Consider the following 110461-nt stretch of genomic DNA (forward strand, 5'->3'; position numbering starts at 1 on the left):
AAACGGACGGTCGTGGTCACGGGCGCCAGCGCCGGCGTCGGCCGGGCGGTCGCCTGCGAGTTCGCCCGGCATGGATGGAACGTCGGCCTGATCGCCCGCGGCGAGGCCGGCCTGCACGGGACGATCGAGGACGTGGTGCGGGCCGGCGGACGCCCGATGGCGTTCGCGGCCGACGTCGCCGACGCGGACGCGGTGAGCCAGGCGGCCGCCGAGGTCGTCGCGGCGTTCGGCGGCATCGACGTCTGGGTCAACAACGCGATGGTGACGGTCTACGCGCCCGTCCAGCAGACCTCCGCCGAGGAGTTCCGTCGCGTCACCGAGGTGACCTATCTCGGCCAGGTCCACGGCACGCTCGCCGCGCTCGAGCACATGGTGCCCAAGGATTCCGGCACCATCGTCCATATCGGCTCGGCCCTGGCCTACCGCTCGATCCCCCTGCAGGCGACCTATTGCGCGGCCAAGGCGGCGGTGCGCGGTTTCGTCGACTCGCTGCGCAGCGAATTGCTGCACGACGGCAGCAAGGTACGGCTGACGATGGTGCAGCTGCCTGCGGTGAACACGCCGCAATTCGATTGGGCCCGCTCGGTGCTGCCGCGCAAGCTCGAGCCGGTGCCGCCGATCTACCAGCCCGAGGCGATCGCCCGCCACGTCTACGCGGCCGCGCAGGCGGCGCCCCGCGAGCTTTGGATCGGGACGTCGGCCTGGAAGGCGATCGTCGGCAACATGGTGATCCCGGGTTGGATCGACGGGTATCTCGCCCGTCACGGATATCGCGGGGAGATGACCAGCGTGCGCGCCAACAAGCACCGAGCCGACAACCTCTACGAGCCGGTGGACACCGATCCCGGCGCCCATGGCCGTTTCGACGACCGCGCCGTCGGCCACGTCGCCGCCGTCGACCCGAAATGGCTGAAGCTCGGGCTTGCCGCGGCGCTGGGCCTCGTCGCGGGGACGACGCTGTTCGCGACGGAAGCGCAGGGACGGCACGATGCGCGCCGGCAGTCGGCCGGTCGCCGGCTCGCCCGTCGCGACTGACGGGTCAGGCGCTCGCGTGCCACTCCCTCAGGCCCGCGAGCGTCACCACCCCGTCCGCCCACGCGAACCCGAAGACGTGCCGGTGCGGATGCCCCGGCTCGCCGAGATCCGACACCGCCGAGAACGCGCCGTCGAGGCGGTGGGTCTCGGTGTAGCGGCTGCGGGTCGCCAGCACCGGCAGGCCGGCATCGAGCGCCGAGCGGATGCCGGCGGCGGAATCCTCGAACGCGATCGCCTCCGACGGCGCGATGCCGAGGCGTTGCACCGCGAGATCGAAGATGTCGGAGGCCGGCTTCTTGCGGGCGGCCTCGTCGCCCGAGGCGATCACGTCGAAGGGGCGGTCGCCGGCCGGAAAGTTGACGGCAAGGAGCGTGTCCACGTTGGCGCGGGTGGTGGTCGTCGCGATCGCGAGCCGGACGTCGCCCGCCCGCGCCTCGGCGATCAGCCTCGCGACGCCGGGGCGGAGCGCGAGCGCGCCCTCCGCGACGAGGCCGCCGTAGATCGCGGTCTTGCGGGTGTGGATCTCCGGCATGCGCGCACGCAGGTCCGCGGCATCGCCGTGGCGGGTCGCGACGTAGTGGGTGAGCCGCTCCTTCCCGCCCATCACCGTCAGCAGGTCGGCGTAGCACGCCGGGTCCCAGTGCCAGGGCAGGCCGAGCTCGGAGAAGGCGTGATTGAAGGCCTGGCGATGCAGGTCCTCGGTCTCGGCCAGCGTCCCGTCGACGTCGAAGATCAGCGCCTTCAGCATGAGGTCGCCATCAGCATCGGATCGCCCGGCCGCTCGCCGCCTCGGCGCCGGCGCGGATCGCGGCGATCCGCTCGGCGTAGCGGTCGGGGCCGTCCTTGAACACCGCGTTGCCGGCGACGAACACGTTGGCGCCGGCGGCCGTCGCACGGCCGACCGTCTCGGCGTCGACGCCGCCGTCGACCTGGATATCGATGGCGCGGCCCGCGATCATCGCCTTCACCCGCGCCACCGTCTCCAGCGCGCTTCCGAGGAAGCTCTGGCCGCCGAAGCCCGGGTTCACCGTCATCACCAGCACCATGTCGGCGAGGTCGAGCAGCGGCTCGACCATCGCGGCGGGCGTTCCCGGGTTGAGCGCGATGCCGGTGCGCTTGCCCAAGCTCCGGATGGTCTGGAGCGAGCGATGGCTGTGCGGCCCGGCCTCGACGTGGACGGTGATGCCGTCGGCGCCGGCGTCTGCGAAGGCCGCGAGGTAGGGGTCGGCCGGCGCGATCATCAGGTGCACGTCGAAGAACTTCATCGTGTGCGGGCGCAAGGCCTTCACCACCGGGGGCCCGAAGGTGATGTTGGGCACGAAATGCCCGTCCATCACGTCGAGATGGATCCAGTCGGCGCCGGCCGCGTCCACGGCGCGGGTCTCCTCCGCCAGCCGTGCGAAGTCGGCCGACAGGATCGAGGGGGCGATGATGGCCTTTGGCATGCGGCAGGTTCCGAGACGCGCGGGGCCGACACGCCCTCGCGCGGGCTGATGAGGGGTGGGGAAGCCCGGCCAAAACAGCCGGACTTTTTGCCCGCGACGACCCGTGCGGTCAGGCGAGCCGGCGCTTGCGCTCGACGAGTTGCATGATGATCGGCGTGAGGATGAGCTGCATCGCGAGGTCGAGCTTGCCGCCGGGGATGACGATCGAGTTGGCCCGGCTCATGAAGCTGCCCTCGAGCATCGAGCGCAGGTACGAGAAGTCGATGCCCTTGGGGTCCTTGAAGCGGATCACCACCATCGATTCGTCGGCCGTCGGGATCCAGCGGGCGATGAACGGGTTCGAGGTGTCGACCGTGGGCACCCGCTGGAAGTTGATGTCGGTCCAGGAGAATTGCGGGCAGATGGTCTGCACGTAATCCGGCATCCGCCGCAGGATCACGTCGGTGACCGCATCGGTCGAATAGCCCCGGAACGACCGGTCCCGGTGCAGCTTCTGGATCCATTCGAGGTTGATCACCGGCACGACGCCGATCTTCAGGTCGGGGTAGCGCGCGAGGTCTAGGGTCTGGTCGACGACGCACCCGTGCAGGCCCTCGTAGAACAGCAGGTCGGAGCCGGGCGCGAAATCCTCCCACTCGGTGAAGCTGCCCTGCGGCCGCCCGTAGCGTGCGGCGTCCTCGACGTCGTGGACGTAGTGCCGGGTCCGGCCCCGCCCGGACTCGCCGTAGGTGCGGAACACCTCCTCAAGCTCCGGCAGGAGGTTGGCGCGCGGCGCGAAGTGCGACAGCGTCGGCTCCGCCGCCATCATCGCGTGCATCGTCTCGCGGTCGAAGGCATGGAAGCCGTCGCCCTCGATGTAGACCGCCGACACGTCCTCGCGCCGGAAGATCTGCTCGAAGGTGTTGCGCACCGAGGTCGTGCCGGCCCCCGAGGAACCGGTGACCGAGATGATCGGATGCCGCGCCGACATGCTGCTACCGGGCGTGTCCCGAGGTCACGAGCGCATCAGCCCGCGCTGCCCGAACAGGGGGGAGCGCCCGGCGGCGTGGTTGCGCCCGTCGTAGTACTTGGCGACGCTGGCGACCTCCTCGACCGAGCCGAAGACCAGCGGCACGCGCTCGTGGATGCCGGCGGCGGCGATGTCGAGGATGCGGCGTTCGCCGTCGGTGGCGCCGGCGCCGGCCTGCTCCATCAGCATGGCGATCGGGGCGGCCTCGTAGAGCAGGCGCAGGCGTCCTTGCGCGTAGCCCTTGCGCCCGTCGCCGGGGTACAGGAACACGCCGCCGCGCATCAGCACGCGCTGCGCGTCGGCCACCAGCGAGCCGAGCCAGCGCATGTTGTAGTCCTTGTCGTGCGGGCCCTCGGCGCCGCGCAGGCAATCCTCGATGTAGGCCTTGATCGGGCCGTCCCAGTGCCGGGCGTTCGAGGCGTTGATCGCGTATTCCTTGGCGGCCGCCGGCACTTCGAGCGCGGCATGGGTCAGGCGGAAGGCGCGCTCGGCACGGTCGAGCACGTAGACCTGGGTGCCGTGGCCCAGCGTCAGGATCAGCGCCGTGGCCGGCCCGTAGGTGACGAAGCCGGCCGCCGTCTGCGCCGTGCCGGGCGTGGTGAAGGAGGCGATCGGGTCGCCTTCGGCGGTCACGGCCGGGCGGATGCCGAAGATGGTGCCCACCGCCATGTTCACGCCGATGTTCGACGAGCCGTCGAGCGGGTCGATCGCGACCGCGAGCGGCGCCCCGGCGTTGAGGTGCATCACGCCCTCGGCCTCCTCGGAGGCGACCTCGGCGACGGGCGCGCCCTGGAGGGCTTCCGTGACGCGCTGGTGGGCGATCACGTCGAGCGCCTTCTGCACGTCGCCGTCGCTGTTGTGCTCGCCGGCCGCCGCGAGGTCGCCCCCGAGCGCTCCGCGCCCGATGACCTCGCTGATGTCGATGGAGGCCGCCGCGATCGCGGCGATCACGGCGGCGGTGTCGGCCAAGTGCGGCTCCGCCGCGACAGCCTCGGCGAGGCATGCATCGAGCCGCGATCCGAGTGCCGGTGAACCTGTCGACATCCGCTTGCCTTTCCGCCCGAGATCCTGCCGCGCCGTCATGCGTGCGACGGCGCCTGCCGCACGCCTTACCTGCCCGAAAGCCGGCAGGATACCGCACGCGGGCCGCCCTTCACCAGGGACCGACGCCGCCTGTGGGCAAGAAATCTAAAACTTCTTGCGGCCGATTACAAAAAAACTAAAAACAGCGCATGCGCAACCTGTCCCTCAAGCAACTTCAGGCCGTCGCGGCGGTGGCACGTCTCGGCACCATGACGCGGGCCGCCCAGGAGCTCAACGTCACCTCGGCCGCCCTCTATGCCCGCATCCGCCAGCTGGAGGAGGAGGCGGGCCTGCTGCTGTTCGACCGGACACCGACCGGGTTGAAGCCGACCGATGCGGGCCGCGAGATGCTCTGGGCGATCGACAGCATCAACACCGTGCTGGAGACCTGCGCCGACAAGCTCCGCATCCTCAAGGGCGGCGCCGGCGGCCGGGTGACGCTCGGCGTGGTGTCGACCGCGAAGTACTTCGCGCCGCAGGTGATCGCCGGCTTCGTGAAGGCGCATGCCGGCGTCGAGATCAACCTGTCGGTGCGCAACCGCGGCAACACGGTCGAGGCGCTGCGCAACTACGAGATCGACTTCGCGATCATGGGCCGGCCGCCGCGCGACTTCGCGATCGAGGCCGAGATCTTCGGGCCGCACCCCCTGGTGTTGATCGCCGATCCCAACCACCCCCTGGCGGGCCGCCGCGGGCTGACCAAGGCCGACATCGCCGAGGAAGCCTACCTCGTGCGCGAGGACGGATCGGGCACCCGCACGGTGTTCGAGGAATTCATGAACGGGATCATCATCAAGCGGGCGAAGCTCGGGATCGATTCCGGCTCGAACGAGACCATCAAACAGGCGGTGATGGCCGGGCTCGGGATCGCGCTGCTCTCCGCGCACACGGTCTCCGCCGAGGTCGAGGCCGGCCGTCTGGTTCTGCTCGACGTCCAGGGCCTGCCGATCCGGCGCGACTGGTACGCGGTCCGCCGGGCCGACAAGGTCCTGGGTCCGGCGGCCGCCGCGTTCTGGGAGTACTTGATGCAGGACGGCGCCCGCTGGTTGCCGGGGGTCGAGGTGCTCGGCCAGGAGACGGTCGCCGCGATCGCCGCCGGGGGCAGGGCGTGAGCGCCGGCCTCGTCGTCGTCGGGGGCGGGCAGGCGGGGTTCCAGGTCGCCGCGTCGCTGCGCGAGGCCGGGTTCGCCGATCCCGTCACCATCGTTGGCGACGAGCCGGGCCTGCCGTATCAGCGGCCCCCGTTGTCGAAGGCCTATCTCGCCGGCAAGACCGACGCCGCGGGGCTGCACCTTCGCCCCGACGCCTTCTTCGCCGAGCACCGCATCGCGGTCCGTTCGCAGACCCGGGCCGTCGCGATCGACCGGGCGGCCAGGACGCTGCGGCTCGGCGACGGGACCGTCCTCCCGTACGATCACCTCGTTCTCGCCACCGGCGCGCGCAACCGCCCGCTGCCGGTGACCGGCGCCGACCTTGCCGGCGTGCGCCAGCTGCGCGACCTCGCCGACGCGGACGCCCTGCGCGCGGCCTTGGAAATCGCGCGGCGGATCGTCGTGGTCGGCGCCGGCTTCATCGGCCTCGAGTTCGCGGCCGTCGCCGCCGCGCGCGGCCTCGACGTGACGGTGATCGAGGCCGCCGACCGCCCGATGGCGCGGGCGGTCTCGACCGAGACCGGGGCCTTCTTCCGCGGCGCGCACGAGGGGCTCGGCGTCCGCTTCGCCTTCGGTTCCGGCGTCGCATCGATCGCGGGGGAGGGCGGCCGCGCCGGCGCCGTCCGCCTGTCGGACGATCGCGAGCTGCCTGCCGACCTCGTCGTGGTCGGGATCGGCGTGCTGCCGAACCAGGAGCTCGCGGCCGAGGCCGGCCTGTCCGTCGCGGACGGCATCCGGGTCGACGCGTTTCTCGCCACCGACGACCCGGCGATCTCGGCGATCGGCGACTGTACGCGCCATCCCAGCGCCTTCGCGACGGGATTGTCCGCGGACGGCACCGTGCGGATCGAATCGGTGCAGAACGCGATCGACCAGGGGCGGTGCCTCGCGGCCCGCCTCGCCGGCCGGCCGGCAGCCTACGCGGCGCTGCCGTGGTTCTGGAGCGACCAGGGTCGCTACAAGCTGCAGATCGCCGGCCTCTCGGGGCCGTCGGACCTGTCGGTCCGGCGGGGTGGCGGCGAGGCGTTCTCGGTGTTCCGCTACCGCGGCGCGCGCTTGGTCGCGGTCGAGTCGATCAACCGCGCGGGCGACCACATGATGGCCCGTCGCATCCTCGGCGCCGGACGGACGCCGACGCCGGAGCAGGCCGCCGACCCCGCCTTCGACCTCAAGGCGTTCGCGGTGGCGTGAAACGCATCGACCCCGCACGGCCGGGGCCGAACGGGGTCGATGGTCGTCGGATGGGGTGAGGCCCGACCCGCCCGGGCCGGGCGATCGCCCTCAGGAGATCAGGTCGAGCTTCGCGGCTTCGAGGCCGTTGCTGCGGACCGATTCCGGCAGCGCGAGGAAGTCGCGGTAGCCGGCCTCGCGCGCCATCGCGTCGAGGGCAGTCGCCTCGTCGTCGGCCGAGCCGGTCCACAGCACGATGCCGTTCTTGGTCTGACGAATCTGGAAGATGCTCATGGGAGCCCCGTCGCATGGGATGTTGAAAGCTTAACGTCCTTAATGCGGCGCGGTTGCAGGTATTCGGTCGCCTATTTCCAGGCCGTCGTCTACGCTCCCCGGGGCGTCGGCGCGTGCCTTCAAAACGCCGGGCTGCGGTGCGACAGGGCAGGCTCAGGCGAGCCCATGGACGCCAGCGAGACCACTGCCGTGATGCGATCCTTCGTTGCCGCCCTGCGTGTCGCCGGCCTCGCGGCGGCCTTCTGCGCGGGCGCATCGTCCGTCGGCGCGGTCGAAACGGCGGCGGTGCCCGAGCCGCAATCCATCGCGCCGGCGATCAGCGTCGTGCCGGCCCAGATGCGGGAGATCGTCGAGCGGGCGGTCATCACCGGGACGCTGGTGCCGCGCGACGAGATCCTGGTGTCGCCGGAGATCGAGGGCTTCCGCATCATCGAGCTGCTGGCGGAGGAGGGCGACCGGGTCGCCGCCGGCCAGGTGCTCGCGAAACTCTCCACCGAGATGATCGCGACCCAGGAAGCCGCGAACGCGGCGGCGGTCGCCCGGGCCGAAGCCGCGATCGTGCAGGCCAAGAGCCAGATCGTGCAGTCGGAGGCGGCCCAGACCGAGGCGCGGCTGTCGTTGGAGCGCGCCCAGGCCCTGATCAAGACCGGGAACGCCACCGCCGCGATCCTCGAGCAGCGCGTCTCCGCGGCGCAGGGCGCGGACGGCAGGCTCGCCTCTGCCCGCGGCGGCCTGCAGGCCTCAGAGGCCGATCTCGCCACCGCCAAGGCCTCGGGTGCCGAGATCGCGCTCAAGCGCGCCCGCGCCGCGATCCGCGCGCCGGAAGCCGGGATCGTCAATCGCCGCACCGCCCGCGTCGGCGGAACCGCGACCGCGGCCGGCGAGCCGCTGTTCCGCCTGATCGCGCGCGGCGAGATCGAGCTGGAAGGCGAGGTGCCGGAGACCTGGCTGCCGCGGATCAAGATCGGCGATCCGGCCCAGCTCGACCTGGAGGACGGGCGCAAGATCGTCGGCAAGGTCCGCCGGGTCTACCCGGAGGTCGACCGCACCACGCGGCTGGGCAAGGTCCGCATCGCGCTCGGCGACGATCCCGCGCTCCGCATCGGCGCCTTCGGCCGCGGCACCGTCGAGGTGGCGCGGCGAACCGGCGTCGCGGTTCCGGTCTCCAGCCTCCTGTTCGCGGCCGACGGCAACGCCGGGGTCCTCGTGGTGAAGGACGAGCGGGTCGAGGCGCGCAAGGTCGTGCCCGGCCTCTCCGCCGCGGGGTTCTCCGAGGTTCGCAGCGGGCTTGCCGCCGGCGAAATCGTCGTCGCGCGCGCCGGAAGCTTCCTGCGCGACGGCGACCGGGTGCGGCCCGTGCCGCCGGAGACCCTGACGCCGCTCGCCGACGCGACCGCGCGCTAGGGGCGACGTCATGCGCCTCAACATCTCCGCCTGGTCGATCCGCCGGCCGCTGCCGTCGATCGTCCTGTTCCACGTCCTGATGCTGCTGGGCTTCGTCAGCTTCCGCTCCCTGCCGATCACGCGCTTTCCCAACATCGACATCCCGATCGTCTCGGTGACGATCACCCAGTCGGGCGCGGCGCCCTCCGAGCTTCAGACCCAGGTCACGAAGTGGGTCGAGGATTCGGTGGCGGGCGTGAAGGGCGTCAAGCACATCCTCTCGACCATCACCGAGGGCTCGTCGGTCACCACCATCGAGTTCCGGCTCGAGGTGAACACCGATCGGGCCGTCAACGACGTGAAGGATGCGGTCTCGAAGATCCGCCTGAACCTGCCGCGGACCATCGACGAGCCGATCATCAACCGCGTCGAGATCGCCGGCCTGCCGATCATGGTCTACGGCGCGTCCGCGCCCGCGATGACGCCGGAGGACCTGTCGTGGTTCGTCGACGACGTGGTCGCCCGGTCGATCCAGGGCGTGCGCGGCGTCGGCGGCGTCGAGCGCCTCGGCGGCGTCGCCCGCGAGGTCCGCGTCACCTTGAAGCCCGACCGGCTGCTCGCGCTCGGCATCACCGCGGCCGACGTCAACCGGCAGCTGCGCCTGACTTCGGCCGACATGGCCGGCGGACGCGGCGAGGTCGGCGGCCAGGAGCAGTCGATCCGCACGCTCGCGGCCTCGGCGACCCTCGACACGCTCGGCGCCACATCGATCGTCGTCTCCGGCAACCGCAAGGTGCGGCTCGACGAGCTCGCGACGCTCACCGACACCGCCGAGGAGCCGCGCACCTTCGCCCGCTTCAACGGCGAGCCGGTGGTCGCCTTCGCGATCTCGCGCTCGGCCGGCGCCAGCGACGCCGAGGTCTCGGTCGGCGTGGCCGACCGGATCGCGTCGCTGCACGCCGCCAACCCGGGCGTGCGCTTCGACCTGATCGACACCTCCGTCACCAACACGGTCGGCAACTACCATTCCGCGATGCTCGGGCTGCTGGAGGGCTCGGCGCTGGCGGTGATCGTCGTGCTGCTGTTCCTGAAGGACTGGCGCGCGACGCTGATCGCGGCGGTGGCGCTGCCGCTCTCGGTGCTGCCGACCTTCTGGGTGATGAGCACGCTCGGCTTCTCGCTGAACGCCGTCAGCCTGCTCGCGATCACGCTGGTGACCGGCATCCTGGTCGACGACGCCATCGTCGAGATCGAGAACATCGTCCGCCACATGCGGATGGGGAAGACGCCCTATCGCGCGGCCCTCGAGGCGGCCGACGAGATCGGCCTCGCGGTCATCGCCATCACCGCGACGATCATCGCGATCTTCGCCCCCGTCTCGTTCATGGGCGGCATCGCCGGGCGGTACTTCAAGCAGTTCGGACTGACGATCGCGGCCGCCGTGTTCATGTCGCTGCTGGTCGCGCGCCTGATCACGCCGCTGCTCGCCGCCTACTTCCTGCGCGACCACGGGCCGGAGGACACGCGCGAAGGCGTCGTGATGCGCGGCTACACCCGCCTCGTGGCGTGGTCGGTGCGGCACAAGTTCGTGACGCTGGTGGCGGGGCTGGCCTGCTTTGCCGCCTCCATCCTATCCACCGGCCTGCTGCCGTCCGGCTTCCTGCCGGCCGAGGACGCGGCCCGCACGCTGTTCGTGGTCGAGCTGCCGCCCGGCGCCAAGCTCGCCGAGACCACGCGCGTCACCGACGCGCTGGTGGACAAGATCCGGACGCTGCCCGAGGTCCGCAGCGTGTTCGTCGACGGCGGCCGGCAATTGCCGGGGAAGAAGGAGGTGCGGCTCGCCTCGCTGACCATCAACCTGACGCCGAAGAACACGCGACACCGCACGCAGAAGGAGGTCGACGTCGCCGTCGGCGCGATCCTGCAGCAGCAGCCCGACATCCGGTTCTGGGCTTTGCGCGAGGGCGGCCAGCGCGATCTCGCGCTCATCATCGCCGGCCCCGACAAGGCGGTGGTCGCCGACGTGTCGCAGCGCCTCCAGCGCGAGGCGGCTCAGGTGCCCCACCTCGTCAACGTGATCTCGACCGCGCCGCTCGACCGCACCGAGATCCGCATCCGCCCCAAGGCCGGGGTGGCGGCCGATCTCGGCGTCTCCACCGACCTGATCGCCGAGACGGTGCGCGTCGGGACCATCGGCGACATCGGCGCCAACCTCGCCAAGTTCAACGCGCGCGACCGTCAGGTGCCGATCCGGGTGCAGCTGCCCGAGACCCTGCGCGGCGACTTCGCCCAGCTCGAGACCCTCAAGGTCCCGGTCAAGGGCGGCGCCGCGGTGCCGCTCTCGACGGTGGCCGACCTGTCTCTCGGGCAGGGCCCGACCGCGATCGACCGCTACGACCGGGCGATCCGCGTGGCGCTGGAAGGCGACATGCAGGGCTCGGACGCCCTCGGCTCGCTAATCGACCAGGTCATGCACCTGCCGACCGCCCAGGCCCTGCCGCCGGGCGTGACCATCAGCCAGACCGGCGACGCCGAGGTGATGGGCGAGGTGTTCTCCGGCTTCGCCCTCGCCATGGGCGCGGGGCTGATGATGGTGTTCGGCGTGCTGATCCTGCTGTTCGGCTCGTTCCTGCAGCCGATGACGATCCTGTTCTCGCTGCCGCTGTCGATCGGCGGCGCGATCCTCGGGTTGCTGGTGTTCCACAAGCCGATCTCGATGCCCGTCGTCATCGGCATCCTGATGCTGATGGGCGTGGTCACGAAGAACGCGATCATGCTCGTCGATTTCGCCGTCGAGGAGATGGGGCGCGGCGTCGACTGCGCCACCGCGATCATCGATGCCGGCCGCAAGCGCGCGCGGCCGATCGTGATGACCACGATCGCCATGGCCGCCGGCATGGTGCCCTCCGCGATGGCGCTCGGCATCGGCGGCGAGTTCCGGGCCCCGATGGCGATCGCGGTGATCGGCGGCCTCATCGTCTCCACCGGCCTGTCGCTGGTCTTCGTGCCGGCGATCTTCGTGCTGATGGACGACCTGTCCCGCCTGATCGTCCGCCTGTTCTCCCGCTTCGTCGGCGCGCGCGACGACCCGGAGGAGGCGGGGCGCGCGCCTTCCGGCCATCCCGCCAACGATGGGCGGGGCTACCCGGCGCCGCCTCGGGTTGCCGCGGAGTAGGGGACGCTTCGGCGCACGTGCATCTTCGATCGGGACGCGGACATCGCGTTCGGGCGGTCGATCCGAGCGCTTCGCGGTTCCGTCATCCCGCGATGAGAGCCCCGTCGCTCGCTGCGCAAGCGCCGCAAGCGCCTTCGGCCCATGATCCACCACCGCGTTGCCGACCACGGCGGAGATGGAGAGCAGGGCGGGCAAGGCCGGCGCGCGATCGTGCCGCCATCGTCGAACACCGCGCCTCGCGTGCGCCCTATGGGCATGTCGTGCCATCGCCCTCGTGCGGCAAGCGCGCACAAAGGCACTGCCCTCGTCCGCCCGCGTCCCTACATAGGGAGCGAGACAGGATCGGCCGTTTCGCGCGTCGATCGTCACGAGGCGCGTCGCCCCTTCGGAGCGCGCGCGACATCAGCCAGGAGCAGGCCGCATGACCGAGACAGCAGGCTCGCCGAAGAAGGGCCGCAAGCCGGCGGATCCCGGCACCCATCACGAGCCGCCGACGCAGCCCCCGCGCGAGGCGGCGGTGGAGGCGCTGATGCGGCTGGCGGCCGAGCAGCCCTGGAACGACATTGAGGTCGGCGACATCGCCCGCGAGGCGGGTCTGAGCTTGGCGGAGCTGCGCGACCTGTTCCCGTCGAAGGGCGCGATTCTCGCCGGCCTCGCCCGGATCATCGACCGTAAGGTGCTCGAGGAGGACGGTGCCGACCTCGCCGAGGAGCCGACCCGCGAGCGGCTGTTCGACGTGCTGATGCGCCGGCTCGACGCGATGACGCCGTACAAGCCGGCCTTGCGGCGCATCTCGTTCGCGCTGCGCGGCGACGTGCTGTCGATGTTGGCCCTGAACGGCGTGGCCCTGAACTCCCACCGTTACATGCTGGCCGCGGCCGGGATCGACACCGAGGGCCCGCTCGGCCGGCTCAAGCTCCAGGGCGTCGTCATCGCCTTCGCCCGCGTGGTCGAGACCTGGCTGCTGGACGACGATCCGTCTCTCGCCCGGACCATGGCCCGCCTCGACAAGGAGATCCGCAGCGGCGAGCGCTTCATGGAACGCGCCGAGGACGCCCGCCGGCTCGTCGCGCCGTTCCGCGCGCTCGGACGGTCGCTGCTCGATCGCCGGTCCCGGTCGCGCACGCCGGACGTGGAGGACGGCGAGCCGGCGCCGAGCCTCTGACGCGCTGGCGCTCGCCATCGGGCCGGCCATCCGCGTCGAGGCGAGCGCCGCGATCACACCGGGCGATCGAACGCCCGCACATGCGGAATCCCGATTGACGCCACCGATGCCACCCCCTAAACGAGCCTTCGTCGGCGCCGAGCGCCCGGCGAGCCCAGGTGGCGGAATTGGTAGACGCGCTGGTTTCAGGTACCAGTCTTGCAAGAGGTGAAGGTTCGAGTCCTTTCCTGGGCACCAATGCCTAAATAAGCTTCTGTTTTCACTGAGCTTTTAGGTTCGCATCCCGCACCGGGTCGATAGGTGCGGGAATTCTCCGGGCTTCTCTGGCGAGCTTCGCCCGGCTCGCGGTCCTCGTGTAGACCGCACTCTCACGGCTCCCATCGGTCCACCCGAACAGCGCGTTGAGCTGAGCTTCGCTAGCTCCATCCTCAGCCACGCGGCGCGCGCCGGCCTTTCGCAGACCATGGGCGGATCCAGGGCACTTGGCTGCGCGGCATGCTTTGCCGAACCATGTCCCGAACGATTCCTTCGTGAACGGGCGCCCACGCTCGGTGGCGATGAAGGTGAGTTCTCCGGTCGGCGCTGCGGCGATTGAGGCTGCGAGCGCTGGCATGATCGGGGCGATCACGACCATGCCCGTCTTCTCGGTTCGGATTGTGAACTCGCCATTGCGGACATGGGGCCGGCCGAGTCGCACCGCATCGCCGCGCCTGAGGCCGGTGTAGAGCAATAGGTCGAACGCAAGGCGCTGCCGCGATCCGGTGGGCCATTTCGCCTCAAACCGAGCGACTTCTTCTTCGGTCCAAGCGTGAAATCCGACGTCGTCGTTGGATCCGACCAAGAGCTTGATGCCTATCGTCGGATCGATCTTCACGTGGTTGGCGGCAACGGCCCATTGGAACAGGCCACGCATCGCCTTGATGAAATTGTTCGCTGCGTGCGGCTTGTCGCGCCGGCGGTCGCGGGCTTCCAACAGGTTGGCGTGGTCGAGGTGCTTGATCGCCTCATTGCCAACGGCCTGCTCGACGATTCGATAGACGGTGTGTCGCTGCTTCCGGGTTGCGGCCGCGAGATCAGACCAGTCTCCGGTGGAGAGGTACTTCGCGATCAGCCACGACACGGTCCCGGCGACGGGGCCTGTCTGCTTCACCGGCTTGCCTTCCACGGCCAAGCGATAGTCGCGCCAGAACTCCTTTGTATCGTAGGCCTCGTGCATCCGCGTGCGCGGGCCCTGACCAACGCGAACGTACCAGACGACCCGGCCATGCCGAGTTTCTTCACGGACGAGGTGTGGCGGGCGAGGGCGCGGCATGTCGGCGGTCATATGACCAGCCTTTTGCGGGTTTCGGCAACTTCGTTCTCTGGCGCCTCTACGACCGCGGCGGCCGCGACGGTCTCGACCGAGACACCGTCAGAGCGCACGATGATTCGCATGACGGGCAGGCCAGCCGCTTGCGCAGCTCTGATCGCCCGAGCAATGTCGGCCTGCGTGACGTTGGCTGGACGCCTACCCATCAGCATCCTCCCGTCCCCGAGCGGGCGGAGGGGAGGGGTCGCCTCCTGCGGCCTGGGCCGGAATGGTGGGAAGCTCGCACCAAAGCTGAGGCCTCTGGTCCAGTCCCCAGCAAACCGTTGACCGCCACCACTCGCCATCGGCCGGGACGACTTCGGGCTCCTTCGCGCCGCGTCGAGCGATGATGATCGGTCGGCCATCGCTTGGCGCAGTGGATATGGGTTGCCAGTTCGCCTCCGCCTCGGACCGATCCGTACCGGTGGATCGGGCAGAAGCGAGTTCGGCCGAAAGCCGCGCCACCTCATCGGCGAGCCGATCGCGGTCGGCGGTGGCGGCGAGAAGCGCTTCGCAAGCGTCACCATAGTGCAGGGCGAACAAGCGATGTCCGTAGGCTTCGCCCATCAGGTCGCGGCACGCCTCGCCGTACATGCGAGCCAAGTCGATCAGATCGGCTTCGGCCTTCATGCCTCTCGCTTCGGACTGCCAGAAATCGCGTGATCCACGCTTCTCCGCCTCCTCCGCGCGGGCCTCGGCGGCGGTGATGCGGTCGAGGAGGGGAGCGAGGTGCCGGGCGGTTATGAGGTCGGCCTGCTCAGACGGGAGCATTCCGGCGACCCTCGTCGCTTCGACGGTGAGCGTCACGGCTTCGACGAGCGTAAGCCTATCCATGTTCTTGACCCCCTCTCAGACGGCGCGTTGGGGTGTGACAACTCCGCCCGCTGAAGCAGGCGGCTTCTCGGTCAAGCTGTGCGGCATTCCGCTGGCTTAGCGACCGAAGGCCGTGTCCCGGCCCGAATGCCCGCTGATGCACGATCATCGCAGCCGCAACGTCTCGATCCAGAACCGCGCCGCACTCGCAGGCGTGGGTTCGGGTTCTGAGCGTCTTGGCTTTGATCATCCCGCACAAGGGGCAGGTTTGAGAGGTGCCGCGAGGATCGACCAGGACAACGGACCCATTGGCGCTTTCAGCCTTATAGGTCGTGAACTGAACGAGTTGGCTCCACGCGGCGTCGTGAACGGACCGGGCGAGCATCCCACGCTTGAGCCCGGCCATGTTGAGGTCTTCGAAGGCAATCGTACCGTAGCGGCTCACGAGGGATCGCGAGAGCTTGTGCGCAAAATCGCGGCGCTGGTTCGCGATTTTGGCCGAGCCCGCAGCGAGACGGACCTTAGCCTTCAGGCGGCGCTTTGAGCCGATCTTACAGCGGGCAAGCGCCCTCTGACGGCGACGTTGCGCCGCCTGGCCCTTACGGGCGAACCGCGGGGCCTCAACGGTGTCGCCATCGCTCGTGGCGATGAGCGCGTTCAAGCCGAGGTCGATACCGACCGAGCCCGTACCGCAAGTTTCTGCGAACTCGGTCTTGACAGACAAAATCACGAACCACTTGCCGTTCTGGCGCGTGAGGATCGCAGTTCCGAGTTTTGCTCCCGGAGGCAAGTCGCGGTGCCAACGCACCTTGATCCCGCCCGGCACGCCGACAACGCCGACCCGACGGTCTTTCTTAAGGGTGAAGCCGTCGCCAACACGGAACGTCGCGGCGTGATAGCGGGCCGAGGCGCGGAAACGCGGGAATCCGTGGCCGCGCTTGAAAAACGCGGTGTAAGTTTGATCCAGCCGTCGTAGCACTTGCACTGCAGCCGTGAACGACCACCGACCAATACCGCTAGGGTCGTCCATGCGGCAGGCTTTGATCTCGTTAGATTGCGCCGCAAAATGCAGACTAATGCCCCGGCGCCGATAAGCCTCAATGCGCTGCTGAAGCGCGGCATTATATAGATCGCAGAAGTCCCGCAGCATTTCGTCAAACATCATCGCCTGCGAGCGACTGGGGCGAAGCCTGTATTTATAGCTGCGGTTTTGCATCGTGTGAGTATCGGGCTCGCTCATGCTCAGTTCCCTCCTTTGGCCGGAGAGGGGGTCGGGCGGGCGGCGGGGAGCTTGAACCAGCGCGTCGGTTCGTAGATGTCCTGATCCCAGTCGCGCCAAGCCTCCAAGCCATTGTGCTTGTAGAACTTGAGCATCACCGGGCCGTCGTACTCAGGCGCCAAGCAGGGCACTTCGGTTCCATCCTTCGGCGCCGTCTCGATCGGCTGCCAGCCCGCATCACCCTCGCCAACGGGCCGGGCGGCGAGGATGGCTTCTTCCAGAGCCTTGAGCTTAACCTTGACCGAAGCGGCCATGACGCCTGCGCAAGAACCATCAGCCGCAACCCGACCGAACAGGTAGTCGGCGTCGGCCTGCAACTCGTGTAGCGGCACCCGTATGTCATCGGGTAGATCCCGTCCCGGATTGACCTGGGCGGCGGGCGCGAGGGCGGCTTCGTCAACGACAGGCTCAATCGTCGGCTCGGCGTTGTGGGCGTTGCGATCGTACCCCTTGGCGCAGCCAAGGTCTGGACATGCGCCCGGTTCTTCGCATGTCGGGCACTGCTCCGCCGATACGGCTGGCGCTACGTATTCAAAACTCGCGTTGCTGATGCTGCCCGTGTGGACATCGCCGGTCTGCTTCGCCGATGCGGCCGGCGCTGGGGAGGCGGGTCGGGTGGCCTCCAGTTCTTCCACGCGTTCGCTGATCTGCGCCAGCATCGTCGCCACGTCTGGACAGTGACGCTCGGGAGCCGGCGAGCATCGATACTCGCCATCCAGGCCAACGCGCAGCGCAGCGTCCGAGACACCGGCCTCGTAGCCATCGCGCTTGCCGATCTCGTAGCTCTCGTTCGCCTCCTTCTCGGCAGCTTCGGCCGTGACATACCCACCCGGATCGCCCGCGGCTCCGGCCGGGGTGCGGGACGAGAGGGCGGCTTCGGCCTCCAGATAAGCAAGCCGCTTCTCAAGGCCCCGGATATGGTCGCGCGCGGCAGTCAGCAGGTAGGGGCTGCTGGGGACACGCTTCGGGAAATAGTCTTTCGGTCCAAGTTCGCGAAGCATGTCTTTGAAAGCGTTGGCCGCATGCGTGAGGATGTTGTTGGCGTGCATATCGCGGTGCTCGTAGTTCTTCTCACCCGTCCCAGACGCCTCCCGAGCACCTTCCCAATAGCTCTCGCCGAGATCGTCTAGAGCGCCGATGATCCGCATCATGTGATCGCACTCGGGCACAGTGAGCTTGGCCCACGTCGTCATGTCGGGCAGCCCCACCGTCCCGCCATCGGCAGGCGGGGCCGCAGGTGCGGCGGCGAGGGTGCGGAGAGCGGCGTGGGCGAGTAGTCCGAACTCGTTGAGGACGAGCACCTTGTAGTGCTTTCCATTATCCTCAACGATGACATCCTCGGACTGAACCCGCTCCCTGAGCAACCAAGTTCTGTCGCGCGCGACGATCTTTTCGAGCAGGGCACGCACCTCCTCCGGCACTGCGGGTGCGCGCGGGGCGGGGGAGGCCGCGAGGGCGGCGTCAAGGGCATATTGCGCGTCGGTATGCACTGTCGGCTGCTCATGCCCGCACCGTTCGCAATTGATGAAACCGGTGCGCAGGTACAGAGCCGCCATTTCGGCCGCCTCCCGCAGCGTCGTCACGTCCCCGGCCTCGGCCGTCTGGGTCTGGGTCTGGGCAGTCACAGCAGGCCTCCGTTCATAAGGCGAGTAAGCCAAGCACAAATAAGCGCGACGAAGAGTAGAATAGCTATCGCGCTCAATCCGGTAAGGATGTCATTTTCAGAAGGCTTTCTCACAACTTGCGTAAATCCATATATCGCAAGAGCTAGGAGGAAGATCGATGCGCCGTACCCAATAACGGATATTATTATAGACCCTATCATGGCGTCAGACCTCCAAACCCTGCTCGGCGATTGCGCAGAGGAAATCGCAGGCCGGCACGATGGCGTCGGTTGTTGGAAAGCCGGCAGGGATCTCGTCTATGAAGACGCGCTCGCCGTGGAGCTTCGCGAGCCTGACGCCGAGGTCGCGCGCCTGGGCGGCCGTCGCATCGAACTCGGCCGGGAAGTGCTCGCGGAACAGCGACCAGTAGCCGGGGGCCTGGGCCTTCACGCAGCCGGTCCTGAGGCAGTTCGCGTTCGGGAAGCCCATCGCGTAGGTGCGAGGCAGCGCTAGTGGCCTGACCGGCTGGCTTTGGACCGGGCTGATTGAGAGGATCAGCCAGGACCAAAGGAGTTGGACATGCGGCGAGGCCAGAAGACGAACGCGGAGCAGGTCGTGCTCAAGCTGCGTCAGATTGAGGTGCAGACGGCCCAGGGCAAGAGTTTGGCCCTTGCATGCAGGGAGGCGGAGATCTCCGAGCAGAGTTACTACCGCTGGCGCAAGGAGTACGGCGGCCTTCAGGTCGATCAAGCCAGGAAGATGAAGGATCTGGAGCGCGAGAACGCTCGTCTGCGCCGGCTCGTCGCCGACCTTTCTCTAGAGAAGCAGGTGCTGGCGGACGTCGCCTCGGGAAACTTGTAGCCCCCGAGCGACGCAGGCAGGCGGTGAACGGCATCCGCGAGAAGTACGGCCTCTCGGAACGTCACGCCTGCCGGATCGTCGGTCAGCACCGCGGCACGCAACGCTACGTGCCTACCGTGCTGGCCGACGAGGATGCACTGACCCAGGCCATGATCGCCCTGGCGTCCGAGTACGGACGCTACGGCTACCGCCGAGTCACCGCGCTGCTACAGGCAGCCGGCTGGCAGGTAGGCAAAGACCGGGTTCAGCGCATCTGGCGTCGCGAGGGGCTGAAGGTCCCCAGCCGACATAGACCCCGCAGCCGCTTGTGGCTGAACGACGGCTCCTGCGTGCGGCTACGACCGCTTCATCGCAATCACGTCTGGAGCTTCGACTTCGTGCAAGCCCAGACGCACGATGGGCGCTCTCTGCGCATCCTAACGCTGATTGACGAGCACAGCCGTGCCTGCCTCGCGCTGAAGGTGGCGCGGCGCATCAACAGCGTCGGCGTGATCGAGGCGCTGGCCGACGCGATGTGCCTGCACGGCATCCCGGAGCACATTCGCTGCGACAATGGCCCAGAGATGATCTCCAAGGCGTTGCGCAAATGGGTCGCCAAAGCTGGCTCACAGATCCAGTACATCGCGCCAGGATCCCCGTGGGAGAATGGCTACTGCGAGAGCTTTAACGGCAAGCTGCGCGACGAGTGCCTACGCCAGGAGATCTTCTACTCGCTGAAGGAGGCGCAGATCGTGATCGGTCTCTGGCAAACCACCTACAACCGCGTTCGACCGCATTCGTCGCTGGGCTATCGGCCGCCCGCGCCCGTCAGCTACCCGGGTCTGGCCTTCCGGCTACCCATGGCCGCCACCATGCAGTAGCCTCTCAATTGGCTCGGTCCAAAATACCGGTCAGGTCAGGCTCACCCCCGCTGCAGGGGTGACCATGAAGCTGATCCTCTGGGGTACGATCATGCCCGTGGCAGCGACGGTCGATGTGCCCATGGCTGCTTCTTCGACTTTGGCTTCCACAGCAGCGTCCAAGATGGCTTCGACCGCCGAGATCGGCACGCGCACCGTTGCCTCGGCTCCATCTTCGTCCTGACCATTCAGAACGAAAAGGCGGCGCAGCTTGAGGAACCGGGCCGTCACGCCCTCTCGGAACGTGATGCGTACGTCTTTCGCCAAGCCCGCCTCCCAGGTCGAATCACCGGCATCCTCGCGGCAATTCTGAGCGCCGCCAATCTCCAGATCGGGACACCGCCATGACGACGAGCCGGAGAGGTCTTTTCGGAATGCTGGCGGCTGCGCATGCGGCATTGGGGGCGGGCGTGGCTGCTGCTCTAACACCGATACCGCAACGAGCGCGCGGCTATGGTCGCGTCGAGCCGTGGGGCGGCTATCGCTACCAGGCTGTCGAAGGCAGCCACCTCACCGAGAGCGAGGCCCGTCGAGTCCTGATGGATGCCATCGCGGCGAACAACGCTGAGCGCGACCGCACCGTGCATGCCCGCGCCGAGGTGGCTCGCCGTCGGTTCGGCTGATGAGCTACCCAGCCCTCGTCGCCGCGATCCAGCGGCAAGCCGCGCTGAAGCTGGCGATCTGCGTCCGCCTCGACTTTACGTCCGGCCCGATGCTGGTGTGGAACGGTCCGGGCCCGCTGGCGACGCTCGACCCATTCGCGGCCAACCCCTACTCGGCGCCCCGCATCGTGTGGCAGGGCGTCGGGCAACTCGGGTCGGTCTCGGACATCGACCGTGCGCTGGTGTCGAGCCAGACGCCGACGCTGACGATGTCGGGCGTCGATCCGGTGGTCGCGGCTCGGGCGCTGGCTGGATCGCACGAGGTGAAGGGCCGCGGGGTCCGGATCTTCGAGCAGTATTTCGACGCCGATACCTCGCAGGTGGTCGACATGCCGTTCTCGCTCTGGACGGGCCTAATGGACCGCCCGCAGATCGCGACGCAGGCGAGTCAGTCCACGGTCACGGTCTCGACGGTGACGCTGCTCTACCGCCGCCGCCGGCCGGCGCTGGCCTACCTCTCGGACTCGACGCAGCAGGCGCTCTACCCGGGCGACGCCGGTTGCAGCGAGATGGCCCGGCTGGTCCAGGCGACCGAGAACTGGCCCGCCTACTCCTGATGCCGCCCGATCTCGTGGCGCACCTGCGAAAGGCCATGGGCGAGCCCTTCGCCCGGCCGCACGCGGACTGCTGTTTCTTCGTTGCCGACTGGATCCTGGCCCGCACCGGCATCGACCCGGCCGCGGATCTGCGCGGCACCTACACGAACGCCACCGGCGCGCTCCGGCTGATCCGGGCCTGGGGCGACTTCCTGACGATGTGGAGGGTGCACATGGCGCTTGCCGGCTTCAACGAGACCCGCACGCCGGCCGTCGGCGATGTCGGCGTGGTCCGTGGCGGCGATGGCGCGATCGTCGCGGCGATCCGCGTGCCGGGCGCGTGGGTCGGCAAGGCGCCGCGCGGGCTCACACACGACGACATGCCGGCCTTCTGCGCTTGGAGCCTCGCGCGTGGCTGAGGTTCTCGCTGGCGCTATCTTCGCTGCTGCGAGCACCACGGCGGTCGAAGTCGGTGCCACCTTCGGCATTTCGGCCGCGCTCGCCACATCGGTCGTCGGCGGCGGCGCGGTGCTGCTCGGCGGCGTCGCCCTTAGCTTCGCGGCCAGTGCTCTGTCAGACCCGCAGAAGGTCGCGGCGCAGCAGTTCCAGTCCCGGCAGCCCGTGCCGCCCAGGCAGCGCTCCTACGGGCGCGTGAAGCTCGGTGGCGCCTACGTCCAGTACAAGGCGCTCGGCGGCGCGTTCTTCTACGGCCTCTACCACGGTGAGGGGCCATGGGACGCGATTGAGGAGTGGTGGTGCGACGACCTGAAGACGAACCTTGTCGCAGGTTCGCTCGGTGGGATCGTCACGTCGGTGCCCTGGCGGAACTACGTCGGCATCGAGAGCCACCTCGGGCTGGCATCGCAGGCCGCCTCGCCGGTGCTGCTGCCCTCGACCGGTTGGGACGCCTCCCACTTCCTGAACGGCTGCGTCTACAGCGCGGTGAAGTCGACCGCGCCCGCCGAGGCGAAGTTCAAGAAATTCTTCCCGAAGGGCTCGTTTCCGACGCTCCGGGTGACGGCCCGCGCCTCAAAGGTATGGACTCACGCCGATCCTTCGCAGACCGCGGACCCGGCGACGTGGAAGTGGACCGATATCGCGGCTCCGTGCATCCGGGACTTCCTCACGCACCAGCAATGGGGCCTGCGCGTCCCGGTCGCCCTGATCAATGAGGCGAAGTTCGACGCATTCGGCGGCGACTGCGCCGAGGCGATTTTGGCTAAGGATGGGACGCAGTTCCCCCGGTACTACCTCGGCGGCACCTATCAGCTCACCGACGATCCGACCGACGTGCTCACGCAGATGCTGGCCGCCTGCGACGGCGCGCTGACGCTGGAGCAGGATGGCACCATCGGCATCACCGGTGGCAAGGCGCCGGTCCCCACCGTCACCCTGACGGACGCCGACGTGATCTCGCTGCAGATCGAGGCCGGCGGATCGAAGCTCGCCGCGTTCAACCGGCTCAAGATCACCTACGTCTCGCCCGCGCACGACTACCAGCAGGTCGAGGGGCAGGCCTGGAACGACGCATCAGCCCAGGCCGACTCCGGCGAACTGCTCGAGGACGATTTTTCTCGGCCGTGGGTGCAGAGCTTCAACCAGGTCCGGCGCCTTGCCAAGATCCACACCGCCAAGGGCAACCCAGCCTTCAAGATCACCGGGGTGTTCAAGCTGTCGGCCGCCGCGGCGCTATTCGAGGAGGCGATCCGCTTTCAGTCCGACACGTACCCGATGTTCACCGGCCTCACCTTCCTCGTGGCGCGCGCGGTCGCGAACGTATCGGGCGGGACTGTGACGCTGGACCTGCAGAGCCTGGATCCGGCCGCCTACAGCTTCGATCCGCAGACCGAGGAAGGCACGCCGCCTGCGCTCCCGAACACGAACGCTACGGTGGCGGCGCCGGCGCCCCCGGCGAACCTCGTCGTGACCATCGAGCGGCGCGCGGTGAACGGCACCACCTCGGCGACCTTCCTGCGCATGACGGCCACCGCGCCGGCGCGCGCCGACCTCTCGCTGATCGGGCGCTACCGCATGGCCGGCGACGACGGCTACGCCACGATGGTGCAGGACACCGACGACCCGTTCTCGCTGCTGTCGCAGGTGCTGATCGACGGCGCGCAGTACGAGGCGCAGGGCGCGGTGACGACCTACGGGCAAGCGCTGGTCTCGGACTACGTCAGCGCGGATCCGGACCCGATCACGGCAGTGGCCGACCCGACCGCCCCAGACCAGCCCTCGGGCTTCGTGGCGAACGGCGGCGCCGGTCGTGTCATGCTGGCCTGGACCAATTCGGGCTCGCCGAACTACGCGGCCACGCGCGAGTTCCGCGGCACCACCGCGACGTTCGCCAACGCGATCAGGATCGACACCGTAGCCGGCGGCCCTAACCAAGCCGGCGAGGACACCGACAGCGGGCTCGCGCCGGGGCCCTACTACTACTGGATCGAGGGCCTGAACGGCTCCGGGGCGGCCTCCGCGCCGGTCGGGCCGATGATGGCTACGGTGACCTGATGCCGCTCGCCTGGCCGTCCATCCTCGTCCCGTCGTCCGAGAACTGGAATCCGAACAAGGGCGCATCGCGTGGCGGCGGCCGCGGGCTGACGAACCAGGAGCAGGTCGTCGTCGGCCCGTCGGGCTACAACACCGCGACGCTGACGATCCCCTGCATGACGCGGGCCCGCGTGCTGGCGATGCGGGCGCTGCTCGCCGGCTTCGACGGTCGGGCCGGTTCGGTCTTCGTCGGCCCCTTCGAGGTCACCCGGGCCCCGTGGTTCGTGGACCCCGACACAGGGGGCAAGATCACCTACGGCCAGGGCGCGAAGGATGCCGCGCTCGATCCGGCGTGGGCGACGAACCCCGACACCTCATCCCGGCTCGACTTCCAGGTTGGCGCTGCGGCGGCGATGAACGCCACGTCGATAACGATCCAGCGCAACCGCGGCGGCTTCCTCGAGCCGGGCATGATGTTCTCGATCGGCAACCGGCTGCACCTGATCACGGCGCTCACCACCGCCGACCCGGTCGACCCTGACACGCTGCAGGCGGGAGCCGGCGCGGTCGGCATCGCTTTCCGCCCCTGGCTGCGGGCCGACTATCCAGTGGGCACCCCCATCGAGTTCGGCCGGCCCCTCGGCACCATGGGCCTCGCCACTGACGACACCGGCGCGATGGAGCTTCAGCTTTCCCGCCTCGGCACCGTGACCCTCGACCTCGTCGAGAAGTTCTAGCGCCTCGGCGCGCCCTTCCAGCCTTCCGAGGACCGAATGGCCCTATCCAAACTCACGTCGCAAGACGCGGGCGCCGCTGCGCGCGGGAAGATCAATGCCGGCCTGGATGCGGTCGATGGGCAGGCAGCCTCGACCGCTCAGGCGCAGCAGCTTGCCGCTGGGGCCCAGGCGACCGCTCAGGCAACGGCGGCTGCCGCGCTGCGTGGTCAGGACGTCTTGCCCGCTACGAGGCCTGGGAACGGGCCGCGCTCTTTCACGCAGTCGCTTGCCGGCGGCGCGGCCAGTGCGCTTCCGGCCCTTCCGGATACCGCCCTGGCCTTCGGCCCCGACGGTGCCTCGGCTCGCCTCGTCGGGGCCGGGGTGGTGGCGCAGCGTGGGGTCTGCGCCGTGGAACCGGGACGGATGTATCTGCCCCGGTTCGTCGTGCGCCGCCTCGTGAACACCTCCGATCCCTCGAACGACACCGTTCGATGCGCGCTGGCGTGGTTCGACCAGGTGGGCCAGCCGCTGAGTGGGGCGAATGCCTTCTCGGTGGTGAGAGATCTCACTGCGCTCAAGGTGGCGGACGGCCTGATCGACATCAGCGATTCCTTCGTGGCCCGGGAGGAAGCCGCCGGCATCGCCATCGCCGCACCGGCCAACGCTTGCTACGTCCGGGCCTACGTTCAGCAGTTCGGCGGGACCGCGACGACCGACGTGCTGGTGATCAACTGGCAGGACACGTCGAATGCCAACGTCCTATCCCCGGATTTTTCGGCCTTCACCGCACGCGTCGCACAACTCGAGAGCGCACAGGCTGCAGCTCGTCTGACGGTGCTGGAGCAGAACGCGGCGGCGCCGATCACGGTCGGCTTCACCAGCTACGCCGCGATCCAGGCTGCGAACGTCCCCTCTTTCGTTGGTCGCATCACGACGCTCGGCTACCGCTACAACGGCAAGGGAGCAGCGACCTACGTCCGCGCTTCCGGTCAGCCTGCGCACCCCTTCCGGGTGCAGTCGAAGGATGGCGCCTGGTGGGAGGGCGCTGACGACGTCGTGACGACCTACCACCTCGGGGCCTACGGCGACGGCGTGCAGGATGACGCTCAGGCGCTGCGCGACCTCTGGACGGTGATGATGACGCTCGGACGGAAGGGCGACCTCCTGTCCGGCACCTATCGCTGCGCGTCGCAGGTGGCGTGGGACTATGGCGCTCGAACCCAGACGCCGCCGGCTCTGACGGGAGCAGGCTATCATCTCGCCGCCATCGCGTTCGATGCGAATGTCCCCGGGCCCAACCTCTACATCTACAGCAGCGGCATTGGCGCCCCGGCTGGTGTCGATATGTTCTACGGTGCAGTGGGCAATTTCGCGGTTCGCGGGAACACACCTGGCATCGTCTTCCAGATCGGCAAGGAAGATTACTCCGACGCGCACAATTCCTGCTACTACGGCCCGTTCGTTGCAAACAACGCCAGCACGGATGCTGCGGCGTGCGCGTTCGAGACCAACGTCTGCTACGACAGCCACATCACCTGCATCGCCAACTGCTCCGGCAGGCCCGCCTCCGGAAACGGCATTTCCCCCTCGACCACGGCTTGGCGCATCCGTCGCTGCCCCTTCACGAACTTCTACGGCTCGGGCGGCAACGCCGGGCGCCTGATCCACTTCGCCGGCAGCTACACGTACAGCAGCAACTTCATCGGCGTGGACCTGGAGGTCGGCGGGATCGGTATCGTCTGCGATGACCCGAACGCCAAGAACATCCGCTTCCTCGGCGGCACCAACGTGCTGGTCGACTATTGCGCCGACAACCCCGGCGGCGGGCGGGACATTCTCGTCGACGGCATGTCGGCCAGCCCGGATGTCGGTCTGATCAAGACCAACGTGAACGACGGCCTGCAGATCATCGCAGACAGCGTGACGGGGCGTGGCACCTTCAAGGGAACGGTCTCCGCCAACGCGATCGGCGTCGACACCTTCGTCCAGGCCGTCCGGACCGATGGCGCTAGCGCTCAACTTTACGCGTCGGCTGGGGCCGCGCTTCTGCGATCGATCGGAGCATTCCCGGTTGCCATCGCCCCCAACGGAGTCACCCGCTGGACGTTCGACACGTCCGGCAACCTCGTACCGAACGCATCAGGAACGCAGGTGCTGGGCGGCGGTAACAACCGCCTGCTCAGTGCCTTCCTGGTCAACTTGGACGTCAAGACGACTGGTTCCGACGCCACCGCGACCGTCGCCCGAGATGGAGGTGCCACCGCGCAGCTCTACTCTGCCGGGGATGAGGCCAGCCTGAGATCGGTCGGCAACCAGCGCCTCGCGTTCTACGTCAATAATGCTCGCAACTGGTACATGAGCACGACGAACGAGTTCCTTCCGGCGACGGACGCGGCCTTCAACATCGGCGGCGCGAGCGCTCGGATCAACAACCTGTTCCTGGCCAACAACCCGATCGTCAGTTCCGACATCCGGTTCAAGAAGCGGCGCGGGGAACTCACCGAGGCCGAGATCAGGGCTTGGGCGGACGTGAAGCCGTGCATTTTCCAGTACCTCGCGGCAATCGCCGACAAAGGCGAGGCGTCCGCGCGCCTGCACGCCGGCTACATCGCGCAGGATGTGATCGAGGCTTTCGCGGCGCATGGGCTCGTGGCGTTCGCCTATGGCGTCGTTGGCTCAGATGTCCTGACCACTAAGGAGCAGAAGGTCACGAGCACGGCGCGGCGCCCCAAAATGCAGACAATCACCGAAGCAAGAGTCGAGGTGGTGGTTCAGGATGGGCGAGCCGTTCAGCAGGTCGTCGAGCATGCTGCCGAGGTCCCAGTCATGCGCGAGCTTCCGCTCTTCGACGAGAGCGGCGCCCCGGTGATGATTGAGACGCCGTCGAGCGAGTCTGCGTCTCCGATCCAGCACATCTATGCGGACGGCGACGGTGTCCAAAGCCGATCCGGCGCCGAGATCGTGGGGGGCGATGCTCCGGCTCCGATGCGTGTCCAAGCCACCTATCTCGTCCCCGAGATGGAAGACGTGGACGTAGTCGAGGAGGTCGAGGTTCCGGTACTTGATGCGACCGGCGCCCCGGAAACGCGCCTCGTGCTCCGCTACGATCAGTGTGCCGTCTTCGAGGCCGCCCTTCAACGGTGGCAGTCAGCGCTTCATGGCGGCCGATTGGTTGCCATCGAGCAGCGGCTCGCGACGTTGCCCGCGTCCTAGCCCGCTCGTCGCACCACCTGGCTCCTCCTTTTGATGCTGGTACCAGCTAGGTTGTGCGCCTCTGCTCATACGCTCTAGGGCCGCGCGAGCCCCATCAGAAGAAGGCCCACATGCACCGCGTTCGCGATGCCTCCGGTTTGCGCGAGCCGAATTGCTTCCTCTCTCGGGACAAGCACGACTTCGATGTCTTCCGACGGCTCTTGATTATCCGTGCCAGGTAGGACCCCTTTTGCCCGCACGAGGTGAACTCGATTGCCGTAGCGCGCTGGATCCGGGCTGAGGGTCGCCACCTGCTCGAAATTACCTCCAGAGAACCCTGTCTCTTCCTGTAACTCGCGAGCAGCAGTCACAAGAGCGTCGCCTTCTCCCGGATCTGCAATGCCCCCTGGAAGCTCAAGGCTCATGCCGCCGAACGCATGTCGATATTGGCGCACCAATACAACCCGCTCGCTGATGTCTAAAGCAAGAACGTGAATAAAATCGCGGGACTCCAAGACATAATATGGTGCGATATTCACACCTGAGGGTGTCACACAGTCGTCGGCCCTGATCGAAATCCATCTGTCTTTCAGGGCATAAGACGAGCCGAGAACGGTCCAGCTCTTATCGGTCATAGCGAGTGCTCCACAGAGGTGGGAAAAAGGCTCGTCTCCTTCGCGTCGGTCATTGCTCTCAGCACTCCCTTCTCAATCGCTTGGCCCCGTAACATGCCTGCCCGAGCCTGACACGCCCCCCACTGACACCCGGAAATAACCATGCCCGACACCGGCCCTGCCGTGGTCGACTTTGATCTATGGCGCGGGAGCAATTTGCCGCCAGTGATCTGGGGTCTGGAGAATGAGGACGGCACGCCGTTCCCGATCGCTGGGTCCGAGTTCGTGCTGACGATCCGCTGGGCCGCGGGCTCGATCCGCATGAGCACGGCGGTCGGCGATGGCTTTGCGCTCGATGCCGGCACCTCCGAACTCGCCTGGAGCCCGACACGGCCCTTTCGACAATCTGAAAACCCCCGTGGCACGCTCTCTCGCAGCCCTCGTGCTTCGTTACGCGCTGGCCTCTGCCGCCATGGCCGCGCGCCACCGCCCGGTCTGCGTGGCGGTGATGATCGAGATGGTGCCGGCCCGCATCTGCCCGCCGGCCCCGCGCCGCTGATCGCTAGGTTGGTAGGATGCTCCCATGAACCGTCGCCGGTGTGCCCACAAGCGCTCGGCGAACGACATCCATCTCGACCCCGTACCTCGCGCCGTTCTCGCCGTGCACGCGCGGCCAGTGGTTCTGCCGAGCCAAGGCCTCGACCTGCTCAGACTGACAGCCACAGGCCAAGGCAATCTCCTCGGCCGTGAGCCAGGGTTTCGAACGGGTCTCGTCGTTCTGCATCGGTCTCATTTCTCCGTCTCAACGCCGCCAGCCCTTTAGCACGGCACCACCGCTCTCTGACATCGTGAGAACCTGACCATGGCCGCTGCGCTTGATCGCGCCGTCTTCTACGGCCCTGTGCGTTCCGATCCGTTCCCGAAGGCGCTGTCCCAGGGCCAGGTCGCGGGGATGGGCTCGCTGCTCGAAACGTGCCCGCCCGATCTCGGCACCGACGCGCTGGCTTACTGCCTCGCGACGGCGTTCCATGAGACCGCGCGGACCATGCTCCCGATCAAGGAGATCGGCGGGACGGCTTACTACACCCACATGTACGACCCGCAGGGTGGCCGGCCGGACGTCGCGAAGGCCCTCGGCAACACGGTGCCGGGCGACGGCGCCAAGTTCGCTGGGCGTGGCTACGTCCAGCTCACCGGCCGGTCGAACTATCGTCGCGCCACGGGCGAGCTGCAGAACCGCGGCTACCTCGACCGGTCCCTTGACCTCACCGTGACGCCCGACATGGCGATGACGCCGGACATTGCGGCGGCGATCATGTTCCTCGGCATGCAGGAAGGCTGGTTCACCGGCCGGAAGCTCTCCGACTATTTCGGGCCCGGCAAGTCTGGACCCGTCGGCGCCCGCGCCATCATCAACGGGCAGGACAAGGCGTCGGTGATTGCCGGGTACTTCCGAGCGTTCCAGGCGGCGCTGAAGGCGGCTGGGCATGTGCCGGGCGGCGTGGCCGCGTCGGTGCCGACGATCGCCGTCGAGACCAAGCCGCTCCCGCCTCCGGCCATGCCTGCCCGGCCGCCCGCGGCCGCGCCGCAGAGCGCCGCCCCGAAGCCCGCCACCGTCCAGACCGGCGGCCTCGGCGCATGGCTGAAGTCCCTGTTCTCGAAGAAAGCGGCGTGAGCGTGGATCCGCTTCTCTGGATGCTCGTCGGGCACGCGCTGGCCGACTACCCGCTGCAGGGCGACTGGCTCAGCAAAGCCAAGAACCAGACGCTCAGCCTCGTGCCGGGCGAAGCGATATGGCCCGGTGCGCTGCGGTCGCACGCGGCCATCCATGCCGGTGCCGTGAAGCTCGCGACTGGATCGTGGGTGCTCGCCGGGTGCGAGTTCGCCGCGCACACCGCGATCGACCACACCAAGTGCGCCGGCCGCCTTTCCTACAACACCGACCAGGCGCTGCACGTCGTCTGCAAGCTGATCTGGTTCGGGCTTCTCCTCTGGTTTGAAAGGATCGCGTAATGGACGGATGGATGCAGGCCGCGGGGCAACTCGCGCAGGCGGGGCTTCCCTCGCTCGGGTCGCTGATCGGCGGGATCGCCGGCGGGCCCCTCGGTAGCGGTATCGGTGGCGCCGTCGGACGCGGTGCGGCGGCAGCGATCGGCGCAGCGCTCGGTGTGCCGGCCACCCCCGAGGCGATCACGCAGGCCGTCGCCGCCGACCCGGTCGTGGCGCAGGCGAAGCTCGCCGGCATCGAGGCCGACGCCAAGGTCCAGGCCGACTACCTCGCCGATGTCGCCAACGCGCGCACGATGCAGCTCGGCCTCGTCCAGACCCATTCGTGGGTCCAGAACATGCCGGCGATCGTGACCCTGCTCATCTTCACCGCCTGGATCACGCTCACGATCGCGCTCTACTTCGTGCAGGCCGAGATCCCGGAGCGCGTCTATCAGCTCCTTAGCCAAGCCTATGGCGCGGCGAACCTCGCGCTCGGCACCGCGATCGCCTTCTGGCTCGGCTCGTCCCGGTCGTCGCAGATCAAGGACAACCAGATCACAGCCCTGCTGCCCGGCGCCGGGCGTCGCTGACGCATGACCGGGGTCGAAATCGCCGGCATCCTGAAGGACTACGGTCCCTGGGGGCTGTGCGCGATCCTGATGCTGGTGATCGCCAAGCTCTATCGGGACAACCAGGCGCTCAGCACCGGGTACATCGAACGGGTCATCCTGGGGTTGAACGCGGCGACGTCTGCCTCGACCAGCGTCCAGGGTGCCCTGTCCGAGCTCCGGCACCTGATCGACGCCAGCGGCAAGGCCGTGGGCGAGCACAGCGGGCACATCGCCCTGCTGGTCGAGAAGGTCCAGCACGGATTCGGCAACACCGCGAGCGCCATGCAGGCGGTCGCCAACGAGTTGCAGCGGCTCCGCGATCGCGACGACCAAAGGAATCGCGACCGGAACGACCGGGGGCGCCCCTGATGTGGAGGCGCATGATGGCGTGGTTCGGATTCCCCTACGCGGCCACCGAGCAGATGCGCCGGCTCGACGCGGCGGCCGCGGTCAATATCGAGGCGCAGGTCAGCCTGCAGCGGGAGGGCGATCAGACCGCGGCCTCGGCGAAGAAGACCCGCGGCGCGGCCGTGATCGAGCGCCGGCGCACGCAGATCGCGTCTCGCGCCATGCGCGAGCGCCCCCTCCGAACGAGCGAGGTCCGCGACCTCGTCGACGAGATGCTGACCCGAATGGACGAGAGCGCAGAACACCGCGCCCAGCGCAGGCACTGAGGCGAGATGATTTACAACGACGAACGGCCCGAGCGCATCCGGGGCACCATCTACCTCTCCGCCATCGTTCTCTTCGTGGGCTACCAGTCGATCAACGCATTCGTGCCGAATGCTGATATGATTCTGGCGACCCGCATCCTCGCGACGGGCTTCTATTCGGCTGTCCTCTACGTCTACGGACGCGACGCATGGGCCGCCTTTCGCAAGCCGGAGCCGAAACGATCCGACTTCCTCATCGTCGGGATCTGGCTCAGTTTCCTCTCGCACTGGTGCCAGAACCTCTACTCGCTGGCCTACCGGCTCGCGCAGGCGCCGGAATGGCTGCTGACGGCCGAAGTCGTGTCCCCGATCGTGATGCTGTCCATGGTCGCCTCGGTGCTGCACGTAGCAGCCCCCGGCGCGGTCGACGGCACGGTGCCGCGACGGAACCGCATCGCGCTCGGCATCGGCATCGGGCTGGCCGTGTTCGCCGTCGCCGTCCTGATGGCGACCCGTCCCGACATCCGGCCGATCATTGATCGAGCCCGCCCCTACATCGGCGACTGGTTCAGCACCGGCTACCTCGTCGTGCCGGGGGCGCCGCCGGCATGAAGTCCTGCCCCGAAGGCGCCTTCACGTCCGGCCATCTCTGGATGGCAGCCCTCGGTGGCCTGATCCTCGGCATCGTTGTCACGTCCGTCCTGCGCAACGCAGGGATGCTCGGAGACACCCCGCCCAACGGATGACGCGAGGAGCTTGATGGCCTATGCCGGCCACCTCCTCCCAAAGATACCTCAGCCCCGCCGGCATCCGCCGCGCGGGGCTCTTTCGTTCTCCGTTCACCAGCCCGCGCTACGTCCCGGCCATCGAAGGGGTTCCTCTGGCCCTGACATCACCTCAGCCCGCCCGGTAGCCGCCGCGGCGGGCTTTTTCGTCGATGACAAATCTTTCAGTCGGCTTAAGTGGCCTGCGTAACCTCGCGAAATATTAAAATTGGTGTAACGCCAAACATGTTTCTTGGCCGGCCGATAAGTTCACGCGCCATTCCGCCAAACTCTGCTGCGGCTCTTGCGAAGTCTTTTTCGAAAGTTGGTATCGCGATTTCATCGAACGATTGAGGGTTGGGGTCTTCCTCGGTTGGTATCTTCATATCCGGGAATGCATCCAAAATTCCTATTACCGTCCATAATCCACGCAAGACAATACCATGCTTCAGCATTAGATCTGTAGGAGTAGTCGTAAGAGACTCGTGAGATATTGTTGCCCAAGCATTCACGTTTATATCGTTTTCCGTAGAAAGTACATGCATTTGTATTGCGGGTGGCATAGATTGCATCAATTCGAGACCACGCTGATGGTTTTTGGCCTCAGGGCTTCCCTTCTTGGCGCCGTTTGATTTAAGCCACTCATCAGATATTTCTCTTTTCAATATAGGATTGCTTAGAATTGTCTTTATGTTCTGGAGATCGCATATCAATATACTACCAGTGATTTGAACAAAGCTTCCTAAATTTGCATTCCAGGCGTTTCTGCTAATGTGATTTCCAGAGGCAAGATAATCTAACAGCAGTCGAGCATTGGACCACAGCGGATCAAATGTGTGTTCCTCGACATCCTTAGTATCGTCAGTCGTGGAGGTGTCGAGGGCTGCCGAAAGACCCATTACGGCTGGAAGCCCTAGGGTGCCCAGCGCCGCACCCTTTACCGTTTGCGCGCTGCCAACGCTCTCTATTGCTTTTACGTTTGTGCGGGGTCCATATTTCTGAAATTGGGCTAGGAACGATCCTACCCGGCGAACATCTTGGTATAAAAAATCATAGACGGAATTGCTTGGAAGGGCCCCGGAGTGCTCCTCGTAATCTCTTTCTTCGCTCGTCTGCGTCTCGTCGAATGTCTCCGGCGCGCTCGACGTTTTTCCTGACGGCATCTGCAATCTCTTCCGATCGTTCGATCTGTTTGGAGAGAGATGGGTCTGTCGGCCGATTGACCTGATCGTGGTCCGTCATCGGTTTGATCCTTCAGGCCTTCTCGACGAGGCGGCGAATCGCTCCCGGCGCGGAAGGTAGGTCGACTTCAGGTTGGCTGCAATTCAACAAAGAAACATTGACGCCGCGGCATTCAGCCGGTGCTATCACGCCGAGGCGCGTCGTGTCGAAATCAGGTCTTGGCTTCGAGGCGCCGTCTACCGCGCGGCCTCCCAAACCGGTACGCCGACAGGCCGCCCCGGCCGATCCCGCCGGAAGGTCTGGTTCCCGTACCGGATCCAGGTGTCGCCGATCGCCTCGACGCGGCGGGCGTTGATCATCAGGCCACCGCAGTAGTCGACGCGGACGACGCCGACGGTCGGGTGCACACCGAACAGGTCCGTGGCCGTCCAGCCGTGCGCGATGGCCTCCTCCCCGAACCGGTCGAGAAAGTCGATCGCCGCCTCGCGCATCTCCTGCCAGCGCTGCGCCGAGAAACCCGGACAGGGTGGCACCGTGGGCTTCATCGCCTCGAGGGCATCGCGCCATGCTTGGACGTCGGAAGGCACGGGTCGAATCGGTGCGGGTGATGCCATGGGTCTCACCGGATGTGGGCCGGCGGGGATAGGGGTGCGGGCGGGGCGGCGCAACGCGGCTGTCGGCCGCCGGCCTATCCCGGGCCGAGAACCTTCAGCAGCTCGTGCCCACTGTCGCTGAGGAACCAGGCCTGCTCGTCCCGCCGGCGCCCGGGGTACTGCGCCGGCCGGACATCGATGTAGCCGAGCACGACCAGCGCGCGCATCGACTTCGGGTGCGCAGAGAGGCGCAGGCCGAGGGGGTTCATCGCGGCGGCACGCAGAGCTTCGAGAGCACGCCCGCGGACGGCTCGGTCATTCGCCACGCTCGACCCGGTCAGTCAGAGCCCGCGCGGCGATCTGGGCGACCGCGATGCCTTCCTCGGGCGACAAGCGCTTGGTGTTCATCCGGCGCTCGGGCTCGGCGCACACGTAGACGTAGAAGATCACCCGCCCGGCCCGGTCGACGACCTGCACCGATTCCGCGGTCGCCATAATGCGCAGCGGCAGGGCGAAACGAAGCGCCTCGCTCAATGCCCGGCGCTCTCGTTCTTCTGCCGGGCGAGGAGGGTCAGCAGGTCCACGAGGTCGTCGGCCACTTCCATGTCGAGGCCGGTCTGCGGCACGCTGTTGACGCGCGCCGGCTCGCCGGTCGCGATGTCGTAGACCGTCCAGCGTTCGTCGTCAGGGCTCATATTGAAGGCCTTAGCGAGCTTATTTCTCCTCGCCGGGTGACTAGCTACCTTACCCGACGCACTAACTAATCGTTGATTGTGCCTTTGCACCAATCCTGGAATTCGCCTATTAAACAAAAATCTGGAAACGCCGATATTGTTCCCGGTACGTCGTAATGCACATACCCATCTTTCACAGCCAAAACTCGCCGAGTTTTAGGCGCGATAAGACCAACATAGATCTTTCCAGCCCTTATCTCGATAACAGATGAGTCAAGCATCACGAGCATCAATAGGGTAGAGGGCAAATTGCCTGAGATCTTGGTTGACCATAGAATCAGCTTTTTCCTTCAGTCTAAACCTCTCGGCTTCAACCTCGGCGCTGGTCATCCAATCGCCCAGCTCGTCCACTTTTCCTCCGCAATGGGCGAACCCAAAATTACACATATCTATTGGGCCTGAAAACAGCAATGATTTAGCCTCAGTCAACGGGATTTTGAGCCTACTCATCATCAGCTGGTGCATGGACGCAACCGCAGCAAATCTTACGTTAGCCGAGGGGTGCGTATATGCCGGGAGTTTAACGTCAGATCTCGGAGAAAATGCGCGTAGCAGCGCCGCCACCGAAAAGATATTTAATATTGCCGGCAACACCTCTTCAAAACGCTTAATTTGGTCAACCCAAGCATTCTGGAAGTTAACATTATTCGAAGTATAACTTGTCGAGTGGATGGTAGCTGATCCATCGGCCATAATTTCAAACGCATGGTTTCGAAGTACCGTGGCTTCGTCAGCGTATGGGGCGTCAGGATCGCTGATGACACTTAATGTTCCGATAGATCTGCAAAAATCGACGTGACCGTGCATGATATGGGAGAGCTCGTGCGATACGAGCCAAAATACCATCTGATGAAAAAGCCGATATCCGACAGAGGTTCTGGTTGTATTTTGCAGATCAGCAAATGAATTAATGGGCGCATAGATGGCGGTAGTTCTATAATCGAGATCGAACTCAACGCTTTCATCTCCAGCACCAAGGAAGGGAAATATTCTACTGCACGAAAGCATTGCTCTGGATAAATTATAAAGATAAAATATTGATCCTGCATGCAGTCCTATTAGGTAACCTTCATCATTCCGGGAAGCAAACGCCCTCATGGAAGGAGCGGAGATAACACCGAAAGAAATCAAATGCCCAATATTAAGTTTACTTAAAGTATCTTTTATGATTGCTTTACCTTGGGCCTCCACATCTTTAATCACTAGTTGTGTTGTAAGATCGCTTGCAGGAATAAATATTTCTCCATATGATGAAAAATGCTTACTTGATCTCTCTTGAAAATTAGAAAGTTTGCATTCGTCGAACATGAGCTTTTTCCATAATTTTTAAGTTTTGTTGCGCCCAAGCTGTACTAACTGTTGCAATTTGCACGAACACGTCGACCGCGGCGTTCACCTCGTCGGAGGCGATCGTCTTGGCCTTGATGAGGTCGCCGGTCGTCGGGTCTGCCATGGGGCGAACGTAGAGCCGGCCGTGCGCCACAGGAAGGGGAGGGCGCCGCAATCGCCGGCCAAATGGTGCGGGACGCACCCGTAAAAGCCTTTTCGCAACAATAGGGGCAAATATCCCGCACCTTGCTTTATCGAGCTTGAAATCGTTGCGTTATTTCACTTCTTTCCTGGGCACCATCAGCTGGCTAAGCCACTGATCCGCAAATAAGTTCTGATAGATCATGTAGTTAGCTGGCCTCGCGTGGTACACGTTTGAGGTACACACGTGGTCCTATCGATGCCTCGACCCCAGCTCCGTTCCGGCTCGCAGACGTACCGCCTGCGTCGGCGCGTGCCCGCCGACCTTGTTGCAGTCGTTGGCAGTCGTGAAGTCACCGTTAGCCTGAAGACAAAGGACCCGGCCGAGGCCAAGCGCCTGATGGCCGAGGAGCTGGTGAAGCTCGAAGCCCGCTGGGCGACGTTGCGGAAGGGACCGCAAACGCTGAGCGAACGTGAAGCACGCGAGATCGCGGTCACTATGCATGATGCGTGGCTGACCCGGCATGCCGACGAGCCGACTGCGCAGACCTTCTGGCCGGTCGATGTGGGTGCCCGCGTCTTCACCCGCCCGCCGCTCGACGCCTTGAAGTCGGCCGTAGGCATGGTCTGCGATGTCCCGGACCTCGGGCGGCTGATGGGTCTGGAGCAGTGGTGCTACGAAGGCGCAGACCGTGAGTTGCAGGACCGTGGCCTTCTCGTCGACGAGGACGGTCGCAGGAAGCTTGCTCGGGCAGTCGGCGCAGCCGTGCAGCGCGCGAGCCTGACGCTGCAGCGCATGGCCCGTGGCGAGATACCTGACGGGTATGACCTACCGCCGGCCCCGGCACCGATACGAGCACCGGCAGCGCAGCCGTCCGCACCGCCCGCCCCGACACCGCAGAGGGAAGTGGCACCGATCCTGGGCAAGGCGGCACGCGTGACGCTGACCGGCTTGGTGGAGGGGTGGTGGGTGGAGGCCGAGAAGACAGGCAAGTCCGCCTCGACCCGCGAGTCGTACACGAACACCATGCGCGGCTTCGTGGCCTTCCTAAAGCACGACGACGCGACCCGCATCACGGCAGAGGATGTGATCGCTTACAAGGACTATCGGCTGGGAAGTGTTGGACGAAGCGGCAAGCCGATCTCGCCGTGGCCTGACCGGCTGGCTTTGGACCGGGCTGATTGAGAGGATCAGCCAGGACCAAAGGAGTTGGACATGCGGCGAGGCCAGAAGACGAACGCGGAGCAGGTCGTGCTCAAGCTGCGTCAGATTGAGGTGCAGACGGCCCAGGGCAAGAGTTTGGCCCTTGCATGCAGGGAGGCGGAGATCTCCGAGCAGAGTTACTACCGCTGGCGCAAGGAGTACGGCGGCCTTCAGGTCGATCAAGCCAGGAAGATGAAGGATCTGGAGCGCGAGAACGCTCGTCTGCGCCGGCTCGTCGCCGACCTTTCTCTAGAGAAGCAGGTGCTGGCGGACGTCGCCTCGGGAAACTTGTAGCCCCCGAGCGACGCAGGCAGGCGGTGAACGGCATCCGCGAGAAGTACGGCCTCTCGGAACGTCACGCCTGCCGGATCGTCGGTCAGCACCGCGGCACGCAACGCTACGTGCCTACCGTGCTGGCCGACGAGGATGCACTGACCCAGGCCATGATCGCCCTGGCGTCCGAGTACGGACGCTACGGCTACCGCCGAGTCACCGCGCTGCTACAGGCAGCCGGCTGGCAGGTAGGCAAAGACCGGGTTCAGCGCATCTGGCGTCGCGAGGGGCTGAAGGTCCCCAGCCGACATAGACCCCGCAGCCGCTTGTGGCTGAACGACGGCTCCTGCGTGCGGCTACGACCGCTTCATCGCAATCACGTCTGGAGCTTCGACTTCGTGCAAGCCCAGACGCACGATGGGCGCTCTCTGCGCATCCTAACGCTGATTGACGAGCACAGCCGTGCCTGCCTCGCGCTGAAGGTGGCGCGGCGCATCAACAGCGTCGGCGTGATCGAGGCGCTGGCCGACGCGATGTGCCTGCACGGCATCCCGGAGCACATTCGCTGCGACAATGGCCCAGAGATGATCTCCAAGGCGTTGCGCAAATGGGTCGCCAAAGCTGGCTCACAGATCCAGTACATCGCGCCAGGATCCCCGTGGGAGAATGGCTACTGCGAGAGCTTTAACGGCAAGCTGCGCGACGAGTGCCTACGCCAGGAGATCTTCTACTCGCTGAAGGAGGCGCAGATCGTGATCGGTCTCTGGCAAACCACCTACAACCGCGTTCGACCGCATTCGTCGCTGGGCTATCGGCCGCCCGCGCCCGTCAGCTACCCGGGTCTGGCCTTCCGGCTACCCATGGCCGCCACCATGCAGTAGCCTCTCAATTGGCTCGGTCCAAAATACCGGTCAGGTCAGGAGGCGCATCTGCGCTTCCTGATCGACGGCGGTTACGATCTCGGAGAGGGGGGCGAGACGGAGTGGATCCCCGGCGATTTCACGGACCCGAACGTGCGGGTCGCGCAGGCCGTGCGGGGAGCGACGCAGCGTGACTACGAGGTCGTCTGGGAGTACCGGGGCACCAGCGAGTATCTCACCGCGGATCGCTTCGATCTGGGCTACGGCGCGGTCGCGTTCGCGAACTGCGTGGGGCTCGTCCTGAACACGTGGACGACGATCGTTTGGGCGAGCGTCGGCATCACGGGCGACTTCGCGGTGGCGCAGGCGGATAGGCGCTTCCGGGAACTGCTCCGTAAGCGCCTCGTGAAGCGTGATCTGCCGGTGGCGTGGCTGTGGGTTCTAGAGCGCAGCGAGAAGCGTGGACTGCACGCGCATCTGCTGGCCCATGTGCCGGAGGCGCACCGGGACTGGGTGAAGCGAGCCATCGACGAGTGCGTTGAGACGGTCGCTGAGCGCCCAGTGATAAGGGTACCGGGCGAGAAGACGGTGCTGGTTAAGGGCCGTCACGACAAGGCGTTTTGCCCTCAGTGGTTCTGGTTCCGGTACATGATGAAGGGGATCAGACCGACTACCGCGCTGAACGATCCGGCGCGACCGGGGCACTTCGTGCCGCTGAAGGAGATCGCGGCGATGCGCCGGATGGACCCGCAGGGTATGGTCCGCACGCAGCGGTTCGGGGTGTCGCGAGCGCTGCAACAGCTGAGGCAAACCCAACTACGGGCTGAAACGGGTCTGCCGAGTAATGCGTTGCGCAATGGCGCGATGAATTTCTACGAGCTGTTCGACGATCGATACTACCAGTGGTCGCAGCGGGACGAGAACAGGCGACGGACCGAGGAACTGCTGAAGACGCTGGTGATCTGAGAACGTCTGAGCGTCGTTGAGAAACGGAGCGGCTGGCCCGAGAAATGGAAGGGCCGGCTGCGTTCTCATTCCAGAAAGAATAGGTTTTCGGATACGCCGTGATCCGGCCATCCGATGCAGCAAGCTCTTAAGATGCCGGTCGACGCGTGAGTACCGGCGTCCTGAAAAAGGGTACTATAGCGTCAGCTCCGAGAAGAGTGGCAATAGGACCTTAACCTTCTGAATGGAAGCGGACGTTCTGCCTTCGACCCAGGGCGGTCATGCTGACGATCGTCGTGGCCTATCAAAAGCGGTCATATGTCCGCGGCGGGGAAGGGCGGTTCAGAGTGGCAAGCGACCTTTGGCGTTCTGCTCAGAAGCTAAGTTTGACTGATAGCTGAACCTCTTGACTCAAGGTTGAAGCTGTTGTTAGCGAAAAATCACCTCCAAGTACACTTGCCTATGTCTCGGAGTGATCTTCCTCAACTAAGGTGCCGACGCCTGCGCCACATTGCGCGCGATCCGGCTCAGCGCGTCATCCAGTTCGGCCGGCGCCATGCTGGACAGCGGTCGTTCCGGCGGGATCACAAACTGAAACATTGGTACGAACTGCTTATAGAGCTCAGTAGGTTTCAGCATCACCGCCAACACTTGGCAATCGCCGCGCTTCGCGCGCTCGGCGATCACCTCCATCTCGCGGCGAGTAGAATCAGAAGTGAGGTAGTCGGGCGATATCATCATTATCGCGATGCGAGTTCGCTCGAGGTGTTGCTGAATTGAGGCTTTCCAATCTGTACCAGCGCTCATGTGGTGAGCGCGAAAAATATTTATCTGATTTGCGTAAGTTAAAGGCCGCAATCTTTGCTCCAGTCGGCTGGACCATAAACGATCCTTAGATGCCGCACTAATGAATATTTGGTCTCGAAAGCCATCCAGGGAAGTGCCTTCAGTTTTCTGATTAGGCGATTGTCTATCGCCCCGTTTTACAAGCAGTTGGCATGAGAATTCACCAAGCAGTTGACTAAGCACTACACCAAATGTGAGGTTCGATCGGGGCGCGCCAGCCACCACAAGACCCAGTAAAAGACCATCCGGAGTCATAATAATAGATCCAGAGTCGCCCGGAAGGGAGAACGGCTCATCCCCGTAACCCTTCACACCGAACAATCCATTGAACGTGACCATCTCGCCATGACTATAACGAATTGATAGGTTATCTAATTCGACTACGTCGAGCCTACCTTTCGTAAGCCCCGAAGTTGCGCCTATTTTGATAACTTCGGTTCCAAGCAGGTCAAAAAATTCCTCCCGAGCTGCCGCTCGAATCCACTTTGGTGCTGCGTTAGGAGTAGTCTTAAAGTTAACTCCCTTCTTAAGCTTGAAGAGCCCAAATTCTGGAGTATGGGCACCATCGCCTACGCGGCGAGAAATATTCGAACCTTGAACTAATGTTGCAATAAGTCTATCTTGTGCAGACAGCATAATCAGTCGATTGATGTCAGTTTCACCCTGAGACTTGAAAAAGCCGGAGCTATGAAGCGGCGCAATTATCCCGGTGGAAACGCCTTTTGCTGTGACAAAGCATGGTAACGTGCAGTAAAGATTTCCACTGCCCTCACCCTTGCTGATTTCCTTGTCAACTATTGTCACCGAAACGCCAGGTCGAAGGCTCATGTCATGCCCCACTGCGCTCATGTCGACGGTCCTTGCATAAGCGGTGACATCAGCAAGTTTCACTTGCCCAAAAACCGCGACGCCGAAGACTTGCTTTGGCAAGGCAGCCACCGCTTTTGCTGACTCGCAATATACTTGGTAGGCATGCTTGCCAGATTTCTGCCCGACCGCAACACTTTGAACGTCGCACTTGCCTGAAAGATATTCGCGAACTCTAGGAAGGTACCGATTGATGTATTCAGGACTATCAAAGGGCGGAAACCGCTCAGCGTCATTGTAGTACTCGCTGCCCCAATGTCTTGTCAGTGAATTGGCAAATTGCTGTTTCTGACGCTCGGCAAGACGTCCTTGTTGTTGCTTGTCGAGGATCCAGTCAAGGCTTCTAGCAGCCCCGTGCCGTATCAAAACGCGACTTGCAGATCCCTTCCATTCGTTCTCGTCCTTGTGCTTGGCTGTGACCTTCACGGGCCGGGTTGACCAATCGACTGTCTTAAGATCACCAACAACACAGTTCACCCTCTTAAGACTAATAAGGTTGGCAACGATGATGCGATGGATAATCGCCGACGCAGCGCTGAATTTTCCAGGTGCCCGTGTGTTGAAAAAAATAGTGTAACCTGTAGTTAAATTATCTTTCAGTCGCCTTTGGAAGGCTGCAGGTACCGGCAAGGCCAAATAAGCCCGGTACGGCTCATCGCTTGCCCAATATTCCGAAGGTCTCGTACTCTCCGTTTTAGACAGCTTAACGATGTCACCCTTAACAGCGTTTCTATCAAGTATCTTCGCGAGTTCGATAATCTCGCGTCCCTCTTCGAAGTTATTCAGAGATCCTCGAATTACCTCAATTAGGGCCCCGTCTCCGTTGCCGCTAATGAAGATTGCTGGCTTGATGCCGGCTAAGTCAAACGGCAGGAGGCCTTCGTTCTCCCAGTATGAATGGGCGATGCCATGTGGACTCCCCTTGAAGGGCGACTCTAGACCGAAGCCGCAGGCAACTAGGACAGCCGTGAAGGGCCCAGACGTCTTTGTTCGCCCGGTCCGCAGAGTTAAACCATCCACGCTCTTTTCGATACCCTTGACGGTTGTACGAAGATGGATCGGAATGTCTGAGAAGTAATCCCTAATCTCTGCAGTAATTGATCCAATAATTTTTGCCGGTGTGTTCTCGCACCAATTTAAAAACGGAAATGATGTACTTGGTATCAAATCCATTTCCGGCCAGAAGTTTACCGTAGGATGGACATGTCGGATAATGGTTTGCCGTTGAAAATGAAAAAGGTTGTTCTGTTTCTCAAACAAAGAAACCTGAACTTGTTTGTTAAGAAGGGCGACTGCTGCCGTAACGCCGGCTAGCCCACCGCCAATCACGGCAACACGGTCATACGGCTTGATTTCGCCCCTTTCGAGCAAAGCCCAGATCAGATTTAGCGCCCGTGTCTGTTGGGCAAAAAAATTTATTCTGCCAGAAAAATTACCAATGAAGTAGATATTTCTAAGCTCGTCTAACGACGAAGCGTCAACTAATGCTCTACCCAACCCAGCTGCATGTGCCTCCTCAATAGGCGGCTGCCCACATTCTTCTTTAAGGCGCATTCCCATTTTTAAAACAACTCGCCTCAGCTATATTGATGGCTAGGGTAGTCCTGAAAAAAGACGTGGTTCGCAAATTTGTCGGGTATCTGCCCGGCAGAATTCCTCGCCACCATGCATGTTAAACGCTGTAGGCGGTTCATCAAAATTTGGCAAAGGGTCTTCAGCTGGCTGAGTGGCGGCGTCCGCTTCAAGGCATTGCCCTCCGGAAGCGGACAGTCCCAAAACCACCCAAACAGATCCTAGGTCATCGTCTATCAAACCGCCGCGAAGCGGACTTTCCGAGCAATTTGCGAAGGACAGAAAATCGAAGCGCGCCTCACGACTGGTACGACGCTGGCCTCAGATGAAGAAACGGAGCCTATTCAGGGGGAAACGGATAGGCTCGCCGGAATAGCCTATATTCAAGCAGGACTTGTCGGTTAGGGCGTGTACCCGCGTCCCTTAATCCTCCTATGATCCTTCCCTGTATGGAGAGATCTCATCTAGGATATCTCGCTTGTTTTCTACCCCGGAGGGGTGGGAGGCCCGAGCGGGCTGTTGTGCCCGAAGGGCACAGCTTCGCCGGTGACCCGGCAGAAGCTGGCGATCGTCAGATCCCCCATGCGGGAGGCCGTCGGAGCCGGGGCCGGAGATGAAACCTTGTAACAGGCAGGCCGGGGTTGGGCTGTCGGCCTTTACTCACCGCTTCCCGCTCACCGAGCAGCCAACGCGGACGGACCCTACTCTCCGGACCCTTGGAGCAGGCATCGTCCAGGGGGCTTGGATGCTTACCGTTCCCCCCTCCTGAGCAGCCTGGAGACTCAGACTACCCTTGAGTACCGATGCCCTTCGGCGTTTGATCCGGCGGTCCCCATCCCGCCTGACTAGCGGTGGAGGCTCGGAGCCCGTGAGGGGCCTGGCGTGTCTCCATATGGCGAAATGACGTGGGAGCGAGCAGCGATCGGAGGCTTTTTGGCTGCGGGATGTCGGAGCGTTCTGGAGACGGGCTGCGGTTGAAAGCCACCACACAGGCGTGGTACACAGCGGTCTTGGCGAGGTTCGCTAACGCATTGATTCGAAACGAATTAGTTTTGCGTATGCCCAATCCTTTCCTGGGCACCAATCCTAAACAGCCGTTGAGATCGAACAGCGTTTAGGTTCGCATCCCGTACCCGGAGACCCGGGGCGGGATTTTTGCGTTTCAGCACCCCTGCGCGCTGGGATCGGGCCGCGCGATCTCCGGTGTCGTCGGCACGGGACGCGGCCGTCTCACTTGCCTTTCGGCTTGGCCCGAAACACCACCGGGATCGTGAAGGTCAGCCCCTCGTCCGCCACGAGCGGCGGTGGCGGCGGAACCGGATCGGATCGGTGCATCATCGTCAGGGCGGCCTGATCGAGCGCGCCGTCGCCGGACCCCTTCAGCACCGTCGCCGAGACCACGTGGCCGACGCGGTCGAGGAGGAAGCTCACGAGCACCTCGCCGGTCGGATGCGTGGCGCCGCCCGGGTAGCGCTTGTGCCGGTCGAGATGGGCCATGAGCTGCTTCTGCCACGTCGTGCGGACGCGGCGGGCGCTCTCGCCGGTGCCGAGGACGGGCGCGGTCGCGATCGCAGCCTCCTTGACCGTCTCGGAGGTCGGCGCGGCGGCGGCCTCGGACGCGACCGACTCCGCCGACGGGCTGGTCTCGGCGACCTTGACCTTGCTCTCGTCCTCCTGCGGCTTGAGGGGCGCCTCCGGCGAGACGATCCGGTCGGGATCCTCCGTCTCGGTCGGCACGGCCTTCGGCAGCTCGGTCGGGTCGTCGACGGCCTTCTGCTGGACGACGGCCGGCGAGGCAGCTGCGTCGTCGGCTTCCGGCCCGGGCGGCAGGTCCGAGAGCTCGCGCCGCGGCGCCGTCATCTCCAGGCCGACCTCCAAGGCGGCGGCGCCGAGGTCGTCGGCCTCGTCTGGCTCCGCGGAGCCGAGCGCGAGCAGGCCGCCGCCGGCATGCAGCGCGAGCACGAACGCGCCCGCGGCCAACCAGAGCGGCCAGCCGAGGCGCGCCGTGCCGGAAGCCCCGAGCGCGTGTGCTCTGCCGATCCTGCCCGTCATGGCGCCCGTGGCGCCGGCCCCGACCCCGACGCATCCGCGGGCGGACCTTCGAGCGCGACGAGCGCGACCTTGAGGTAGCCGCCGGCGCGGAGAATCTCGAGGACGTCCATCATCTCGCCGTAGGGGACCGCGCGGTCCGCGCGCAGGAAGATGCGCCGTTCCCGGCTCGGATCGGCCTGCGCGTCGAGGGCCTGCGCGAGGTCCACGCGCCGCACCGGCGTCTCGCCGACCGCGACCGCGAGGTCGGCCTTGATCGTCACGTAGGTCGGCTTGTCCGGTCGCTTCTGCGGAACCGCGCTGGAGGAGGGGAGGTCGATCGGCAGGTCGACCGTCGAGAGCGGTGCCGCGATCATGAAGATGATCAGCAGCACGAGCATCACGTCGATGAACGGCGTCACGTTGATCTCGTGCGCCTCGCCGAACTCGTCGCCGTCCTCGTCGCCACCGAGTGAGATCGCCATGGTTCAGGGCCCCCCGCTCACTCGGCCGCCTGCGCCAGCGGCGCATGGCGCTCGACCTCGCCGCGCTCGAGCTCGCGCGACAGCAGCCGCATCGCCGTGCCGGAGGCGCGCTGGACCAGGTCGCCGTAGCTCCGGGTCGCCCGGGCGAAGTGGTTGTAGATGATCACCGCAGGGATCGCGGCGGCGAGGCCGATGGCGGTGGCCAGCAGCGCCTCCGCGATGCCGGGCGCGACCACCGCGAGGTTTGTGGTCTGCGCCCGCGAGATCCCGATGAAGCTGTTCATGATGCCCCAGACGGTGCCGAACAGGCCGACGAAGGGCGAGATCGCGCCGATCGTGGCGAGCGCGCCCATGCCGCGGCGGGCGAGGCGGCCTTCCGCCTTCACCAGCTCGGAGCAGCGCGAGACTGCCCGCTCCTTGATGCCCTCCGCATGGCCCTTGGAGATCCGCACCTCGTTCGCGACCGTGCCGACGAGGCGGTCGAGGATCGTGCCGCCCCCGCCGAGCGCCCGCTCGGCCTCGGCCAGCGAACCGGTCTCGGCGACGCGGCCGAGCGCCCGCACGAGGCTTCGGCGGGCGAGGCCGAGCTCGATCGTCTTCGCCACGAGGATCGTCCAGGTGACGACCGAGGCGAGCGCCAGCCCGCTCATCACCACCTTCACCAGGATGTCGGCGTTCAGGAACATCGACCACGGCGACAGCTCGTGGCCGCCGGGGGCCGAGGCGGAAATCGCCCTTCGCGGGCCCGGCTCCGGCGCCGGCGGCGCTTCGGCAGCCAGCGGCGCACGGGCAGGGCCGCCGACCTCGACCTCGGTCGGCCGCGCGGGCTTCGCCGGCGCGGGTGCGGCCGGCGCGGCGATCGCCGGCGGCGGGACGGCGCCCGGCTGCTGCGCCTGCGCCGGCGCCAGCCAGAGCAGGGGGGCGAGGGCGATCGCGCGGATCGCGGATCGCCGGCGGGGTCGATGATCGGTCATGTCTCGGCCCAGGTCCGGATCAGGTTGTGGTAGATGCCCGTGAGCCGCACCACCTCGGCGTGGTCGCGGCCCAGCTCCCCGACGAGCCCCTGAATGGAGGTGTCGAGGTCGTAGATCAGGCTGCGCGCCTGCGGGCTGCGGATCATGCTCTGCAGCCAGAAGAACGAGGCGACCCGCGTGCCCCGCGTCACCGGCGTGACCATGTGGAGGCTCGATGCCGGGTAGAGCACGAGGTCGCCCGCCGGCAGCTTCACCTCCTGCGAGCCGTAGTAATCCTCCGCGATGAGCTCGCCGCCGTCGTAGGTGTCGGGCTCGGCGAGGAAGAGCGTGACCGAGAGATCGGTGCGGATGCGCAGGCCCGTCATCGGGTCGCCGCGCACGGCGTTGTCGACGTGCACGCCGAAATGGTGCCCCTCGCCGTAGCGGTTGAACAGCGGCGGGAAGATGTGCAGCGGGATCGCGGCCGAGACGAAGAGCGGGTCGGCCAGGAGCGCGCCGACGATGCGCTCGCCAAGGCGCCGCGCGACCGCGCCGTTGGGCGGCAGCTGCTCGTTGCGCTTGACCAGGGCGGACTGCGAGCCGGCCGTGGACCGGCCGTCCTCCCACTCCGCCGCGTCCATGATCGCGCGGAACTCCGCGACCTCGGCCTTGCTCAGCACCTCGGGAATGCAGACCAGCATCGCTCAGAACCGCGTCTGCGCGATCAGCGAGATGGTGCGGCCGGGCTGAAGCTGCGTGAACGGCACGTTGCTTTGGTACAGCGCGTCGTAGATGCGCCGGTCCGTGAGGTTGGCGCCGTAGAGCTTCACCGTCAGGTTCTCGTTCACCTTCGCCTCGAGGAAGGCGTCGAAGCGCCAGTACGAGGGCAGGACGTTGGCGTTGGCCGCCAGGGTGCCGCCCGCCACCCGCGAGTTGTTGACCACCTGCGCGCCGACCTCGAACATCGGGGACAGCTGGTACTTCGCCAGCATGCTGAAGGAGCGGTTGGCGATGTTGGCCAGCCGGCTGCCGACGTTCTGCGGGATCGCGGACTGCGTCACCCGCGTGTCCATGATGACGTAGCCGCCGAACAGGCTGAGCCGGTCGCTGACCCTGCCGGCCAGCTCGAGGTCGAGGCCGCGCACCCGGTACGCGCCGGTCGCCGAGATCACCGCGTTGGTGCCGCTGCCGATCGTCTCGCGCGCATTGTCCTTGACGGTGTTGAACAGGGCCGCGGTGGCGAGCAGGCGGCGGTCGAACAGCTCGGACTTGACCCCGATCTCGTCGGCCGTGTTCTGCTCCGGCGGCAGGATCTGGTTGCCGGCGAAGGCGGGATTGAGGCCGCCGTAGAGGGAGCTCGACGCGTCGAGCTCCGCGCCGACCGGGTTCGACGAGGTCGCGTGCGCGGCGTAGACGCTCACGGTCGAGGTCGGCTTCAGGGTCAGCCCGATGTTGTAGTTCAGGTTTCCGGAATGGGCCGACACCGAGCTGGTGTCGTTCGACGAGGTGATCGCGTAGTCGTCGAAGCGCACCCCGCCGTTGAGCAGCACGAGATCGCTGAGGTTCATCGTCTCGATCAGGTATCCGGCCTTCGTGTCGACCGGGATGACCGTCGGGTTGCCGGCCTTGGTCGGCCGGGTCGAGAACGGCAGCGTGTTGGGCGGGGTGAGGATGTTGATGCCGCGAAGCGTCCCGTTGCCGCTGAAGTTGCCCGAGAACAATTCCGAGGTCAGGCCTGTATAGCCCTGGCGGCTCACCTCCTCGCGGCTGAACTCGGTGCCGAGGACCAGGGTGTGCTTGATCGGGCCGGTGTCGAAGCGGAAGGTCGCGTCGGAGATGTCGGCCGTGACGTCGACCGTCTGGTAGCGGCTCTGCGGGTTGAGGCTGAGCGTCGTGCCGTAGAGGTTGCGGTTGGCCGGGATCACCGGGGCCTCCGGCAGCGTGCCGACGTAGTCGAGCACCGAGTGCGCGGCCCGGAACCGGTTGCTGAGCGTGACCCATTCGGTCGGCGACCATTCCGCGGTCAGCGTCCCGGTATCCTGCTGGACGTGCTGGAAATCGCGGTTGACCAACCCGTAATAGGTGTCGCGCGGCACGATGCTTTCGGTGAAGGGCCGCCGCGACAGGGCGTTGAAGGGCACGCCGAAATCGGGCAAGCCGTTCAGGTCGGTGTGGACGTAGTTGGCGGTGAACTTCCAGTCGTCGGCCGGCTTCAGCGTCACGGCGAGCGCCGCGCCGTCGCGGTCGTCGGTCACGAACCGCCGCCCGGCGACGCCGGATTCCTGGTACAGGCCGCCGATGCGGACCGCGAGCGCCGGGCTGATCACCTGGTTGAAGTCGAGCGTGACGCGGCCGCGGCTGTCGCTGCCGACCTGGCTCTCGGTGTTGTAGAAGTCGCCCGCCGTGGTGGCCTGCTTGGTGACGACGTTCACCGCGCCGCCCGCCGTGCCGCGGCCGGCGAAGGACGAGGCCGGGCCGCGCAGGATCTCGACCTGCTCGGTGAAGAAGTTCTCGCGCACGCTGACCGACGGGTCGCGGATGCCGTCGATGAACACGTCGTTGCGCGCATCGAAGCCGCGGATGAAGAAGCGGTCGCCGAAGGCGTTGCCGCCCTCGCCGGAACCGAGCGTCACGCCGGCGGTGGTCCGCAGGATGTCGCGGAAGCTGGTCGCGTTCTTGTCGTCGATCACCTCCCGCGTGACGACGGTGATCGACTTCGGCGTGTCGAGGATCGGCTGCGTGAAGCGGTTCGAGGACAGGCGGTCCGCCTTGTAGGGCGCGGCCGGGTCCGCATACGGATTGCCGCTGATGTCGCCCCGGGCCAGGATCGGCGGGCCGGCGCCGGTCGCGGCGGCGCCGATTGCGGGCGCCGCGACCGGAGGTGCCGCCACACGGCGGGCCCGCACCGCACGGCGCAGGGCCGTGCGTGCCTTGACCTGGGTCGGGCCGGGCTTCGGAGCGGGCGGGCGCTGCCGCGTGATCGGGGCGTCGATGTTCAGGGGCGGCAGGGCGGATGCAGGCCCCTGCTGCGCCTCGGCGCTGCCGACCGCGACGGCGCAGGCGACGCCGATGACGCCCTTCTGCTCCTTGAGCTTCGCGTAACGCCCATCGGCAGCAGGACGCAGCGACTTTGGAATACGAGATGAGCTCTGCACGATCTTCCGACCCCCCCGGCACCCGCAGCGCCAGTCGTCGGGCGATGCGATGGCCTCAAAGGGCTTGGGAAAGATCTTCCGTCAACGAACGAATGTTGGAACAGAACCAAACTATGGCTGATTTCCGAGGCCGAACGACGATCATCGGCCCGATCGGAGATCGGAACTATTCCAGTTTGATGGATGGGATGCCGACGAGTTCCCCGGAATGACCATTCCCAGCAGGCCGTTGGGTCCGATTTCCGAATTGGAATAGGTCCAAGGCATCGCTAAGACCTTCTCGTCCCGCCCCGCGTGTTGCTGGGGAGACACAATTCACACCGATCGCGTCGCGGCTCGGATTAAAGCGCGCCCATCGCGGGCGCCGCCGCGTCCGGCGGACATCGATGCGGCGCGGTCCGCCCTGCCTGCGCCGGCGATTCCGGACCGCAGGACCCGTTCAATCCTGGCTCGGCGGCTTCATCAGCGAGAACAGCTCGTCGATCGCGTGGAGCGCCGTCGCTCGCACGTGGCCCTCGTCCTCCGCCCCGGTGATCCGGATGCCGCTCACCACGGCGCGGATCTCGTCGCGAAAATCCGAGAGGAAGCCGACCGGGTAGCGGTTCTCGCTCGCCATCCGGGCGATGACGCCGGTGAGCAGGATCTGCAGCCCGAGAACCCGGCCGTTGAGTTCGTCCATCGTCGTCCCCCGTCCCAGGCACGCGCTGCGCCATCCGGGCGCGGGATCGCCGAGCGATCCATCCGGACGGTCGCGAAGGCGACGTGCACGGCCCGATCTATCCCAAAAGCGGGACGCCTCTGGAAGCGGCATCGTCATCTGAGTGCGGACGTGCGGACCGTCCGGCATCGTGGGCATGACGCGAGGCACCGCTTCGACGACCGACGCCGCGGACGGGGTCGAGAGCACGGGCCGTGGCGAACAGCGGCATCGGCGCCCGGGGGCGCTCGGTGTGCGCGTCAGCCGAGAACCGCTCCTCCTTCGAACGGCGTGCCGGCGACGATGCGGTTGCGGCGCAGGGCGCGTGGCATGGCGAGGCGTTCGCGATTGCGACGAGCCGTGGGAAGCGCAGTCGCCACCGCTGGGTCGTGGAGCGGACCCATGCCGGGTTCGACCGCTTCCGTCGCCTGCCCGTCCGCTCCAAGCGACGCGCCGACATCCACGACGCCTTCACCGCCCTCGCCGCAAGCCTCATGACCCGCAACCAGATCTGACGGGTCTGTTAGGCGCTTCAAGATCGGCATAATTTCTTATGTATAGATCGAAGCAGATATACTGTATCATTGCCTTCGTTCTCTGGATATTTTCAGTATTAACTCGGTGTAAGGACTGCGCGCCGGCGTAACGGGCGCGAGCCGCAAAAGTACGATCTGCGAAGAATCGAGCGAGGCTGTTAACGGCTTGTTCGAACCTCGGAAAATAAACCTGACGGCATCGCGCGCCGGATCTGCGATCGGCGGACGCGCGCATATCGGGGGGCGAAGCATGGCCGAGCAGACGACGGGCATCTGGTATTTTGGCAATCCGGTGATCGACAGCCTGAACGTCGGGCGAGCCTGGATCGGACCGGACCTGACCTACAGCTTCGCCTACAGCGACATCAACGGCAACGGCGTCCCGGACATGGACGAGGGCGACTGGAAGCCGTTCTATCGCGAGATCATCGCAAATATCGAAAGCTTCACCGCCTTGCGCTTCACCGAGGTCGCATGGGGCGGCAATCTGAGCTTCAGGCTCGAGGAAGGCGGCGGCGGCGAATCGGTGCTGCCGTGGGTGGGCGTGACCAGCGCCGACAGCGTCATCGGCATCAACGCCAATGTGGCCGGATCGGCCGCGGCGGTGCGGCTGGGCACCTACTTGGAAACATGGTTCCACGAGACCGGCCATGCCCTGGGCCTCAAGCACACTCACGACCTCGATTTCGGAAATGTCCTGGATGGCGCGACCTGGGCGGGCGATCCCGGCAGGCATCAGCTGAATTCTCAGCTGTACTCTGTGATGACCTACACCTCGCCATTCCTGGGCGAGGACAACCCGTTCACACCCTGGGTCGATTACGGAACGCCGCTCAACGCCCAGCCCGGCTCTTATGCTGCGATCGACATCGCAGCGCTGCAGGCCATGTACGGCCGGTCCGAAAACGCCACCGGCGACACCGTCTATCGCTTCGGCGACGACGTCGACTTCAACCACGGATATACGACGATCTGGGATACCGGCGGCATCGACTCGATCGCGTACGTCGGCGACGCCCGTTCCAAGATCGATCTGCGCGCCGCGACGCTGAAGGAGGAGATCGGCGGCGGCGGCTGGGTGAGCACGTCCGAGACGTTCACCGGCGGCTTCACCATCGCCAACGGCGTCACGATCGAGAACGCGGTCGGCGGCCACGCGGCCGACATCCTGATCGGCAACGATGGCGCCAACCGGCTCGATGGCGGCGCCGGCGACGACAAGCTGACCGGCAATGGCGGCGACGACGCGCTCGTCGGCGGCACGGGCTTCGACACGGCGGTGTACGCGGGCAACCGCGCGGATTACACCGTGATCTGGAATCCCGCCGCGTTGAACGCCGGCTTCTCGATCCGCGGCGCGGCGACCGGCACGGATACGCTCAGCGGCATCGAGATGCTGTCGTTCGACGACGGCACGGTCGCGGTCGCCGACCTGATGGCTGCGTTGCGCGCGCGCGGAGGCGTCGGGCAGCAGGAAACCGTCATTCCGGCCGTGCTGGCCGCCGACATTCACGGCGCCTTCACCGCCACCGCCCAGGCCCGGTTCGACGATCCCGCCGGCGGCACGTGGCAGCGCGTGTTCGACTTCGGCAACGGCCCCGGGCAGGACAACGTGTTCCTGGGCCAGCGCGCCGACAGCACCGACATGATGTTCGCGATCTGGCGCGACGGCCGGCCCTACAGCATCACCGCCGCGAACGCGATCGTTGCGGGCGAGACGGCGACGTGGAAGGTCGCGGTCGACGACGGCGGCACGATGCTCCTGTCGAAGAACGGCACGCTGGTGGCGCAGGGTCAGGGTGTCGTCCCCGCCGACGTCGTGCGCGCCAGCGAACTGGTCGGCAAATCCAACTGGGGCTGGGACACGCCGCTGATCGGCAAGGTGCTCGACGTCACCGTGGCCCAGAATCCGGCGGACATCCATGGCGCCTTCGTGGCGGACGTCGTCGCCCGGTTCGACGATCCGGCCGGCGGCGCGTGGCAGCCCGTGTTCGACTTCGGCAACGGCCCCGAGCGGGACAACGTGTTCCTGGGCCAGCGCGCCGACAGCACCGACATGGTGTTCTCGATCTGGCGCGACGGCGAGGATCACAGGATCACCGCCAAGGACGCGATCGTCGCCGGGCAGGACGCGCACTGGACGACGAGCGTCGACGAGACCGGCGTGATGAAGCTCTATAAGGACGGCGTCCTGCTCGCCGAAGGGCACGGGGTCGTTCCCGCCGATGTCGTGCGCACCAGCGAGTTGGTCGGCAAGTCCAACTGGGCGAGTGATGCGCCGCTGCTCGGCAGTGCCGGCAAGGTCGACGTCCATGCCTACAGCGAACTGAATCATGCCGAAGGCGCTTTCTCGGTCAGCGCCGAGGCGCGCTTCGATGATCTCGGACACGGCTGGTACCAGCGGATCTTCGACACCGGCAGCGGCGCGGACACGAACAACATCTGGATGGGCCAGGTCGGGAACGGCGCCGACATGGCGTTCGAGATCATCGAGGACGGCATCAAACACCGGCTGGTCGCCAAGCATGCGATCACCCAGAGCGAAACCGCGCTGTGGCAGGCGAGCGTCGACGAGGGCGGCGTCATGCGCATCTACAAGGACGGCGTGCTGCTCACGCAGGGCGAGGGCGCGGTGCCGTCGGACGTGGTGCGGGGCCACAGCCTGATCGGCGCGTCCAACTATGCCAGCGATACCCCTTTGGTCGGCAGCGTGAACCATCTCGAGGTCCAGGCCCACAACGCAATTCCCGAGATCCACGGCGCGTTCGACGCCTACGCGACCGTACGCTTCGACGACCTCGATGCGGGCGGCTTCCAGCGCGTGTTCGACACCGGCAACGGCGCGGGGACGGACAACATCTGGCTGGGGCAGGTCGGGCAGTCCGACACCATGGCGTTCGAGATCTTCGACAAGGGCGTCGCACACCGGATCGCCGCCGCGGACGCGATCGTCGAGGGAGAGACGGCGACCTGGCACGCCGGCGTGGACAGCCACGGCCTGATGCAACTGTTCAAGAACGGTACGCTGCTGGCACAGGGGCAGGGCGAGGTGCCGGACGACGTGGCTCGCGCCAGCGATCTCGTCGGCGCCTCGAACTGGGCGAACGACGCCCATCTGAAGGGAATCGTCCACGACCTGTTCTTCGTCTGACGCCGCGACCGAGGAGCCCTCGTTCCGAACCCGCGCGCATCCGATCTCGATCGGATGGGCGCGTATCGCATGCGTCCCGCTCGTTCCGTGCCGATGCGGAGGTGCAGGTGGATCCCATCCCTTCGATCGCCCGGTTTCGAAGGATGTGCATCGCGGCGCACGTGACGATGGCGGGGCGTGCGAGCGGCATTCGGCGGCTTGGTACCGTCGGCCCGTTGTCGATTCTCCGGCGCAGGCGTTCGGTCGCCGGGCAACGCGAGCGGCCCCGGACGGCATTGTCGTGCCTCCGCCGTGGCTCGATCACGACGTCGGCAGGCAGGATCGCGCTCGACCCGTCACACGCCGCCCGCGCGCGCGAACTGTGGCCGGGTCGCAGGGGGGCCGACGTGGCGAGGCGGTCTCAACGCGATGCACCGCGCTCAGAGGTTGACGACCTCGAGCTTGGGGCGCGGCGCGTCCCAGCGCACGGGCCGATGCTCGCGCGTGACCGGCATCAGGGCCGACAGCTCGACCGCGATCACCTCGGCCATTCTCTGCACGAGGTCGCTTCCGGTGGCCGAGCCGTCGTCGCAGCGGGCCTGCAGGCGCGCGAGATCGATCTGGTCGAACGCGTCGAACAGGGCGAGGCCGCCGTCGCGCCAGTCCTGATGCCGGTCGATCGCCGCGCACAGGGCCTTGATCATGCGGGCATTCAGCATCCCGGGCTTGTTGTTGCCGGTCTCGATCACGCATTGCAGGGCGGTGATGACGGTGTTCTGGCCGTGCCGCTTGATGCATTGCTTGATCGCGCCGACCGCCATGGTCTGGCCGGCGGCCTGCTTGCTGATCGGCAGCGGATAGCGGAGCAGCGTGGCGTCCGCCCGGGCGCAGACGTCGGCGACCTGGACGGCCCAGGTTTCGCCGGCGACCAGGGCGGCGGCGTGGACCGCGACGCGGGCGATCGGCGTGGTGACGCAGTTGATCGCCTTGAACGCCGCTGCCTGCTGCTCACGCGCGGCGATCACGATCTGGCAGGGCACCTCGTCGTACCCGACGAGCAGCGCCGCCGTGGTGCGATGCTGCCCGTCGATGATCGCGAAGCGGCCGCCTTCGACGGGGGAGACGACCACGGGGGTGAAGCAGCACCACGAGAACATGCTGGCAATGCGTTCGACGTTCCTGCGACCCACACCGATGATCGGGCGCTGGTAGCTCGGGTCGATCGTCAGCGCGCTGATCTTCAACCATTGCAGCATCGGCGCCACCCCGGCGTCGACGTGACTGGGACGCGTGAACCCATCGGTAGAGATCGTATGCATGGCCTGCCCTCGAACGAATTCTCGCCTGTCGCGATCGATATCCCGGCTCCTGCCGGCTGCGATGTTTCCCTCGATCGTGTCCTGGAGCGGATCCGCGATGCTGATTTCAGGCGACGAAGTGACCAGTCGGTTCTGATCGCGCTTCGAAGCCCCTCCACGATCCGGATCGAGCATTTTGCCGTTTATTGATTACTGCCAAATTGTATTTGACAAAAAACTGTATCCATTAGGAGAAAAAGTCAATATTAACCTATATCAAACCAGGCGTTGTGTTTGGGGCGGCTCTATAGTGGATTTTTGCCAGTTTCCAGGACACGCGCTGCGGATGGTCCGGTGCCTCGGATGGGGCCGAGATGCCATCGTCGTCCGTCCATGATGTTCGGATTTTTGTGCTGGACGATCGCACGATGGCTGCAAACAGCGCTGCCGAATTGCCGAAGATCGTCATCGTCCGTGCGGGATTTTGATTTTATAGCCATTGGAGCATCATATATTCGATTCCATAAACTAGAAAATTGATTGATATCTTCTTTTGAGGTTATAATATACATGCGATAGCTTAGAGCAAGTGAGCGTAGAATGGGGTTTCGGCCGGGTTATCCAGCATTCGTAGTCGATGTTATGAAGCCGGATGAGGCGGAGTGGAGCTTTGTCCCTCTCCTCGACACGCTTCCCGGGAGGCTCACTGGCAACGACCAGCGCCTGATTGGTCTTGAGAAACCCGACATCGAGTGCGCCGCGCTCGACGCGTCATCGGTTTACTGTTTTGAGGCGCGATCTAGCGTTTTGCACAGGATTCTTGCGTCGATCGGTCAGATCCTCGCCCCACAACTGGAGGTCGACGGCGACCGTCTCGCGCGGGGGAACTCCGCCGTTCTGGCCGTCTCGCGTCGCGTGGGCGTTTCCTTCGCATTCGGCGAATGGGTCCGAGCCGCGTCCGATCTCGCGGGCAGGCTCGGAAACACGGCCGAGCGTACTCCGGTGCGGGCGGACTCACCGACCAATCGATCGAGTGCCGCCTCTGGCGTCGACACGACCGATTCAGTGCCCTGCCACGTCGTCATCGCGGATCGGGTGGCTGCGAGCGACAAGCCGGCGGATCCCAAGGGTATTGCGGGCCATGCCTGGCTCGCCCAACCCTTCGCGAGCCGTGCCGTCAGGCCCTTCGCCGCGATGGCCGGCCGGGAGCGGCGCCGCCATGGCTGAGGCGAAGCCCTGGCTGCCCGCGAGCGGGCGCTACCGCCTCGAGATCCTGTCGCGCGGCGCTCGCCTCTACCATCCGCAGGACCGCCAGATTCGAGCCCTGGCCAAGCGCGGGCTGATCGAACCCTTGCCGGAGGCCGACCCGGCCGGGGCCTGCCGCTGGACGATCACCGAGGCCGGGCTGGCCGCGCTGATGGGGTTCGTGCCCGCAAGCAAGATGGGGCCGTCGGGCAACGGCTGATGCTCCGCGAGCTTCGGCATCAGGGAACGCCCGACTCAGCCACCGGGCTCGACATCGAGCGTTCTCGCCGGACCCTCCAGCTCCTTGGCGACATCGTGGAGCACCTGCTCGACCAAAGGCGGCCACGGGACATCGCAGGCCTGAAGCAGCTTCGCCGCATCGAGAAGCGCTTCGATCTGCGCCGGCAGGATCGGACCGCCCACCATCTGCGCATAGCGGACCCGAGCCGCGAGAGCCGACGACAGCCGTACGACTTCCGAGCGTTTGTCCATCTATGGCTCCGGGGATTCGATCTTGTCGTAGTTCATCAAAGCGATGCTTTCAAAATGGTCGTCTCAAGGGTTGTTATTAAATATTTCACGACTACCATTAAGGTGGCTGTGAGATTTAATCAATTAATTAATTTTTATTTTTTATCCCCAGAGATCACAACTTGTAGCATTTTAGAGACGAGTAAACAGTTAGGCTCAAGAAATACATTTCGATATATCGATAAAGAGTAGCATGAAAATCATGAACTACCTTGCGCGCGCTGTGCGACGAAGCCACCGCGAATGTCACGCACCTCGCGTCCGCGCGTTGCGCTCCGAGCGCCTACGCAGATCCAATAGCAGGACAGGAGTTAGGCCACCGCCGCCGTGAAACGGAACCTAGACCTGCTCTGTCGAATGGTCGAGGACGAGGTTGGCGATTTCGAAGCGGTCGGGAAGGAACGCTGCAGGCTGCCGACGGCTCAGCGGACCTTAGCAGTTGCGGCGCTGCAACGGCCCCGTGTCGGCGAGTTTCCCGCGCGTTCACCCGGTTGCCGACCGTGGGTTCCCCGGCCGATGCGAGAGACCATGACGACGGGCGAGATTTCGTTCCGAAACGCGTGGCTTCCGGTGTTCGTCGACCGCACCGTAACGAACGTCGACGACCGAGTCGATGACAGGACCATCTGAGCGTCGTCGTGGCGGGTGCATGGCCACCGCCCGGTGTTCGCATTGCTGTGTGGGTATGGCGCGCCCGAAAGGATTCGAACCTCTGACCCCCAGATTCGTAGTCTGGTGCTCTATCCAGCTGAGCTACGGGCGCCCTGCGGACCGGTCGGCGGTGGAGGCCTGTTCCGGTCGCGAGGGGGTGTCTAGAGGCTCGTTCCGCGCTTGGCAAGTGGGTATCGGCAAGTGGGTATCGGCGGGTGGGTTGGCGGAGCGGTCCCTTGCCGTCGCGCACGCGGCGCATCGATCCCATGGCTCGCGACGGCGCTCGCAACCGAGGCGCTGCTCGGGCCCGCGCATCGCCGAGCCCACCGTGCTGCCTTTGTGCCGTCTCCTGCGCATGGTATCCGAACGCGTCCGCGCGCCGGCTCGCGGCCGAGGTGGATACGGCAAAGCCGCCGCAGGCGGGCAGGGCGGCGTCCTGCCGGCGAGAGATGCTTTTTAGGGTACGAGATCCGAATGATTGCGGCGGCCGAGACGGAAGGCACCCTCGCGGGCTGGCGCTTTAGCGTCGCGCCGATGATGGACTGGACGGATCGCCATTGCCGGGCGTTCCATCGTGTGCTGTCGGCGCGGGCGCGGCTCTATACCGAGATGGTCACCACCGGCGCGGTCATCCACGGCCCACGGGAGCGGCTGCTCGGGTTCTCGCGCGCGGAGCATCCGGTGGCGGTGCAGCTCGGCGGCTCCGAGCCGGCCGACCTCGCCGAGGCCGCGCGGATCGCGGAGGGCTACGGCTACGACGAGATCAACCTGAACGTCGGCTGCCCGTCGGACCGGGTGCAGAACGGGCGCTTCGGCGCCTGCCTGATGCTGGAGCCGGAGCATGTCGGCGCCTGCGTCGCGGCGATGAAGGCGGCGGTGCGGGTGCCGGTGACGGTGAAGTGCCGGATCGGCGTGGACGAGCAGGACCCGGAGCCGGCGCTCGACACGCTCGCCCGCGCGGTCGTCGCGGCCGGCGTCGACGGGCTGATCGTGCACGCGCGCAAGGCCTGGCTCCAGGGCCTGTCGCCGAAGGAGAACCGCGACGTGCCGCCCCTCGACTACGGCCGGGTGGTCCGCCTCAAGCAGGCATTTCCCGCCCTGCCGATTGCGGTGAACGGCGGCATCGCCACCGTGGCGCAGGCGAAGGCGCACCTGTCCGGCCTCGACGGCGTGATGGTCGGGCGCGCGGCCTACGGCGATCCGGCCGGGCTGATCGCGGTCGATCCCGAGCTGTTCGGGGCGCCGGCCCCGGTGGCGGACGCGTTCGAGGCGGTCGAGGCCTATGCGCCCTACGTCGCGGCGGCGCTGGAAGGCGGCGAGCGGCTCCATGCCATCACCCGGCACATGCTCGGGCTGTTCAACGGGCGGCCGGGCGCGCGGGCGTACCGGCGCCACCTCTCGACGGCGGGCGTCGAGGCCGCGGCCGACCTCGCGACCCTGCGCGCCGCCGTGGCGCTGGTCTCGCGGGCGTTGCCGGAGCGGGACGCCGCCTGATCAGCGCCCGCGCAGGATCAGCCGGTCGCCGCGGACCTCGTAGCCGGCGAGCCGCGTCAGGAAGCTCTGCCCGAGCAGGTTGCCGTCGAGGGCGCCCGGCTTGGCGACGAGCGCCGGGACGCGCCGTTCCGTGATCGGGCCGATGGCGAGCGCGTCGAGCGTGGTCGGCGCGGCATAGGCGATGCCGTTCGCCGTCGCGACGCGGGCGGTGAATGCGCCGGCTTCCGGGCGGAGGCCGAGCGCCGCGGCGTTCTCCGCGGTGAGGACGACCGCGCTGGCGCCGGTGTCGAAGGCGAAGCTCTGGCTCCGCCCATCGACCTGCGCCTCGACCAGGAATGCGCCGTCCGACCGGCGCGTGATCGTCACTGTGCCCCCGGGGCCGATCGTCGGGGAGCCAGGGCGCAACGCACCGGTCACCCGCGCGCCGACCTCCTGCAGCGGCTCGCGATAGACGTAGCCGACGATGCAGGCGAGCCCGAGGCCGCACCAGAGCAGCAGCGCCTGGAGGTTCTTTCCGGGGGCGCCGGCGAATTGCCGCCAGAACCCGGCGACCACCAGCGCGAGGATGCCGGCGCCCCAGGCGAGGCCGGCGAGCTGGTCGGGCTCGATCGCCCCGGCGATCCGGCCGCCGTCGGTCGCGACCAGCACGGCCACCACCAGGCCGATCGCGATCAACGCGAGGATCGTCATGCCGGCGTTCCGGCCACCGCGAGACCGGCCCCCCGCAACCGGGCCGGGAGCCCTGCCATGATCGCGCGGCGCTGCGGCTCGGAGAGCGAGCCCCACAGCCCGATCTCGTCGCGCGTCCGGCCGCAGCCGATGCACAGGCCGCTCGGCCCGTCGAGGACGCAGACCTTGGTGCACGGGCTCGAGGGTTTGCCGGACGACGTCGGGATGGGCGGGTTCATGCCGCGTCCATGCCTGCTTCGTGGCCTTGCGATCAAGCTCAGACCGTGGCCAGCAGGGCGAGGAGGGCCCCGATCTCCGCGACCTGCTGGCAGGCTCCGACGACGTCGCCGGTCTGCCCGCCGATCTTCCGCCGGGCGATGCGCGTCATGGCGAGGGCGGCGAGCGGCGCCAGCACCACCATCGCGAGGATGCCGGAGAACGGCAGGCCGAGCGGGCGCGCCAGCAATGCCAATACCAATCCGATGCCGATGGCCGTACCCGTCGCCGCCCGGCTCGGGCGGCCGACCGCGGCGGACAAGCCCCCGGGTCGGGCCGGCGCGAGCAGAACCATCGGCGCGAGCGCGGCGACCCGCGACAGGATCGCGGCGAGGGCGAGGCCGGTGGCGGCGGCCGTGCCGGTCCGGTCCAGCAGGGTGGCGAGCGCGCCGATCCGGAGCGCCAGCGACAGCATCAGCGCGACGCCGCCATAGGCGCCGATGCGGCTGTCCTTCATGATCTCGAGCCTGCGCTCCGGCGTCGCGCCGCCGCCGAACCCATCGGCGACGTCGGCGAGGCCGTCCTCGTGCAGCGCACCGGTGAGCATCACCGCGACGGCGACGGCGAGCGTCGCCGCGACGAAGGGCCCGAGGTCGATCCACCATCCGGCGAGCAGCACGAGGGCCGGCGGCAGCGCCAGGATCAGGCCGGCCAGCGGCAGCATCCGCGGGATCGTCCGGAAGTCGGGGACGGCGTGCGGATCGGGCTCGCCCGGAAACCTCGGCAGCGGCAGGCGCGAGTAGAAGCGCAGGCACGCCGCCAGATCGTGCAACAGGTCGCGGCCCGGCCAATCGGCCTCGCCGCGGAACGGTCCGCCCACCATCACGCCGCCTTCGCTCGCAATCGGCCTTCGTCCGCACGCAGCCTTCACCCGCGCGTCCCGCACCACTATAGCTCGCGGGAACGGCGCGCCCGTCCACCGGCGCAAGCCCGCCCACAACAATCCTTTGGACCCGATGACCGACCCGACCCCGTTCGCGGATATCCGCCGCCTGATCGAGACGATGCCCGGCCCCGATCGCGATGCGACCGCGGCGATCGCGGCACGCGAGGCGCGGCTGACGAAGCCCGCCGGCGCGCTCGGGCGAATGGAGCAGCTCGTCGCCTGGCTCGGGGCGTGGCAGGGCAAGGCGATGCCGACGCTGGACCGGCCGCTGGTCTGCGTGTTCGCCGGCAGCCACGGCGTGACGAAGCGCGGCGTCTCGGCCTTCCCCGATGCGGTGAATCGCCAGATGCTCGAGAACTTCGCCGCGGGCGGGGGAGCGATCAACCAGATCTGCGCCGCCTACGGCCTCGGCTTCAAGGTGTTCGACCTCGCCATCGACCTGCCGACCGGCGACATCACGCAAGACGCGGCCCTCGACGAGAAGGCCACCGTCGCGACCATGGCGTTCGGCATGGAGGCGGTGGCCGCCGGCACGGATTGCGTCGGCGTCGGCGAGATGGGCATCGGCAACACCACGATCGCCGCCGCGATCTACGCCGCCCTGTTCGGGGGAGCGCCGTCGCACTGGGTCGGGCACGGCACCGGCTTGGACGAGGCCGGGATCGCGCGGAAGGTCGCGGCGGTGGAGGCCGCGCTCGCCCACCATGCCGGCCATCTCGACGACCCGCTCGAGGTCCTGCGCCGCCTCGGCGGCCGCGAGGTCGCGGCGATGGCCGGCGCGATCCTGGCCGCGCGGTTGCAGCGGGTGCCGGTGGTGCTCGACGGCTACGTCGCGACCGCCGCCGCGGCGGTGCTGCACGCGCTCGACCCGCGCGCGCTCGACCATTGCCTCGCCGGCCACGTCTCGGCCGAGGGCGCCCATGCGGAGGTGCTGGAACGCCTCGGGCTGGTGCCGCTGCTGGCCCTCGGCATGCGGCTCGGCGAGGGCTCGGGCGCCGGCATGGCGATGGGCCTGCTGAAGGGCGCGCTCGCCTGCCATCGCGACATGGCGACGTTCGAGCAGGCCGGGGTCTCGGGCAAGGCCGGCGTCTCGGGCAAGGCGGGGTAGCAGGATGAAGATCACCCAGGCTTTCACCTTCGAGGCGGCCCACCGCCTGCCGAACGTGCCCGAGACCCACCGCTGCCACCGGATGCACGGGCATTCCTACCGCGTCGAGCTGACGGTCGCCGGCCCGGTCGACCCGCGGACCGGCTGGGTGGTCGACTTCTTCGACATGGAGGCGATCTTCGCGCCGGTGCTGCTCCGGCTCGATCATTACTGCCTCAACGAGGTCGAGGGTCTGGAGAACCCGACCGCCGAGAACATCGCGGCCTGGATCTGGCATCGCACGAAGGACGGCCTGCCGGGCCTCAGCTCGGTGAAGGTGTTCGAGACGCCGATGTCCTGGGCGGAGTACGACGGTGACTGACGAGCGCGCACTGGTCCTGTTCTCGGGCGGCCAGGATTCCGCCACCTGCCTCGCCTGGGCGCTCGACCGGTTCGCCCATGTCGAGACGCTGGGCTTCGACTACGGCCAGCGCCACCGAATCGAGCTCGACGGCCGCGACGCGCTCCGCGACGGGATCGTCGGCATCCGCCCCGACTGGGCGGAACGGCTCGGCGCGGACCACACCCTGGCCCTCGACGCGCTCGGGCAGGTCTCGGAGACGGCGCTGACGCGCGAGACGGCGATCGGCTTCGAGGCCGGCGGGCTGCCGAACACCTTCGTGCCGGGCCGCAACCTCATCTTCCTCACCTTCGCCGCCGCTCTGGCCTATCGAAGGGGCCTGCGGCACGTCGTCGGCGGCATGTGCGAGACCGACTATTCCGGCTACCCGGATTGCCGCGACGACACGATCAAGGCGCTGCAGGTCGCGCTCAACCTCGGCATGGAGCGGCGCTTCGTGCTGCACACCCCGCTGATGTGGCTCGACAAGGCCGAGACCTGGCGCCTCGCCGAGTTCCTGGGCGGACGGCCGCTGGTCGATCTGATCGTCGAGGACAGCCACACCTGCTACCTCGGCGAGCGCGGCGCGCGCCACGCCTGGGGCTACGGCTGCGGCACCTGCCCGGCCTGCGCCCTGCGGGCCTCCGGCTACGCCCGCTTCGTGGCGGACGCACCCGGGAAATCGGGCCAGAACGCCGCCGCTTGACAGGGCGCCCGCGTCAGCGGGTTTGGACGATCACCCCGTACCAGCCGAGGCCCGCATAGGTCTCGTAGCCGGGGGTGCGGTGGAAGGCGGTGACGGCCGCGCCCTGCACCACGCCGTTGGCGCTTCCCTTCGGATCGAAGGCCAGCGTCTCGCTCAGCACGCCCCGGTCGTCGGAGGCGGCGAGGACGCGGCGGTCCGCATCCACGAGCAGCACCCGCGTGCGGGCACGATCCTGCGGCGAGACCCGCACGCCTGCCACGATCGCTCGCGCCTGCGGTTCCCAGTCGAAGTGGATCGCCAGGACGCCGGCCGGCACCCCGTCCGCTCGCCCGCCCGCGCGGATGCTCGCGCAGTACGTCGCGACCTGCGCCCCGCCGAGACGCGCCTCGCGCCGCACGTTGCCGGAGACGTAGTCGTCGCCGCTGCGCAGGACGTCGGCCTCTCGGAACCAGGGCTCGTCGGCGACGCTGTCGCCGCGCACCCCGGGATACCGATCCGGCCTGCCGACGGCGAGGATGCGTCCGTCGCGGTCGCAGACCCAGAGGTCGAGATAGACCGTGTAGGCGGACAGGATCACGCCGAGGCGTGCGCACGCATGGGCCGCGGTCGCTTCGCCGGGCTCGGTCACGCAGGCCACCAGGGCCGCATCCGTCGCCCACCAGCGCACGTCGCAGGTCCGCTCGTAGAGATTGCGGTCGACGAGCTCGATCGCATTGAGGGCGAGATCGATCATGCGCTCGCCCTGGGCCTGGACGGCCATCGCGCCGACGGTCCGGCCGAGCTCGCCGATATGCCCGGACAGCTGCGTCTCGAGCTCGCGGGCGAGGCTCTCGATCTCGGCGCCGATGCCGCGGACCTCCTGTGCCACCACCGAGAAACCCTTGCCGTGCTCACCGGCATGGGCCGCCTCGATCAGCGCGTTGAGCGCAAGGATCTTCGCCTGCGCGGTGATCTGGTGGATGCGCCCGATCTTCTCCTGTGCCACCCGGCTGACCCCGGCGGTCAGGGTCGAGATCGTCGCCAAGGTCGGCGCCGGCTCGACCGCCGCGTCCGCGGCTCGGCCGACGATGTTCGAGGCGGAGACGGGCATGCGGTTCGGCTCGGGTTCGGATCGTCGTTCGTGACTTAATACCTAGACGGGCCGAGTGAAAAAGACTTTAATCTAATCAAAGAGCCGGGCGGCGCTGCTTTCAATCCGGCCGCCGCTGTCAGCGGCGCGAAACCCGTCCGTCTCGGGCGGCCATCGTTCGCGAGCCGGGTCAGCGCAGGCGGTCGGTTAGCGCGGTCAGCGTCCCGGCGAAGGCTTCGGGCCCGCCGAGCAGCCGCTCCAGCAGCAGAGCGCCTTCAAGCGTCGCCACCACCAGGCGGGCATGGCGCGCGGGGTCGAGCCCGGCCCGGATGCTCCCATCGGCCTCGCCGTCGCGAAACACCTGCTCCAGCCACGTCAGGTGATGGGCGAAGAACGCGCCGACGTCGCCCCGCAGCCGTTCGGGCAGCGCGTCTCCCTCCGTGGCGAGCGCGGCGCACAGGCAGCCGAGCCCCTGCTCGACACCGCCGAGATAGAGCCGGCCGTAAGCCGCGATCCGGTCGATGCCGGCCGGGTGCGTCGCGCAGATGTCGGCGAGGGCCGCGTCGTAGCGTTCGCCGTAGGCCGCCACCAGTGCCGCGCCGAGATCGTCCTTGGTCCGGAAGTGATGGTGGATGCTGGCCTTGCGGATGCCGACCACCTCGGCGAGGTCGGCGTAGCTGAATCCGGACCAGCCGCGCCCGCGCACCAGCATCTCGGCCTGAAGCAGCAACTCGGCGCGGGTGTCTCGCATCGCAGGGTCGGAAACCGTGTTCGCAGCGCGCCGCCGGGCAGCACGTTCCCTCTTGTGGCACTTGACGCCGAAGAAATCTACCTACTAGATGGTTGGAACAATAAGTCAGGAGGTCCCGCATGTCGGGAACGGCTCAGCGCCACGCCCATGCCCGCCGCAGGGATTCTCGGCGATGAGCGCCGTGCTGACGCGCCGCGCCGCGCTTTTCGGCGGGTTCTGCCTGTGCTGCCTTCCGAAGCCCGGCTTCTCGGCCGAGTCCTTCGCGATGGAGGAGGTCGGGCCCGGCATCTTCATGCGCCGCGGACCGAACGCCGACGCGACGCCCGAGAACGACGACGCGATCGCCAACATCGGCTTCATCGTCGGCAAGGAGGCCGTGCTGGTCACGGAGTCGGGCGGCAGCCTCGCCGACGGGCAATGGCTCCGCTCCGAGATCGTGAAGCGCACGTCGAAGCCGATCCGGCACGTGGTCATCACCCACGTCCATCCCGACCATTGCTTCGGCGCCGCGGCCTTCCTGGCCGACAAGCCCAACGTCATCGGCCATGCCCGCCTGCGCGAGGCGCTCGACGCGCGGGGCGACTATTACCGCCAGCGGCTCGTCGACATCCTCGGCGCCGACAAGGCCGGCAGCGTCGTCTACCCGACGCAGGAGGTGAAGGACGGGGCCGAGGTCGACCTCGGCGATCGCACCCTGCGCTTCGCCGCACACGCCACCGCGCACACCTCCTGCGATCTCTCGATGATCGACAGCGCCAGCGGCCTGCTGTTCACCGGCGACCTGCTCTCGGTCGGCCGCATCCCCTCGCTCGACGGCAACCTCAACGGGTGGCTGAAGGAGATCGAGGGCTTGCGGGGCTCGGGCGCGACCCGGGCGGTTCCCGGCCACGGCCCAGTGTCCGTCGCGCTGGCGCCGGGGCTCGATGCGCTCGCCGGCTATCTCACCACGCTGCGCGACGAGACCCGCAAGGCCATCGCCGCCGACGTGTCGATCGAGAAGGCGGTGGGGACCGTCGCGCAATCCGAGCGCGGCAAGTGGGACCTGTTCGACAGCTACAACGGCCGCAACGTCACCGAAGCCTACAAGGAGCTCGAGTGGGAATGAGGCCCGGCACGACTTATCTTTCACGCCATCGGAGGAACGCCATGAAGTCCGCCCTTTCGTTGATCCTGAGCGCGAGCCTGTCGGCCGCCATCCTCGCCGGCCCAGTCCTGTCCGGACCCGTCCTGGCGGCCGGTGCCTCTGACACCGACGCCGAGCGCGCCGCGCGCTGGCAGGAGATCGCCAAGTCGGTGTTCGGCGACCGCAAGATCGCGCCGACCGACACCCTCATCCGGATCGACGCGCCGAACCGCGCGATGGATGCGGCGCTGGTGCCGATCACCCTGACCATGCCGGAGAAGGACAAGATCAAGGCGGTGCACTTCGTCATCGACGACAACCCGTCGCCCTACGCCGCGCACTTCACCTTCGGCCCGGCCGCCGACCCGAGCGAGCTGAAGCTCCGGGTGCGCGTGAACAACTACACCAACGTCCACGCCGTCGCCGAGACGAAGGACGGCGGCCTCTACGAGGCGGTCAAGTTCGTGAAGGCGTCGGGCGGCTGCTCGGCTCCCATGGGCATGAGCGACGAGGAGGCGATGAAGGGCATGGGCGACATGCGGATGAAGTTTTCCGGCGAGGCCCAAGCGGGCAAGCCCGTCGAGGCGACGCTCATGATCCGCCACCCGAACTTCTCGGGCATGCAGATGAATCAGGTGACCCGCGACTACACGCCGGCGCGCTACATCAACAAGCTCGTCGTCACCGCCGGCGACAAGACCGTGTTCGCCATGGACGGCGACATCTCGATCGCCTCGAACCCGGTGATCAATTTCGGCCTCATCCCCGAGCCCGGCAAGCCGATCAAGGTCGCCGCCACCGACAGCCAGGGCGGCTCGTGGGAGCACAGCTTCAACGCGCCGAGCCCGAGCAACTGATGCCCGCGCGCCGATCCCATCGCCTGATCCGCGTCGGCACGGCGCTGGCCGCCGCGGGTCTCCTCGCCGCGGCGCCGGCGGACTCACCGGTGAACGTGCCGGAGCCGGCGGGCCTGCACGAGGGCGTGCAGCAGGGCTACACGCCGAAGACCCTGAGCGGCGCCGTCGTCGTCGACATCGCCGCCCTCGACGCGCTGATGCCGAAGCAGCCGCTGCTCATCGACGTGGCTTTGGCCGACCGGAAGCCCGCGAACTTCCCGGCGGACCGGCCCTGGCTTCCGGCCCACCGCTCGGTGCCCGGCGCCGTCTGGATGCCGAATGCGGGCGCGGCGCCCCTCGATCCCGTACGGGAGGACCTGTTCCTGAAGCGGGTCGAGGCGCTGACCGGCGGCGACAAGGCGAAGCCCATCGTCACCTTCTGCCATCCCGATTGCTGGGGCAGCTGGAACGCCGGCAAGCGTCTCGTCCGGCAGGGCTACACCGCGGTGCACTGGTTCCCCGACGGGATCGAGGGCTGGCAGGACAAGCACGAGACCGCGGTGGTCCGAGAGGACCCCGAATGGGCGCGCAAGCCGGTCTCTGCCGGCGAGCGGTAGCGCCTTCTCGAGCGCGCCGCATGCCGGCTCGCGTGGACGCGTCCCGCCCGGCCGAGCCTTACACCCTCCCGCAAAGGAAAAGCGGCGGGCGGGATTTCCGGCGCCGGACGGTGTAGAGGAGGCGCGCGGGCGATCCTGATCGGCCGCGAGCCTCCGGCCCGTCAGCCGCGGGCGAGGTGACGAGAACGGAGTCCAAGACCATGTCGCAGGTCGTGCAGTCGCGGCGCGTGATGGCGGTGGATCTCGCCAAGCGGAAGGCCGAAGGCGCCAAGATCATCGCGCTGACCGCCTACCACGCCCACACCGCCAGCATCCTCGATCCGTATTGCGACTTCATCCTCGTCGGCGACTCGCTCGGCATGGTGATGCACGGCCTCGAATCGACCCTGCCGGTCACGCTGGAAATGATGATCCTCCAGGCCCAGGCGGTGATCCGCGGCACCTCGCGGGCGCTGGTGGTGGTCGACATGCCGTTCGGGTCCTACGAGGCGTCGCGCGAGCAGGCGTTCATGAACGCCGCGCGGGTGCTGAAGGAGACCGGGGCCGGCGCGATCAAGATGGAAGGCGGTGCCCGCTTCGCCGACACCGTCGCGTTCCTGACCCAGCGCGGCATTCCGGTGATGGGCCATATCGGCCTGACGCCGCAATCCGTGAACACCATGGGCGGTTTTCGCGTCCAGGGCCGCGGCCCGGACGGCGAGCGCATCCTGATGGAGGATGCCCGCGCGATCAGCGAGGCCGGCGCCTTCGCGATCGTGCTGGAAGGCATCGTCGAGCCGGTGGCCAACGCCATCGCCCGGTCGCCGGCCGTGACCGCGCCGACGATCGGCATCGGGGCCTCGGCGGCCTGCGACGGCCAGATCCTGGTGCTCGAGGACATGCTCGGCCTGAGCGACCGGGCGCCGAAATTTGTGAAGAGCTTCGGCTCGCTGCGCGCCCACATCGAGGAGGCGGTGCGCACCTACGCCGACGAGGTCCGGTCCGGGCGCTTCCCCGCCGAGGATCACACCTACGGGCCGCGTTGAGGGCCGGTTCACCCTGTTCGGGGCGAAAACCCTCGGTCGCGCATACCGGGCGATCGATCGGGCATGGTCGTGCGTTACCCTCCCGATCATTCGGAGACGGCATGGACGCGCGCTGCATCACCCTGAACAACGAGGCGGTCCGCATCGGATCGGAGCGGCTGCTCAGCCACCTCCGCAGCGAGGGCCTGAATTACGACCTCTGGGTCACCGGCACCGATTGCGGGAGCACGGTGCACCTGCGGGTCGACGACCTCACCGACAGCCTGGACAGCCGGATCCGCGCGGTGCTGGTCGGAACCGCCACGACGCTGGACCTCGCGACCCGGCCCCACGCGTAAGGCGCAACGCCGTCGATTGACGCATCCCGGTCGATCCCCGACAAGGCGGCCGCCCGACGCTCGGTCCGAGCGGCGCGGCATACCCCCGCCGCGCCGCCCCGGCCGATGCTGTTCAACTCCTTCGTCTTCCTCCTCGCGTTCCTGCCCGCGGCGCTGGCGCTGCACGCCCTCGTCGAGCGCCATCGGCCGGGCCTGCGGCTGCCGCTGCTCGTCCTGCTGTCGTTCGTGTTCTACGGCTGGTGGGACGTGCGGTTCGTGCCGCTGCTGCTCGGCTCGATCCTGGCGAACTGGCTCGTCGCCCGCGCCTTCGTCAGGGCGCCGACCCGCTGGCTGATCCCGGGTGCGATCGCGGCGAACCTCGTCGTCCTGGCGCTGTTCAAGTACCTCGATTTCTTCGCCGACCTCGCCGGCCTGATCCCGGGGATCGAGGCGCCGCGGCTCGGCTGGGTGCTGCCGCTCGGGATCTCGTTCTTCACCTTCCACCACATCATGTACCTGACCGACCTTCGGGCCGGCCGCGCGCCGGCCTTCGGGCTGACCAAGTACGCGCTCTACATCGCCTTCTTCCCGCAGGTTCTCGCCGGCCCGCTCGTGCGCTGGAGCGAGATCATGCACCAGTTCGACGAGCGTCCCTATGCGCGCCCGGATGCGGCGGAGCGGATCGGCCGCGGGCTGATGCTGCTCACCGTCGGCCTGTCGAAGAAGGTCTTCTTCGGCGATCCGCTGGCGGGCTACGTCAACCCGGTGTTCCAGGCCGCCGCCGCCGGCAAGGCGGTGACGACCGCCGAGGCGTGGCAGGCCACCCTCGGGTTCACCTTCCAGATCTACTTCGACTTCTCGGGCTACACCGACATGGCGCTGGGCATCGCGCTGCTGTTCGGGCTCGTGCTGCCGCAGAACTTCGACGTGCCGTACCGGTCGGCGTCGCTGCGCGACTTCTGGCGGCGCTGGCACATGACGCTGTCGCGGTTCCTGCGCGACTACCTCTACATTCCGTTCGGCGGCAACCGCCGCGGCCTCGCCATCCAGGTCGCGGCCCTGTTCGCGACGATGACGCTCGGCGGGCTCTGGCACGGGGCCGGGCTGACCTTCGTCGCCTGGGGAGCGCTGCATGGGGCCGGCCTCGGGGCGGGCATCCTGTTCCGCCGGGCGAACCTTCGGATGCCGATGGTCCTCGGCTGGGCGCTGACGTTCCTGTTCGTGGTGCTGACCTGGGTGCTGTTCCGCGCCACCAGCTTCGAGGCGGCGCTGATAGTGTTCAAGGGGCTGGCCGGCTTCGGTCCGTCCGGCACCGGCTTCAAGTGGCGGACCATCGCCGTCGCCGCTGCCGTGGCGACGGTCGGGCCGAGCGCCTGGGCCGCGGTCCACCGCATGCCGCCGAGCCGGCTCATCGCCGCCGCCTTCGCGCTGCTGTTCGTCGTCGTGCTCCTGAAGATCGGCGACGACGGCAATTACGACTTCATCTATTTCCAGTTCTGAGCCGATGCGGACCCCGTCGCCCGACACGGCCTGGCACGATTTCGCCCGCACCGCCGTGCTGACGGCGATCGGCCTCCTGTACGGCTACCTCGCCCTCGCGATCGCGATCGATCCCTACGACAGCGGGCGCTCCACGCTGTTCTCCGTCGGCGGCGTCCGGCCCCAGGGGCCGCGCACCGCGCTCGCGGTCCGCGGGCGCGACCCGGCCTTCACGGGGGCCGTCATCGGCAATTCGCACATCCAGCTCGTCGAGCCGGCCCGCCTCTCGGCCGCCACCGGCATTCCGTTCGTGCAACTCTCCGTGCCGGCGACGGGCCCGGGCGAGCAGCTGCTGGTTCTCGACTGGTACCTGCGCCATCATCCGAAACCCGCCGCCTTGGTGATGGCGGCCGACGACTTCTGGTGCACCGACGATCCGGCGCTGCCGCCCGGCAAACCGTTCCCCTTCTGGCTCCTGGAACGCGACCCCGTCGCCTACGCCTTCGGCCTGCTGCGCTTCAACGTGGCCCAGGAGGTCGCCGGCCGGATCGGGTGGCTGCTGCGCAGGAAGCGGCCGATGGCCCGCGCCGACGGGTGGTGGGATTACGAGCCGGATTATCTCAAGCTCGGGTTCGGCGGCGGCGACCGGCGCGCGCCGAGCGCGGGGCCGCCCGTGCCGGACACCCCCGATCCGCACAAGGCCGGCCCGTTCCCCGCGGCCGCGCGCCTGACCGTGATGCTCGCCCGCGTCCCACCCGCGACCCCCGTCGTGCTGATGTTTCCGCCGATCCATGCCTCGGCCCTGCCGCGCCCGGGGACCGCCCGCGCGGCGGCCGAGCAGGCCTGCAAGGCCGCCATCGCGGCGGCGGTCGCGACCCATCCGCTCGGCAGCGTGCTCGACGAGCGCCGCGACACGCCCGAAACGCACGAGGATGCGCAGTTCTTCGACCAGAGCCATTACCGGCACCCGATCGCCCGGGCGCTCACCGATGCCGTCGCCGCGGCGATCGTCCGCCTTCGCGGTCCGTCGGCAATCCACGATTGAGCAAACCAATCTCCGTCGCACGCGCGCGACCGTGGCACCTTTGCCGCATCAATTGGCGCAGCGTGTGCAAGCACCGCAGCTTGAACGCGGGTGCGTTGTAGCAGCAATCCACCTCGACTATACGGCAGGCAATTATCGCCGCGGACCGGCCGTACGGGACTATGGAAGGGCGACGAATGGCGAAGGTGACGCTGGAGGACGGCTACGTTCCGTCCGACGACGAGCCCTTCATGAACGAGCGTCAGCGCGAGTATTTTCGGCGCAAGCTGCTCGGCTGGAAGAGCGACATCCTGCGCGAGGCGCAGGACACCCTGGTTGCGCTGCAGAGCGAGAACGAGAACCACCCCGACCTCGCCGACCGCGCCTCATCGGAGACCGACCGGGCGATCGAGCTGCGGGCCCGCGACCGGCAGCGCAAGCTCACCGGCAAGATCGATGCGGCCTTGGCGCGGATCGAGGACCGCTCCTACGGCTATTGCGAGGAGACCGGCGAGCCGATTTCGCTGCGCCGGCTCGATGCCCGGCCGATCGCGACCCTGTCGCTGGAGGCGCAGGAGCGCCACGAGCGCCGCGAGCGCGTCTACCGCGACGACTGAAGTCTCTCGCGGTGCAGCATGCGGTTTTTCAGTAACCGGACGGTCTCGACTGTGCCGTCGCCCTGAAATCGCAAGCTGAGCCGCGGGAACCCTCGGGCTTGACCGTGCTTTACCCGATCACATCATCGGAGGCACGTCCATGGACAACGATGTTCTGATTCCGGTCCTCGCCATCGGAACGATCGTAGTCGCGACGGTGATCGCCGTCTGGCAGCGGACGCGCGTCGCGAAGATCAAGCACGATCCCACCCGCTCGGCGGTGATCTCGGGGCACGGCGAGGCGCCGCGCCCCAACCGGCCCGGCACCGAGCACACCTGATCGGAGCGTTCGGCCCTGATCAGAACGGCAGCAGGATGTCGACGATCTGCTGGCCGTAACGCGGCTGCTGCACGTCGGTGATCTGGCCGCGGCCGCCATAGGCGATGCGCGCCTGGGCGATCTTGGTCGATTCGATGGTGTTGTCCGACTCGATGTCCTCCGGGCGGACCACGCCGGCCACGATCAGCTCGCGCACCTCGAAGTTGATCCGGATCTCCTGCTTGCCCTCGACCACCAGGTTCCCGTTGGGCAGGACCTGCGTCACGATCGCGGCGACGTTGGTCGACACGGTCTCGTTGCGCTGGACCGAGCCGACGCCGTCGTTCGAGGAGCTCGACGTGGCGGTGAGCAGCTTGTCGGGCGACACGCCGGCGGCGAGCACGGCGGCGTTCTTCTCCAGGCCGCCGGCATTCGGCAAGCCGAAATTCTCGGTGTTGCTGCGCGAGCGCTTGGTCTCGTTCGAGATGTTGGCCTGATCCGTGACGTTGACCTTCACCGTGACGAGGTCGCCGATCCGCGCGGCGCGCTGGTCCTTGAAGAAGGCGCGCGAGCCGGTGCGCCAGAGCGAGTTCGGCGCATACGAGACCGGCTGCACGTCGGGCATCGGCAGGCGGACCGGCTTGTAGCCGGCCTGCGCCGTCGGATCCTCGATCGCCGACAGGTTGGGCTGCGCGCCGACCTGGGACAGGCGGTCCATGGTGTTGCAGGCGCCGAGCCCGGCGCAGGCGACCAGCGCCGCGGCGAGGGGCAGGGCGCGGCGCGGGGAGCGCGAAGGATGACGCATCGGATCGTCTCTGCCTGATCTTGATGGGTGCGGTCAGCGAAGCGTGGTCGGCGGCTCGGCGCTCGCCTGCCGCTGCGGCGGGGCCGGGCCGACCGAGACGCGGCCCGGGCCGATCACGATCGCCTGGAGAACCTTCTTCGAGGCGATGTTGACGACATTGACCGTCGCGCCCAGCCGTCCGGCATCGGTGGCCTGGCCGCGCATCGCCAAGCTGATGCCGGGGGATTCGTAGACGATGGTCACCGCCTCGCCGCGGGCGACGAGTTCCGGCGGGGCGGTATCGCCGGTGCGGAGGATCGCGCCCTGGCTCAGCGTGCGCTGCGCGACCTCGCCGACCAGCGTCGCGCCCGAGGCCAGCGCGTCCGGCGGCGAGCCCTCCCGCGGGCGGCGCTCGATCGTCAGGTCGGCGGCGGTGACCGGCTCGCCGCGGTTGAGGGTGCGGTTGACGATGGCGACGTCGCGCATCTCGATCACCACGCCGGAGACCCGCAGCGAGGCCTGGCGCTCGCCGAGCGTCATCAACCCGCCGACGCGGCGCGAGCGCGGATCGTAGTTGAGATCGAGGGCGACGACCTGGCCGTCGAGATCGACCGGCGCCAGCAGCATCGGCCCGTCCCCGTCGAGGCGCACGCTCACCGATTTCGCGTCGACCCCGTAAGCGGTCTCGAGCGCACGGCGCAGCGCCGCCTCAATCTCCTGGGCTCCGACCCGGCGCGCGGCGCGCTGCACCGCGACCTGGAGCCGGCCGCCCGTCTCGACGGCGCCGAGGTTGAGGGCCGCGACCGCCTCGAGGATGCGGCGGGCCTGAATCGTGCCGGTGGCGCCGAGCGCGGGCGCCCGGAACAGCGGGCGCTTGGCCGCCGAGCTCGGTGCGCCTTCGACGAGATCCTCGAGGGTGAGCACGTCGCCGCGCGCGGTGACGTCGCCGCGCAGGCGCATCGCCTCGTCGGCGAACGCCGGCAGCGTGTAGGCGCCGAGAACGGCCAGCGCGAGGAAAGCGAAGGCCGCGCGCAGCAGCACCGTGACGCCGAGCGGGGCGGTGCGCAGGCCGGCGGAACGCGTGATCGGCCGCAGCTCGGCCTCCTGGCGCGGTTCGTCGTAGGCGGGGGAATGGAACATGACCGTCGGGCTCCGGGCGGCGCTAGCTGCGGAACATCTGCGAGGTGGTGGAGAGCATCTGGTCGGCGGCGGTGACGACCTTCGAGTTCATCTCGTAGGCGCGCTGCGCGGCGATCAGCGACGAGATCTCGGTGACGGCGTTCACGTTCGCCTCTTCCAGGTACGATTGCTGGAGGTTGCCGAAGCCCTCGCCGCCGGGCAGCCCGCTGACCGCCGGACCCGAGGCCGCGGTCTCGATGAACAGGTTGTCGCCGATCGATTCGAGGCCGGTCTTGTTGACGAAGCGGGCGAGCTGGAACTGGCCGAGCGATTGCGGTGCGGTCTGCCCGGGCAGCGTCGCCTGCACCGCGCCGGTGGCGCTGATGGTGACGGCGGTGGCAGTGTTCGGCACGGTGATACCGGGATCGACGAGGTAGCCGTCCCGGGTGACGAGCTGCCCCTGCGCCGACAGGTCGAAGGAGCCGTCGCGGCTGTAGGCGGTGCGCCCGTCCGGCATCGTCACGCGGAAGAAGCCCTCGCCGCGGATCGCGACGTCGTAATCCTTCTCCGTCGAGGTCAGCGTGCCCTGCGACATGATGCGGGCCGTCGAGACGGTCTTGACGCCCGAGCCGATGGCGAGGCCGGCCGGAAGCTGCGTGTTCTGGTCCGAGGTCGAGGCGCCGGCGCGGCGCAGGTTCTGGTAGAGCAGATCCTGGAAATGCGGCTGCTGGCGCTTGTAGCCGGTGGTGCGAAGGTTGGCGATGTTGTTCGAGATGACCTGGACGTTGAGTTCCTGGGCCGCCATGCCGGTGGCGGCGGCGTAGAGCGCGCGCATCGTCTAGCTCCCGCTCAGGCGACGTCGGCGAGGCGGCGGATCGCCGTGCCCCGCAGATCGTCGAGCCGCGTGATCACGCTGGAGACCATGGCGTAGGTCCGGTTCACGTCCATCAGCCGGGTCATCTCGAGCACCGGGCGCACGTTGGACTTCTCCAGCGCACCCGATTCGAGGCGCCCCCTGATCCCCGCGGGCTGCGGCTGCGCGCTCGATTCGTAGAGGTTGGCGCCCGCATTGGTCAGGGTCTGCGGGTTGGCGAAGGTCACCAGCCGCACCTTCCCCCGCACGCCGAGATTGGTGGAGACCGTGCCGTCGGGGCCGATCGAGAGCCCGGTCTCCTGCGGGTTGATGGTGATCGGGCCGCCCTCGCCCTGCACCGCGTAGCCGTCGCTGGTGACGAGGGTGCCCTGCGCGTTCACCTCGAAGGCGCCGTTGCGGGTGAAGCGCACGCCCTGCGGCGTCTGCACCGAGAAGAACGCCTCGCCCTGGATCGCCACGTGGGTCGGGTTGCCGTCGGGCTCGATCGCGCCCTGGCCGAGGTCGAGCGCGGTGCCCTGGTCGATGACGTAGGAGAGGCGGCGATCCGAGCCGGCGAAGGTGTCCGCGCTCGCCGTCGGCATCAGGTATTCCTGGAAGCGCGTCGAACGGCCCTTGAAGCCTGTGGTTGAGACGTTGGCCATGTTGTTGGCGATGACGTCGAGCTCGCGCTGAAGCGCCATTTGGCTCGACACGCCGACGAGGAGGGCATTCTGCATCGTGGACTCGATCCGTCGTGCCGCGGTGGCGGCGAGGGGATATCCGCATCCCTCGTGCCAGAGTACGAAAGCCGATTTTCGTGTTTCAAGTCAATGGCTTGGCGGGGCGATCGCGGGTCGGCCGAAACGACCGGATCGGTCCGGCGGCAAAGCCGACCCGGCAGATTGTGCCGGCTTAACGGCGTGTTAACCCTGCCGGCTGATACCGGAGCCTCGAAGGGGCCCGCACCCGATAGGCGTGCGCCCGGATGCTCACCCGACGGATCGCGGACCACCGCTCATGGCCAAGAAGCCCAAGAAAGCGGATACCGCCGAGGGTGCCGGCGGCGAGGCCGCAGCCCCGAAGAGCAAGAAGAAGCTCATCATCATCGTCGCGGCCGCCGTGCTCCTCCTCGGCGGGGGAGGGGGCGCGTTCATGCTGAAGAAGCGTGCCGCCGCCGAGGCCGAGGCCGAGCACGCCGCCGAGGTCGCGGAGGTGAAGAAGCCGTCCATCTTCCTCGACGTCCGAGAGATGGTGATGAACCTCAGCCCTGAGGCCGGCGTCGAAAAGGCCAAGTTCGCCAAGGTCCGCATCGCCCTCGAGCTCAAGGACGCGAAGGTCGAGAGCGAGGTGAAGCCGCTGATGCCGCGGGTCGAGGACGCGCTGCAGATCTACATGCGCGACCTGCGCGGCAGCGACCTCTCCGGATCGCTGGGCCTGTATCGCCTCCGCGAGGAGCTGCTGAAGCGGGTCAACGTCGCGGTCTATCCCGCCCGTGTCGAGGCGGTGCTCTTCAAGGACGTGATCGTCCAGTAGCGACCGGCCGCAAACCCGAGCCCGACCGCGCCTCTCTGCAACCGAGCCCCTCATGGAACCCGACGACCCGAACGTGGAGGACGACTGGTCGGCAGCCCTGATCGAGCAGGGCGCCGAGGGCGGGGACGCGTCGCTCGCCGACGAGTGGGGCGCCGCGCTCGCGGAGCAGGGCACCACCCGCAACGCCAGCGACGTCGCCGCCGAGTGGGCGACGATGATCGAGGACGGGGAGAGCGACAACCTTCCCGAGCTCGCCGGCAACGACCGCATCCTCAGCCAGGACGAGATCGACGACGTCGTCGGCTTCTCGCTGCGCGAGCTGTCAGCCTCGGGCGCCGGCGGCGTCCGCGCCATCGTCGATTCGGGCGTCGTCCAGTACGAACGCCTGCCGATGCTGGAGATCGTCTTCGACCGGATGATCCGGTTGCTGTCGACCTCGCTGCGCAACTTCTTCCAGGACAACGTCGAGGTCACCCTCGACAACATCACCTCGGTCCGCTTCGGCGACTACCTCAACGCCATCCCGCTGCCGACCCTGCTCGGGGTGTTCAAGGCCGACGCCTGGGAGAATTCCGGGCTGGTCACGGTCGAGTCGAACCTCGCCTACTCGACGCTCGACCTGCTGCTCGGGGGCAAGCGCGGCGGCTCGTCGAGCCGCCTCGACGGGCGTCCCTTCACCACCATCGAGATGCAGCTGGTCCGGCGCCTGGTCGAGATCATCCTCGGCGACCTCGAGCTGTCGTTCCAGCCGCTGTCGCCGGTGCGGTTCGCGATCGACCGGATCGAGACCAACCCGCGCTTCGCCACCATCACCCGGCCGGCCAACGCGGCGATCCTGATCTCGCTCCGCCTCGACATGGACGGGCGCGGCGGCCTGCTGCAGATCCTGTTCCCCTACGCCACCATCGAGCCTATCCGTGAACTGCTCATGCAGAGCTTCATGGGCGAAAAGCTCGGCCGCGACCACGTCTGGGAAGGGCACCTCGCCACCGAGATCTGGCAGGCGGACATGACGATGGAGGCGGTGCTCCACGAGATGACGCTGCCGCTGAAGCGCGTCATGGCGCTGAAAGTCGGCGACACGCTGATGTTCGACGCCAAGCCGAGCGACCTCATCACGGTCCGCTGCGGCGAGTGGGCGCTGACGCAGGGGCGGATCGGGCGCGTCGACGACAGCATCGCCGTGCAGGTGACGCGGCCGCTGCGGCGCTCGCGCACCACGCTCCAGGCCTACGAGGCCTCGATGAACAACCGAAGCGACACCTGAGCGATGGATTTTCGGTCATGAGCCTCCTCGTCACGCTCGCCGCAGACGGCCTCGTCGCCGTCCTGCTCGTCGCCACCATCGTGTCGTCGATCAAGCTGTCGCGCCGCATCGCGCAGCTGAAGGGCGACGAGGCCGCCCTGCGCCAGACCATCGGCGACCTGATGGTCGCCACCTCGACCGCCGAGCGCGCCATCGCCGGCCTGCGCAGCACGCTGGACGAGTGCGACCGCACGCTGGCGGAACGCCTCGGCACCGCCGAGCGCTACGCCGCCGACATCGCCGCGCAGGTCGAGGCCGGCGAGGGCGTGATCGCGCGCATCGGGGCGATCGTCACGCAGATGCGCGGCGCCGCGCCTCGGCCCGTCGCGCCCGAGCCGGCCGTGCAGCGCCCGACGATGCGCGTCGCGAGCGAGACGCCGGCCTCCGACGGCCCGAACGGCGAGCGCCTCGGCGCCGCCGCCGCCGCCGCCCTCGCGATGACCGAGCGCGCCCTCCACAGGGTGCGGAGCCGCGCCGCATGAGTGCTGGGCCTCCCGCCCGGACCGACCCCGCCCGAGCCGCGCTCGCGGCCGCCGAGGGCGCGCGCGCGGCCAAGGTCGTCCGGGGCGCCAACAACGCGAAGGCCCTGACCGCCCTGGCGCGCGCGCGCATGCGCGCGATCCGTCCGTTGCGCCTGCGGATGATCGATGCGGTCACGCTCGCCGCCGCCGGGCTGCTGGTGCTGAAGCTCATCGCGATGTCGGTCGAGACGCCGCAGGTCGGCACCGAATTGCCGGCCCTCGCCCAGGTGCTCGCCAAGGCCCGCGCCGGCTACGAGCTGGCCGACCCCGCCACCACCGGATCGGTGACGCCCAAGGACGAGACGAAGGCGGATGCCAAGAAGCCCGAGCCGCCGCCCCAGGCTCAGCCGCCGATGCCCGAGCCAGTCTCGCCGAGCGAGCGCGCCCTGCTGGAGAAGCTCGGCGCCCGGCGCGACGCGCTCAAGCAGAAGAGCGACGAGCTGGAGCTGCGCGAGAAGATGCTCGGCGAGGCCGAGCGCAAGCTCGAGACCGGGCTCGGCGACCTCAAGCAGGCCGAGGACAAGGTCGACACATCCGGCAAGGCCAAGGCCGAGGCCGAGAAGGCCGGCCTGAAGAACCTCGTGACGATGTACGAGACGATGAAGCCGAAGGAGGCCGCCCGGGTCTTCGACCGTCTCGGCCAGGACGTCCTGGTATCGCTGGTGCTGGCGATGAATCCGCGCAAGATGGCGGAGGTGCTGGCCGTGATGCAGCCGGATGCCGCCGAGAAGCTGACCGTGGCCCTGGCCAATCGCGCCCGCGGCGTCGCCGGCCCGCAGGCCGCGGCCGGCGGAAGCCTCGGCCCGAACGAGCTGCCGGCGATCGAGCCAGGCGGCCGCTGAGCCGCCCGGCTACGTTTCCGTCGCGCCACCCGGGTACGCGGCCGTGCCGCCCCGGCCGGTCCGGTCGCGCTCAGGCGGCGCGTCGTCGGCCGTCCGCCGCGCCCGCCGTGCCGAGATCCGCCGGGGCATCGAGGACGCCCGTCGCCCGCACCAATCCTTCGGCGCCGGTGAGCGCGCCCGCCCGCAACTCGAGGCCGAGGAAGCGTTCGCGCGCGAACGGGCCGGGCAGGGTGAGGCCGGCAGCCAGGGCCCCCGAGAAGCCGAAGCGGTCGTAGTAGGGCGCGTCGCCCACGAGCAGCACGGCGCCGTGCCCGAGGGATTCGGCGCGGCCGAGGGCGGCATGCATCATGACCCGGCCGAGGCCCTGGCGCTGCAGCGCCGGGTCGACGGCGAGCGGCCCGAGAAGCAGGGCCGGCCGGGCGCCGGCCTCGACGGTCCAGAGCCGCAGCGTCCCGATCAGGCGCCCGTGGCGGGTCGCCGAGAAGGCGAGGCCGCGGGCGGGCAGGCGGCCTTCCCGCAGGCGCTCCGAAGTCTTCGCGCGGCGGTTCGCGCCGAAGCAGGCGTCGAGCAGGCGCTCGCGCGCCGCGACGTCGAGATAATGCTCCGCCCGGATCTGGATCATGACCGTAACCGCCCCGTCATGGCGTGACGCTCGAGGATCCTCGCATCCCTGCCGGCGACCGGATGAGAGCCGGCCGATCGGGATGCGCGGTCTGGGTTCAGATGCCCTAACGACCCGCGGCCGCCGAAGGTGCGGATCGGGTCAGATCACGATCTGTTGCAGCGGCGGGAAACCGTTGAAGGCGACCGCGGCGTAGGTCGTGGTGTAGGCGCCGGTGCCCTCGATCAGCACCTTGTCGCCGATGGAGAGGGAGACCGGCAGCGGGTAGTGATCGCGCTCGTAGAGCACGTCCATCGAGTCGCAGGTTGGGCCGGCCAGCACGCACGGCGCCATCCGGTCGCCGTCATGCGCAGTGCGGACGGGATAGCGGATCGACTCGTCCATGGTCTCGGCCAGCCCCCCGAACTTGCCGATGTCGAGGTAGACCCAGCGCACCTCGTCCTCCGCGGCCGACTTCTTCGAGATCAGCACGACCTCGGCCTCGATCAGGCCGGCGTTGCCGACCATGCCGCGGCCCGGCTCGATGATCGTCTCGGGCAGCCGGTTGCCGAAGTGCTTGGTGAGCGCGCGGAAGATCGCGTCGCCGTAGGATTCCACGCCCGGCACCTGCTTGAGGTACTTCGTGGGGAAGCCGCCGCCGAGGTTGACCATCGACAGGCCGATGCCGCGGAGCGCGCACTCGCGGAAGATGGTCGAGGCGGAGGCGAGCGCTCCGTCCCAGGCCTCGGTGTTGCCCTGCTGCGAGCCGACGTGGAACGAGACGCCGTAGGCCGAGAGGCCCTGACGATGGGCGTGATCCAGCACGTCGACCGCCATCTCCGGCTCGCAGCCGAATTTGCGCGACAGCGGCCAGTCGGCGCCGGCTCCGTCGCACAGGATGCGGCAGAACACCTGCACCCCCCCGGCCTCGATCCCGGCGGCGGCGGCGGCGCGGACGATCTTCTCGACCTCGGCCTCGCAATCGACCGCGAACAGGCGGATGCCGAGACGGAGCGCGCGGCCGATGCAGCGCTCCTTCTTGATGGTGTTGCCGAAGGAGATCCGCTCGGCGGTGGCGCCGGACGCGAGCGCCATCTCGATCTCGGCGACCGACGCTGTGTCGAAGCACGAGCCCATGTCGGCCAAGAGGCGTAGCACCTCGGGGGCCGGGTTGGCCTTCACCGCGTAGAACACGCGGGTGTCGGGCAGCGCGCGGGCGAACGCGGTGTAGTTGTCCCGGACCACGTCGAGGTCGAGCACCATCACGGGGCCCTCGTCGCGGCCGAGGTCGCGGCGGACGCGCAGGAAGTCGCGGATGCGATCGGTCATGTCGATTCCAACCCACAGGTTCGCGGGGCCGCCCACGGGGGAGCGCGCCGTCGAAGATGTGACGGTCCAGGCGGACCGCCGGCGTCTGGGGCCGATGCGTCGCGCGGACCCGCGCGCTGTGGAGACGCGACGATCCGTGCGGGCGCGAAGAGCACCCGGAGGCTGCCGTGGATTGGACGGGGTTTTCCCATCCGCACGCCGGGCAAGGAGAAACAAGCCTCTTCGGTGCCGGCCTTTGGAGGGCCGACGAGACCAAAAAAGCCCGTTCGTCGTTGCTTTAAGCTGCGTCCCCCGTGGAGAGCGGGGTTCGCCGGTTTCGCCTCCGGCTGCCGGTTGTTGTCGGGGTCCGGTGTCGCCACCTGGATGCCGGCCGGAGGGGATCCACCCTGTCGACCATCGATCCTTTAAGACCCCTGGCGGCTGTCCGGCAGTTGGCCGGATGCCCACCAACCGACACGCGGCCACAGGCACGTGCGAAATTGGGCAGGGCGGATATACGGACGCCGCCGCGCCATCACAAGGAGAAATCGCCGCCTTGCGGTGGGATTTCCTGTGCAGGCGGGCAGCTGTTGCCAAAACGCAGCGCTCGGCCGTGGCCGGGCTTCCCAAGCGCGCGAAGAGGGGGCATCTGACGCCGGTCGACGGTGGCGACGCCCTGCCGGTCCGCGGCATCCGGGCGTCGTGCTGCGCGTGCGGCGGGCGGTGAGCGGCGGTCATCATGGTCGGGGTGAGACGGCGGACGATTCGGCCCCGGGGGACCGCGTGAGCCCGCAAGCCGACGGCGAGCTGAAGATCCGCCCCGCGCGCCTCGACGATCTCGATGCCCTGGTCGCCCTGGAGAACGCGACCTTCTCGACCGACCGCGCGGAGCGGCGTGCGATCCGGCACGCGATCCGCTCGCCCTCGATGAGCGTGCTGGTCGCCTTGCTGGAGGAGGAGGACGGGACCAACGTCCTCATCGGCGCGGCGACGCTGGAGCGCCGCCGCAACAGCCGCAACGCGCGGCTCTCGTCGATCGCGGTGTCGTCGTCCCGTTCGGGTCTCGGCCTCGGCGGGCGGCTGATGCAGGCGGTGGAGGACGAGGCCCGCCGCCACGGCTGCACCCGCCTGCGCCTCGAGGTCCGCGCCGACAACGGCGCCGGCCTGCGCTTGTACGAGCGGCGCGGCTACACCCGCTTCGACGTGCGCGAGGATTATTACGAGGATGGGATGGAGGCGTGGCGCTACGAGCGCCCGCTCGTCGACGACGCGCCGGGCACGGCGCAGGTGCCGCCCCGGCAGCGCCGGAGCGGTTGAGGCCGAAAGATCAGTCGCAGCGCTCCTTGCGCACCGTCTTGCGGTCGCCCTCGTCGTTGGTCGACGTAACCGTCTTCGTGGAGCAGCCGTCGCTGCTCTCGCGGGTCTCGACCGTCTTGCTCTCGGTCGCCGGGCGGTCGACCACGACGGTGTCCGGCGCGCCGCGCTCGATCACGGTGGTCTGGGCGGTGGCGGCCTGGATGCCCGCGAGGGCGAGGATCGCAGCGGCGGGAACGAGGATGCGCATCTGACGGGGACTCCGAGGAAGGTTTGGACCGGACGCGGAAACGGCCTTCGGCGCCAAACCGTTCCGGCGCGCCCTCGTCGTGCCGGATTCAGGGAATCTTACCGGCGCGGCGCTAGATCGAGGCCGCAGGCCGCGCTCGCCCGTGCCGGTTCGTCCCCGAAGGCTCGTTCGTCCCCGAAGGCTCGTCCATGGCCGTGATCGCCGCTTTCGTCCTGAATGCCGGGCTGAACTTCGTCCTCGGCCTGCTCATCGCCAAGCTGCTCGGGCCGTCCGACTTCGGACGGTTCGCACTGGCCACCGCCGGCACCCTGGTGATCACCACCGTGCTGTTCGAATGGCTGCGCCTGTCGGCGACGCGGTTCTATTCCGTGCGCGTGCGCCTCGACGAGCCGTGGATCCGCCACGGCCTCGACCGGGCCTACGCCATCCTCGTGGCGCTGCTGTTGTCCGCCGCGGCCATCGCCGGCGGCCTCGGTCTCGGCGACGGCCCCGACGGCCACGCCGCGATCCTGTCCGGCGCGATGCTGGCGGCGCTCGGCATCGGCGTGTTCGACTACCATGCCGCGCTCGCCCGCGCCCGCTTCGACGGCAAGCTCTACTTCGGCCTCGTCGCGGTGAAGAACGTGCTGGCCTTCGCGATGATGGCGGCGGCCGCCTGGTATCTGCGCCAGCCGGCCTGGGTGCTGGCCGCCGCCGGGCTGAGCCAGCTCCTCGCGGTGATAATCCTGCGCCACCCGCTGCGCGACCCGGTGACGACGGTGGAGCATCATCGCCGGCGCGAGACCTGGACGCTGTTCCTGCGCTACGGACTGCCGCTGATCGCGGCCAACGCCGTCTACCAGCTCCTGCCGTTCCTCAACCGCGGCACCATCGCGGCGCAGGCGGGATTCGCCGAGGCCGGCTACTTCGCCCTCGCTGCCGACGTGACCGCACGCAGCCTGACCATGCTCGGCACGGCGCTCGACCTGCTGCTGTTCCAACTCGCGGTCCGCGTCGAGGAGCTGCACGGACGTGCGGCGGCCGAACGTCAGGTCGCCGCCAACGCCGCCACGGTCTTCGCGCTGCTGCTGCCCTGCGCCGTCGGGTTCTGGGCGGTGCTGCCGGCGCTCGAGGCGCTCGTGGTGCCCGAGGCCTATCGCGGGCCTTTCGCCCTCTACGCGCTGCTGCTCATCCCGGGCCTGTTCTGCCTCGCGATGATGTTCTTCGCAATCAACCCGGTGTTCCAGATCCGTCGCCGCACCCTGCCGGTGATCGCGGCCGCGGCGGCCGGGCTCGCCGTCAACGGGCTCGGCCTGCTCGTCCTGCCGCCGCTGCTCGGCGGCGCCGGCGTGGCGCTGGCCCAGACGCTGGCGCTCGGCGCGGCCTTCGCCTGGCTGGCCGTGCGGGCCCTGACCGGACGCGACCGGCTCGTGCTGCCCTGGAGCGAGATCCTGTCCGCGAGCGCCGCCTGCGGCGCCATGGCCCTGGCGCTCACGCCGTTGCGCCATCTCGATCCGCCGCTCGCGCTCGGCCTCGCCGTGCCGCTCGGCGCCGGCCTCTACGCGGCCGTGGTGTGGATCTTCGACATCGCCGGCCTGCGCAGCCAGGTCGCGGGGCGCGTCCGTTCCACCCATCCCCTGGCCGCAGAGTAGAGCGGTTCCACTTTGCAAGGCGGCCGCGATCCCGCATGATCGCGGCCACAAGGATGCCGCGCAGAAGGCATCCGCCGAAAACACGCGACCGGGCAGGAAACGATGCCATTCTACGAGCCCCGCGACGAGGGCGAGGCGGCCGACATCGTCGGTGCGGCCGCCGGCCGGTCCGAGCGCCTGCGCCTCGTGGGCGGTGACACCATGGCCGGGATCGGCCGGCCGGCGCAGGACGAGGCGACCCTGTCGGCGCGGGCGCTCTCCGGGATCACCCTGTACGAGCCGGCCGAGATGGTGATCGCGGCGCGCGCCGGCACGCCGCTCTCCGAGGTCCAGGCGCTGCTCGCCGCGCGCGGCCAGATGCTGCCGTTCGAGCCGATGGACGCCCGGGCCCTGATGGGCAGCGCCGGTGCGCCGAGCTTCGGCGCGGTCGCGGCGGCCAACAATTCCGGGCCGCGCCGCATCAACGCCGGGGCCGCCCGCGACAGCCTGATCGGCGTGCGCTTCGTCAACGGCCGCGGGCAGGCGATCAAGTCCGGCGGCCGGGTGATGAAGAACGTCACCGGCCTCGACCTCGTGAAGCTGATGGCCGGCTCCTGGGGCACCCTCGGGCTGCTGACCGAGGTCACCTTCAAGGTGCTGCCGGTGCAGGAACGCGTCGCGACGCTGGTCTTCTCGGGGCTCGACGACGCCCGCGCCGTCGCCGCGCTCGCCGCCGCGCTGGGCTCGCCGTTCGAGCTCACCGGCGCGGCGCACCTCCCCGCGGGGATCGACGGCGAGGACCCCCGCACGTTGATGCGCCTCGAAGGCTTCTCCGATTCCCTCGACTACCGCATCGGCGAGCTGCGTAAGCTCCTGAAGCGCTTCGGCGCCGCCGAAATCCTCGATGGCGAGCCCGGCGCCGCCCTGTGGACGGCGATCCGCGACGCGACGCCGTTCGCCGGCTCGGCGGACGCCGTGTGGCGCCTCTCGACCGCGCCGACGCGCGGGCCGGCGCTCGCCGCCGCGATCGGCCGCGCGATGCCGGCCCGCTGGTTCTACGACTGGGGCGGCGGCCTGGTCTGGCTCGCCGTGCCGAGCGCGGGCGATGCCGGGGCCGCGGCGATCCGCGGGGCGCTCGCCGAGCACCGCGGCCACGCCACGCTGATCCGCGCGCCCGACGCGGTGCGCGCCGCGGTGCCGGTGTTCCAGCCGCTGTCCGAGCCGCTGATGCGGGTGACGCAGGGGATCAAGGCGGCGCACGATCCTGCGGGAATTTTCAACCCCGGGCGGATGTACGCGGGGGTTTAGCGCTTCCGCGCGGGGGCCCGACCTCGCGCGGGCCGTCCGCCGCATCGTGCCCGGCGCGAAACGGTGGCACAGACGATCGAAAGACGGGGCCGACGCGATCGGCCTGAGACAGGACGCATCCAGAACGCGCCATGCAAACCAATTTCTCCCTCGCTCAGCTCGCCGACCCGGCGATGGCGACCTCCGAGAAGATCCTGCGCACCTGCGTGCATTGCGGGTTCTGCACGGCGACCTGCCCGACCTACCTGCTGCTCGGCGACGAGCTGGATTCCCCGCGCGGGCGGATCTACCTGATCAAGGACATGCTCGAGGGCGGCAAGGCGGCGAGCGCCGAGGTGGTCAAGCACGTCGACCGCTGCCTGTCGTGCCTGTCCTGCATGACGACCTGCCCATCGGGCGTGCACTACATGCACCTCGTCGACCACGCCCGCAGCCATATCGAGGAGACGTTCTCCCGGCGGCTCGACGACCGCGCGCTCCGGGCTATCCTGGCTTTCGTGCTGCCCCATCCCGGCCGGTTCCGGCTGGCCCTGTGGGCGGCCAAGCTCGGCGCGCCGTTCAAGCCGCTGGTCGCGCGCCTGCCGCGGGTCGGCAACCGCCTCGCCGCGATGCTCGACCTCGCGCCCGCCGCGCTGCCGGGCCGCGAGCCGACGAACCGGCCCGCGACTTTCCCGGCCGTCGGCGCCCGGGCCGAGAGGAAGCGCGTGGCGCTGCTGCGCGGCTGCGCCCAGAGCGTGCTGCGCCCCGATTTCAACGCGGCGGCGATCCGCCTGCTGACCCGGCACGGCGTCGAGGTGGTGCATGCGGACGGGGAGGGCTGCTGCGGCGCGCTCACCCACCACATGGGCAGGACGGGCGATTCGCATGCCCAGGCCAAGCGCACCATCGACGCCTGGATCGCGGAGGCCGACGGCGCGGGGCTCGACGCGATCCTCGTCACGGCGTCCGGCTGCGGCACGACGATCAAGGATTACGGATTCATGTTCCGCGACGACCCGGCCTATGCCGACAAGGCGGCGAGGGTCTCGGCGCTGGCCAAGGATGTCACTGAGTTCGTCGCCACGCTCGGCATCGCGCCGGTGATCGAGAGCGACCTCGTCGTCGCCTACCATTCCGCCTGCTCGATGCAGCACGGCCAGGGTATCCGCACCGAGCCGAAGGCCTTGCTGAAGCAGGCGGGTTTCACCGTGAAGGACGTGCCCGAGGGGCACATCTGCTGCGGCTCGGCCGGCACCTACAACATCCTGCAGCCGGAGCTGGCAGGCAAGCTGCGGGCGCGCAAGGTCGCCAACATCGAGCGCATGCGCCCCGACGTGATCGCCACCGGCAACATCGGCTGCGCCACCCAGATCGGGAAGGGCACCGCGATCCCGATCGTCCACACGGTGGAGTTGCTGGATTGGGCGACCGGCGGACCGCGGCCGGCCGCGATCGGGCGATCGGCCGAGCCGGCGCTGCAGGCGGCGGAGTGACGAACCTCAGCGTTCGAGCTGATAGGTGACCGGGATCCAGCGATATCCGGTGCCGCTGCGCCCGACGTAGCCGAGCGAGGGGAACGAGGTGTGGTAGCCGGCGACGACGAGGTCGTCGGTGGTCGCCATGTCGTAGATCCGCCGGCGCGTCGCGGCGCCCGCGGCCTTGTCCATGTCGAACAGGGCGTGCCAGCCGGGCTCGGCGAGCGAGGCGACCTCGTGGTGGGCGCAATCGCCCCAGATCAGCATCCGCCGCCCTTCGCTCTCGACGTGGAAGGCAAGGTGGCCGGGCGTATGCCCGTAGGCCGCGAGCGCATGGATGCCCGGCACGACCTCGTCGCCATCCTTCATGAAGCGCGTCCTTGCGGCGAGCGGCATGAGGTGGGTGCGGAACACCAGCGCCGAGGCGTGCTCGTTGCTCGATGGCGCCGCCGCGAGCCGTTCGGGCTTCGCCCAGAACTCGTACTCGGTCGCGCCGACGACGAGGCGCGCGTTCGGGACTGCCGGATGCCCGTCGCGCATCAGCCCGCCGATGTGGTCGGTGTGGCAATGGGTGAGCACGACGACGTCGACCGCCTCCGGCGCGGTGCCGGCCGCCTCGCTCAGCCTTCGCGACATCCGGCGCTGACGACCGGTCAGGGTGCCCGCTCGCGAAATGACACCAGCACGAAGACCCGGATCGCCGAGGACAGGTTCTGGCCGTCGCGGCCGGCATCGATCGCCCCGATCAGCGCCTGCACCGATTGGCCGCGTGCTGCGGCGATCTCGCACAGAGCGGTCCAGAACGGATCCTCCAGCGACACGCTGGTGCGGTGGCCGGCGATCATCACCGAGCGCTTGGTGATGCTCATCGCGGGCTCTTCCCTCCCTTCCCAGCCTTCCCCGTCATCCCGGGGCGCCGAAGGCGAGCCCGGGATCCAGAACCGCAGGTCGTGCCTCGGATGGCGCCGTCGGCGGCTCTGGATCCCGGGCTCTGCTGCGCAGCCCCGGGATGACGGAGTGAAGCGGTATCAGAAGCAATCCACTTGGATCGGACGAGATCGGTGAACGCCGTGGCCGCCTCCAAGGAAACGGACGACGCGCGGCGGCGCACCCTCGCTCACGTCTCCGAATCCGGCCCGACCAGCTTGTGGCCCTCGTGGCGGGCGACCTCGATCGCCGTCTTGCGCTCCTGCAGGGTCCGGGCCTTCTTCGGGCGGCCGAAGGCGATGCGGTTGTCGGCCGCCTTCTCGTCCTTCTCGAACCGCAGGCGTGTCTTGCGGACTTGGCGCAGGTTGATGATCTCGGCCATCGCGTCGATCTCCCGGGTCTCGGCTTCGGCCTACTCGGCGCTCGGGGCCAGCATGGTCTCGGGCCGCACCACGCGCTCGAACTCGGCCTCCGTCACGTAGCCGAGGCGCAGGGCCTCCTGCTTCAAAGTGGTGCCGTTCTTGTGCGCCGTCTTGGCGATCTCGGCGGCCTTGTCGTAGCCGATCGAGGGCGCGAGCGCGGTCACGAGCATCAGCGAGCGGCTCATCAGGTCGGCGATCTTGTCCTCGTTGGCCTTGATCCCGACGACGCAGTTGTCGGTGAAGCTCACCGCCGCGTCGGCGAGCAGGCGGATCGACTGCAGCACCGCGTTGGCGATCACCGGCTTGAACACGTTGAGCTCGAAGTTGCCCTGGCTGCCGGCGAAGCTCACCGTGGTGCCGTTGCCGATCACCTGCGCGCAGACCATCGTCAGCGCCTCGCACTGGGTCGGGTTGACCTTGCCCGGCATGATCGAGGAGCCCGGCTCGTTCTCCGGCAGCGACAGCTCGCCCAGCCCGGAGCGCGGGCCGGATGCCAGCAGGCGGATGTCCTGCGCGATCTTGAACAGGCCGGCGGCGAGCGCCGAGAGCGCGCCCTGCGTGAACACCAGCGCGTCGTGGGTCGCCAGCGCCTCGAACTTGTTGGCGGCCGAGGTGAAGGGCAGGCCGGTCAGCTCCGCGACCTTGGCGGCGAAGCGCTCGGCGAACTCAGGATGCGCGTTCAGCCCGGTGCCGACGGCGGTGCCGCCCTGCGCCAGCGCCAGCACGCCGGGCAGCGTCGCCGCGATGCGCGAGCCGCCGAGCGCGACCTGCGCGGCGTAGCCCGAGAATTCCTGGCCGAGCGAGACCGGGGTCGCGTCCTGCAGGTGGGTGCGGCCGATCTTGACGATCGATTCGAAGGCCTTCGCCTTCGCGTCGAGCGCGGTGTGCAGGTGCGTCAGCGCCGGCATCAGGCGCTCGGTGATCTCGCGCGAGACCGCGATGTGCATCGCCGTCGGGAAGACGTCGTTCGAGGACTGGCCGCGGTTGCAATGGTCGTTGGGGTGGACCGGCGACTTGCCGCCGCGCTTGCCCCCGAGCCGCTCGTTGGCGAGGCTGGCGATCACCTCGTTGGCGTTCATGTTGGACTGGGTGCCCGATCCGGTCTGCCACACCACCAGCGGGAACTCGTCGTCGTGCCGGCCCTCGACCACCTCGGCCGCCGACGCCGCGATCGCCTCGGCCACCTTCGGGTCGAGGCCGCCGAGATCCTGGTTCACCAGGGCGGCCGACTGCTTGACGAGGCCCAGCGCGTGGACGAGCGGCGCCGGCATGTGCTCGGTGCCGATCTTGAAGTTCTGGATCGAGCGCTGGGTCTGCGCCCCCCAATACCGGTGCGCCGGAACCTCGATCGGCCCGAAAGTGTCGGATTCCGTGCGGGTGGCGGTCTCGGGCTGCGGCGACATCGTGGCCTCTACGTTCGGTGCGGTGCGGTGCCTACCTACGACAGGCGGCGGCAAATCGCGAAGGCGCTTTTCCGGCCGTGTCCCGACAAACGCGGCGGCCTGTTCCCCGTCGCGCCAAGCAAGGATGGCGCCCGAATGACGGCGACGATCGCGATCGACACGGATGCGCCGGTGGCGTCCCGCTTCCGGCCGCCGGTGCCGGCGCCGCGCCGCACGGCGATGGGCCTGTTCGAGTTCCTCAAGGCGGCGCGCAAGAACCCGATCACCACCTGGATGGAGGATCACTTCACCGCCCCCGTGGTGGCCGGCGACGGCGCCATGGGCCGCATCACCGTGGTCAGCGACCCGGCACTGATTCGCTACCTCCTCGTCGAGAACGTCGGCAACTACCGCAAGGACGACCTCCAGCGCCGCGTCCTGGCGCCCGGGCTCGGCAACGGCCTGCTCAGCGCCGAGGGCGACGCCTGGAAGCTGCAGCGGCGGACGCTGGCGCCGATCTTCTCGGCGCGCACCGTGCAGGGTTTTTCCGATGCGATGAACGCGTCCGGCGCCAAGCTCGCCCGCCGCCTCGTCCGGCGCGACGGCACGCAGGTCGACGTCGCGCTGGAGATGACCCGCGTGACGCTGGACGTGCTGGAGCGGACGATCTTCACCCAGGGCCTGCCCGGCGATCCCGATGCGCTCGGGCGGGCGATCACCCGCTTCCTCGAGGCCGTCGGGCCGATCGACCCGCTCGACGTGTTCGGCGTGCCCGATTTCGTGCCCCGGCTCGGACGCCTGCGGGCGCGGCCGGCGGGGCGCTACTTCGCCGAGGTGGTCGAGGAGCTGATCGCCCGCCGCAAGGCGCTGTTGGCGGCCGGCGGAGCGCCGCAGGACCTGATGACGCTGTTGCTGGCGGCGCAGGACCCCGAGACCGGCAAGGGCCTCACCGACCTCGAGGTTCAGGCCAACATCGTCACCTTCATCGCCGCCGGGCACGAGACCACGGCGAATGCCCTGACCTGGGCGCTGTACTGCTTGGCGAAGGACGACGCCGCCCGCGAGCGCCTCGAGGCCGAGGTCGACGCGGCGGGCGACGGCGACGTCGCGATCGAGGCGCTGCCCTTCGCCAAGGCGGTGATGGAGGAGGCGATGCGCCTGTTCCCGCCGGTGCCGTACCTCAGCCGCCAGGCGATCCGCGACGATCGCCTCGGCCGCATCAAGGTGCCGCGCGGGTCGATGGTGCTGGTCGCGCCCTACGTGCTGCACCGGCACCGCACCCTATGGGACGATCCGGACGCCTTCGTGCCGGAACGGTTCCTCGGTGCGAACCGCGACGCGATCCCGCGCTTCGCCTACCTGCCGTTCGGGGCGGGCCCGCGCGTCTGCATCGGTCAGAGCTTCTCGCTGCAGGAGGCGGTGATCGTGCTGGCCCACATCGTCCGCGCCGTGCGGTTCCGGATGCCGGCCGATCATCCGCCGATGACGCCGCTGCACCGGGTGACCTTGCGGCCCGAGCACGGCCTGCGCATGGATGCGACCCGCCGCTGAGGCGGGCCGTCCCTATCGTGCGACCGCCCCGACCATCGGCCCGAGCGGGCGGCTGATGTCGCTGCGCTTGAGCGCCGGCGCGTAGAGGCTCGACACGCTGCCGTCGAGGAACAGCGCGTTGCGGCAGCCGAGGTCGTCCCGGAACAGGCGCGCGAAGGCGCCGAAGGTGACGGGATGCTCCGAGATCGCGAACACCGCCACCCGCCCGTCGTCGCGGACGCCGACGCCGTTGCGGATCTTCTGGCTCGGCCCGTCGGCAGAGATCTTGGGGTGGATCTGCCCGTCGATTACCAGCATCGGGCCGGACTGCGTCGCGAAGTCGGGCCTCAGGCGTGCCTTGAGGTAGTGCCCGGTGTCGAGCACGCCGGCGCGCTCGCCCTTCACGTAGAACACGCCGTTCGGTTTGAGGTGGAAGTTGCCCGGCCCGTTGGCGGTCGAGACGCCCTTCATCTCGCGGCCGTCCTCGACGTAGAGGCCGACCGGGGCCTGGCCCTTGTCGTACATGCCGGCGTTCATCGCGAAGCTCAGGCGCGGGCCCTGCTTCTCGGCGAGCGCCGAGAGCGACGAATAGGGCTGCCCGTCGGCGCCGAGCCAGAACAGCCGCACGCGCTGGCGGCGGAGATCGACGGTGCACACGGTGAAGCTGTCGCCCTGCGCCTGGACGGGCCGGCAGGCCTCTGGGACGGCCGTTTCCGCGCGCGCGCCGCCGCTCGAGACGGCCAGGAAGGCGAGAGCCGCCGCCAGGGTCGGACGTAACATCATCGTGAGGCCTCGAACCAGCCGAGCCATTCGCACGCCTGCGGCGCGTCTCCTCACCTCAGAATGCGACGCTTTTCAAGCAGCCGCGATGGCCGCAGCAAGGAGGCGGTTTCGAATGTCGCAGCCTGAACCGAAATCGGCGCCTGCGCGTTTCTCGGATGATGGGGGTTACGGTCACGACTCTTCTGGAGATGGTTTGATGAAGCGTCTTCTTCTTGCTTCGACGTTGATGGTCGGAGCGCTCGCTTACCTGCCGGCGTCGGCCGAGGCGCGCGGCTTCGGCGGTGGCTTCCATGGCGGTGGGTTTCACGGCGGCGGCTTCGGCGGGTTTCGTGGCGGTGGCTTCGGCGGGTTCCGTGGCGCCGGCTTCCGGGGCGGTTTCGGCGGCTATCGCGGCGGCTTCGGCGGATATCGGGGCTACGGTTACGGCCGCGGCTACGGGTACGGCCTCGGCGGCCTGGGTCTCGGTGTCGGCCTCGGCCTCGCCGCCGGCGGCCTCTACGGGGGATACGGCGGCTACGGCTACCCGGGTTACGGATACGGCTATGGCTACGCCCCGGCCGCCTACGGTGGCTACGGTTACGGTTACGGCGGCGAGTGCGTGACCGTTCCCCGGGTCCGCTGGACGCCGTACGGCTATCGCCGCGTGCTGGTCGAGCGCTGCTACTGAGCGGATCGACGACGGAAACGAGAAAGAGGGCTGCCCGCGGGCGGCCCTTTTTTGTTTCGGCTCAGCGCTGGCGGCGCATCTCGTCCCGGCGCATCGGCATCGCGTCGATCGTCGAGAACAGCCGCAGTGCCGGGATCGGCTCCGCCGCCGTGATCTTGGCGCCGCCGTCCTTGCCGACGAGCACCGCGCGGAACGCGTCGGCCGGAAGGCGCAGCTGCCGCCGGATCGCCGCGGCGCTTTCCCCATCACCCACCGCCTCGACCACCACGAGATCCCGCTCGCCGAACCCGGCACGCGCCGCCTCGACGGCGGCGCGCTGCTCGGCGAGCCGGCGATCGTCGGCATCCGGGGCGGACAGGACGAGCACGCGCGACGCCTGGCGATAGCGCGCCAGCGGGTCCTGCGCTGCGGCGGCCTGGCCGGCGAGGGTGATCGACGCGATGGCGAGGGCGAGTCCGGATCCGACGCGCATGCGGTTGCTCTCGTGTTTTGGGGATCGGTTCGATCGGGCAACGCGGAACGCGCGCGACGGTGACATCGGGCCTCGCCGCTGCGACATGATAGGCCGATCGATCCTCGACCCTCACGGAGACCCGGCATGGCCGCCAAGAACCGCCGCATCGTCCTCGCCGCGCGTCCGCACGGCGAGCCGACCTTGCAGAACTTCCGCCTCGAGGAGGCCGTCGTCCCGACGCCGCGCGCCGGCGAGATCCTGCTGCGCACACGCTGGCTCTCGCTCGACCCCTACATGCGCGGCCGGATGAGCGCGGCGAAATCCTACGCGCAGCCGGTCGGCATCGGCGAGCCGATGACCGGCGGGACGGTGAGCGAGGTGATGCGCTCCGAGCACCCGGACTTCCCCGTCGGCACCCTGGTCCAGGCCTTCGGCGGATGGCAGGAGTTCTCGGTGTCCGACTGCAAGGGCCTGCGAAAGGTCGATCCCGCGGTCGCACCGCCGACGACGGCGCTCGGTGTCCTCGGCATGCCCGGCATGACCGCCTATACCGGGCTCCTCAACATCGGCGAGCCGAAGCCCGGCGAGACCGTGGTGGTGGCCGCCGCCGCCGGGCCGGTGGGGTCGCTCGTCGGGCAGATCGCCAAGCTCAAGGGTGCGCGCGCCGTCGGCATCGCGGGCGGCCCCGAGAAGTGCGCCTACCTCACGCGCGAGCTCGGCTTCGACGCCGCGGTCGACCATCGCTCCGACGACCTGCCCGGCGCGCTGGCCGCCGCCTGCCCGAAGGGCATCGACGTCTACTTCGAGAACGTCGGCGGCGCGGTCTTCGAGGCGGTGCTGCCGCTGCTCAACGACTTCGCGCGCATGCCGGTCTGCGGCCTGATCGCCGGCTACAACGCCACCGAGCTGCCGCCCGGCCCCGACCGGTCGCCGCTGCTGATGCGCGCGGTGCTGACCAAGCGCCTGCGGATCCAGGGCTTCATCGTCTGGGATTTCGCGAGCCAGATCGACGCCTTCGAGCGGGAGGTCGGCGGCTGGATCGCGGATGGATCGGTGAAGTACCGCGAGGACGTGGTCGAGGGCCTGGAGAACGCGCCCGAGGCCTTCATCGGCCTTCTGAAGGGCCGCAACTTCGGCAAGCTCATCGTCCACGTCGCCTGAGCGGGACCCCGCAGCCGGCGTCACGCGATGCGGCTCCGGCTTGCCGCATAATCGGAACAAAGATAGAACACAGGAGGCCGGCGCCGCGTGTGGGTGATGGGGACAAGCGCCGATGCGCCGGTTGCCCGGGCTCGTCCCGAGGCTCATGAAGAGCACCCGCGGGTTCGGCCGGACCGAGCCCTGTGAGATCCGACGGCGAAGGAGAGAGCGATGGCGGGCAGCGTCAACAAGGTCATTCTGGTGGGCAATCTCGGGCGCGATCCCGAGACGCGCCGCCTCGGCTCCGGCGATCCGGTGGTCAACCTGCGCCTCGCGACCTCCGAGTCGTGGAAGGACAAGGCGTCGGGCGAGCGCAAGGAGAAGACCGAGTGGCACTCGGTCGTGATCTACAATGAGAACCTCGCCCGCGTGGCCGAGCAGTACCTGCGCAAGGGCTCGAAGGTCTACATCGAGGGCCAGCTCCAGACCCGGAAGTGGACCGACAATTCCGGCGTCGAGAAGTACACCACCGAGGTGGTGCTCCAGCGCTTCCGCGGCGAGATGACGATTCTCGACGGGCGCGGCGGCGGTGGCGAGATGGCGGCCGACGACGAGGGCGGCGGCCAGGTCAGCCGCGGCGGCGGCGGCGGCGAGTATGGCGGCGGCCGTTCCCAGGGCGGCAGCGAGCGGCGTCAGCCCCCGGCGCCCGCGGGCGGTGGCGGCGGTTCGCGCGGCAACTACGACCTCGACGACGACATCCCGTTCTAGGCAGCACCCGCCCGCCGGGCGCCGTCGGCACCTTGCTCCTGATATTGTGAAGGCTCCGGATCACGCATCCGGGGCCTTTTTCGTTCCGGGTTCCAAAGCATCGTCGCTCACGGATCGAGCAGATCGCGAACGGCGGAAAGTCATTTTTTCCCGGCCGACATGATGCGCGGCTCTCCGCAAGTCTTTATCCCGGACGATCGCCTTATTGTCCTAGATGAGGGGGCGTTCCGTGCGACCGAGGGTTGTGCTCATGTCGCGATGACGCCGCAGGATGTCATCTAGGGTTGGTAGGGCGATTCAACTTTGGTTTAGATCTTCGGGTGGATAGCGTCTAAATAACGTATCTCATCCGCCTCAGGTGTCATGCCTCGCCGCCTCGTCCGCGCATTTCGTCCGTCACCGATCCGCACGTTCGCCGCCGCCGCCGAGGGGGCCGCCGCGGTCGAGTTCGCCCTCGTTTCGTTGCCCTTCCTGGCGCTGGTCGGCGCGATCATCCAGATCGCGTTCGTGATCTGGGCCGGCCAGAACTTCGACCGCACCGTCCAGAACGCGGTGCGCGGCCTGTTCACCGGCCAGTTCCAGATCGCCAACAGCGGGACGACCAGCGCGGCGGTCCTGCTGCAGAAGCTCAACGACGCGATGTGCGGAACGGGCGCCAACCGGGCCTTCACGCTGTTCGACTGCTCGAGCGTGAAGATCGACGTGTCGCTGGCGAGCTCGTTCGCGGCCGGGTCGAGCGCGACGCCGATGAACGCCACCACGAGGACCTGGAACAACGGCTTCGGGACGAGCTACGCCTGCGCGAAGCCGGGATCGATCGTCGTCGTCACCGCGGCCGTGAAGGTGCCGGTGTTCTTCAGCCTGCTCGACCTCGCCCAGATGAGCTTCGCCGACGGGACGCATCTGCTGCAGTCCACGGCCGTGTTCCGCACCGAGCCGTACCAGACCACCGCCTCGACCGGATGCTGAGGGCCGGGATGGTGCGGTGTTCCCCTCTTCATAGCTCAGGCGCGTCCGAGCGGGCCTTCGCTCGGTTCGCACGCGCGTCCGGCGGCGTCTCCGCGATCGAGTTCGCGTTGATCCTGCCCGTGCTGCTCGCGATCTTCGTGGGCCTTTCGGAGTACGCCCACGCGGTCGACAACTGGCGGAAGGTCACGCAGCTCGCCCGGACGGTGTCCGACCTGACTGCGCAGGGCGACGCCCAGAACCCGATCGACGCGTCGCTGATGCGCGACATCCTCGCCACCTCGACCCTGGTGCTGAAGCCGTTCGACGCCAGCGGCGTGAAGATCGTGGTGAGCGCGATGGCGGTCGACCTCACGAACCTCAACCTGATCCCGCGGGTCTGTTCCAGCACCGCCAACGCCAACGCGTCGCCCCGCGCCACGGGCGCCGCCTCCGACCTCACCGTGCCGACCGGATTCCGCACCAACGGGGTCCGCTACGTCCTCACCGAGGTGAGCATGCCCTACACGCCGATGCTCGGCTCGGCGCTGGTCAAGCTCGTCAACGGCGCCACGAGCACGATCACGCTCAAATCCAGCATGCCCTGGCCGGCGCGCGGCGGGCAGCCCGCCAAATCCACCTACACCGAAGTCTGGATGCCGGGAGGCGCAGCATGCCCGTGACCCCGGCCCGCTCGACACCTCGAAGGATCTCGATGTGCCGACATCTCGGCCGCTTCGCGCGGCAGCGCGACGGCAACGTCGTCCTGCTGTTCGGGCTGCTCGCGCTGCCGCTCCTCGGCTTCACCGGCGCCGCGATCGATTACGGCTTCGCCACCTACATGGAGACCAAGCTCCAGGCCGCGACCGACGCCACCGCCCTCGCTCTGTGCCAGACGCCGATGGCGACGACGAACCCGGCTCTCCAGACCCAGGCCGTCGCGATGATGACGGGCTACATGGGCGCGACCGGCCTCACGGTCGACCCGCTGGCGGTGACGGCGAACCCGCGCCAGATCACCCTGACCACGCACATGGTCTCGCCGGTCTTCTACAGCCGCATCACGGGCGTGACGGCCCCGCGGCCGGGCGGGTCGGCGCGCTGCGCCACCCCGGTGCCCAAGACCTTCGAAATTGCCCTGGTGCTCGACAACACCGGCTCGATGGCGGAATCGAGCGGCGGCCAGAGCAAGCTCCAGGCGGTGCAGACGGCGGCGACGAACTTCGTTGACTACGTGTACACCAACGCCGCCTTCGCCACCGGCACCAAGATCTCGATCGTGCCGTTCGCCGCCGCGGTCGCGGTCGATCCGGCCGCCTACCGCTATGCCACCTGGATCGACCAGAACGGCAAGTCGGCCTATCACTGGACCAACGTGATCGCACCGGCCTCCGCCGGCTTCACCAACCGCTTCGGCCTCTTCACGGCGCTGCAGAGCGCCTACTCGGGCTGGGGCTGGGCCGGGTGCCTGGAAACGTTGCCCTATCCGCTCAACGTCCAGGACGGCGCGCCGACGAGCTCGAACCCAAGCTCGTACTACGTGCCGATGTTCGCGCCCGACGAGCCGGGCGATGGCAGCACGACCTTCGCCGGCTACAACAACAATTCTGCGTTCAGCTTCAACAGCTACATCGACGACTACACCAACGCCAACAGCTGTGCGAGCCAGTCGCAGTCGAGCACCACCTTCGCCGCCGCCGAGGGCCGCGCCTGCAAGTACGTCAACGCCCGCGACGCATCGCCGACCGCGTCGAACAGCTATACCGGCATCCCGAACGGCCCGAATTTCGGCTGCACCACCCGCCCGCTCCAACGGCTGACCAGCAGCACGGCGACGCTGAAGTCGCTGATCAACGCGATGGCGCCGCTCGGATCGACCAACATCCACGAGGGCCTGATGTGGGGCTGGCGGACGCTGTCGCCGAGCAGCGTCTTCGCCGACGGTGCGCCCTACGCGTCGAGCACGGTCAACAAGATCATCATCCTGATGACCGACGGCGCCAACAGCTGGGCGACGAACGGCTACTCGCCGTTCAATCAGTCGATGTATTTCGCCGCCGGCTACTTCCAGAACGTCGACGGTTCGACGCCGAATCCGCGGCTCCCGCCCGGCAACCAGAACGTCACGAACGCGAGCAACGCACGCGCCGCCCTCGACGCGCTGACGGCCCTGGCCTGCAGCAACGCCAAGAGCGCCGGCATCTCGATCTACACGATCGGCTTCAGCGTGCCCTCGGACCCGATCGACAGTGCCGGCCTGAACCTCCTGAGCAACTGCGCGACGACGGCGTCCCAATCGTTCGTCGCCAACGATTCGAACAGCCTCATCTCGGCCTTCAACCAGATCGCGGCCAGCATCGGCACGCTGCGGCTCACCCAGTAGTCACGAGGCGCCCGAGGGCGACAGCGCGTGGATCGGACCGAGCGCGCATTGCTGGATCAGCAGCGCGACCAGGCCCGACCAGCCGGTTTGATGCGAGGCGCCGAGGCCCCGGCCCGTGTCGCCGTGGTAGTACTCGTAGCAGAGCACGTGGTCGCGGAAATGCGGGTCCTCCTGCTCCAGCCGGCTCGTCGCCTGGGACGGGCGCGTCCCGTCCGGCCCGCGGGTCGAGAGCGCGATCATGCGGTTCGCCAGCTCGTCGGCGATCTCCTGAAGCGACAGGAAGGTCCCTGAGCCGGTCGGGGCCTCGACCCGGAAGTCGGGCCCATAATAGCGGTGGAACCGGCGCAGGCCGTCGATCAGCAGGTAGTTGATCGGCAGCCAGATCGGCCCGCGCCAGTTCGAGTTCCCGCCGAACAGCCGCGTCCGCGACTCGGCTGGCTCGTAGGGCAGGGTCAGGTCGGCCCCGTCCCAGACGAAGTGGAACGGCGTGCGCTCGTAGACCTTGGAGACGCCGCGGATACCGTGCGGCGACAGGAACTCGCCTTCGTCGAGCATCCGCCGCAGCAGCGCCTTGAGGCGATGGCCGCGCAGCAGCGACAGCAGGGCCGTGCCGCCTTCTCCCGGCTCCTGCCAGCGCGAGACCAGGGATGCGAGGTCGGGCCGGTTCTCCAGGAAGAAGCGCAGCCGCTTCTGCAGCCCGGGCAGCTTCACGAGGTCGGTCTTGCGCAGCACGGCGACCGCGCAGATCGGGATCAACCCGACGAGGGTGCGGGCGCGGATCGGGATGCGCTCGCCGCCCGGCGTCTCGATCACGTCGTAGAAGAACTGGTCGGCCTCGTCCCAGAGGCCGCCCCTGCGCGCGGCGGCATCGGCGATCAGCAGGAAATGCTCGAAGAACTTTTCCGCCATGTCCTCGTAGGCGGGATCGCGCAGCGCAAGCTCCACCGCAATCCGCATCAGCTCGAGCGCGTTCATCGCCATCCAGGCGGTCGCGTCCGACTGCGTCAGCGCCCCGCCCGCGATCGGCTTCGAGCGGTCGAACAGGCCGATGTTGTCGAGCCCGAGGAAGCCGCCCTGGAACAGGTTGCGCCCGGATGCGTCCTTGCGGTTCACCCACCAGGTGAAGTTCATCGTCAGCTTGTTGAACACCCGGAGCAGGAAGTCGTGGTCCGGCCGCCCGGTCAGCGCCTGGTCGAGGGAGAACACCCGCCACGCGGCGAAGGCGTGCAGCGGCGGATTGGCATCGGAGAAGTTCCACTCGTAGGCCGGCACCTCGGCATTGGGGTGGCCGTAGGCGTCGTCGAGCAGCAGCAGGATCTGCCCCTTGGCGAAATCGGGGTCGATCGTCGCGAAGACGAGGCTCTGGAGCGCGAGGTCCCATGAGGCGAACCACGGGTATTCCCAGGCATCCGGCATCGAGATGATGTCGTGCGCCCGCACGTGGCGCCAATCGGCGTTGCGGCCGGCCTTGCGCGCCTCGGGCGGGGCCGGCTGGGCCGGGTCGCCGTCGAGCCACTCGCGCACGTCGTAATGGTAGAGCTGCTTCGACCACAGCATCCCGGCCAGGGCCTGGCGCTGGACCGCCCGGCGGTCGGCATCCGCGATGTCGGCCTGCAACGCGGCGTAGAATGCGTCGGCCTCGGCGATGCGGGCGGAAAACACCGCGTCGAAGTCGGCGAAGGCGTCGCCGGACGCCTCCGCGATGCGGAAGCGCAGGCGCACGCTTTGCTCGCCGCCCGGCGCGATGGTCAGCCGGTGCACGCCGGCGCATTTGGTGCCGGACCGGTCAGGATTGACCGCGTCCATCTCCCCGTCGACCACGCGACGGCCGATTCCGTCCTTCGGGTAGCCGGATTGCGGCGCGCCGAACAGGCGGTGGGCGTTGGTCTCGTTCTCGCAGAACAGCCATTCCGGTGCCCCGTCGGCATGGAGCCGCATCGCCGGCATGGCATGGTGGACGGCGAGCACGGTGCCGTCGGCGGCGAGCCGCAGGTCGGGGCGCGGGCCGTTCGCCCACGACCACGTGTTGCGCGAGAACAGTTGCGGCAGCAGCGCCAGCGTCGCTTCATCCGGGCCGCGGTTGATCGCGGTCACCCGCATCAGCACGTCGTCGGGCCCCGCCTTGGCGTACTCGATGGTGACGTCGCAGTAGCGGCCCGCGTCGAACAGGCCGGTATCGATCAGCTCGAACTCGCGGTCGTCGAGGCCGCGGCGCGCGTTCTCCTCGGTCAGGCGAGAATACGGAAACGCGTCGTGCGGGTACTTGTACAGCATCCGCATGTAGGCGTGGGTCGGGACGCCGTCGAGGTAGTAGTACAGCTCCTTGACGTCTTCGCCGTGATTGCCCTCGGCATTGGTCAGGCCGAACAGGCGTTCCTTGAGGATCGGGTCGCGGCCGTTCCACAGGGCGAGCGACAGGCACCAACTCAGGTCCTTGTCGGCGAAGCCGCCGATGCCGTCCTCGCCCCAGCGATAGGCGCGCGAGCGGGCATGGTCGTGGGGCAGGTAGTCCCAGGCCGCGCCGTCGGCGCTGTAATCCTCCCGCACCGTGCCCCATTGCCGATCGCTGAGATACGGCCCCCACAGGCGCCAGGCGGGGTCGGTCCGCGTCTCGGCGAGGCGCCCTCCCTCGACGGTCTCGAAGATGCGCGGCGGTCGATGGGTGTGGGACACGTCGAGAATCCCTCGCTTCACGTTCGTCGGATCGAGCCGGGCCTGCGGACCGCGCGCAGGTCGGAGCGGTTTCATGAGCGGCGCCGTCCTGCAAGGCTCGCGCCCCGCATCGGAGGCGGGGGCTGGTCACGCCGCGTGCGCTGGTTCACACCGCGTCCGGTCATCCGCGCAGCCTGATGGAGCAACCCGGTTTGGACACGGCATCCCTCGCCCCGCACGCCCACCAAGTCCTCGAGGACGCGACGCTGCCGGAATGGCCGAACCATTATCGCGGCAAGGTGCGCGACAACTACGACCTGCCGGACGGGCGCCGCATCCTGATCAGCAGCGACCGGATCAGCGCCTTCGATCGGGCGCTCGCCGCGATCCCCTTCAAGGGCCGGGTGCTGACGCAGACCGCCCGCTACTGGTTCGAGGCGACCGCCGACCTCTGCCCGAACCACGTCCTCGCCTATCCCGACCCGAACGTGCTCGTCGGGCAACGCCTCGACATCCTGCCGGTGGAGATCGTGGTGCGGGGCTACCTCGCCGGCAGCACTGCGACCTCGATCCTAACGCAGTACAAGGCCGGCGCGCGCACGATGTACGGCCATACCCTGCCGGACGGGATGCGCCCGAACGCGCGGCTGCCGCAGGCGATCATCACCCCGACCACCAAGGCCGCCGACGGCGCCCATGACGCGCCGCTGACCGCCGACGCGATCCTGGGCCAGGGCCTGCTTACGCCGGCGCAGTGGCGGACCGTATCGGAGACGGCGCTCGCGCTGTTCGCCCGCGGCCAGGACCTCGCGGCGCGGCGCGGGCTGATCCTCGCCGACACCAAGTACGAGTTCGGCACCGACGCCGACGGCCGCATCGTGCTCGCCGACGAGATCCATACCCCCGACAGCAGCCGCTACTGGTTCGCGAAGACCTATCCCGAGCGCTTCGCCGCCGGCGCGGCCCCGGAGAGCTTCGACAAGGATTTCGTCCGCAACTGGGTGGTGGCGCGCTGCGACCCCTACAACGACCCGATCCCGGAAATCCCGGCCGAAATCGTGCTGGAGACGGCGGCCGTCTACATCAACGCCTACGAGACGATCACCGGCGCCACGTTCACCCTGCCGGACCCGGCCGAGGTCCCGCTCGACCGCATCCGCCGGAACCTGAAGGCGTATTTGTCTTAGGATGTCGGATCGAACCGGAAGGTCGGGTGCGTTTCCTTTCCCGCAAAGGAGGGAGGGAAGACCGCGCCGCCATCACGCCGAGATCACGATCTTCGCGGTCAGCCCGCGGCTGCGAAGCGCGTTGCGGCAATCGACGACGATCCGGGCGCTCCCGCAGATCGCGGGGTAATCGACCGCGTCGTGGTCGGTCACGATCAGCACGGCGTCGAACGACGCCGGCGTCCCGTCCGTCAGCGCGACCGATCTCGCCCCCTGAAGCGTCCTATATTCCCGCGTCGCGGGAACCGCGGGCACGAACGGGTCGTGGTAGGCGACCCGCGCGCCGCGCGCCTCCAGCATCGACCAGAGCCTGAGCGCCGGGCTCTCGCGGATGTCGGAGATGTTCTTCTTGTAGGCCAGGCCGACGATCAGGATCCGGCTGCCCGACAGGCCGCGTCCGGCGTGGGTGTCGAGCGCGCGGATCAGCTTGTCGAGCACGAAGCCCGGCATCTGCTGGTTGATCTCGCCGGCGAGCTCGATGAACTTCGTCGCGATCCCGAACTCGCGCGCCTTCCACGTCAGGTAGAACGGATCGATCGGGATGCAGTGCCCGCCGAGGCCGGGGCCCGGATAGAACGGGGTGAAGCCGAACGGCTTGGTCTTGGCCGCCTCGATGACCTCCCAGACGTCGATCCCCATCGCGTCGAAGATCACCTTCAGCTCGTTGACCAGGGCGATGTTGACGGCGCGGAAGATGTTCTCAGTGAGCTTCGTCGCCTCCGCCGTCGCGGTGGACGACATCATCACCGTGCGGGCGACGAACGGGGCATAGAGCGCCTCGGCGAGCCGCGCCGCCGCGGGGCCGTCGCCGCCGACGATCTTCGGGATCGTCGCGGTGCTGAAGGCGCGGTTGCCGGGATCCTCGCGCTCGGGCGAGAAGGCGAGGAAAAAGTCCGATCCGCTGCGATAGCCGGTGAGCGCCTCGAGCAGCGGCCGCACGACCTGATCGGTCGTTCCCGGCCAGGTGGTGGATTCGAGCACGACCAGCTGCCCCGGCCGCAGGCGCTTCGCGATCTCCTGCGTGGTCGTGCGCACGAACGACAGGTCGGGCTCGCGCTGCCGGGTGAGCGGCGTCGGAACGCAGATCAGGATCGCGTCGACCTGCGCCAGGCCGTCGAAATCGGTCGTGGCGCGAAAGCGGCCGCTTCCCGCCATCGCCGCCACCGCTGGCGCCGGGATGTGCTCGAGATAGGTCTCGCCGCGCATCAGCATCGCCGGCTTGTCGGCGTCGATGTCGAAGCCGACGACCGCGAAGCCGGCCTCCGTCGCCGCGAGGCAGAGCGGCAGGCCGACATAGCCGAGTCCGACGACCCCGATGGTGGCGGCGCAGCGCTCGAAGCGCGCGGCGATCGCGTCGATCGAGGCGTGGGGGCCGGCGGCTGGGTCTTCGGTCATCGCATGCGTTCCAGCGCCGGGCTCGTCGCAGCGGCCCGGCGATCGTGTCTTACCCGGTCCGCGGCCTCAGGCCAGGGCGTCGGCATCCGCAGGGCGGTTTTCCTGACGTACAGATGGCAATGCCCTTGCCGGTCTTGACCCGTCTTGGCGCCTATGAGTTATGGCCCCCATTCGAGAGTAGAGGCGGCCATGGCAGAAGATCACACCATCACGAAGGCACTTGCGGAAATCAGCCAGCGCCGTGATCTCCTTCAGGCCGAGTACGAGCGGATCGGGACCGAGCTGGCAAAGCTGCAGATGGCCGAGGGGGCGCTGCGGTCGATCGTCGACAACACGCCGCTCGATGCCGCCGTGTCGCTCGGCGACGGCTCGGCCCGAAGGAGCGCCGAGCGCGTCGCGACGCCCGGCCAGACCTCGACGCGCGGCCCGCGCGGTCCCCGGGCGAACTCGGCGAAGGGCCGGCTCCGCGCCCTCCTGGAAAGCGCCGGCCCGCAGGGCCTGTCCACCGCCCAGATCGCGCAGCGCCTGCCCGACGTCGCGCCGGCCACGCTGAACGCCTACCTCAGCACCATGGCCTCGGGCGGCGAGGCGATCCGCCGGGGCGACTTCATCAGCATTGCCAAGGCGACGTCCGCCGACGCGGATGCGGAGGCCGATGCGGAACTCGAGAACGAGGACGCGTCCGAGGACGAGGCGGCTTCGGAGACCGACGAAGCGACCGCCGAGAGCTGAGGGCGCGCAGCCCGCCACCATGCCGGTCGTCGGCCGACGCACCGGCGGGTGACGATCGTGGGCCGGTTGGTCCGCGCTTCGTCGCGCAGGCCGCCCTGTCCCGGCCGGCGAAGGTCGCCGTCGCGATCAGGCCCCGCCCTCCGACGGAGCGTCCTGGCTCTGCCGGTTCGCGGCGCCCGCCGCCGGCAGGGCGATCGCCACGCGCAGGCCGGGCGCGTTGTCCTCCAGCGTCAGGCGCCCCTGGTGCAGGCGCACGACGGCGGCGACGAGGCTCAGGCCCAGGCCGAAGCCCGGTGCCGATCGGGCGTCCTCCAGGCGCACGAAGCGGTCGAGGACGCGCCCGCGCTCGGCTTCCGGGATGCCCGGGCCGCGATCGGCCACCGTGACGACGATCTCCGCGCCGATCCGCGACGCCGCCATCACGATCCCGCCCGGCGACCCGCCGCGCGCCTCGGCGCCGTACTTGATCGCGTTGTCCAGGAGGTTGGCGAGCGCCTGCCCCGCCAGCTCGCGGTTGCCGTCGACGAGCAAGCCGTCCGGCGCCGACACGTCGAGGCGCTGGCCGCGCTCCTCGGCCAGCGCCTCGTAGAGCTCGCCGATCGCCCGCACGGACGGTCCGAGATCGAACGGTGCCATCATCTCGCGGGCGTTGCCCGCCTCGAGCCGCGCGATCATCAGGAGCGCGTTGAACACCCGGATCAGGCCGTCGCTGTCCTCGATCACCCCGTCCAGCGCCGCGCGCAGGGCGTCCGGCGAGCGCTCGCCGCGAAGCGCCTCGTCGGCGCGGTTGCGCAGGCGCGTCAGCGGCGTCTTCAAGTCGTGGGCGATGTTGTCGGAGACCTCGCGCAGGCCGCGCATCAGCTCGCCGATCCGCTCCAGCATCAGGTTCAGGTTCTGGGCGAGGCGATCGAGCTCGTCGCCGTTGCCCGCGACTGGCAGGCGGCGGCCGAGATCGCCCGCCATGATGGTGCCGGCGGTCTCGGTCATCGCGTCGACCCGCTTGAGGACCCGGCCGGCGACCACCCAGCCGCCGATGACGCCGAGCAGCACCACGACCGCGAGCGAGGTGCCGAAGGTGCTTGCGATCACCCCGCGCAGGCGGTCGCGCTCCTCGACGTCGCGGCCGACGAGCAGCCGGAAGCCGCCGGGCAAAGTGAAGATGCGCACGATCGCGCGATGGGTCTCGCGCCCTTGCGTCTCGCGGCTGCGGCCGTAGACGGTCTCCGCCTGTCCCGGCGTCGCCAGCACGCTCGCGGGCAGGTCGCCGACGTTGCCGACCACGTGGTCGCCGTTGGCCGTGGTCACGAGGTAGAGCGAGGCGCCGGGCTCGGCCGCCCTTCGCTCGACTGCGGAGATCAGCCGGCGCAGGCCGCCGCCGTTGTACTGCTCGGCGAGCCCGTTGATCTCGGCGTCGATCGTCGAGACGATCTGGTCGTCGAGGACGCGACGGGCGCTCCAGGCGATGGTGCCGAGCGCCACCCCGGCGCAGGCCGCGAACACGACGAGGTACGCGATCGACAGCTTGAACGCCGTCGTCCGGAACAGCTTCTGGATGCGGACGAAGGCGCTGTCCGGCGTCGGGACGTGCGGCGTCACGGGACGAGGATGCCGGCGATCGCGCGGGCTCGATCCGTCCTCGCGGGCATCATGATGGCGGCCGCGCCTCGTCGGCGCGCAGGATGTAGCCGGCGCCGCGGATCGTGTGGATCATCGGCGTGCCGAAACCCTTGTCGAGCTTGGCCCTGAGGCGCGAGACGTGCACGTCGATGACGTTGGTCTGCGGGTCGAAGTGATAGTCCCAGACGTGCTCCAGGAGCATGGTCCGGGTCACGACCTGGCCGGCATGGCGCATCAGGTACTCCAGCAGCCGGAACTCGCGCGGCTGTAGGGCGACGTCCTGGCCCGCCCGCGTCACCCGGTGGGAGAGCCGGTCGAGCTCGAGGTCGCCGACGCGGTAGGCGGTCGCCTCGGCGCTCGCGGCGGACGAGCCGCCGCGCCGGGCCAACACCTCGACGCGGGCGAGCAGCTCCGAGAAGGCGTAGGGCTTCGGCAGGTAGTCGTCGCCGCCGGCGCGCAGGCCCTTCACCCGGTCGTCCACCTGCCCCAGCGCCGACAGGATCAGCACCGGCGTCGTCACCCTCTGCTCGCGCAGGGAGCGGATCAGCGAAAGCCCGTCGAGCTTCGGCAGCATCCGGTCGATGATCAGCACGTCGTAGGCGCCGTCGCAGGCGAGGCCGTAGCCGTCGAGGCCGTCGGTCGCGTGGTCGGCGAGGTGCCCGGCCTCCCGGAACGCCTTGACGAGGTAGGAGACCGCCTCGCGATCGTCCTCGATGATCAGGAGCCGCATGGGTTCGGTCCATAGCGCGGACCGGGACGGGGCGGAATGGGCTTGGACGGTCACGGTCGGGCTGCCCTCCATCATTCGGTCGTCCGCATCCTGCACCCGCCCGGATGACCGGGAGATCGCGGGAAGATGACTGTTCGGACAGGTTCGCCCGCCACGCGTTGCAGCCATGCCGGGAATGGCGGGATCGGATCGCAACCATGCGGCTTGTCCTGCCGCGCACGCTGTCGCCACGCCGACGATCCACCGACGGACCCGGGCCGGGCGACGGCGCAGGACCCATCGCATCCACGGACAGGCCGCATGAACGACATCTCACGCCGTACCCTGATCGCCGCCGGCACCGCGCTCGCCGCCGGCGGTGCCCGCGCCGCCGAAGGGCCGATGCCCGAGCGCGACGGCAAGGGGGCGGACATCCTCGGGCCGCGCAACCCCGCCCGCGAGGCCGAGGATCCCTACACCGTCGCGCCGCCCGCCACCGACCACGGCACGATGCCGAACCTGAAATGGTCGTTCGCCGACAGCCACATGCGCCTGGAGGAGGGCGGCTGGGCCCGGCAGACCACGGTGCGCGAGCTGCCGATCTCGAAGGCGATGGCGGGCGTGAACATGCGCCTGAAGGCCAACGCTGTGCGTGAGATGCATTGGCACAAGGAGGCCGAGTGGTCCTACATGATCAAGGGCCGTGCCCGGATCACCGCCATCGATCCGGACGGGCGGACCTTCGCGGACGACGTCGGCGAGGGCGACCTGTGGTACTTCCCCTCCGGCATCCCGCACTCGATCCAGGCGCTGGAATCCGACGTCGACGGCTGCGAGTTCCTGCTGGTGTTCGACGATGGCGGCTTCTCGGAAGACTCGACCTTCCTGATCACCGACTGGCTGGCGCACACCCCGAAGGAGGTGCTCGCCAAGAACTTCGGCCTGCCGGAAAGCGCCTTCGCGAACATCCCCGAGCGCGAGCTCTACATCTTCCCCGGCCCGAAGCCCGGCCCGCTGGCGGGCGACCGAATGGGGGGCGCCGGACCGATCCCGAAGTCGTTCAGCCACCGGATGCTGGCGCAGGAGCCGATCCGCACGAAGGGCGGAACGGTGCGGATCACCGATTCGACCAACTTCCCGGCCTCGGAGACGATCGCCGCGGCGCTGGTCGAGCTCGAACCCGGCGCGATGCGGGAATTGCACTGGCACCCGAACGGCGACGAGTGGCAGTACTACCTCTCCGGCAAGGGGCGGATGACGGTGTTCGGCTCGGAGTCGAAGGCGCGGACCTTCGACTACCAGGGCGGCGACGTCGGCTACGTGCCGTTCGCCATGGGCCACTACATCGAGAACACCGGCGACACGCCGCTGACCTTCCTCGAGATGTTCAAGAGCCCGCGCTACGCCGACCTGTCCCTGCGCCAGTGGATGGCGCTGACGCCGCACGCGCTCGTCCAGGCCCACACCAAGCTCGATCCGAAGCTGATCGACGGGCTGTCGGCGAAGAAGGGCCCCGTGGTGCCGCTCTGAAGCGGCGCCCCTACACGTCGTTGCCGAGCCGGGCCGAACGGCCCGGCGTCGGGGCCGGAGCCGGGGGGTTCTGCTGGGCGACGCTCGGCGGCGCGTCCTGGCCGCGGCCGGGCACGACGACGAGGCGCTGGACCTCGCCGCGCAGGTAGGCCTGCAGGAAGGCCTGGTAGTCCTTGAACGACACGCAGCCGTTCGAGGCCCCTGTCGGCCCCAGCATGTAGGTGTGGGCGAGGAGCCCGACCCGGCCGTAGACCGCGGCGGTGCCGCCGACCGGCGTGAGCCGGATCGCGCGGACGCCGTGGAACAGGTCCTCGCGCTCGGTGAGGTCGTAGGTGCCGGGCGGCGTCGCCCCCCGCATTCGCACGTGGACGTTGCGCGGGTCGTCCATCATCTCGCCAAGGCCGGAATGCGCCTCGAGCTTGGTGCCGTTGGGCAGCGTCACGATCCGCGCGCTGATGTCGTAGATCGCGACCGCCGCCGGGTCGGGGTTGGCCGGGGGCACGATCCGCTGGCGCGGCAGGTTCGCGGGGGAGGGCGTCTCCAGCGCGGCATAGGCCAACGCCGGCGTCGCGGTGCGCTCGATGCCGAAGAACTTCTCCAAAAAATTGCGATCGTCGGGGGCGGGCGCCGGGATCTCCGCCGTCCGGCTGCGGCGGGACGCCTGCCGGTCGGCGCGGCGGGTCGTCTCGGGACCGATCGGGCGCCGGAACTCCGGCGGCCGCGGCACCGGCAGCGGCACGGTCTGCGCCAGCAGGTTGGGCTCGGCAGCAGGCGGCGCGCCCGGAGGCGGCGCGTCCTGCGGGACCGGCTCCTGCTGCGCGAACGGGGTCGCCGGCTCCGGCGGCGCCTGCGGGCGCTCGGCGGACCAGTCGGGGAACGCTTCGAGCAGGGCCTCCCGCCACCGCGCGCGGGCTTCCGCTCCGAGCGTCGGCGCCGGGTCCTGAGCGACCGCGCCGGGCACGGCGCCGGCCGAGGCGACGAGGGGGTCCGATGTCGGTGCGGTGCGCAGGCCGCCGAGGACGACGCTTCCCGAGACGAGGGCGGCGACGGCTGCGACCGAGGCCGCCCTCAGCGCGACTCGGCGCAGGCTCGCGCTCGACCGAAACCGTTGCGCCTGTGGGCTGGAGGAGGGATCTTCGACCATGCGGGCACCGCCTGTTTCCAAACGGATGCCGTCGATCCGATCCCGCGACTGCCGGACGTATCCGTGCAAGCGGGCCGATCCGCACCCTCCCGGCCCGATCGGCCGAGCGGTGAGATGGCTCAGCCCGCCCGGTTTTTGTGGGGCGGCTTTATGGTTAACCGGCGACGAATCGTGGCCGTTCTCGGCCGGGGTTCGTCGCCGTGGCGGCCTGTCCGATCGCCGAGGTCAGTCCCCGTCGATCTGCCGGCCCATCAGGGCGATGGCGCGCTGGTACACCGAGGCGGCGTTCCAGCCCTGGAGCGCGGCGAAGTTGGGCTCGCCGGGCTGGTATCCGGCGCCGGCCTGCCAGCCGTGACCCTTCAGGAAGTTCGCCGTCGAGCTGAGCGCCGCGCCGACGTTGTTGAGGTCGCCGGTGCCGTAGGTCAGCACGTTCTTCGGCAGGAACTGGGTATGCCCGACCTCGCCGTGGGCCGCGCCGCGCGTGGCGGACGTGATCAGGCCGCGGTCGACCAGGGTGAGGGCCGCGTAGAGCTGGTCGGTGAAGTAGGCCGAGCGGCGGCAATCGTAGGCCAGCGTCGCCACCGCGGACAGCGTGTTGACGTTGCCGCGCACCGCGCCGAACCCGGTCTCCATGCCCCAGATCGCCAGCAGCGGGCCGGGGGGAACGCCGTAGCGCTGCTCGATCTGCGCGAACAGCGCCGCGTTCTGGCGCTTGAGCGCCCGCCCGCGCGACACGATGGTGGTGGCGCCGCGCTTGGCTAGGAACTGATCGAGCGAGAGCTTGAAGCTCTTCTGGCCGCGGTCGGCCGAGATGGTCGGCGTCGAGTAGGAGGTCTCCTGCAGGGCGGCGAGGCTCGCGGCGCTCGCCCGGCCGCGGGCTTCCTCGGCGAACTGGGTCTTCCAGGCCTCGAAGCCGCTCGCCGAGTTGCCGCACTGGGCCGCCTCGGCGCCGCCGGCGAAACAGGCGAGCGCCACCGCGGCAACGGCCGCCAGGGAGGCGCGGCGCTTGGGGTCGGTCACGGAGATCTCCATCGACAGTCGATTGGGTTGGGGGTTGGGTCGGGCTGGGAAACGCGGCACGGTTCGGCCAGAACGGCGCGGTGCCGCCTTCCTGCGGTCTGGCTCGCTATGTAGCGGGCGTTGCAGCCGGACATAACCCCGCGCCCGCCACCGAGGACAAGTTCATGAAGGTTGTTGCAGATCTGTGCATCGTGCCGATGGGCGTCGGCCCCTCGGTCTCGCCCTACGTCCGCGAGATCAAGACGATCCTGGAGACGAGCGGGCTCGACGCCGAGATGCATGCCAACGGTACCAACATCGAGGGCGAGCTCGCCGACATCTGCCGGCTGATCGAGCTGTGCGAGGAGCGGCTGAGCCAGATCG

The 110461-nt window shown here is 68.1% G+C and carries 109 protein-coding genes, 2 tRNA genes and 2 pseudogenes (2 of these 113 running past the window's edge); 60 read left to right on the forward strand and 53 right to left on the reverse strand.

Translation table 11 applies throughout. The features are described 5' to 3' along the window. Positions 1-1035 carry the 3' portion of an SDR family oxidoreductase gene (locus ACFZ8E_RS05635; protein WP_243951113.1) on the forward strand. The gene continues 21 nt to the left of window position 1, outside the view, so only the last 1035 of its 1056 coding nucleotides appear in the window; its start codon lies beyond the left edge, outside the window; the stop codon is at positions 1033-1035. A 4-nt stretch (positions 1036-1039) separates the two neighbouring features. Here ACFZ8E_RS05635 and ACFZ8E_RS05640 read toward each other — a convergent pair whose 3' ends face one another. The 4 genes from ACFZ8E_RS05640 to ACFZ8E_RS05655 all read right to left on the reverse strand — a co-directional run bounded on the left by ACFZ8E_RS05640 (position 1040) and on the right by ACFZ8E_RS05655 (position 4533). After that, on the reverse strand, positions 1040-1783 hold the full coding sequence (locus ACFZ8E_RS05640; protein WP_405042264.1) for an HAD-IA family hydrolase: 744 nt from the start codon (positions 1781-1783) through the stop codon (positions 1040-1042). 10 nt (positions 1784-1793) lie between these two features. Then, positions 1794-2480, reverse strand: a complete 687-nt coding sequence (gene rpe, locus ACFZ8E_RS05645; protein ID WP_243951109.1) for a ribulose-phosphate 3-epimerase — start codon at positions 2478-2480, stop codon at positions 1794-1796. A gap of 109 nt (positions 2481-2589) precedes the next feature. Next, the gene (locus ACFZ8E_RS05650) at positions 2590-3450 is read right to left on the reverse strand and encodes a phosphoribulokinase (RefSeq protein WP_147727025.1); all 861 of its coding nucleotides are present in this window, start codon (positions 3448-3450) and stop codon (positions 2590-2592) included. Positions 3451-3474: 24 nt separating this feature from the next. Beyond that, entirely contained in the window at positions 3475-4533 is a 1059-nt protein-coding gene (locus tag ACFZ8E_RS05655; RefSeq protein ID WP_243935487.1) for a class 1 fructose-bisphosphatase, read from the reverse strand. 188 nt (positions 4534-4721) lie between these two features. On the opposite strand from ACFZ8E_RS05655, the gene ACFZ8E_RS05660 reads away from it, so the two are divergent. Then, entirely contained in the window at positions 4722-5684 is a 963-nt protein-coding gene (locus tag ACFZ8E_RS05660) for a LysR family transcriptional regulator (RefSeq protein ID WP_147727027.1), read from the forward strand. Next, complete coding sequence (locus ACFZ8E_RS05665) at positions 5681-6913, forward strand: NAD(P)/FAD-dependent oxidoreductase (RefSeq protein ID WP_405042265.1); 1233 nt, start codon at positions 5681-5683, stop codon at positions 6911-6913. The genes ACFZ8E_RS05660 and ACFZ8E_RS05665 overlap by 4 nt, the downstream gene beginning before the upstream one ends. A gap of 90 nt (positions 6914-7003) precedes the next feature. Here ACFZ8E_RS05665 and ACFZ8E_RS05670 read toward each other — a convergent pair whose 3' ends face one another. Beyond that, complete coding sequence (locus ACFZ8E_RS05670; protein ID WP_147841615.1) at positions 7004-7186, reverse strand: hypothetical protein; 183 nt, start codon at positions 7184-7186, stop codon at positions 7004-7006. A 192-nt stretch (positions 7187-7378) separates the two neighbouring features. On the opposite strand from ACFZ8E_RS05670, the gene ACFZ8E_RS05675 reads away from it, so the two are divergent. The 4 genes from ACFZ8E_RS05675 to ACFZ8E_RS05690 all read left to right on the forward strand — a co-directional run bounded on the left by ACFZ8E_RS05675 (position 7379) and on the right by ACFZ8E_RS05690 (position 13146). Then, positions 7379-8590, forward strand: coding sequence for an efflux RND transporter periplasmic adaptor subunit (locus ACFZ8E_RS05675; RefSeq protein ID WP_243951105.1), 1212 nt, complete (start codon positions 7379-7381; stop codon positions 8588-8590). Between the two features lie 10 nt (positions 8591-8600). After that, positions 8601-11744 (forward strand): efflux RND transporter permease subunit, encoded by a 3144-nt coding sequence (locus ACFZ8E_RS05680; RefSeq protein ID WP_405042266.1) that lies wholly within the window; start codon positions 8601-8603, stop codon positions 11742-11744. Positions 11745-12165: 421 nt separating this feature from the next. Then, positions 12166-12909, forward strand: a complete 744-nt coding sequence (locus ACFZ8E_RS05685; protein ID WP_405042267.1) for a TetR/AcrR family transcriptional regulator — start codon at positions 12166-12168, stop codon at positions 12907-12909. 152 nt (positions 12910-13061) lie between these two features. Further along, positions 13062-13146: transfer RNA gene (locus ACFZ8E_RS05690), tRNA-Leu, on the forward strand. A 22-nt stretch (positions 13147-13168) separates the two neighbouring features. Here ACFZ8E_RS05690 and ACFZ8E_RS05695 read toward each other — a convergent pair. The 5 genes from ACFZ8E_RS05695 to ACFZ8E_RS05715 form a co-directional block, all read right to left on the reverse strand. Then, the gene (locus ACFZ8E_RS05695) at positions 13169-14233 is read right to left on the reverse strand and encodes a tyrosine-type recombinase/integrase (protein WP_405042268.1); all 1065 of its coding nucleotides are present in this window, start codon (positions 14231-14233) and stop codon (positions 13169-13171) included. Positions 14234-14416: 183 nt separating this feature from the next. Then, complete coding sequence (locus ACFZ8E_RS05700) at positions 14417-15064, reverse strand: hypothetical protein (RefSeq protein ID WP_405042269.1); 648 nt, start codon at positions 15062-15064, stop codon at positions 14417-14419. Positions 15065-15083: 19 nt separating this feature from the next. Then, a complete protein-coding gene (locus ACFZ8E_RS05705) occupies positions 15084-16310 on the reverse strand; it encodes an RNA-guided endonuclease InsQ/TnpB family protein (protein WP_405042270.1) in 1227 nt (408 codons plus the stop codon). A gap of 2 nt (positions 16311-16312) precedes the next feature. Then, positions 16313-17974: a hypothetical protein gene (locus ACFZ8E_RS05710; protein WP_405042271.1), complete on the reverse strand. Its 1662-nt coding sequence runs from the start codon at positions 17972-17974 to the stop codon at positions 16313-16315. Between the two features lie 204 nt (positions 17975-18178). Next, positions 18179-18403: a hypothetical protein gene (locus ACFZ8E_RS05715; RefSeq protein WP_405042272.1), complete on the reverse strand. Its 225-nt coding sequence runs from the start codon at positions 18401-18403 to the stop codon at positions 18179-18181. Positions 18404-18532: 129 nt separating this feature from the next. Here ACFZ8E_RS05715 and ACFZ8E_RS05720 point away from each other — a divergent pair. Further along, positions 18533-19674, forward strand: a protein-coding gene (locus ACFZ8E_RS05720) for an IS3 family transposase (protein WP_405042273.1) whose coding sequence is annotated in 2 segments (ribosomal slippage) — positions 18533-18800 and positions 18800-19674 — 1143 coding nt in all. Because the reading frame shifts where the segments join, the coding sequence is not laid out codon by codon here. 30 nt (positions 19675-19704) lie between these two features. Here the strand turns inward: ACFZ8E_RS05720 and ACFZ8E_RS05725 are convergent. Beyond that, positions 19705-19980 carry a hypothetical protein gene (locus ACFZ8E_RS05725; protein WP_405042274.1) on the reverse strand — a complete coding sequence of 92 codons (276 nt, stop codon included), beginning with the start codon at positions 19978-19980 and terminating at the stop codon, positions 19705-19707. A 77-nt stretch (positions 19981-20057) separates the two neighbouring features. Here ACFZ8E_RS05725 and ACFZ8E_RS05730 point away from each other — a divergent pair, with 77 nt between their 5' ends. The 6 genes from ACFZ8E_RS05730 to ACFZ8E_RS05755 are packed head-to-tail and all read left to right on the forward strand — an operon-like array spanning position 20058 to position 27330. Then, complete coding sequence (locus ACFZ8E_RS05730) at positions 20058-20336, forward strand: hypothetical protein (RefSeq protein ID WP_405042275.1); 279 nt, start codon at positions 20058-20060, stop codon at positions 20334-20336. Next, positions 20336-20932: a hypothetical protein gene (locus ACFZ8E_RS05735; RefSeq protein ID WP_405042276.1), complete on the forward strand. Its 597-nt coding sequence runs from the start codon at positions 20336-20338 to the stop codon at positions 20930-20932. The genes ACFZ8E_RS05730 and ACFZ8E_RS05735 overlap by 1 nt, the downstream gene beginning before the upstream one ends. Then, complete coding sequence (locus ACFZ8E_RS05740) at positions 20932-21330, forward strand: DUF6950 family protein (RefSeq protein WP_405042277.1); 399 nt, start codon at positions 20932-20934, stop codon at positions 21328-21330. The genes ACFZ8E_RS05735 and ACFZ8E_RS05740 overlap by 1 nt, the downstream gene beginning before the upstream one ends. Continuing rightward, complete coding sequence (locus ACFZ8E_RS05745; RefSeq protein WP_405042278.1) at positions 21323-23422, forward strand: hypothetical protein; 2100 nt, start codon at positions 21323-21325, stop codon at positions 23420-23422. Before ACFZ8E_RS05740 ends, ACFZ8E_RS05745 begins: the two co-directional genes overlap by 8 nt. After that, entirely contained in the window at positions 23422-24138 is a 717-nt protein-coding gene (locus tag ACFZ8E_RS05750; RefSeq protein WP_405042279.1) for a hypothetical protein, read from the forward strand. The genes ACFZ8E_RS05745 and ACFZ8E_RS05750 overlap by 1 nt, the downstream gene beginning before the upstream one ends. 36 nt (positions 24139-24174) lie before the next feature. Continuing rightward, positions 24175-27330, forward strand: coding sequence for a tail fiber domain-containing protein (locus ACFZ8E_RS05755; protein ID WP_405042280.1), 3156 nt, complete (start codon positions 24175-24177; stop codon positions 27328-27330). Positions 27331-27404: 74 nt separating this feature from the next. Here the strand turns inward: ACFZ8E_RS05755 and ACFZ8E_RS05760 are convergent, their stop codons facing one another. After that, complete coding sequence (locus tag ACFZ8E_RS05760; RefSeq protein ID WP_405042281.1) at positions 27405-27944, reverse strand: NUDIX hydrolase; 540 nt, start codon at positions 27942-27944, stop codon at positions 27405-27407. Between the two features lie 397 nt (positions 27945-28341). On the opposite strand from ACFZ8E_RS05760, the gene ACFZ8E_RS05765 reads away from it, so the two are divergent. From ACFZ8E_RS05765 to ACFZ8E_RS05795, 7 genes are all read left to right on the forward strand, one after another. Continuing rightward, positions 28342-28482 (forward strand): hypothetical protein, encoded by a 141-nt coding sequence (locus tag ACFZ8E_RS05765; RefSeq protein ID WP_405042282.1) that lies wholly within the window; start codon positions 28342-28344, stop codon positions 28480-28482. A gap of 303 nt (positions 28483-28785) precedes the next feature. Further along, entirely contained in the window at positions 28786-29598 is an 813-nt protein-coding gene (locus ACFZ8E_RS05770; protein WP_405042283.1) for a hypothetical protein, read from the forward strand. Next, positions 29595-29936 carry a DUF3307 domain-containing protein gene (locus ACFZ8E_RS05775; RefSeq protein WP_405042284.1) on the forward strand — a complete coding sequence of 114 codons (342 nt, stop codon included), beginning with the start codon at positions 29595-29597 and terminating at the stop codon, positions 29934-29936. The genes ACFZ8E_RS05770 and ACFZ8E_RS05775 overlap by 4 nt, the downstream gene beginning before the upstream one ends. Continuing rightward, entirely contained in the window at positions 29936-30502 is a 567-nt protein-coding gene (locus ACFZ8E_RS05780) for a hypothetical protein (protein WP_405042285.1), read from the forward strand. Before ACFZ8E_RS05775 ends, ACFZ8E_RS05780 begins: the two co-directional genes overlap by 1 nt. Before the next feature lie 3 nt (positions 30503-30505). Continuing rightward, positions 30506-30892, forward strand: a complete 387-nt coding sequence (locus ACFZ8E_RS05785; protein ID WP_405042286.1) for a hypothetical protein — start codon at positions 30506-30508, stop codon at positions 30890-30892. A gap of 14 nt (positions 30893-30906) precedes the next feature. Further along, positions 30907-31197, forward strand: coding sequence for a hypothetical protein (locus tag ACFZ8E_RS05790; protein ID WP_405042287.1), 291 nt, complete (start codon positions 30907-30909; stop codon positions 31195-31197). A 6-nt stretch (positions 31198-31203) separates the two neighbouring features. Next, on the forward strand, positions 31204-31788 hold the full coding sequence (locus ACFZ8E_RS05795) for a hypothetical protein (RefSeq protein WP_405042288.1): 585 nt from the start codon (positions 31204-31206) through the stop codon (positions 31786-31788). A 346-nt stretch (positions 31789-32134) separates the two neighbouring features. Here the strand turns inward: ACFZ8E_RS05795 and ACFZ8E_RS05800 are convergent, their stop codons facing one another. The 7 genes from ACFZ8E_RS05800 to ACFZ8E_RS05830 form a co-directional block, all read right to left on the reverse strand. Next, a complete protein-coding gene (locus ACFZ8E_RS05800; RefSeq protein ID WP_405042289.1) occupies positions 32135-33103 on the reverse strand; it encodes a hypothetical protein in 969 nt (322 codons plus the stop codon). Between the two features lie 255 nt (positions 33104-33358). After that, positions 33359-33667, reverse strand: a complete 309-nt coding sequence (locus ACFZ8E_RS05805; protein ID WP_405042291.1) for a hypothetical protein — start codon at positions 33665-33667, stop codon at positions 33359-33361. Positions 33668-33810: 143 nt separating this feature from the next. After that, positions 33811-33984, reverse strand: a complete 174-nt coding sequence (locus tag ACFZ8E_RS05810) for a hypothetical protein (RefSeq protein ID WP_405042292.1) — start codon at positions 33982-33984, stop codon at positions 33811-33813. Between the two features lie 46 nt (positions 33985-34030). Further along, complete coding sequence (locus ACFZ8E_RS05815) at positions 34031-34249, reverse strand: hypothetical protein (protein ID WP_405042293.1); 219 nt, start codon at positions 34247-34249, stop codon at positions 34031-34033. Beyond that, the gene (locus ACFZ8E_RS05820) at positions 34246-34410 is read right to left on the reverse strand and encodes a hypothetical protein (RefSeq protein WP_405042294.1); all 165 of its coding nucleotides are present in this window, start codon (positions 34408-34410) and stop codon (positions 34246-34248) included. Before ACFZ8E_RS05820 ends, ACFZ8E_RS05815 begins: the two co-directional genes overlap by 4 nt. Positions 34411-34662: 252 nt before the next feature. Next, positions 34663-35757 (reverse strand): hypothetical protein, encoded by a 1095-nt coding sequence (locus tag ACFZ8E_RS05825; RefSeq protein WP_405042295.1) that lies wholly within the window; start codon positions 35755-35757, stop codon positions 34663-34665. After that, complete coding sequence (locus ACFZ8E_RS05830) at positions 35732-35902, reverse strand: hypothetical protein (RefSeq protein ID WP_405042296.1); 171 nt, start codon at positions 35900-35902, stop codon at positions 35732-35734. The genes ACFZ8E_RS05825 and ACFZ8E_RS05830 overlap by 26 nt, the downstream gene beginning before the upstream one ends. A 276-nt stretch (positions 35903-36178) precedes the next feature. Between ACFZ8E_RS05830 and ACFZ8E_RS05835 the strand changes: the two genes are divergently transcribed. The 3 genes from ACFZ8E_RS05835 to ACFZ8E_RS05845 all read left to right on the forward strand — a co-directional run bounded on the left by ACFZ8E_RS05835 (position 36179) and on the right by ACFZ8E_RS05845 (position 39222). Beyond that, complete coding sequence (locus ACFZ8E_RS05835; protein ID WP_405042297.1) at positions 36179-37105, forward strand: DUF6538 domain-containing protein; 927 nt, start codon at positions 36179-36181, stop codon at positions 37103-37105. Positions 37106-37135: 30 nt separating this feature from the next. Beyond that, positions 37136-38277, forward strand: a protein-coding gene (locus ACFZ8E_RS05840) for an IS3 family transposase (protein ID WP_405042273.1) whose coding sequence is annotated in 2 segments (ribosomal slippage) — positions 37136-37403 and positions 37403-38277 — 1143 coding nt in all. Because the reading frame shifts where the segments join, the coding sequence is not laid out codon by codon here. Between the two features lie 132 nt (positions 38278-38409). Next, the gene (locus ACFZ8E_RS05845; protein WP_405042298.1) at positions 38410-39222 is read left to right on the forward strand and encodes a hypothetical protein; all 813 of its coding nucleotides are present in this window, start codon (positions 38410-38412) and stop codon (positions 39220-39222) included. Positions 39223-39687: 465 nt separating this feature from the next. Here the strand turns inward: ACFZ8E_RS05845 and ACFZ8E_RS05850 are convergent, their stop codons facing one another. From ACFZ8E_RS05850 to ACFZ8E_RS05880, 7 genes are all read right to left on the reverse strand, one after another. Further along, a complete protein-coding gene (locus ACFZ8E_RS05850; RefSeq protein WP_405042300.1) occupies positions 39688-42474 on the reverse strand; it encodes a TIR domain-containing protein in 2787 nt (928 codons plus the stop codon). A gap of 1242 nt (positions 42475-43716) precedes the next feature. After that, a complete protein-coding gene (locus tag ACFZ8E_RS05855; RefSeq protein WP_405042301.1) occupies positions 43717-44538 on the reverse strand; it encodes an energy transducer TonB in 822 nt (273 codons plus the stop codon). Further along, positions 44535-44999, reverse strand: a complete 465-nt coding sequence (exbD, locus tag ACFZ8E_RS05860; protein WP_405042302.1) for a TonB system transport protein ExbD — start codon at positions 44997-44999, stop codon at positions 44535-44537. The genes ACFZ8E_RS05855 and exbD overlap by 4 nt, the downstream gene beginning before the upstream one ends. A gap of 17 nt (positions 45000-45016) precedes the next feature. Further along, on the reverse strand, positions 45017-45973 hold the full coding sequence (gene exbB, locus ACFZ8E_RS05865) for a tonB-system energizer ExbB (protein ID WP_405042303.1): 957 nt from the start codon (positions 45971-45973) through the stop codon (positions 45017-45019). Next, a complete protein-coding gene (locus ACFZ8E_RS05870; protein WP_405042304.1) occupies positions 45970-46653 on the reverse strand; it encodes a Fe2+-dependent dioxygenase in 684 nt (227 codons plus the stop codon). Before ACFZ8E_RS05870 ends, exbB begins: the two co-directional genes overlap by 4 nt. Before the next feature lie 3 nt (positions 46654-46656). Further along, positions 46657-49107 carry a TonB-dependent receptor gene (locus tag ACFZ8E_RS05875; RefSeq protein ID WP_405042305.1) on the reverse strand — a complete coding sequence of 817 codons (2451 nt, stop codon included), beginning with the start codon at positions 49105-49107 and terminating at the stop codon, positions 46657-46659. A 439-nt stretch (positions 49108-49546) separates the two neighbouring features. Then, a complete protein-coding gene (locus ACFZ8E_RS05880; RefSeq protein WP_147727275.1) occupies positions 49547-49786 on the reverse strand; it encodes a hypothetical protein in 240 nt (79 codons plus the stop codon). A 389-nt stretch (positions 49787-50175) separates the two neighbouring features. Between ACFZ8E_RS05880 and ACFZ8E_RS05885 the strand changes: the two are divergent. Beyond that, positions 50176-50319, forward strand: a pseudogene (locus tag ACFZ8E_RS05885) (IS5/IS1182 family transposase); the annotation flags it as partial. Between the two features lie 271 nt (positions 50320-50590). Next, entirely contained in the window at positions 50591-53491 is a 2901-nt protein-coding gene (locus ACFZ8E_RS05890) for a M10 family metallopeptidase C-terminal domain-containing protein (protein WP_405042306.1), read from the forward strand. Positions 53492-53910: 419 nt separating this feature from the next. Here the strand turns inward: ACFZ8E_RS05890 and ACFZ8E_RS05895 are convergent, their stop codons facing one another. Next, the gene (locus ACFZ8E_RS05895; protein WP_405042307.1) at positions 53911-54963 is read right to left on the reverse strand and encodes a ParB N-terminal domain-containing protein; all 1053 of its coding nucleotides are present in this window, start codon (positions 54961-54963) and stop codon (positions 53911-53913) included. Between the two features lie 447 nt (positions 54964-55410). On the opposite strand from ACFZ8E_RS05895, the gene ACFZ8E_RS05900 reads away from it, so the two are divergent. Both ACFZ8E_RS05900 and ACFZ8E_RS05905 read left to right on the forward strand, forming a co-directional pair. Then, the gene (locus tag ACFZ8E_RS05900; RefSeq protein ID WP_243951026.1) at positions 55411-55995 is read left to right on the forward strand and encodes a hypothetical protein; all 585 of its coding nucleotides are present in this window, start codon (positions 55411-55413) and stop codon (positions 55993-55995) included. Then, complete coding sequence (locus tag ACFZ8E_RS05905) at positions 55988-56233, forward strand: hypothetical protein (RefSeq protein ID WP_243951024.1); 246 nt, start codon at positions 55988-55990, stop codon at positions 56231-56233. The genes ACFZ8E_RS05900 and ACFZ8E_RS05905 overlap by 8 nt, the downstream gene beginning before the upstream one ends. Before the next feature lie 35 nt (positions 56234-56268). On the opposite strand, the gene ACFZ8E_RS05910 is transcribed toward ACFZ8E_RS05905, so the two are convergent. Together ACFZ8E_RS05910 and ACFZ8E_RS05915 are read right to left on the reverse strand one after the other, a co-directional pair. Continuing rightward, the gene (locus tag ACFZ8E_RS05910; RefSeq protein ID WP_147841751.1) at positions 56269-56505 is read right to left on the reverse strand and encodes a hypothetical protein; all 237 of its coding nucleotides are present in this window, start codon (positions 56503-56505) and stop codon (positions 56269-56271) included. A gap of 725 nt (positions 56506-57230) precedes the next feature. Continuing rightward, positions 57231-57307 (reverse strand) — tRNA-Arg (locus ACFZ8E_RS05915). Positions 57308-57669: 362 nt separating this feature from the next. Between ACFZ8E_RS05915 and dusA the strand changes: the two genes are divergently transcribed. After that, positions 57670-58689: a tRNA dihydrouridine(20/20a) synthase DusA gene (gene dusA / locus ACFZ8E_RS05920; RefSeq protein WP_279603819.1), complete on the forward strand. Its 1020-nt coding sequence runs from the start codon at positions 57670-57672 to the stop codon at positions 58687-58689. Here the strand turns inward: dusA and ACFZ8E_RS05925 are convergent, their stop codons facing one another. Genes ACFZ8E_RS05925 through cobS form a run of 3 tightly spaced genes read right to left on the reverse strand, consistent with a single transcriptional unit; the run spans position 58690 to position 60457 of the window. Beyond that, entirely contained in the window at positions 58690-59379 is a 690-nt protein-coding gene (locus ACFZ8E_RS05925) for a TIGR02281 family clan AA aspartic protease (protein ID WP_243951022.1), read from the reverse strand. Next, a complete protein-coding gene (locus ACFZ8E_RS05930; protein ID WP_147841755.1) occupies positions 59376-59597 on the reverse strand; it encodes a DUF1289 domain-containing protein in 222 nt (73 codons plus the stop codon). Before ACFZ8E_RS05930 ends, ACFZ8E_RS05925 begins: the two co-directional genes overlap by 4 nt. Positions 59598-59635: 38 nt before the next feature. Then, positions 59636-60457, reverse strand: coding sequence for an adenosylcobinamide-GDP ribazoletransferase (gene cobS, locus ACFZ8E_RS05935; protein ID WP_243951018.1), 822 nt, complete (start codon positions 60455-60457; stop codon positions 59636-59638). A 133-nt stretch (positions 60458-60590) separates the two neighbouring features. Here cobS and cobT point away from each other — a divergent pair, with 133 nt between their 5' ends. From cobT to queC, 3 genes are read left to right on the forward strand one after another with little or no spacing between them, the layout of a single operon-like run. Further along, positions 60591-61628, forward strand: a complete 1038-nt coding sequence (cobT, locus tag ACFZ8E_RS05940; protein WP_243951016.1) for a nicotinate-nucleotide--dimethylbenzimidazole phosphoribosyltransferase — start codon at positions 60591-60593, stop codon at positions 61626-61628. Between the two features lie 4 nt (positions 61629-61632). Beyond that, positions 61633-61989, forward strand: coding sequence for a 6-carboxytetrahydropterin synthase QueD (gene queD, locus ACFZ8E_RS05945; protein ID WP_147841758.1), 357 nt, complete (start codon positions 61633-61635; stop codon positions 61987-61989). Continuing rightward, the gene (gene queC / locus ACFZ8E_RS05950) at positions 61982-62713 is read left to right on the forward strand and encodes a 7-cyano-7-deazaguanine synthase QueC (RefSeq protein WP_243951015.1); all 732 of its coding nucleotides are present in this window, start codon (positions 61982-61984) and stop codon (positions 62711-62713) included. Before queD ends, queC begins: the two co-directional genes overlap by 8 nt. A 13-nt stretch (positions 62714-62726) precedes the next feature. Here queC and ACFZ8E_RS05955 read toward each other — a convergent pair whose 3' ends face one another. Together ACFZ8E_RS05955 and ACFZ8E_RS05960 are read right to left on the reverse strand one after the other, a co-directional pair. Continuing rightward, entirely contained in the window at positions 62727-63803 is a 1077-nt protein-coding gene (locus ACFZ8E_RS05955) for a methyl-accepting chemotaxis protein (RefSeq protein ID WP_279603818.1), read from the reverse strand. 169 nt (positions 63804-63972) lie between these two features. Further along, positions 63973-64533, reverse strand: a complete 561-nt coding sequence (locus ACFZ8E_RS05960) for a TetR/AcrR family transcriptional regulator (RefSeq protein ID WP_243951013.1) — start codon at positions 64531-64533, stop codon at positions 63973-63975. A 172-nt stretch (positions 64534-64705) separates the two neighbouring features. Between ACFZ8E_RS05960 and ACFZ8E_RS05965 the strand changes: the two genes are divergently transcribed. From ACFZ8E_RS05965 to ACFZ8E_RS06005, 9 genes are all read left to right on the forward strand, one after another. After that, entirely contained in the window at positions 64706-65638 is a 933-nt protein-coding gene (locus ACFZ8E_RS05965; RefSeq protein WP_147727432.1) for a quinoprotein relay system zinc metallohydrolase 2, read from the forward strand. A gap of 41 nt (positions 65639-65679) precedes the next feature. Next, on the forward strand, positions 65680-66513 hold the full coding sequence (locus ACFZ8E_RS05970; RefSeq protein ID WP_243951011.1) for a quinoprotein dehydrogenase-associated SoxYZ-like carrier: 834 nt from the start codon (positions 65680-65682) through the stop codon (positions 66511-66513). Beyond that, the gene (locus ACFZ8E_RS05975; RefSeq protein ID WP_147727434.1) at positions 66513-67109 is read left to right on the forward strand and encodes a rhodanese-like domain-containing protein; all 597 of its coding nucleotides are present in this window, start codon (positions 66513-66515) and stop codon (positions 67107-67109) included. The genes ACFZ8E_RS05970 and ACFZ8E_RS05975 overlap by 1 nt, the downstream gene beginning before the upstream one ends. A 200-nt stretch (positions 67110-67309) precedes the next feature. After that, entirely contained in the window at positions 67310-68134 is an 825-nt protein-coding gene (gene panB / locus ACFZ8E_RS05980; RefSeq protein WP_147727435.1) for a 3-methyl-2-oxobutanoate hydroxymethyltransferase, read from the forward strand. Between the two features lie 101 nt (positions 68135-68235). Continuing rightward, positions 68236-68472: a hypothetical protein gene (locus tag ACFZ8E_RS05985; protein ID WP_147841765.1), complete on the forward strand. Its 237-nt coding sequence runs from the start codon at positions 68236-68238 to the stop codon at positions 68470-68472. Between the two features lie 105 nt (positions 68473-68577). Beyond that, a complete protein-coding gene (locus tag ACFZ8E_RS05990; protein ID WP_405042309.1) occupies positions 68578-69951 on the forward strand; it encodes an MBOAT family O-acyltransferase in 1374 nt (457 codons plus the stop codon). Between the two features lie 4 nt (positions 69952-69955). Further along, positions 69956-70975, forward strand: a complete 1020-nt coding sequence (locus tag ACFZ8E_RS05995; RefSeq protein WP_405042310.1) for a hypothetical protein — start codon at positions 69956-69958, stop codon at positions 70973-70975. Positions 70976-71151: 176 nt separating this feature from the next. Beyond that, the gene (gene dksA / locus ACFZ8E_RS06000; protein WP_147728054.1) at positions 71152-71571 is read left to right on the forward strand and encodes an RNA polymerase-binding protein DksA; all 420 of its coding nucleotides are present in this window, start codon (positions 71152-71154) and stop codon (positions 71569-71571) included. A gap of 139 nt (positions 71572-71710) precedes the next feature. After that, entirely contained in the window at positions 71711-71890 is a 180-nt protein-coding gene (locus ACFZ8E_RS06005) for a hypothetical protein (protein ID WP_147728053.1), read from the forward strand. A gap of 19 nt (positions 71891-71909) precedes the next feature. On the opposite strand, the gene flgH is transcribed toward ACFZ8E_RS06005, so the two are convergent. Genes flgH through flgF form a run of 4 tightly spaced genes read right to left on the reverse strand, consistent with a single transcriptional unit; the run spans position 71910 to position 75362 of the window. Continuing rightward, the gene (flgH, locus tag ACFZ8E_RS06010; protein ID WP_405042311.1) at positions 71910-72674 is read right to left on the reverse strand and encodes a flagellar basal body L-ring protein FlgH; all 765 of its coding nucleotides are present in this window, start codon (positions 72672-72674) and stop codon (positions 71910-71912) included. Positions 72675-72707: 33 nt separating this feature from the next. After that, positions 72708-73793: a flagellar basal body P-ring formation chaperone FlgA gene (flgA, locus tag ACFZ8E_RS06015; protein WP_405042312.1), complete on the reverse strand. Its 1086-nt coding sequence runs from the start codon at positions 73791-73793 to the stop codon at positions 72708-72710. Between the two features lie 22 nt (positions 73794-73815). Next, positions 73816-74607 carry a flagellar basal-body rod protein FlgG gene (gene flgG / locus ACFZ8E_RS06020; protein ID WP_147728051.1) on the reverse strand — a complete coding sequence of 264 codons (792 nt, stop codon included), beginning with the start codon at positions 74605-74607 and terminating at the stop codon, positions 73816-73818. A 14-nt stretch (positions 74608-74621) separates the two neighbouring features. Next, positions 74622-75362: a flagellar basal-body rod protein FlgF gene (gene flgF / locus ACFZ8E_RS06025; protein WP_405042313.1), complete on the reverse strand. Its 741-nt coding sequence runs from the start codon at positions 75360-75362 to the stop codon at positions 74622-74624. 280 nt (positions 75363-75642) lie between these two features. On the opposite strand from flgF, the gene fliL reads away from it, so the two are divergent. The 4 genes from fliL (at position 75643) to ACFZ8E_RS06045 (ending at position 78827) form a co-directional block, all read left to right on the forward strand. Next, positions 75643-76158, forward strand: coding sequence for a flagellar basal body-associated protein FliL (gene fliL, locus ACFZ8E_RS06030; RefSeq protein WP_243934713.1), 516 nt, complete (start codon positions 75643-75645; stop codon positions 76156-76158). 52 nt (positions 76159-76210) lie between these two features. Continuing rightward, positions 76211-77425 carry a flagellar motor switch protein FliM gene (fliM, locus tag ACFZ8E_RS06035; RefSeq protein ID WP_147728048.1) on the forward strand — a complete coding sequence of 405 codons (1215 nt, stop codon included), beginning with the start codon at positions 76211-76213 and terminating at the stop codon, positions 77423-77425. Positions 77426-77442: 17 nt separating this feature from the next. Continuing rightward, positions 77443-77946 (forward strand): DUF6468 domain-containing protein, encoded by a 504-nt coding sequence (locus ACFZ8E_RS06040; RefSeq protein ID WP_147858121.1) that lies wholly within the window; start codon positions 77443-77445, stop codon positions 77944-77946. A gap of 128 nt (positions 77947-78074) precedes the next feature. After that, positions 78075-78827, forward strand: coding sequence for a MotE family protein (locus tag ACFZ8E_RS06045; RefSeq protein ID WP_243951186.1), 753 nt, complete (start codon positions 78075-78077; stop codon positions 78825-78827). Between the two features lie 70 nt (positions 78828-78897). Here ACFZ8E_RS06045 and ACFZ8E_RS06050 read toward each other — a convergent pair whose 3' ends face one another. Together ACFZ8E_RS06050 and ACFZ8E_RS06055 are read right to left on the reverse strand one after the other, a co-directional pair. Then, positions 78898-79449, reverse strand: a complete 552-nt coding sequence (locus ACFZ8E_RS06050) for a GNAT family N-acetyltransferase (RefSeq protein ID WP_243951003.1) — start codon at positions 79447-79449, stop codon at positions 78898-78900. Between the two features lie 141 nt (positions 79450-79590). After that, the gene (locus ACFZ8E_RS06055) at positions 79591-80757 is read right to left on the reverse strand and encodes a type III PLP-dependent enzyme (RefSeq protein ID WP_243935447.1); all 1167 of its coding nucleotides are present in this window, start codon (positions 80755-80757) and stop codon (positions 79591-79593) included. A 762-nt stretch (positions 80758-81519) separates the two neighbouring features. Here ACFZ8E_RS06055 and ACFZ8E_RS06060 point away from each other — a divergent pair. Next, entirely contained in the window at positions 81520-82053 is a 534-nt protein-coding gene (locus ACFZ8E_RS06060) for a GNAT family N-acetyltransferase (protein WP_243934708.1), read from the forward strand. Positions 82054-82063: 10 nt separating this feature from the next. On the opposite strand, the gene ACFZ8E_RS06065 is transcribed toward ACFZ8E_RS06060, so the two are convergent. Next, entirely contained in the window at positions 82064-82300 is a 237-nt protein-coding gene (locus ACFZ8E_RS06065) for a hypothetical protein (protein ID WP_243934707.1), read from the reverse strand. A gap of 188 nt (positions 82301-82488) precedes the next feature. On the opposite strand from ACFZ8E_RS06065, the gene ACFZ8E_RS06070 reads away from it, so the two are divergent. From ACFZ8E_RS06070 to glcF, 3 genes are all read left to right on the forward strand, one after another. After that, complete coding sequence (locus tag ACFZ8E_RS06070) at positions 82489-83931, forward strand: lipopolysaccharide biosynthesis protein (protein ID WP_243951001.1); 1443 nt, start codon at positions 82489-82491, stop codon at positions 83929-83931. Between the two features lie 102 nt (positions 83932-84033). Beyond that, positions 84034-85218 carry an FAD-binding protein gene (locus tag ACFZ8E_RS06075; protein WP_243950999.1) on the forward strand — a complete coding sequence of 395 codons (1185 nt, stop codon included), beginning with the start codon at positions 84034-84036 and terminating at the stop codon, positions 85216-85218. 131 nt (positions 85219-85349) lie between these two features. Beyond that, entirely contained in the window at positions 85350-86690 is a 1341-nt protein-coding gene (glcF, locus tag ACFZ8E_RS06080; RefSeq protein WP_243934702.1) for a glycolate oxidase subunit GlcF, read from the forward strand. A gap of 6 nt (positions 86691-86696) precedes the next feature. Here the strand turns inward: glcF and ACFZ8E_RS06085 are convergent. From ACFZ8E_RS06085 to fumC, 4 genes and pseudogenes are all read right to left on the reverse strand, one after another. Then, positions 86697-87323 (reverse strand): annotated as a pseudogene (locus tag ACFZ8E_RS06085) (MBL fold metallo-hydrolase); the annotation flags it as partial. A gap of 2 nt (positions 87324-87325) precedes the next feature. Then, entirely contained in the window at positions 87326-87541 is a 216-nt protein-coding gene (locus tag ACFZ8E_RS06090; protein WP_405042314.1) for a ribbon-helix-helix domain-containing protein, read from the reverse strand. Between the two features lie 248 nt (positions 87542-87789). Further along, on the reverse strand, positions 87790-87981 hold the full coding sequence (locus tag ACFZ8E_RS06095) for a DUF4169 family protein (protein WP_405042316.1): 192 nt from the start codon (positions 87979-87981) through the stop codon (positions 87790-87792). A gap of 30 nt (positions 87982-88011) precedes the next feature. Next, complete coding sequence (fumC, locus tag ACFZ8E_RS06100) at positions 88012-89424, reverse strand: class II fumarate hydratase (RefSeq protein WP_147842217.1); 1413 nt, start codon at positions 89422-89424, stop codon at positions 88012-88014. 135 nt (positions 89425-89559) lie between these two features. Between fumC and ACFZ8E_RS06105 the strand changes: the two genes are divergently transcribed. After that, positions 89560-90954 carry a cytochrome P450 gene (locus ACFZ8E_RS06105; protein WP_405042317.1) on the forward strand — a complete coding sequence of 465 codons (1395 nt, stop codon included), beginning with the start codon at positions 89560-89562 and terminating at the stop codon, positions 90952-90954. Positions 90955-90966: 12 nt separating this feature from the next. Here the strand turns inward: ACFZ8E_RS06105 and ACFZ8E_RS06110 are convergent, their stop codons facing one another. Beyond that, positions 90967-91716, reverse strand: coding sequence for a phosphodiester glycosidase family protein (locus ACFZ8E_RS06110; protein WP_147727335.1), 750 nt, complete (start codon positions 91714-91716; stop codon positions 90967-90969). A 196-nt stretch (positions 91717-91912) separates the two neighbouring features. On the opposite strand from ACFZ8E_RS06110, the gene ACFZ8E_RS06115 reads away from it, so the two are divergent. After that, complete coding sequence (locus ACFZ8E_RS06115; RefSeq protein ID WP_147727334.1) at positions 91913-92383, forward strand: hypothetical protein; 471 nt, start codon at positions 91913-91915, stop codon at positions 92381-92383. Between the two features lie 61 nt (positions 92384-92444). Here ACFZ8E_RS06115 and ACFZ8E_RS06120 read toward each other — a convergent pair whose 3' ends face one another. After that, positions 92445-92855, reverse strand: coding sequence for a DUF4174 domain-containing protein (locus ACFZ8E_RS06120; protein ID WP_405042318.1), 411 nt, complete (start codon positions 92853-92855; stop codon positions 92445-92447). Between the two features lie 126 nt (positions 92856-92981). Between ACFZ8E_RS06120 and ACFZ8E_RS06125 the strand changes: the two genes are divergently transcribed. The 5 genes from ACFZ8E_RS06125 to ACFZ8E_RS06145 all read left to right on the forward strand — a co-directional run bounded on the left by ACFZ8E_RS06125 (position 92982) and on the right by ACFZ8E_RS06145 (position 98073). Beyond that, positions 92982-93998: an NADP-dependent oxidoreductase gene (locus ACFZ8E_RS06125; protein WP_243934694.1), complete on the forward strand. Its 1017-nt coding sequence runs from the start codon at positions 92982-92984 to the stop codon at positions 93996-93998. 210 nt (positions 93999-94208) lie between these two features. Further along, positions 94209-94745 (forward strand): single-stranded DNA-binding protein, encoded by a 537-nt coding sequence (gene ssb, locus ACFZ8E_RS06130; RefSeq protein ID WP_243934693.1) that lies wholly within the window; start codon positions 94209-94211, stop codon positions 94743-94745. A 363-nt stretch (positions 94746-95108) separates the two neighbouring features. Beyond that, positions 95109-95714 (forward strand): TadE/TadG family type IV pilus assembly protein, encoded by a 606-nt coding sequence (locus ACFZ8E_RS06135; RefSeq protein WP_147727330.1) that lies wholly within the window; start codon positions 95109-95111, stop codon positions 95712-95714. A gap of 8 nt (positions 95715-95722) precedes the next feature. Then, complete coding sequence (locus ACFZ8E_RS06140; RefSeq protein ID WP_243935249.1) at positions 95723-96373, forward strand: TadE/TadG family type IV pilus assembly protein; 651 nt, start codon at positions 95723-95725, stop codon at positions 96371-96373. Next, a complete protein-coding gene (locus ACFZ8E_RS06145; RefSeq protein ID WP_405042319.1) occupies positions 96364-98073 on the forward strand; it encodes a pilus assembly protein TadG-related protein in 1710 nt (569 codons plus the stop codon). Before ACFZ8E_RS06140 ends, ACFZ8E_RS06145 begins: the two co-directional genes overlap by 10 nt. On the opposite strand, the gene ACFZ8E_RS06150 is transcribed toward ACFZ8E_RS06145, so the two are convergent. Continuing rightward, entirely contained in the window at positions 98074-100767 is a 2694-nt protein-coding gene (locus ACFZ8E_RS06150; protein WP_405042320.1) for an MGH1-like glycoside hydrolase domain-containing protein, read from the reverse strand. 170 nt (positions 100768-100937) lie between these two features. Between ACFZ8E_RS06150 and ACFZ8E_RS06155 the strand changes: the two genes are divergently transcribed. Then, positions 100938-101912, forward strand: coding sequence for a phosphoribosylaminoimidazolesuccinocarboxamide synthase (locus ACFZ8E_RS06155; protein WP_405042321.1), 975 nt, complete (start codon positions 100938-100940; stop codon positions 101910-101912). A gap of 72 nt (positions 101913-101984) precedes the next feature. Here ACFZ8E_RS06155 and ACFZ8E_RS06160 read toward each other — a convergent pair whose 3' ends face one another. Next, a complete protein-coding gene (locus ACFZ8E_RS06160) occupies positions 101985-103346 on the reverse strand; it encodes a nucleotide sugar dehydrogenase (RefSeq protein ID WP_405042322.1) in 1362 nt (453 codons plus the stop codon). A gap of 189 nt (positions 103347-103535) precedes the next feature. Between ACFZ8E_RS06160 and ACFZ8E_RS06165 the strand changes: the two genes are divergently transcribed. Then, entirely contained in the window at positions 103536-104078 is a 543-nt protein-coding gene (locus tag ACFZ8E_RS06165; RefSeq protein WP_405042324.1) for a hypothetical protein, read from the forward strand. Between the two features lie 126 nt (positions 104079-104204). On the opposite strand, the gene ACFZ8E_RS06170 is transcribed toward ACFZ8E_RS06165, so the two are convergent. Beyond that, a complete protein-coding gene (locus ACFZ8E_RS06170) occupies positions 104205-105674 on the reverse strand; it encodes an ATP-binding protein (RefSeq protein ID WP_405042325.1) in 1470 nt (489 codons plus the stop codon). 49 nt (positions 105675-105723) lie between these two features. After that, the gene (locus ACFZ8E_RS06175; protein ID WP_405042326.1) at positions 105724-106425 is read right to left on the reverse strand and encodes a winged helix-turn-helix domain-containing protein; all 702 of its coding nucleotides are present in this window, start codon (positions 106423-106425) and stop codon (positions 105724-105726) included. Positions 106426-106725: 300 nt separating this feature from the next. Between ACFZ8E_RS06175 and ACFZ8E_RS06180 the strand changes: the two genes are divergently transcribed. Continuing rightward, a complete protein-coding gene (locus ACFZ8E_RS06180; protein ID WP_279596175.1) occupies positions 106726-107934 on the forward strand; it encodes an oxalate decarboxylase family bicupin in 1209 nt (402 codons plus the stop codon). 10 nt (positions 107935-107944) lie between these two features. Here the strand turns inward: ACFZ8E_RS06180 and ACFZ8E_RS06185 are convergent, their stop codons facing one another. Both ACFZ8E_RS06185 and ACFZ8E_RS06190 read right to left on the reverse strand, forming a co-directional pair. Continuing rightward, positions 107945-109078 (reverse strand): DUF2778 domain-containing protein, encoded by a 1134-nt coding sequence (locus ACFZ8E_RS06185; protein ID WP_243935264.1) that lies wholly within the window; start codon positions 109076-109078, stop codon positions 107945-107947. Between the two features lie 225 nt (positions 109079-109303). Next, a complete protein-coding gene (locus ACFZ8E_RS06190; protein ID WP_405042327.1) occupies positions 109304-110098 on the reverse strand; it encodes a lytic transglycosylase domain-containing protein in 795 nt (264 codons plus the stop codon). 164 nt (positions 110099-110262) lie between these two features. Between ACFZ8E_RS06190 and ACFZ8E_RS06195 the strand changes: the two genes are divergently transcribed. Next, a protein-coding gene (locus ACFZ8E_RS06195) for an MTH1187 family thiamine-binding protein (RefSeq protein WP_147725575.1) crosses the window boundary here: on the forward strand, positions 110263-110461 show its 5' portion. 89 nt of this gene lie beyond the right edge of the window; only the first 199 of its 288 coding nucleotides appear in the window; it begins with the start codon at positions 110263-110265; its stop codon lies beyond the right edge, outside the window.

The sequence above is a fragment of the Methylobacterium sp. HMF5984 genome (genome assembly GCF_045033435.1).
In the GTDB taxonomy this organism is placed as follows: domain Bacteria; phylum Pseudomonadota; class Alphaproteobacteria; order Rhizobiales; family Beijerinckiaceae; genus Methylobacterium.

Bases quoted from the DNA above. Each gene is read 5' to 3' on its own strand.
- ACFZ8E_RS05640 (WP_405042264.1), bottom strand. From the start codon at position 1,783: ATGCTGAAGGCGCTGATCTTCGACGTCGACGGGACGCTGGCCGAGACC.
- rpe (WP_243951109.1), bottom strand. From the start codon at position 2,480: ATGCCAAAGGCCATCATCGCCCCCTCGATCCTGTCGGCCGACTTCGCA.
- ACFZ8E_RS05650 (WP_147727025.1), bottom strand. From the start codon at position 3,450: ATGTCGGCGCGGCATCCGATCATCTCGGTCACCGGTTCCTCGGGGGCC.
- ACFZ8E_RS05655 (WP_243935487.1), bottom strand. From the start codon at position 4,533: ATGTCGACAGGTTCACCGGCACTCGGATCGCGGCTCGATGCATGCCTC.
- ACFZ8E_RS05660 (WP_147727027.1), top strand. From the start codon at position 4,722: ATGCGCAACCTGTCCCTCAAGCAACTTCAGGCCGTCGCGGCGGTGGCA.
- ACFZ8E_RS05670 (WP_147841615.1), bottom strand. From the start codon at position 7,186: ATGAGCATCTTCCAGATTCGTCAGACCAAGAACGGCATCGTGCTGTGG.
- ACFZ8E_RS05675 (WP_243951105.1), top strand. From the start codon at position 7,379: ATGCGATCCTTCGTTGCCGCCCTGCGTGTCGCCGGCCTCGCGGCGGCC.
- ACFZ8E_RS05680 (WP_405042266.1), top strand. From the start codon at position 8,601: ATGCGCCTCAACATCTCCGCCTGGTCGATCCGCCGGCCGCTGCCGTCG.
- ACFZ8E_RS05685 (WP_405042267.1), top strand. From the start codon at position 12,166: ATGACCGAGACAGCAGGCTCGCCGAAGAAGGGCCGCAAGCCGGCGGAT.
- ACFZ8E_RS05695 (WP_405042268.1), bottom strand. From the start codon at position 14,233: ATGACCGCCGACATGCCGCGCCCTCGCCCGCCACACCTCGTCCGTGAA.
- ACFZ8E_RS05705 (WP_405042270.1), bottom strand. From the start codon at position 16,310: ATGAGCGAGCCCGATACTCACACGATGCAAAACCGCAGCTATAAATAC.
- ACFZ8E_RS05730 (WP_405042275.1), top strand. From the start codon at position 20,058: ATGACGACGAGCCGGAGAGGTCTTTTCGGAATGCTGGCGGCTGCGCAT.
- ACFZ8E_RS05735 (WP_405042276.1), top strand. From the start codon at position 20,336: ATGAGCTACCCAGCCCTCGTCGCCGCGATCCAGCGGCAAGCCGCGCTG.
- ACFZ8E_RS05740 (WP_405042277.1), top strand. From the start codon at position 20,932: ATGCCGCCCGATCTCGTGGCGCACCTGCGAAAGGCCATGGGCGAGCCC.
- ACFZ8E_RS05750 (WP_405042279.1), top strand. From the start codon at position 23,422: ATGCCGCTCGCCTGGCCGTCCATCCTCGTCCCGTCGTCCGAGAACTGG.
- ACFZ8E_RS05755 (WP_405042280.1), top strand. From the start codon at position 24,175: ATGGCCCTATCCAAACTCACGTCGCAAGACGCGGGCGCCGCTGCGCGC.
- ACFZ8E_RS05760 (WP_405042281.1), bottom strand. From the start codon at position 27,944: ATGACCGATAAGAGCTGGACCGTTCTCGGCTCGTCTTATGCCCTGAAA.
- ACFZ8E_RS05770 (WP_405042283.1), top strand. From the start codon at position 28,786: ATGGCCGCTGCGCTTGATCGCGCCGTCTTCTACGGCCCTGTGCGTTCC.
- ACFZ8E_RS05780 (WP_405042285.1), top strand. From the start codon at position 29,936: ATGGACGGATGGATGCAGGCCGCGGGGCAACTCGCGCAGGCGGGGCTT.
- ACFZ8E_RS05785 (WP_405042286.1), top strand. From the start codon at position 30,506: ATGACCGGGGTCGAAATCGCCGGCATCCTGAAGGACTACGGTCCCTGG.
- ACFZ8E_RS05790 (WP_405042287.1), top strand. From the start codon at position 30,907: ATGGCGTGGTTCGGATTCCCCTACGCGGCCACCGAGCAGATGCGCCGG.
- ACFZ8E_RS05795 (WP_405042288.1), top strand. From the start codon at position 31,204: ATGATTTACAACGACGAACGGCCCGAGCGCATCCGGGGCACCATCTAC.
- ACFZ8E_RS05800 (WP_405042289.1), bottom strand. From the start codon at position 33,103: ATGCCGTCAGGAAAAACGTCGAGCGCGCCGGAGACATTCGACGAGACG.
- ACFZ8E_RS05805 (WP_405042291.1), bottom strand. From the start codon at position 33,667: ATGAAGCCCACGGTGCCACCCTGTCCGGGTTTCTCGGCGCAGCGCTGG.
- ACFZ8E_RS05810 (WP_405042292.1), bottom strand. From the start codon at position 33,984: ATGAACCCCCTCGGCCTGCGCCTCTCTGCGCACCCGAAGTCGATGCGC.
- ACFZ8E_RS05820 (WP_405042294.1), bottom strand. From the start codon at position 34,410: ATGAGCCCTGACGACGAACGCTGGACGGTCTACGACATCGCGACCGGC.
- ACFZ8E_RS05825 (WP_405042295.1), bottom strand. From the start codon at position 35,757: ATGTTCGACGAATGCAAACTTTCTAATTTTCAAGAGAGATCAAGTAAG.
- ACFZ8E_RS05830 (WP_405042296.1), bottom strand. From the start codon at position 35,902: ATGGCAGACCCGACGACCGGCGACCTCATCAAGGCCAAGACGATCGCC.
- ACFZ8E_RS05835 (WP_405042297.1), top strand. From the start codon at position 36,179: ATGCCTCGACCCCAGCTCCGTTCCGGCTCGCAGACGTACCGCCTGCGT.
- ACFZ8E_RS05850 (WP_405042300.1), bottom strand. From the start codon at position 42,474: ATGGGAATGCGCCTTAAAGAAGAATGTGGGCAGCCGCCTATTGAGGAG.
- ACFZ8E_RS05855 (WP_405042301.1), bottom strand. From the start codon at position 44,538: ATGACGGGCAGGATCGGCAGAGCACACGCGCTCGGGGCTTCCGGCACG.
- exbD (WP_405042302.1), bottom strand. From the start codon at position 44,999: ATGGCGATCTCACTCGGTGGCGACGAGGACGGCGACGAGTTCGGCGAG.
- exbB (WP_405042303.1), bottom strand. From the start codon at position 45,973: ATGACCGATCATCGACCCCGCCGGCGATCCGCGATCCGCGCGATCGCC.
- ACFZ8E_RS05870 (WP_405042304.1), bottom strand. From the start codon at position 46,653: ATGCTGGTCTGCATTCCCGAGGTGCTGAGCAAGGCCGAGGTCGCGGAG.
- ACFZ8E_RS05880 (WP_147727275.1), bottom strand. From the start codon at position 49,786: ATGGACGAACTCAACGGCCGGGTTCTCGGGCTGCAGATCCTGCTCACC.
- ACFZ8E_RS05890 (WP_405042306.1), top strand. From the start codon at position 50,591: ATGGCCGAGCAGACGACGGGCATCTGGTATTTTGGCAATCCGGTGATC.
- ACFZ8E_RS05895 (WP_405042307.1), bottom strand. From the start codon at position 54,963: ATGCTCGATCCGGATCGTGGAGGGGCTTCGAAGCGCGATCAGAACCGA.
- ACFZ8E_RS05900 (WP_243951026.1), top strand. From the start codon at position 55,411: ATGAAGCCGGATGAGGCGGAGTGGAGCTTTGTCCCTCTCCTCGACACG.
- ACFZ8E_RS05905 (WP_243951024.1), top strand. From the start codon at position 55,988: ATGGCTGAGGCGAAGCCCTGGCTGCCCGCGAGCGGGCGCTACCGCCTC.
- ACFZ8E_RS05910 (WP_147841751.1), bottom strand. From the start codon at position 56,505: ATGGACAAACGCTCGGAAGTCGTACGGCTGTCGTCGGCTCTCGCGGCT.
- dusA (WP_279603819.1), top strand. From the start codon at position 57,670: ATGATTGCGGCGGCCGAGACGGAAGGCACCCTCGCGGGCTGGCGCTTT.
- ACFZ8E_RS05925 (WP_243951022.1), bottom strand. From the start codon at position 59,379: ATGACGATCCTCGCGTTGATCGCGATCGGCCTGGTGGTGGCCGTGCTG.
- ACFZ8E_RS05930 (WP_147841755.1), bottom strand. From the start codon at position 59,597: ATGAACCCGCCCATCCCGACGTCGTCCGGCAAACCCTCGAGCCCGTGC.
- cobS (WP_243951018.1), bottom strand. From the start codon at position 60,457: ATGGTGGGCGGACCGTTCCGCGGCGAGGCCGATTGGCCGGGCCGCGAC.
- cobT (WP_243951016.1), top strand. From the start codon at position 60,591: ATGACCGACCCGACCCCGTTCGCGGATATCCGCCGCCTGATCGAGACG.
- queD (WP_147841758.1), top strand. From the start codon at position 61,633: ATGAAGATCACCCAGGCTTTCACCTTCGAGGCGGCCCACCGCCTGCCG.
- ACFZ8E_RS05955 (WP_279603818.1), bottom strand. From the start codon at position 63,803: ATGCCCGTCTCCGCCTCGAACATCGTCGGCCGAGCCGCGGACGCGGCG.
- ACFZ8E_RS05960 (WP_243951013.1), bottom strand. From the start codon at position 64,533: ATGCGAGACACCCGCGCCGAGTTGCTGCTTCAGGCCGAGATGCTGGTG.
- ACFZ8E_RS05965 (WP_147727432.1), top strand. From the start codon at position 64,706: ATGAGCGCCGTGCTGACGCGCCGCGCCGCGCTTTTCGGCGGGTTCTGC.
- ACFZ8E_RS05970 (WP_243951011.1), top strand. From the start codon at position 65,680: ATGAAGTCCGCCCTTTCGTTGATCCTGAGCGCGAGCCTGTCGGCCGCC.
- ACFZ8E_RS05975 (WP_147727434.1), top strand. From the start codon at position 66,513: ATGCCCGCGCGCCGATCCCATCGCCTGATCCGCGTCGGCACGGCGCTG.
- panB (WP_147727435.1), top strand. From the start codon at position 67,310: ATGTCGCAGGTCGTGCAGTCGCGGCGCGTGATGGCGGTGGATCTCGCC.
- ACFZ8E_RS05985 (WP_147841765.1), top strand. From the start codon at position 68,236: ATGGACGCGCGCTGCATCACCCTGAACAACGAGGCGGTCCGCATCGGA.
- ACFZ8E_RS05990 (WP_405042309.1), top strand. From the start codon at position 68,578: ATGCTGTTCAACTCCTTCGTCTTCCTCCTCGCGTTCCTGCCCGCGGCG.
- ACFZ8E_RS05995 (WP_405042310.1), top strand. From the start codon at position 69,956: ATGCGGACCCCGTCGCCCGACACGGCCTGGCACGATTTCGCCCGCACC.
- dksA (WP_147728054.1), top strand. From the start codon at position 71,152: ATGGCGAAGGTGACGCTGGAGGACGGCTACGTTCCGTCCGACGACGAG.
- ACFZ8E_RS06005 (WP_147728053.1), top strand. From the start codon at position 71,711: ATGGACAACGATGTTCTGATTCCGGTCCTCGCCATCGGAACGATCGTA.
- flgH (WP_405042311.1), bottom strand. From the start codon at position 72,674: ATGCGTCATCCTTCGCGCTCCCCGCGCCGCGCCCTGCCCCTCGCCGCG.
- flgA (WP_405042312.1), bottom strand. From the start codon at position 73,793: ATGTTCCATTCCCCCGCCTACGACGAACCGCGCCAGGAGGCCGAGCTG.
- flgG (WP_147728051.1), bottom strand. From the start codon at position 74,607: ATGCGCGCGCTCTACGCCGCCGCCACCGGCATGGCGGCCCAGGAACTC.
- flgF (WP_405042313.1), bottom strand. From the start codon at position 75,362: ATGCAGAATGCCCTCCTCGTCGGCGTGTCGAGCCAAATGGCGCTTCAG.
- fliL (WP_243934713.1), top strand. From the start codon at position 75,643: ATGGCCAAGAAGCCCAAGAAAGCGGATACCGCCGAGGGTGCCGGCGGC.
- fliM (WP_147728048.1), top strand. From the start codon at position 76,211: ATGGAACCCGACGACCCGAACGTGGAGGACGACTGGTCGGCAGCCCTG.
- ACFZ8E_RS06040 (WP_147858121.1), top strand. From the start codon at position 77,443: ATGAGCCTCCTCGTCACGCTCGCCGCAGACGGCCTCGTCGCCGTCCTG.
- ACFZ8E_RS06045 (WP_243951186.1), top strand. From the start codon at position 78,075: ATGCGCGCGATCCGTCCGTTGCGCCTGCGGATGATCGATGCGGTCACG.
- ACFZ8E_RS06050 (WP_243951003.1), bottom strand. From the start codon at position 79,449: ATGATCCAGATCCGGGCGGAGCATTATCTCGACGTCGCGGCGCGCGAG.
- ACFZ8E_RS06055 (WP_243935447.1), bottom strand. From the start codon at position 80,757: ATGACCGATCGCATCCGCGACTTCCTGCGCGTCCGCCGCGACCTCGGC.
- ACFZ8E_RS06065 (WP_243934707.1), bottom strand. From the start codon at position 82,300: ATGCGCATCCTCGTTCCCGCCGCTGCGATCCTCGCCCTCGCGGGCATC.
- ACFZ8E_RS06070 (WP_243951001.1), top strand. From the start codon at position 82,489: ATGGCCGTGATCGCCGCTTTCGTCCTGAATGCCGGGCTGAACTTCGTC.
- ACFZ8E_RS06075 (WP_243950999.1), top strand. From the start codon at position 84,034: ATGCCATTCTACGAGCCCCGCGACGAGGGCGAGGCGGCCGACATCGTC.
- glcF (WP_243934702.1), top strand. From the start codon at position 85,350: ATGCAAACCAATTTCTCCCTCGCTCAGCTCGCCGACCCGGCGATGGCG.
- ACFZ8E_RS06090 (WP_405042314.1), bottom strand. From the start codon at position 87,541: ATGAGCATCACCAAGCGCTCGGTGATGATCGCCGGCCACCGCACCAGC.
- ACFZ8E_RS06095 (WP_405042316.1), bottom strand. From the start codon at position 87,981: ATGGCCGAGATCATCAACCTGCGCCAAGTCCGCAAGACACGCCTGCGG.
- fumC (WP_147842217.1), bottom strand. From the start codon at position 89,424: ATGTCGCCGCAGCCCGAGACCGCCACCCGCACGGAATCCGACACTTTC.
- ACFZ8E_RS06105 (WP_405042317.1), top strand. From the start codon at position 89,560: ATGACGGCGACGATCGCGATCGACACGGATGCGCCGGTGGCGTCCCGC.
- ACFZ8E_RS06110 (WP_147727335.1), bottom strand. From the start codon at position 91,716: ATGATGTTACGTCCGACCCTGGCGGCGGCTCTCGCCTTCCTGGCCGTC.
- ACFZ8E_RS06115 (WP_147727334.1), top strand. From the start codon at position 91,913: ATGAAGCGTCTTCTTCTTGCTTCGACGTTGATGGTCGGAGCGCTCGCT.
- ACFZ8E_RS06120 (WP_405042318.1), bottom strand. From the start codon at position 92,855: ATGCGCGTCGGATCCGGACTCGCCCTCGCCATCGCGTCGATCACCCTC.
- ACFZ8E_RS06125 (WP_243934694.1), top strand. From the start codon at position 92,982: ATGGCCGCCAAGAACCGCCGCATCGTCCTCGCCGCGCGTCCGCACGGC.
- ssb (WP_243934693.1), top strand. From the start codon at position 94,209: ATGGCGGGCAGCGTCAACAAGGTCATTCTGGTGGGCAATCTCGGGCGC.
- ACFZ8E_RS06135 (WP_147727330.1), top strand. From the start codon at position 95,109: ATGCCTCGCCGCCTCGTCCGCGCATTTCGTCCGTCACCGATCCGCACG.
- ACFZ8E_RS06140 (WP_243935249.1), top strand. From the start codon at position 95,723: ATGGTGCGGTGTTCCCCTCTTCATAGCTCAGGCGCGTCCGAGCGGGCC.
- ACFZ8E_RS06145 (WP_405042319.1), top strand. From the start codon at position 96,364: ATGCCCGTGACCCCGGCCCGCTCGACACCTCGAAGGATCTCGATGTGC.
- ACFZ8E_RS06160 (WP_405042322.1), bottom strand. From the start codon at position 103,346: ATGACCGAAGACCCAGCCGCCGGCCCCCACGCCTCGATCGACGCGATC.
- ACFZ8E_RS06165 (WP_405042324.1), top strand. From the start codon at position 103,536: ATGGCAGAAGATCACACCATCACGAAGGCACTTGCGGAAATCAGCCAG.
- ACFZ8E_RS06175 (WP_405042326.1), bottom strand. From the start codon at position 106,425: ATGCGGCTCCTGATCATCGAGGACGATCGCGAGGCGGTCTCCTACCTC.
- ACFZ8E_RS06180 (WP_279596175.1), top strand. From the start codon at position 106,726: ATGAACGACATCTCACGCCGTACCCTGATCGCCGCCGGCACCGCGCTC.
- ACFZ8E_RS06185 (WP_243935264.1), bottom strand. From the start codon at position 109,078: ATGGTCGAAGATCCCTCCTCCAGCCCACAGGCGCAACGGTTTCGGTCG.